Here is a 115,343-nt window from a genome sequence, read left to right as displayed (position 1 = left end):
GATCAACGCCCACATCGCGACACCAAAGATCAGTCCGTATGCGGTCAGCCATCGGTTGGCCACGTTTGGCTTTCTCACCAGGAACACCCACGGAAAGGCAGCGAACGTGAACCGTATCGCGGTCAGGAGTAATGGGTTGATCTGGGCTAGGCCGAGTTTGGTGATGGGGAAATTGAGTCCCCAGGTTGCCGTGACGAAGACGGCGAGGATCAGGTGCTTTCTTTGCATGGTCGGCGAGCGTGTTGGAAAAAGACAGGGCAGGGAGCGTTGGCACAGAGGGGAATGTGCCTCACTGACGACTGGCCCGCCTTCGATTCAAGGTCATTTATGTTTAAAATTGGGCCATGCCTGAAATTGCCCTTGATCCCCACGAAAACATACCGCGAGATGTGGTCGTGACCGCGCAGACCTATGTCGATGGCGAGCGGTTTCCGTCCCATCGTCATCGCCGTGGTCAGTTCGCCTATGCGGCAAGCGGCGTCATTACGGTAGAAACCAATGAGGGAAATTGGGCCGTTCCGCCGCTGAGGGCGATCTGGGTGCCCGCGGGCCTCGCGCATGCCATGCAGATGCGCGGCCCCGTCACGATGCTCAATACCTACATCCGCCCGCAGGCAGCGCGGCGCGTGGGCTTGCCTGAACATTGCGAGGTGTTTGGCGTTTCTCCGTTGCTGAGGCAACTGCTGGAGCAAGCCGTCGATCTTCCTGCCCGATATCGCACGGAAGGACGTGAGGGGCACCTGATGGGGCTCTTGCTGCATGAGATCGCCGACATGCCCGCGCTGTCACTCAATGCGCCGTTGCCTGGCGAGCCGCGTCTTGCGCGAGCGTGCGGTGAATTCCTGGCCAAGCCCTCGCTTGAGATCGGCGTCGATGAGATGGCCGCGAGCGCCGGCATGAGCCGCCGCACGTTCACGCGCCAGTTCCGCCTGCACACGGGCATCAGTTATCTCGAATGGCGGCAGCAGGCTTGCCTGTTAGCCGCCGTGGTGCGGCTAGGTCGCGGCGAACCCGTCACGCGGGTGGCCATGGAACTTGGCTACAGTAGTCCGAGCGCGTTCTCGACGGCGTTCAAGGCGGCACTGGGTGAAGCGCCTAGTCGGTACTTTGCGCAGTGAGCCGCGGCGTGCCGCCCTGGTTGGCCGGGAGCGGGCGCCGACTCCGCCTGGATGACTTCGTCTGTGTGCGGCTGCTATCTTTGAGTCGCGTGCATCCGCCGTCAGGAGCGGTTTGATGTGGTTTGCATGATCGCGCTCTGCGATGCAGTTGAACGACTGGTGGAATGCGACCCGTACCTGCCTTTCGACGGTCTTCCCCGAACGTCGCAACGTCGTTGCATTGTCGCCGTTCTACGGTGACAACCCGATCGCCCCCTTTTTAGTTTGAGAGCGGGTGTCATGCCGAGGTCGGGCGAGACCGAATCAGAACCAATGTCGGCGGCCTTCGAGATTCGATGCACTCAACAGTACCTCGCGAGGCGATGCTGTTGCGCGAAACGCACGAAAACTGAGACGCACGGTATAGACGTGCAATCAAGTTCGGAAAAAATCCTGGTCTGATTCGCGTGGGACCCATTGCTCCGTTGCGATATTGGTGAATGCCCGTTGTGCGTCATGCACTGGGCTCGCAAACGTTTTCGTGTGAAGTTGCGGCCGCAATGAACGAAGCAATAGCGCAAAACAGAGACGCTGGCGGCTTCGATGCCAAAATCCAACATCCTGCACATTCAATTTAATCAGGTATGTTCATTAACGCCCGAATCGTGTAATTTCGCGACTGTTTCATAGGTGCATGGCTCGCACCGTTAATCAAAATATTCGGGCCAAAAAGAGAAGAACTAAGGATTATCCGGGGGCGACCACTGCCGGTCGCATTTGAAATGCTGCGTCGGCACCTGAACCGGCGCGAGAAGAATTCAGGATTACAATGAATCGCGTATATAGCGTCGTCTGGAATGCCGGGCGCGGGGAATGGCAGGCGGTTGCAGAACTGGCGAAGCGGCATGGGGGCAAGTCCACGGGGACTTTGTCGGCTCGCCGTATCACTCAGGCAATCTCGGGTCGCCGTCTACTGGCGCCTGGCGCGCTGGCGGTGGCCGTTGCGGGCGCATTGGCTTTGATGTCGGCGCCGGATGCACGCGCCGTTGGCGTAGGCGCTACATGGACGGGCGGCGACTATACGGTTTCTGCGGGCCAGATCGTTGGCGGAACTTCGGACGAAATGGGCTTGCAGGCCGTGGGGTCACTCGGCACGCTGTCCAATAGCGGAACCATTTCCGGTTACGACTATGGCTTCTATAGCGATGCCAATACGATCACCTCGATTGCCAACAGCGGCACCATTGCCAGCGATATATATGGTCTGTTCATCGACAGCGGCGCGATCGGCACGATTACCAACACGGGAACCATTTCCGGTATCTATGGCGTCGTGAACATCGGCACCATTGCCAGGTTCATCAATAGCGGCGTGATTTCCGGCGCCTATGGCTTGCTCAACTATGGCAGGATCGAGACGCTGGTCGACACAGGATTGATCGCCGAGAGCGGGGCGGATATCACGATCGGCAGCGGGAGTGTCACCAGCCCAACGCTTTCCTTGTTGAGCGAAGGCGTCATCGGCACATTGATCGGGACGGGTATTTACAACGAGGTGTCGATCACCGGGATTACCAACAACGGTACGATCGCGGCGGGCACGGGCTTGACCATCCAGGCTTCGCCAGGCACACAGATTCTCTCCGGCATCTATAACGACGCCACGGGCATCATCGGTACGTTGACCAACAACAGCACCGGCGTGATTGGCGGCGCTTCGGCTGGAGCGGGCATTTTCAATCTTGGCACGATCGGCGCGCTGACCAACAGCGGGACGATTTCCGGCACTGCCGAAGGCATCGTGAACCAGGGCACGATCGGCACGTTGATCAACACCGGAAGCATCTCCGGCGGCGCCGAAGGCATTCTGAACGAAGGCAGCATCGGCAAGTTGATCGACGCGGGCTCGATCACCACGGCGGGCGCGAATATCACGATCTCCAGCGGCAGCAGCGTCGCCGCTCCAGAACTTTCGCTGTCCAATAGCGGCGTCATCGGCACGCTGGTCGCAGCCGGCATCTACAACGCGGTGTCGATCACCGGCATTACCAATAGCGGCACGATCGCGGGCGGCACGGGCCTGAGCATCACGAGCGGCGTTTCCAACGCGCTTGTGGCCGGTATTTACAACGACGCGGCCGGCACGATCGGCGCTGTGACCAATAACAGTGACGGTGTGATCGGCAATGCCGCGTCGGAAGTGGGCATCGTCAATTATGGTTCGATTGGCGCGCTGAACAACAACGGCACGATCGCCGGCAGCCTTGCAAGCTACAACGCCGGCACGCTGGGCACATTGAGCAATAGCGGCACGATCGACGGCAGTCAGATCGGCGTGGCGAACACCGGCACGATCGATTCGCTGAGCAATAGCGGAACGATTTCGGGCGGCACAGCCGCTGTGTTCAATTTCTCCGCGATCGGCACGCTGAGCAATACGGGAACCATCTCGGCCACCGGCTACGGCCTATCCAACACCGGTGGCTCGATCGGCACTCTGAGCAACAGCGGCACGATCTCCGGCGGGAACTACGGTGTTTATAACGACGGCGTGATCGGCGCGCTGAACAACAGCGGCACGATTTCCGGTGGCCAGTTTGCGATCGATAACCAGACGACCGGTACGCTCGGTTCGATCCGTAACACGGGTGTGATCGCTGGCAATATCGCCAATCTGTCCAGCAACGCGCTGACGATTTCCGGTGCTGGCGGCACGAGCTTCGGCACGCTCACCGGCTATAACAACACGATCGGCACGATCACCAGCGCCGCCGGCGTGAACTTCAGCAGCGGCAATATCCTGCTGAACGACCATATCCATGTCGGCAGCGGGACGGTGAGCAATACGAGCGCGACGCTCGAAGTCGACAACGCCGTCACGATTACCGGCAACTACACACAGGGCCAGGCCGCGACGCTGCTCGTAGGTGTGTCGAGCGGCACGAGTTACGGCTCGCTGGTCGTCACCGGCAACACGACGATCGCCTCGGGTTCGTCGGTCGAGCTCAAGAGCAGCAACGGTTATGGCTTTGCGGCGGGACAGCGCTACGTCGTGGTCCAGACAACAGGCACGGCCGCGTATAACGCCAGCACCCTGAACTATTCGATCGCGGGTTACAGCGCAGGCGTTACCGGCAGCAGCGTGACGGAGTCGAACGGCAACACCGATCTGGTGGTGACGCTCAACGACACCAATTCCGGCTCCAGTTCCGGTTCGGGCGGCGGCACGTCGAGTAGCGGGTCCTACGCGTCGCGCGCCACGCAATCGAATGCAGTGAACGTGCTGACGGGGCTGCTCGGCTACACCGGGACCAGCAACGCCCAGTTGCTGAATCTCTACGATGCAACGCTTGCCGCGATCGAGAGCGGCGGCAGCGGCGCGGCTAATCGCGTAGGCAACCAGCTTTCGCCGGTGCAGACGACGCATGTGGGTTCCGTTTCGACGCTGGACGCCATGGGCGTGGTCGCCACCCACCTGGATGCATTGCGGGTTGCGCAAGGGCAGGGCGCGACCGGCCTCGCCACCGGTGACAGCCCGTTGAGTTGGACCGCGTGGGGCCAGGCCTTCGGCGGTCATGCCAGTCAGAGCGAACGCGAAAACGTTGCAGGCTATAGCGCGAATTACGGCGGTCTCGTGATGGGCGCCGACCGTGCCTTCGGCGACGCCTGGCGCGTGGGCGGCGCGTTCCATTACTCGCACACCGCGACCAACTATAGCGACGATCAGGCCGGCGACAGCGCGGGCGTCAATGCGTTTGGCCTGATCGGCTACGCGAGCTACCAGGGCGCGCCGTGGTACGTGAATCTTTCGGGTGCGCTCACACAGCAGCACTACGACACGACGCGCGTGGTCAGCATGACCGGCTTCGAAGGGGCGGCCAACGGCAGCTTCAACGGTCAGCAGTACGCGGTTCACGCGGAGCTGGGATGGCCGCTCGCCGTGGCCGGCGCCACACTGACGCCGCTGGCGAGCCTCACGTACAGCCGCCTGAACCAGTCCGGCTACACGGAAACCGGCGGCAACGGCGCGGCGCTCACGGTGGGCAGCACGGGCAGCAATTCGTTGCGCAGCGCGATTGGTGCGAAGCTGGAGAAGGCGTACCAGACGTCCTATGGGACGCTGGTGCCGACGATATGGGCGCAGTGGATCCACGAGTACGACCAGACGCGTCTGACCTCGGCCGCGTACTTCTCCGGTGCCCCGAACGAGACCGGCTTCACCACGACGGGGGCCACGCCGGTGTCGAATCTGGCGGATATTTCGCTCGGTGTGACGCTGGTGCGTGCGAACAACCTGAGCCTGTCGATGCGTTATGACCTGCAGGTGGGGTCGGGCTTTGTGTCGAACACCGGCATACTCAGGCTTGAGCAGAAGTTCTGAGTGAGAGAAGCGTGTCGGTGACGGACTTCGGTGCGCAGTGGTTCGTGGCAACGACGCCAACATACTTTGTTGCGTCGTTGCGTACCGCTATCGACGTCGAACATCTGTCGTACGGGTCCGACTTCGACCACATGGGTGGTTTTCGTCGGACCCATATCACGCGCAACGCCGTGTCGCGTATTGACGAGGCGTACATCCCATCTCTCTTTTGAATGCGAATACGAAAGCACTTTCCGATTCGTATCCCAGCGAGAGCGCAATTGTGGCGACGGAGTCGGCGGATTCCTCAAGACGATTAGCCGCGAGAAGCATGCGCCAGCGGGTCAGGTATTCCATTACCGAGACGCCCACTTTCTCCTTGAAACGAAGGGCAAATGCAGAGCGTGACATACCCGCGTTCTCCGCGAGAGATTGAATGCTCCATCGAAAACCGGGACGTTCGTGCATGGCAGTGATTGCCGTCCTGATCTGTTTGTCAGCTAGTGCAAAAAGCCAGCCCGTTCCATTGCCTGCCTCATGGGCGAGGTGGAGGCGCAGGATCTCAATGAGCAATATCTCGGCGATGTGTTCACTCACCAGAACGCTGCCGGGCTGCGGATTCCGAAGCAGCGACATCATTCGCTCCAGATAGCCTTGCAATGCGATTCGATCGTGATCGTCACGAATATGTACGATTGACGGAAGCACCCCAAGCAAGAAGTCGGCGAACTCTTTCTTGAAAGTAAAGAGCGCACTGAAGACCTGACAACTCCCGCCGCCTTGCCATGAAATGATCCGGCCATTCAGCGGCGCTGCAATCACCGATTCGATACGCTCGGGCGTAATCGAAAGGTCGTTTGTCAGGATGAAAGCGCGACCGTGCGGCAGCGCGACGAAATCGCCCTCGTGGAGCGCAATGGGCTCTCCATCGTCCTCCAGAACGAGCCAGCACGCCCCGGACACCAGCGAGAAGCAACGAAACAATCCATCCGCATGGAAAGCGAACGCCCAGTTTCCGCCTGCATCGAGCCCGCCTGACATCAGACCCTGCGTATTGAGCAGTGACAGCACATCGGACAAAGGGTCGGAACCAGATTTGGACGATCTAGATATTAAATTGGATTTCATGGCATAGATTGTACTAACTCGATCCCGTAGCATCCATTCCATCAGTCAAGAGGAGATTGCGATGCGGATTTTTGTGACGGGCGCGAGCGGTGCTATTGGTTTTGCGGTCGTGAAGGAGCTTCTGGCGTCCGGGTACGAGGTCGTAGGCCTTACGCGATCGGAAGAGTCCGGCGAGAAACTGCGCCGAGCGGGGGCGCAGGTGACGGTGGGGACCATCGAAAATAGGGATCTCCTCCGGCACGCGGCATCCGGGTCGGATGGCGTCATTCATACGGCCTTCTATCACCGCATTTCTCACATGCCATTTACTACGCGCCTTCGTGTTTTTCTCGGCGGGGCGCCAGGCCAGATTGTTCAGCGATTCATGGAGGCCGCAGTCAAAGCGGATCGCCGCGCGATCGAGGTGTTCGGCAACACGTTTATAGGCTCGAACCGGCCATTGGTTGTGCCCTTCGCGTCTCTCGCGTTGCATCAAGGTCAACTGGCTACGGAAGATCAGTCCTATGATCCTCAGTTTTACGCCGCGGCGCGCGCGCGAACGGAAGACACGCTAAAGGCGTTTGCCTCGCGCGGAGTGAGAACGTCGGCGATTCGTTTGCCGCCCACCGTTCACAGCCCGGAGCGGGCAGGTCTCGCTACGACGCTGATGGAAATTGCGCGTAAGAAGAAGGAATCAGCTTATCTGGGCGACGGAAAAAATCATTGGCCGTCTGTTCATCGTGATGACGCTGCTCACTTGTTTTGCCTCGCCCTCGAAAAGGGCGAAGCTGGCGGAACGTATCACGCTGTAGCGGAGGAGGGGATTCCATTTCGTGACATCGCTCGGGTGATTGGCGAGCGTTTGAACGTACCCGTCGTCGGCAAGTCGCCCATACTGGCAACGAAACACTTCGGTTTTCTGGCACCGTTCATCGGTATCGACAATCCTGTCTCAAGCGCTCGAACCCGCGAAATACTCGGGTGGAAGCCCGGTCGCCCTTCGCTGTTTGCTGACTTGAAACAGCGAACGCTTGTCGAATGAACGATGTCGTCTCGACCATGCCTTCCCCGATTGCCGACGAACTGCCTGTCTCTGGTGAGCGGCTGAATGTGACCACCTACCGCGCTGATGATGATTCACGCAGTTTGATCCGCCGGAACCAGCATCATCGCCTTTCCTCCGAGTTTCGGCGCAAGCTTCTGCTGGACCGCGACCACCGACGGAAGCGGGCGCCATGCCACGGTCATGCTATCGACAAGGCCCGCTTCGTTTAGATGCATGTGATCCATGCCGTCAATCACGTGCTCACCGAATCTGATCGTGAACACGGCGACAAAGTCCGCACCGTCGCGCAAGAGAAGCTTCGGCTCGAAGGCGTCCACTGTCGCGAGAAGCTGCGTCAGCACAGCTGCGACGCGCTCCTTCCCCACGAACGGGGCAGGCACGATTGGACTTCTGAGGACGACATTATCTGCCATGTGGACCTTGGTCCCTTCGACGTCGCGATTGCCCATGGCCTGGAGGTAAGCGTCGAGATGTTCAGTGGCGACCATAACAATATTCTCCTGGAAGAACCGATGCGCCGGCACGGCGCGTTGAGTTGCCAAAACACTGGCGCTCTCACTGTTCGATCACTGCACACAGGTGCGCCAAGGACTGGATGAAGCGCGGCCGGCATGGTGCTCGTGCGGGCCGCCTCTCAAATCCATCGTAAAGCCGTTGACCCCTCATCAGTAATCGGGGTAGCGTTCATATGTGTCATGACAAAAATGTCACGAATCCCACGTTGGGGGGAGCTAATGTGGAAAACCTGAGTGCGCTGGGCGGGCTGGAAGTCTTTGTTCACACCGCGCGAACGCGGAGCTTTGCGGCCACAGGGCGGGAACTCGGCATCTCGGCGTCGGCCATCAGCAAAAGCATTTCAAGGCTTGAAGAGCGCGTTGGCGTGCGGCTTTTCCAGCGCAGCACGAGAAGCGTCCGGCTGACGTCGGAAGGCGAGGTCTTCCTGGAACGGTGCAGACGGATTTTCGGGGAGGTTCAGGCGGCCGAAGACGAACTCAGCGCAATGGCCCAACATCCTCGAGGAAGACTAAGGGTGGGGCTGTCACTTTCGGCGGGACTGCCATTTCCGGTACTTTCCGCGTTCATGGAGCAACATCCCGAGATTGAACTCGATCTTGATTTCACTGATCGACTGGTCGATGTCATCGATGAAGGATTTGATGTCGTCATTCGCGGGAGCGCGCTTCGGGATTCACGGCTGGTATCTCGTCCGCTGGGTTCCTGGCGCGCTTGTCTGGTCGCCGCGCCGGAGTATCTGAAACGAAACGGAACCCCCAGGAATCCGGACGACCTTTTGAATCATGCATGTCTGCACTATCGTTGGACGCCCACTGGAAAACTGTACGAATGGCCTCTGCGGCATTCGACATTCACAGCGGCAGGCTCGTCGCTGCCTTTGACGGCGGTGTGCAACAGCCTGGACATGTTGCTTTATATGGCGATGGCAGGACGTGGGATCGCATGCGTGCCCGATTTTTCTGTCAAGAACGCGCTCGCCGATGGCCGCCTGAAAGCCATACTGCAGCCTTACGTGACGGACTCCAACAGTATCCACGTGGTGTGGCCGAGCAGTCGGAAAATGACGCCAAAAGTGCGGGTATTTGTGGACTTTGTGCACGCTCATTTCGGCAAGCACCTGGTCACTAAATCCGAAGAGCCGAAACGACAAAAAAAGGCTCGGCGACCGGCTTGAATACCGAACACGCTGTGACACCTGAACGTCGCTGACGCTGGACACGTCATGGTCCGCGCATGGCCGGCTACGGCGCTGATGCGCTTCGCGTGAATCAAGGCAGCATCGAATCCGCCTTGCGTTCAGGTCATCTGCTTGAACACGGCCAACTTTCAAATCCTCTCTACCGATCAGTAGTTCAACGCATGGCCGAAAGTCGGGTCGAATCTAGGTGTTTACCCCTACAAGACAATTTATTTAATTCTAGATAATCTTTCTAGAAAGAGGGGCCCACTACGAAACAGTTGGACCCCGGACCACCAGCCAGTTTGCCAATCGCGAAGCCAAAGCGCTTGGCGGCAACATCTGTCCGTAATTTATTGGTGCCGTGATCTGGAGTCAGGCAATGTTCTCGAACTCAATTCCTGTCGTTCTAAAAGGCCGATTTACCTGACGCTATCGTTTGAACTGGCGGTTGGGCAATTGTTGGGCGCAGCCCTCGGCTGACTCCTATCCTGATTTGAGAATTTGCCATGCAAGACTCCTTCTATATCGATCCCCAAACCGGGGAAACCTATCCCCTCGATGTACCGCGCTGGTGCTCGGATAAACGCACGCCGTTGCTCATCACGCCGCAACCCGGAATCTCAAGGGATGACATCGAGGGAGATACCCGATCGCTCTGGCGATACCGGGCGTCTTTGCCTCTCGATATCACAGCGCCTATCTCTCTCGGTGAGGGATGTACGCCGCTCGTGCAGAGAGAATGGAGTGATTTCCGGCCGTATTTCAAGCTTGAGTGGTTCAGTCCGACGGGCAGCTTCAAGGACCGTGGCACCACCGTCATGCTTTCATACCTACGTCAAGCGGGCGTCAATGCAGTCCTGGAGGATAGCTCTGGCAATGGCGGCGCATCCGTAGCAGGCTTTGGCGCGGCGGGGGGTATGCGCGTCAAAATCCTCGCGCCTGCTTATACGTCGCCGGCGAAAATTGCTCAGGTCCGAGCCTATGGCGCTGAAGTGCAATTGGTGGAAGGTCCGCGTGAAGAGTCTCAGGCTGAAGCGATGCGGCAGTCCGAGAAGATCTTTTATACGAGCCACAATTGGCAGCCGTTCTTTCTGCAAGGCACCAAGTCAATCGCTTACGAACTCTGGGAAGATTTCGGCTTCCATGCGCCCGACAACATCATCATGCCCGTCGGCGCCGGCAGTAATCTGATGGGCTGCCACATCGGCTTCAAAGAGCTACTTGCTGCCGGTCAGATCGATAAACTCCCGCGCCTTTTTGGCGCTCAACCGCTGAATTGTTCCCCGATCGACGCTTCATTCCGGGCAGGCGTCGACACGCCTGTCGAGCGTGAGATATTCGACTCGATCTCCGAGGGAACCATGATCAAGCGTCCTGTGCGTCTGCGCGAAAATCTCGCGGCATTGAGGGAAAGCGGCGGAGAAACGGTTGCTGTACGGGAAGAGGAAATCATTGCGGCCTTGAGGCAAATGGCAGAGAAAGGAATGTTCTGCGAGCCGACCTCTGCCACTGCGGCCGCCGCGCTCGAACGCCTGATCCGCCATAAGGTCATCAAGGCGAAAGAGAAAACCGTCGTTCTTGTTAGCGGGACGGGCGCCAAAACAGCGCCATTGATTGCGGACCTCCTGGCTAAAGCATAATAGACCCAAGAAACTCCCTGTTTCTGGGGTCTGCCGGATTCTTGTTCCGTTGTTGTTCGTGACGAACAGTACGGATGGATCTCATTTGTATCACTCTTTCCTCGCAACTCGACTGTTGGGAAAGATTCGAGTGAACCTACCGTTTGAGTGCTGACAAATGGCTAAAAAAGCCCATCCTGAGCATGGAATATTGCTCGAACAAGTGAAGCAAATTGCAAAAGGCTTGAGTGACACCTTTGCGCCATTCTGCGAAGTTGTTGTTCACGACTTGACCGATCCTCAGCATGCCATTCTTGAGATCCACAACAATTTATCTGGCCGTAAGGTCGGTGACCCGGCAACCGAACTAGGTCTTGCACGTATCGCGGATCCTGCGTATCCGCAGATTCTCTCGAACTATGCGAATCACTTTTCCGACGGTCGACAGGCTAAAAGCACCTCTATCGGCATCAAGGATTCGAACGGCAAGTACGTCGCTGCGTTATGCATGAATGTGGATTTGACATTGTTCCGCTCATTGCAGAGTGCAATGGGGCAGTTCATCAATGTTGATGCATCGGCCGAGAGAGAGTCACTGAATCCGGTCGGCGCCGACGCGCTTCGACTTCATATCGACCAGTTCGCAGCCAAACTAGCCACGACGCCACGTCTTCTTAAACCGGAAGAAAGACGATCTTTGCTTCGCGAGCTAAAAGAATTGGGTTTCATGGATGTCAGGCGTGCAATGGATATCGTTGCACGCGAGCTCGGTGTTTCAAGAGCAACGGTCTATACCGATGCGAAGTAGTGCGATTGAGCTTGCCCGCGTTTTCGGTTGATGGGCTGCTCTGAAGAATAATCACAGACGAAGGTATTGCCACTGTCGATACCTTCGATAGGAGACTCTGCAGGCATGTTTCACCAGCATCCCAATCCGACAAGAGGCTCAAGCATATGCAGTTTCAACTCAACCCCACCAATGCCGCGTTGATTCTTGCCGGCATCGCACTGACCTGCAGTCAAGCGGCTCTCGCCGACGTGATCGTGAAGATCGGCAGTGCCGCGCCGCTGACCGGCAACGTTGCCCACATGGGCCAGGATGCGGCCGATGGCGTGAAGCTCGCCGTCCAGCAAATCAACAAGGCCGGCAATCTGGTCATCGGCGGCCAGAAGGTCGTCCTCGAAGTGGATTCGGAGGATGACCAGGCCGATCCCAAGACCGGTACGGATGTCGCGCAGAAGCTGGTCGACGACGGTGTCGTAGCCGTGATCGGCCACCTGAACTCCGGCGTGTCCATCCCCGCTTCGAAAATCTACCGTGATAACGGCGTGACCCAGATCACCCAGGGTTCGACCAACCCGCAGTTCACGCTGCAAGGCTACAAGACGGCCTTCCGCGTGATCGGCACCGACGCGCAGCAGGGCCCGGCCCTGGCCAAGTATGCCAAGAGCCAGAAGTTCAAGACGGTTGCCATCGTCGACGATTCGACGGCATACGGCGCGGGGCTCGCCGACGAGTTCGAGAAGACCGCCAAGGCCGAAGGCATCCAGGTGCTGTCGCGCGACGCCACCAACGACAAGGCCACGGATTTCAAGGCCATCCTGACCAAGATTAAGGCCGAACGCCCAGACGCCATCATGTATGGCGGCGAAGACGCCACCGGCGGTCCCTTCGCCAAGCAGGCCATGCAGCTGGCGGTTCGCAGCAAGATTCTGGCGGGCGACGGCGTCTGCACAACCGACGTGGCCAGGCTGGCTGGCAACGCCGCCGACAATCTGGTCTGCTCGGTCGCGGGCGGCGATCTGTCCGCGATGGCCGGCAGCGCCGCGTTCGGCAAGGAATTGAAGGCCGCGTATGGCCACGATCCGGTGGTCTACTCGCCCGTTGCGTACAGTGCCGTCTACGTGATCGTCGATGCCATGAAGCGCTCAAACTCGATCACGCGCGCGGGTATCCTGTCTGCCATGCCCTCGACCAATCTCAACACCCTGATTGGCAATATTCAGTTCGACGAGCACGGCGACCTGAAACACAGCACCATCTCGCTCTACAAGCACGTCGGCGGCAAGCGGACTCTGCTCGACGTCGAGAAGATGTAATCGAAGCAGGGCGGACGCGAGAGTTTCCAGGCCTCCGCCCCGAACCATACGGACTCCTTAAGTGCGCTCAGCATGAGGGCACTTAAGGACACTATCTCGACTTGTATTGGGAACTGGCGCGCCGATCAGCGCCCAGCCTTTTCGCTACGCATTGCGCGACCAAGTTCGGCTATCAGCCTGATCCGTGCCTTTGATGCATTCAGACCGTCATAACCTGCCGTGGTCAGGCCGAGGTTGTGCGCGTGATCATAGGCATATTTGGTTACCGCTGGATTGACCCGGAAACCCTGGGCGCAGCGTGTCGATAGCACGACAGGGACGTGCCGTGCGGCTTCGCTCAGAAGTTTCTCAGACTCCGCGGAGAATCCGCCTGCGCCTTTGCCTGCCACGACGATACCGTCGAGTTTGGACACATCCGGGAAGCCCACGAGCGATCCGAAGGTTTCCATGACGATCGCAACGCGTGCGCCGAGATCGGATACATCGAGTTCCGCGTAATTCTCATCAACGATTCCCGACCCCGCGAGCGTAACGATATCGGCGTCGATGGAGCCGCGGATCGCGGTTTCCGGTCCGAAGGGTTGAATGGCCTGCGGCCAGATCTTGACGATCGAGGTCGGATCGAAAATCCGTCCCGCGAAGGCAACGAGGGCGCTCGCGCCCGGCGGCATGGCTCGTGCGAGATTGGCAGAATCGGCCAGATTGCGTGGACCATCGGCATTGGCATTACCGCCGGGGATTGCAGCGCCAGTCAAAACGACAGGCCGGTCACGATCGAAAAGCAGAGCGGCCGCGTAGGCGACATCTTCCATTGCGTCCGTGCCGCAGCACATGACGAAAGCTTCGCTCTCCCGGTCCTGCCGCATGACATCACGAGCGCGGCAAATCGAGGCGAAGGTCAGATCGCAGCTATCGACAGGATCGATGTCATGTCCGATCCATCCTGTCTGGCCGCTCAATGCGATCAGATCGCGTGCCAATAGACGCTTGATCGTGCCATCAGGTTGATAGTTTTCCGTGATGGTGCCGCCACAGTTCAGGAGTCCGATCTTCATGGGGATGGGCCTTCAGGCAAGAGTTTCGAGATTTTTTCGCGGGAATGACGACAAAGGGGCAGCCTGTAATGAGGTGATCCTCACCACGGCCATGCGATGGGCGTGCCGTGTCCGTCGGCGAGTGCGCGCTGATAAAGCATTCGGGCGACAGTGAGATCCTGCAATGCCAGTCCCGTCATATCGAACAGGGTGATGTCGTCCGGTTGGCGTGATACTTCAATTTCGCCAGCCAGGATGCGGCCGATTTCGATTTCGTCTTGCTTGTCGCCCCACTGACCCTCGCCAATCTGGCGACTTTGCGTTTTATCGTCTACGAAGATCCGCGCTTTTTGCAGGATGCCTTCGGGCAATTCGCGCTTGCCTTTCGTGTCGGTGCCGACCGCATTGATGTGCGTACCCGGCCTCACGGCATCAGCCGAAAACAGCGGCCCGCTGCCCGGCGTCGCCGTGATGACGATATCGCTTTCGGATACGGCTTCGTTTGGATCGATGCTGTGTTTGAGCGCACATCGCCCAGCGAACGCTGCTTCGAAATCGGTATCCGGTTTGCCGCGAGACGTGACGTATCTGACTATTTCGATTTCCCGGAACACGTCCAGCGCCAGATCTAACTGGACGCGGGCCTGGACGCCGCTTCCGAACACGCATAGGCGTTTGCTGTCGGGGCGCGCAAGTGTTTGAAGTCCCAGCTTTCCGGCCGCTCCGGTGCGAGCGGTGGTGATGGCGTTGCCGTCGACGATGCATAGGGGTCTTCCGGTCGCTGGGTCGAAAAGCATCACGGTTGCTTGATGCGGTTCGCCACCGACGGACCGGTTGGCATGCCAGAAGCCGGCAGCCTTGAAGCCAAGCAGAGCCTCGTCTTGCACATCGCCTGACTTGATGCCGAAGGTACCGCCGGTGTCGAGGCGCTCACGCACTACAGGGAAAACACGGCCTTTGCCGCTGCTATGCAGAACAAAGGCTTCCCGCACGGCTTCAAGCACCTCATCCGGTTTCAGCAGCGGTTGAACCTGCGGGCCGGAAAGGGTCAGAAGTGTGGCGTCGCTTGGTTTTTGAGTGGGGGCTGCATGGCGGGCGGCAGTGAAGCCAGTGGGCAACATTTCGGCACCTGTGGAGCGAGTGGGAGGGTGAAAAATTTGCTTGTCAAATTATCTGAAATTGGATGATATGTCTAGGAAAAAACTGATTGAGGACGCGCGGTGGCCGTCTTTGACATAAGGGCGCTTCAGGAAACGGCACGCCAAGCACGTTTGCGGCTGGACATAGTGGAGACGATCGGGTCAATCATGTCGCGACAATGCGGGGCGTCCGGTCTATTCCGGCGGTACGGGCGGGATGGGACCGGAGACGCCTACGGTGCTGCGTTCACTTCGTGGGGAGGACGTAAGCGTCGTCGAGGCGGCACGGGGTGTACCGCGAGTGATGGATATTGAAGAGTTTGAGGTGATCGTCGAGCAGGAGACGCGCGAGATCAACGTGACGGGAAGGGCATTCGGCACGTCTGTCGCGAGACCATCATCGCGTCCGGCGGCTTTACTGGCGAAAGTGCCTAAAAGCTCATAGCGGATGCATATGCGAATCATGCGCAAGATGCGGAGAGGACTCGGTAAAGCGGAGTGTTATTCGAGGATGCGCCGCGCCTCCGAAAATAGCTGCGATGGAACGACTGGCTGATCTGGCGTGTGGAGCGGCCCTTTGAACGTGCGATTTTGAGTGCCACCGAACGACTGCTTGTGGCTGACTACGCCCGGATCCAGCTTGCCGAGGCTGTCCGAACCGGACGCTCGCAAGGCCGAACCAGCGTTCGGAGACACGGCGTGCTACTTCAGGCTATACCTGAACAGAACAAAGTCGAGTCGCGACGGAATCGGGCGCAGTTGCTGCACCGCCGGACACGCTGCCCACGGTCTTGCCGTCATCGCGCAGGACTTCATCGCGCCGACAGGGCGAGGCGAGGAGCCTCATGTCCTGACGACGGTGGCCAGTACGACGCGATGGCCGTTCGAGCGCCAGTCGCGCGCCGCGCGAAAAGCCATGAGATCGATGGCGTCCATGCCTAAAGACCTCCGCCGATAGATACGCGCATGGACACCGTGCCGAAGCCACGGTCGCCGACGTTGCGCGGCGGCAGGCCGCGCTCGCCAGTCCGAACGATCATGCACCCACCTTACTTCGCCGCGCGCGCCGCCGAGACCTGCGCGGCGGTCACGGTACCCTGCTTCGATCCGAAGTGGCTCAGCACGAAATTGGCGACCGCTGCGATATCCGAATCCGAGTACGCTTCGCTGAATCCCGGCATCTGTTGCGTACGCCCGCCGACGGTGAGACTCGTGCCGTGCAGCAACACCTGAACGAGCGCCGCGCCCGACGGATCGTTGACGGCATGGCTTCCGATCAGCGACGCGTAATCGGTCTGTCGTCCGGCGCCATTCCATTGGTGACAGCCTGCACAGTCGCCTGCGAAAAGGTGTTCTCCACGCGACATCGCGCCAGTCGTTGCTACCGTGCCTGGAAGGACCGGATTCGATGCGCGCGCCGCTGACGGCTGGAGGTCGACTGTCGAGCGCATGCTGGCGTCACCTTCGGCGGGCGTGATGCTGCGTAAGTACAATACCAACGCGTTGATGTCGTCCGGTGTCAGATATTGCAGACTGTGTTCGACAACGTCGGCCATCGGTCCCGATGCCGAACTACGACCGGGCGCATGGCCCAGAGACAGGTATTGCGCGACCTGCTCGTCAGTCCACGATCCAATGCCGTAGCTCTTGTCGGCGGTCGTGTTATAGGCCTTCCAGCCTTCGATTTCCGCGCCCGAGAGATAGTCGCGGGACTTCATCGCAAAGCCGGCATTGCGCGGCGTGTGACATTCGCCGCAATGTCCCAGCGCGGTTGCGAGATAGGCGCCGCGATTCCATTCGACGCTCTTTGACGCGTCGGGCATGAAGCGCTGCTCGTGGAAAAAGGCCAGATTCCAGAACACCATGCCCCAGCGCTGGTTAAATGGAAAGGATAGCGAATTATCGGGCGGAGCCTCGTGGACGGGCGCTAGCGTCATCAGATAGCGTTTGATCGCCAGCACATCGTCGCGGCTCATCTTCGCGTAGGAGGTGTACGGCATCGCCGGGTACAGACGCCCGTGCGAACCGACGCCTTTGCGCACCGCGTCCACGAAGTCGTCGTCGCTCCAACGCCCGATGCCGAAGTCGGGATCGGACGTCAGGTTGGTGGAATAGACCGTGCCGAAGGGAAGACGGAACGCGCGGCCGCCCGCATAAGGCGTATGCCCTTGCGCGGTGTGGCAGGCGACGCAATCGGCGGCTTTCGCGAGGTATTCGCCGTGCGCGATGGACGCGGCCAGATTCGCCGGCGCGCCGGCCACAGGCGGTTGCGGTTCCGGCCCGACAGGGGTGAGCAGGGCGCGGCCGCCGAAGACGGCGGCGGCCGCGGCGATGACCAATAGGGCCAGGCCAGCAAGGCGGGAGACTTTCACGTTGGATGAACTCGAAGCAGCAAGGGATATCAGGCAGGGCGCAGCGTGTCGCCCAGCGGCAATGACCGGACCGTGGCACCGGTCGCGGCGGCGAGCGCATTGACCACGGCGGGCGCGATCGGCGGTACGCCTGGCTCTCCGATTCCGGTTGGCGCTTCATTCGACGGCACGATATGCACTTCTACAACTGGCATGCCGCTCATGCGCAGCACCGGGTAATCGTTGAAATTGCCCTGCCTGATGTGCCCGTTTTCGACCGTGATGGCGGCGCGGAGAAACGTGAGGCCGAAGCCGATGCCGCCTTCCACCTGCGCCGCCACGATATCGGGGTTGATCACCGTCCCGCAGTCCACCGCGCACACAACGCGATCGACCGTGAACGAGCCGTCCGACGCCACTGTGACTTCCGCGACCTGTGCCACATAGGTGCCAAAGGCGAATTGCAGCGCGATGCCGCGGCCGCGCCGCGTACCGCTTGCGCCTGCCGCGAGCGGGCTCGACCAGTTTGCCTTCTGGGCGGCGAGATCGAGCGCGCCGCGATGTCTCGGTTTGTCGGCGAGCAGCGCACGGCGAAACGCATAGGGATCCTTACCGCCTGCGCGTGCGGCTTCATCCATGAGGGTCTCGCCGACAAAAGCGGCATGCGTATGTCCCACCGATCGCATCCATTGCGTCTGGACGGGCAATTTCGCTATGTGCTGCGTGACCTTGAAGTTCTTGATCGCGTAGGGACTGTCTGCCGAGCCCTCGACCAGGACTTCGTCGACGCCATCTGCACCCGGCGGAAAGAAGCTCTGTCCGACGATGTCCTGATTCCACGAGACAAGATCGCCCGCTTTGTCGATCGCGAGGCGCACCCGGTGGACCGTGGCCGGCCGATAGTAGCCGCCGCGCATGTCCTCTTCGCGCATCCAGACCAGCTTCACCGGCGACGTGACGCCTTGCGCACGCGCCGCGCGCGCGATACGCACGGCCTCGCGGACATAATCGCTATGCGGATTCGCGCGACGCCCGAAACTGCCGCCTGCGTAGAGTTGGTTGATCGTCACCTGTTCGGGCTTGAAGCCGAGTTCTTTCGCAGCGGACGCCTGATCCATCGTGTGCCACTGTTCGCCATTCCAGATCTCGCAGCGGTCCGCATGGAGATGAACGAGGCAGTTCATCGGTTCCATGGCCGCATGCGCGAGATACGGCTGCTCGATGATCGCGTCGATGAACTTGCCGCCCGACGGCGCTTCGCTCAAGACCTTGCCCCGGTTCGCAGCCGATACGCCGGGTTGATCGGTGAGCGCGCGGTATTGCGCGTAGATCGCGTGCGTATCCATGGCGAAGGCATGGCTGTTGTCCCACGTGATCTTGAGGGCGTCGCGACCCTGTCGAGCGACCCAGGTGTTGCGTGCGAGCACGGCGACGCCGCCCTGGACTTCCGCATCGCCGGCAACGGTGACCACGGCGACGACGCCCGCGATTGCCCTGGCGGCGCTCGCATCGACATGAGCGACCTTTGCGCCGATGCGAGGCGGATGCGCGATGACTGCCACCAGCATGTCGGGGAGCTTGATGTCCTGCGTATAGATGGCCGAGCCATCCACCTTCGAAGGAATGTCGACACGCTGCGTTTTCGCGCGCCCGATTAGCTGAAACGCTTGCGGATGCTTGACGGTGACGTTCGTCGGCACGGGCTCGCGCGCGGCATCGGCGACGAACAGGCCGTAGCCGCCACGGCGGCCTGAAGCGGCATGGATAATCACGCCCGCCTCGACGTGCAGCGACGAGGGCGCGACTTTCCATTGCTTCGCCGCTGCGGCGACCAGCATCATTCGCGCGGCGGCAGCGGCCTGACGCATTTGCTTCCACGCGCCGGCCATGGCGGTGCTGCCGCCCGTGCCTTGCACCGTCCAGCCCATCTGCGCGAACATGGGGTTCGCGTAACGCTTCACGTCGGCGGGGGCCGCGACGACCTTGACCGCGGCAAGCGGCACGTCGAGTTCCTCGGCGGCGAGCGTTGCGAGACCGGTGAACGTGCCTTGGCCCATCTCCAGATAGGACGAGACCACCGTCACCGTGCCGTCCGCTTCCACGCGAATGAACGCGTTGGGCTCGAACGTCAGCCTGGCCGGGTCCAGCGACGCGGCGAGCGCGATGCCGCCAGGGAAACCGACAGCGCCGACGGCGAGCGTGAGCGCCGCAGCGCTGCCCAGGAACTGGCGCCTGCTGAGCACGATGGCTTCGCTGCGCTGACCCGACGCGCGCGAAGCCATGGGATGAGGGAGCGGCTTACGCATGTTTGAGGGTCTCCGCTGCGACGTGGATGGCCTCGCGAATCCGGTTATACGTCGCGCAGCGGCAGATGTTGCCGCTCATCGCCGCGTCGATATCGGCGTCGGTCGGGTTCGCTTTCGTGCTGAGCAGGGCGACGGCCGACATCACCTGGCCGGACTGGCAGTATCCGCACTGCGGCACCTGTCCGTCGACCCAGGCGGTTTGCACGGCGGCGCCGATCTTCTGATCGTGCATCGCTTCGATCGTCGTGACGCGACGGCCCTGAAGGGAACCGATGGGCGTCACGCAGGCGCGCGCGGGCTGTCCGTCGAGATGTACGGTGCACGCGCCGCATAGCGCCATGCCGCAACCGAACTTCGTTCCCGTCAGGCCGAGTTCGTCCCGCAGATACCAGAGCAACGGCATTTCTGCATCACCGGAGAATGCATGCGATTCTCCGTTCACGATAATGTTCATCTATCTAGACCTCTTTAAAGATGCGAATGCGGGCCGTCGGATAACCGGCGGAGCGGCGAAGAGTGAAGGGCGGATGCCTGTGCAGGCGCGGTATTTTGCTAACGCCAGCAGACTTGAGCCGGGCTTTGGGTTGACTGCGGTTGTTGCGCGAGCGGGCGGCCATGATGGCACCGGATACGCATTCGCTGGACTTTATAAGGCGCGAAGCGAAGTGTCATGCCTAAAAGTATTAGTTTTATGCTCAAAGATCGGAATCTTTTCTCATCGTGTTGAGGCGTCGGATCGGTCACGCTGATGCACGCAAGCGAGTGGTGCAATCAGCGAATTGATGGCGAGAGAAAAGAACGTTCAACTCGCTCGGCGCAGCGGCGGCGTCTCGAGGGATTCGCCCTTTACGAGCGTCAGCGCGCTCGCTGCGCTAGCGAGCCCCATCAACGCGATCACGCAGCCCATGGGCCACGGCGTGCCGTCGGCCAGCACGCCCACGAGCGCGGAGCCTGCGATGCCGGTGCCGTACTGGATCGCGCCAATCAGTGCTGAGACGGCGCCCGCGCGCTCGGGCGCGCAACCCAGTGCGCCCGCGATGGAGTTCGCGACGATGAAGCCGGTCGCCGAGACGAAGAGAAAGAGCGGCAAGAACAGGCCCATGAGGCCGCCCCAATCCGTGCGAGCATCGAATGCGAGCAGCAATCCGGCGATGGCGGCGCCCACCGTTCCACTCCGCATCAGGCGATCGCTGCCGAAGAGTGCGACGAAGCGCGCGTTGAGCAGATTCGTGAGCATGATGCCGACAATGCCCGCGGCGAACAGCACGCCATACCACTGCGGCGACAGATGATGGTAAGTGATGTACGCGAATGGCGTGCCGGCGATATACGCATACAGGGCGCCGTAGAAAAATCCGCCGGCGCCCGCATAGCCGAGCACCCGTCGGATACGCAGCAAGCGGCCATAGTTGCCCAGCGCACGGGCGAGTGGCTCGTGATTGCGCCGCGCAAGCGGCAGCGTTTCAGGCAGTGCAGCGAGCGCCAGGAGCGTGGCGAGCCCCACGCCCACCAAGGTCCAGAAGATGGCGCGCCACGACGCGAAGTGGAGGATCATGCCGCCCACGCTGGGGCCGATCAGCGGCGCTACGGCCATGACCGTCATGAGCGTCGACATCATCTGCGCGGCGCGATGTCCGGTGTAGAGATCGCGGACCATTGCGCGTGCGAGCACCACACTCGCGCAGGCGCCGATTGCCTGCACGATGCGCCAGCCGATCATGGCGGCAGGGGTCTGCGAAATCGCGCAGCCAGCGGAGCCAATGACGAACAACACAAGACCGATGGCGACGGGCGCGCGTCGGCCGTAGCGGTCAGCAATCGGGCCCCACAACAGCTGTCCGAGGCTGAAGCCCACCAGATAGCCCGAAATGGTGTACTCCATCATGCCGGCACTGGCATGGAGCGCCAGGCTCATCGCGGGCAGGGCGGGCAGGTAAAGGTCCGTCGAAATAGACGCAAAAGCCATCAGCATGCTCAGGATGGCAAGTATGCGAACGTTGTGGCCGCGCGCCACATCGAACGTGGCGCGGGGCGGTGTGGAATCAGGCATGAGAGGACGTTCAGGTGTCGCTCACGCCGAGGCTGCAATGGACGTGCAGGGCGGGCGTGGCGACGAGTTTGACGATGAGATTCGACAGGCTGTCGAGCGCAATGTCGTGTGCCCGACGAACGGTTCGCCCTTTTGCGTGACCGTGCGCACACGCGATCGATCGAGAGGATCGAGGCGCGCGGCACGCCGCAGATAAAGCGTTATTTCGACGTCGGGCGCTGCCAGCATGAACGGGAGCGTATGGCGGGCGAGTTGCTCATTTGCGCCGGGCACCCGTCGCCTGGTCATTGCGATTGCGTTCCATTGAGCGCGGGCTAAACCAGATGAATCGAGCGTCAGTTTATGGTCGCCGACTTTATTCAACAATGGGTCTGCGGTTGCATGACGATGTGAGAAAAATTCATGAATGCTCCGAGCCGGATTATCTGAACTCAGTGGTTGTCTGACGATTGCCGGGCACCGCAGCTTCAGTGCAGCGCGCGTGCAGGGACTGTCTCCGTCTGCGCTGCTTCATACCATGGGCGGGTGAGCGGTCGCTGCGATCAACGTCGCCTCGCCGTTCAGCGCCTGGACGTCGTCAGCCTTCGATATGCCCAAACGCATCAACGCGCCATTCCGCTAACCCATCGTCCCAGACCTGTGAGACCAAGGTCTCATTGACCCGCCCGAAGTTCAGCTGTCTTATTGCTTGGGGAGGGTTCGCGCCCGGAATCTGGTCTGCGCAATCGGGAACTGCACGCTCCGGCTGATTCACGATGTTTGTTTTCGTTTTGCTGATATTCCTGTCGACGCCCAAACCATCCGGGCAGCGAACCACGCAAGCAACGGACGGTTCTGCGACCGCCAGGAAAGTGTCCTGGTCCGCGCCAACAAACCGCCGGAAGGAGTGGCCATGAACAATTGGAAAGCCCGAGGGATGAGAGCCTTATTCTTATGGCTGGTTTTGCTGGCGACAATTTCGGCGTGTGCCGATCATGGCGCGACGGCGGTCCCGCCATCTGGCTCCGCGCCATTGAGCACCGCACCAGCAGCGTCCCCCTCATCGGCGCCCGCTGCATCGGCCGCCGAGTCATTGGGCCCCGCGCCATTCAAGCCGGAGGAACTCGATGCGCTCGTCGCGCCAATTGCGCTCTACCCGGACTCCTTGCTGGCGCAGGTATTGATGGCGTCGACCTATCCGCTGGAGATCGTGCACGCCGCGCGTTGGGTGAAAGCGAATCCGAATGTGAAGGGCGACGATGCCGTGAAGGCGGTCCAGAACGAGCCGTGGGATACGAGTGTGAAATCGATGGTGGCGTTCCCGCAGATTCTTGAGCCGATGAACGACAAGATCGACTGGACCCAGAAGCTCGGCGACGCCTTTCTTGCTCAGCAAAAAGACGTCTTCGATGCCGTGCAGCGCTTGCGGGCGCGGGCGCAGCAGTCGGGCAACCTCAAATCGAACGAGCAGCAAAACGTGATCGTCGAGCAGGCACCCGCTGGCGGCGGGCAGACCATCGTGAAGATCGAGCCCGCCAATCCGCAGGTGATCTATGTGCCCGCCTACGATCCGACCGTCGTGTACGGAGGGTGGGGTTATCCGGCCTATCCGCCGTACTACTGGCCACCGTACCCGGCCTACTATCCCGGCTACTATCCGGGCGCGGGCCTCGCCTTCGGCATCGGCCTTGTTGCTGCCGGTGCGATCTTCGCGGACTGCAACTCGTGTTGGGGCGGAGACGACATCAACATCAACTCCGACCGGGCGCGGAACGTCGACCGCAACTTCGACAGTTCGAAACTCAAGAACGGCGAGCGGGGCGGCCGCTGGCAACACGATGCGAGCCATCGTCAGGGCGTCGCCTACCGCGATAACGCCACGCGCGACAAGTTCGCCGGGTCGCCCGGAGCCGACCGGCGCTCCCAGTATCGCGGACGCGGTGCTGAAGCGGGCAACCGCATGGCCGGAGGCGACCGGGCAGGAGCGGGCAATCGCGGCGCGGTGGCGGACCGCTCAGCGGGTGCAAACCGGGGCGGCGTGGCCGATCGCAGTGCCCCGGGCAATCGCGCCGGTTCCGGCGGTGGAATTGGCGGCGGGAGCGATGGCGCGTTTTCAGGCGTCGGCGGCAGCGGCGGCGCTTCGCAGCGCAACTTCGACAGAGGCAGCCGGAGCACGCAGGGCTCGGGCTTCAACCGACCATCGGGCGGTATGCGCGGCGGCGGACGCGGTGGCAGACGCTAGGGAGCGAACCATGAACGGTCATCCACGCGGTATGCGCAAGTTCCTGAAGCTGACGTTCGCGAGCCTCGCGGCGGGCGTTGTGCTGTCCATCGCGGTGCCGCCGTCGGCGCGCGCCCAGGAGAACTTCAGTTCGCCGGAGGCAGCGATGAATGCCTTTGGCGACGCGGTCGTCAAGGACCGGGAGGACGCGTTGCGCAAGATCTTCGGCAGTGACTTTCGGGAGTTGATCCCGCCCATCGGCGCGCCCGTGCGGGACACCTTCATTGCCGAGTGGGCCAAGTCCCACACCATCCAGCAGGCGGAAGACGGACACGCCAATATCGTCGTGGGCGACAACGGCTGGACGTTCCCGGTTCCGCTCGTCAAGAACGATCGGGGATGGCATTTCGATACGCGGACCGGCGCGCAGGATATGCGCTTGCGGCGCATCGGCCGCGACGAACTGGCCGTCATCCAGACGATGCTCGCAGTCTTCGATGCGCAGCGCGAATACGCTCAGACCAATCACGACGGCGTGGGGGTGTTCGCCTACGCGTCGAAGATGGTGAGCTCGCCTGGCAAGCACGACGGCCTGTACTGGCCGACTGGGGCCGATGACACCCCCAGTCCACTCGGCGCAGCCTTCATCGATGCGAGTTCGCGCAACGCGCAAAACGCCGGCTATTACGGCTACCACTTCAAGTTGCTCGAATCGCAGGGCCCCAACGCGCCCGGCGGCGCGTATGACTACGTCGTGAATGGCAAGCTGTTTGGCGGCTTCGCTGTGATCGCCTGGCCGGTGAAGTACGGCGAAACGGGCATCAAGACGTTCATGGTGAGCCATTCCGGTCAGGTTTATGAGCGCGACCTCGGGCCCGAGAGTGCAACGAAGGCGCGGGCCATGAAATCGTTCGATCCGGGGCCGGGGTGGAGCAAGGTTCCCGATCGCGATAGCAATAGCGATGACAATAGCGAGTGAGGCGTTCTACGGCGCGCGAATGGTCGGCACGGAGAACATGCCAGAAAACACCTGGCATTGCTGATGGTCGGTGGCCGGGTGCCGCGCGCGACGCATTTTCGTTGCCTATTCAGGCGCACACGCTACGCTTCGCGCATCGTCCGAGGAGAACCATGATGAGCTTATTGCGAGATGGCCGTGGATTGCGCGCTTCGTATGGTGCCGGGTATGGCGCCGTCGCGAGACGGCTCATGCTTGCAGGCGTGTGCGCCGGCCTGCTTTCTCTGGCGGGATGTCCCTACTACTACGCGCCGCCGCCCGGCACCGTGGTCATGCAGCCCGCCAGTTTCGACCGGTCCTTTTCCGCGGCCGCAGGCGCGATGCGCGACGAGGGCCTGACGATGACCGTTCAGGACCCTGGCACCGGCGCGATAGCCGGCACCATCGACGGGAGCACCGTCACTGCGAACGTGCGTCAGCAAGGCGATGGCAGCGTGATCGTGCAGTTCAATTCCGCCGATGCACGAGATCCATCGCTGCTCGGGCGGATTTCGCGCAGCTACGACCGGCGCATGGGGCGCTAGGCGTTTTTCGAACACACGCCATTGAATCGATGCCACGATTCAGGCAGCGCCGAAGCGACAATCTTTTATATATAACGACAAAAAATCGCCCGAAATGGGTGCGCTGTTGTGTTCTGACTTCGACTATGGTTATCCACGGAGTAGATAACCATGTCGTGTAGGTCATGCAGCCGGTCAACACGTGAGTAGCGATGCACCCAGATGTCTCCCGGCCCGTTCAAATCAAAAGCTTTATTGGACGGCGGTTGTCACTGGCGTCCCGGTGTATTTGAGTTGCTCGATTTCGTGAGGTGCCGTTTCCGGGTCATCCAGCGTCGGCGTGATATGCCCGACCAGAATGCCCATGCTGATAGAAGTCCGCACGTATTTCGTGTCGCCCGCGTGCAGGGTGAACGTCACCTCTTTCTTCGTCTCGGTCGTCGTTGACACCGTGTAATCGCCGGGAACCTCGTCTACATAAAAGAATCCACCCGGTACGGATCGCCCGACGACCTTGTCGTTAAGCTTGACTTCCGGCTGGATCATGGCGCCGCCGAAACCGTCAGCGCGGAAGAAGTAGATTCGGCCGTGATCGGCGGTGAGCGTCGGAATCGACGAGGCCACTTCTTTGTACTGCGGTCCCGATGCACAGCCAGCTGCAAGCATCGTGACGCCGACTGCGAGCGACAGAGTGCGATAGAACGTCTTCATTTCATTATCCCCGGTAGGTTTTGAATTGTTTGAAACGCGGCGATGCCAGGTTGAACAACGTGTTTCGTTCGACGTAGGCATGGTTGATTTACGGCATATGTTTGCAATTCTTTATTGTTCTTTTAAGTCGCCATGGAATGACAGAAATTCGAAACAAGGTAGTCATTCAAATTCATTACAAATTGCAATCTTATGCATTTCAATAATGCATATTGCATTAAGTGAATGCATTCACAATTCCAGGCTTGCCTGGATTCCTCGTCGATACAAAGCAAATGTGGACGATGCAACCATCGTACGGGAAGACGGCGGTGCCAAACAATCGGAACAATCCGAACAAACGAGGTCGGGCAGCGAGTCAATATTCGCCAGAAGTGAAGTATCACGTTGCGCCTTCGTGCGCGCCCCGCGCATCTCGGTGCGCGTCTGTATCTCGGTCCGCTGAAGCTGACATTGCGCCTCGACGTTTCTGCACTCGCGGCGACGGGCGGACGCGAAGCCGAGGTGGAATGGCCTGAGGCCTTTGGTCTTTCAGCCCGCAAGTATTCCACCGGCCGGTTTCGGCACGGCGTTCAACAACATGAACACGCAGCTGCATGACGCATGCCGTAGCGACCGTCGGGCGACGTCTCTTGATTGTCCTGATCCGAGGAGCGAGCCAGTCGAGGCATCGTAACCGTGACGCGTTGCGTGGCCTCGCCGCATTCCGGACACGATGGCGCACTGTCGCGCATGGCCACACTGCGCGTACTTTCAAACACGCCGCAAGTCTCGCATCGATAGTCGTAAAGAGGCATTGCACCTTCCTCGTTCAAAGTTTCAGGGCCGACGATACAACGCAAGTTGGCATACTCTATGCCTGACCGTATACTTATCGTATACTGACAGCATAGTGTCGTCACTCGATATCGTGTCCAATCCGTCCACATCCAATTCCGAGAAGCTAGGCGAACTCGCCTATCAGACGCTGCGCCGCATGATTCTCGATAAGGCGTTGCGCAGCGGCGGTGCCGTCGTCGAAGGGCGGCTCGCAGAAGAACTCAAAATCTCCCGTACGCCCATGCGCGAGGCGCTGTTGCGTCTCGAAGGCGAAGGCCTGCTCGTGCGCGCGGGCGCGCGTTCCTATTCCGTGCGCTTCGTGAGCGTGCAGGAGTACTTTCAGGCGATGAAAGTGCGCGAGATGCTCGAGGTCGAAGCCGTGGGGCTGGCGGTCGGCAAGATCGACAAGAAGCAGCTTCAGGCGCTCATCAAGAAAACGCGTGCCTTGAGCAGCGGCCAGCAGGAGCAGGCGCACTGGCAGGTCGACGACCAGATCCACACGCTCATGGCGCGCGCGGGCGGCAATGAAGTGCTGGCGCGCACCATCGACATCGTGCGCACGAATAGCCGCCTGTTCGAACTCGCCACGCCGTTCAACCGGATCGAAGAGGATCGTGCCGAGCACGTCGCGATTCTCGAAGCGTGTCTCGCGGAAGATGCCGATCTCGCACGCAGCGCCATGCGCACGCATCTGCAGAATCTGCGCCGCTTCGTGCTCGAACGGCTTGCCGAAGGGTCCGGCAGCTAAACCCGCCGCGTCATAAGGAGCGGCGCTTGCGCGCCGCTCCTTTCCCTTGGTCTCAACCGCCCAGCAGATTCGTCAGCGCCAGCGCCACCGTGCGCGTGGCAAGACGCACATCCTCGATCTTGACGCGCTCATCCGCGCGATGGCCGTTCGCCTCCAGCAGCGTACGCGGTCCCGCTCCGTAGATCACCGCCGGCACGCCGGCTTCGCAATACAGCCGCGCGTCGGTGTAGAGCGGCACGCCTTCCTCGGGAATGCGCGCCCCCAGCGTGACTTCCGCCGCTTCCTGCAAAGCCGACGTCAAACGCTCCGCACCGTCGATCGGACGCAGCGGCGATGTCACCAGCACTTCGCGAATCTCGACCGAGATGCCGGGCAGCGCCGCGGCCGTCTCGATCACGGAACGCAACTGCGCGAGCACGTCTTGCGCGGACTCCTCGGGCACCACGCGGCGGTCGAGCCGGAAGGTGACCTTGTCGGGCACGACGTTCGTGTTGATGCCGCCTTCGATCAGCCCGACCACGAGCGTCGGATGCTCGATGCCGGTCGTGGCCGAGCGGATCTGGCGCAGGTCTTCGCGATGCGCGTACAGCGCGTTGAGCACGCGCACGGCGGCTTCGAGCGCGTCGTGCCCGGTGTCGGGGCGCGCCGCATGCGCCGACTTGCCGCGCACGGTGACTTCGAGGTGGATCGCGCCGTTGTGCGCCGTCGTGATCGCATACGAAAACCCGGCGCAAATCGCGTAATCGGGCTTCACGATGCCTTCCTTGAGCAACCAGCCGGGACCGATCAGGCCGCCGCTTTCCTCGTCGTAGGTGAGGTGCAATTCGACCGTGCCGGCGAGCGGCGCGCGCGTGTCGATCAGCGCCTTGAGCGCGAACGCATACGTCGCGAAGTCGGACTTCGATACGGCCGCGCCGCGCCCGTACATCCAGCCGTCGCGAATCTCGGCGCCGTAAGGGTCGGCGCTCCAGCCTTCGCCCGGCGGCACCACGTCGCCGTGCGCGTTGAGCGCGATCACCGGCCCGGCGCCGAAGCGGTGCCGCACGACGAGATTCGTCGCGCTGATCATGCCCGCGCGCTCGACAACCGGCGTCGGTACGCGATGGCGTTCCACGTCGAAGCCGAGTGCTTCGAGCGCTAGCGCCGTCAGTTCGGCGTGCTCCGCGCAGTAGCCGGGCGGATTGTCGGAAGGGCGGCGAACGAGGTCGGCGAGAAACGCAATTTCGTTGTCGAAATTGTGGTCGATGGCCTGGAACAATGCGGTGGTGGTGTGTGCGTCTGTCATTCGATATGCCTTTAAAACAGGGGCTTTTGATGCGAGCGTTCGAAAATTCGGTTAATGGCGCAGGATCTTGCCAACGAATTCGCGCGTGCGCGTTTCTTGCGGCGAGTCGAAGATTTGCTGCGGCGTGCCGGTTTCGACCACGTGGCCGCCGGCCATGAACACGACTTTCGACGAGACTTCGCGCACGAAGCTCATTTCGTGCGAGACGATGAACATCGTGATGCCGTCCGAGGCCAGCTCGCGAATCGTGTCGAGCACTTCGTTCACGAGTTCGGGGTCGAGCGCGGCGGTGACTTCGTCGAGAAACAGCACCTTGGGTTTGAGCGCGAGCGCACGCGCAATGGCGACGCGCTGCTGCTGTCCGCCGGACAGTTCGTCGGGATACGCTTTCAGGCGATGGCCGAGGCCCACGCGTTCGAGCAGCCGCTTCGCATCGCGTTCGACTTCGGCGCGCGGCCAGCCCTTGATGCGCGTGGGCGTGATGGTCACGTTGTCCATCACGCTCATGTTCTGGAACAGGTTGTACTGCTGGAACACGATGGCGATGTCCGAGCGCAGCGCGCGCACGGCGGCCTTGCTCGCGTAATCGACCTCTTTTCCGTTCAGGCGCACCGCGCCCGCTTCGGGCGGCAGCAGGCCCATCAGCACACGCAGCAGCGTGCTCTTTCCCGAACCGGACGGCCCGATGAGACTGACGATCTCGCCTTTGTCGACGCGCAGGTTGATGCGCTCCAGCACCGTTTGCGTGCCATAGGACGCTTTCAGATCAACGATTTCGAGTTGCGGCAAAATTCTTCTCCAGGCGCTTACCAAGACGCGAGAGGGGATAGGACATGGCGAAGTAGAGCACCAGCACCGTGCCGTACACCATCGTCGCGGAAAAGCCTTTGTTGCTGAGCACCTTGCCCGCCGACGTCAGTTCCATGACGCCGATCTGCGAGGCGAGCGCGGTGTCCTTGATGAACATGACGAAGAACGCAAAGGTCGGCGGCAGGATCACGCGCCACGCTTGCGGCATGACGACGTGGCGCAGCGTCTGTATGAAGCTGAAGTTCAGGGTTTGCGCGGCTTCCCATTGATTGCGATGCACGGCATCGAGACCGCTGCGCACGATTTCCCCGAGATACGCGCTCGCGATCAGGCACACGCTGCCGAGCGCCACCGTGAACGTCGAAAAATTCGCGCCGAGCGACTGCGTCACGAAGAACACCAGCATCAGCGTGACGAGGAAGGGCACGCGCCGGAACAGCATGCACCAGACGAATGCCAGCGCGCGCAACGGGGCGACCGCGCGCGAGCGCGTCGCGCGCACGACGGCGATCGCAAAGCCGCCCGCGAATCCCGCGAGGCAACCGATGGCGGAGAGCGCGAGCGTCGTGCCGAAGCCGTCCAGAAGCAGCAGGAGGTTGTAATGCGAAAACAGTTGCGCGACTTCCTGAATGGTCGAATCTGGCATCAAAACACCTTCACTCGGGCGCGGCACACGTATCGGCCGAACAGGGCCAGCGCGAGCGTCGCCAGCAGCGTGATGACGATATAAATACCCGCCGTCACCGTGAACGCTTCCACAGAAAGATAGGTTTCCGAACTAATGTTGTAAGTGCGGCCGGTAAGTTCTTCCACGCCGAATACCGACGCCATCGAGGTACCGAGCGTCATCATGATGAACTGATTCGACAAGGGAGGAAACATGACCTTGACCACATGAGGAAAGATCACGTGCTGAACGATTTGCAGCGAGGAAAAGCCCAGCACTTCAGCGGCCTCGATCTCCGTGCGGTGCACGGAGGCAAACCCGGCACGCTGGATTTCGCACAGGTAAGCGCCCGCATTGAACGTTGCGCCGATCAGCACCGCCGCGTACGGCGAGAGCGTGATGCCCGCTTGCGGCAGCGCGAAAAAGAGAAAGAAGATCTGCACGAGTTGCGGCGTGTTCGTTGCGAACGTCACATACAGGCTCACGACGCGGGCAAGCCACGCCGGTCCGAAACGCTGAATGGACGCGCACGCGAGACCGATCAGCATGCCGAACGCGAAGGCCAGCACGGCGATCTGCAGACTGAGCCACGCGCCGCCGAGCAGATACGGCCATTGCTCGAGAACGGGCCCGAATTGAAGCGTCATGTCGTGTGCGCTCCTTGGGAACAAGGATTAAAGATCAAGGTGCAATCCGCGCAAGCGCCTTGCGGCGCCTGCGTGCGTGTCACTTACTGTGCGGAGGCGACGGCCGGCGGCGCGGCGGTCGGGTCGTACAGCATCGGGCTGCCAAACCAGGTCTTCCAGCTCGCGGCGATATAGCCCGACTTCTGCATGGTCGCGATCTCCTTGTTCAGGCGCTCGGTCAGCGCCGTATTGCCTTTCTTCACGCCCACGCAGTCGTAATCGACTTCGATAGGCGTATCGACCACGCGCCACTTGACCGGATATTGCTTCGTATAACTGAGCATGAAATCCAGCACGTCGATCAGCGCATCGGAGCGGCCTTGCGCGATCGAGCGCACCGCATCGGGGTAGTTGTCGAGCAGCAGCAGTTGCGCCTTCGGCAGCTTGTCCTGAATGAGTTTCACGGGCGTCGTGCCGCGCACCTGCACGAGCCGCACCGACGGATCGTTGAGTTGCGTCCAGTCCTTGTACGGCTTGCCCGCGGTCGTCAGCACGCCGAGCACTTCGGTGTTCACCGGATCGGTGAAGTCGATGACCTTCATGCGGTCGGCGTTGCGCGTCATGCCGCCCATCACCGCGTCGATCTTGTCGGTCATCAGAAACGGAACGCGGTCGTTCGAACCGACCGGCACGATCTCCAGCTTCACGCCGAGGCCGTCGGCGATCTTGCGCGCCACGCTGACGTCGAAGCCGTCGATGTTGTTTTTGGCGTCGTAGGTGCCGAGCGGCGGCAGGTTCGGATTGATCCCGAAGACGATCTTTTTCGAGGCGAGAATTTCGTCGAGCGTGCGCGCATGAGCGCCGGTAGAACCGAGCAACGCGGCTGCCGCGACCGTCGCGGCGAGCATGCGTCCCCACATCGAAGGTTTCATCTGCTGACTCCGTGAGAAGCGTGAGGGTGGATCGAGGCGACGAACCGTCTGCGCGTGCGCCTTATTTTTGGCGATTTGTCGTATACGGTTCGTATACGATAGGATCAAAACATCGCCTAAATTCCTTGTCAAGCGAGGTGTAAAAAGATGGCTTCGGACGATGGGATGCATGTACACGGTCTGCGCGAAGCGCCGTGCGTCGAGCTGATTTACGACGGCCGGCCCGTGTCCGCGCGCGACGGCGAGAGCGTCGCGGCGGCGCTGTTCGCTCTGGGTATCCGCTGTTTGCGCACGAGTCCGCGATCGCATGGCGCGCGTGGCATGTTTTGTCTGATGGGTTCGTGTCAGGAATGTCTCGTGATGGTGGACGGCCGGCGCGCGCTGGCATGTCAGACGCCCGTGCGCGCGCAGATGCGCGTGGAGACCGTGGATCTGGACGAAGGCTCGGCGCGCCATGAATGAGTTCGACCTGATCGTGATCGGCGCCGGGCCGGCCGGCGTGCAGGCGGCGCTCGCCGCTTCGTCGAGCGGCCTTACGGTCGCCTTGTTCGATGAAAACGCGCAGGCGGGCGGCCAGGTGTATCGCGCGCCGCATGCGGGCATCCCGGCGCACGGCGAGGCCGACCGGCAAGCCGGCGACGCGTTGCGCCACGCGTTGGCCGCGAGCCCCGTGCGGGTCTTCTCGGCCCACTCGGTCTGGGCCGTGACGGGCGACTATCGCGTCGATGCCGTCGGGCCGGATGGCCCGTTGCATTGCACCGCGCGGGCGTTGATCGTGGCGACGGGCACGACCGAGCGCGTCGTGCCGTTCGAAGGCTGGACCACGCCGGGCGTCATCGGCCTCGCCGCGGCGACCATTCTCTTGAAAGCGCAGGGCGTGCTGCCCGGACGCACGACGCTGGTGGCGGGCTGCGGTCCGTTGCTCGCGGCGGTCGCGGGCAAGACGATCGCGGGCGGCGGCGAAGTCGTGGCCATTGCCGATCTCGCCAGCAGTGCGGACTGGCTGCGCACGCTGCCCGCGCTCGTGACGCGTCCCGACTTGCTGGCGCAGGGCTTTGCGTGGTGGCGCGCGATTCGCCGCGCGGGCACGCCGCGTTACGCGCGTCACACGCTTGAGCGCGTCGAACCCGTGGGCGAGCGCCTGCGCGCGACGCTCGCGCCTTGCGATGCGAGCGGGCGTGCAGTCGCCGGTGCGCGGCGCATGGTGGATGTGGACTGCGTCGCCGTGGGGCACGGCCTCGTGCCGTCGACGGAGATCACGCGGCTTCTGCGCGCGCGTCATCGATACGACCGCGCGGCGGGCGGATGGATCGCCGATATCGACCGCGATGGCCGCAGCTCGCGCGAACGTCTCTACGTTTGCGGCGACGGCGCGGGCATCGCGGGCGCGGCGGCGGCCGCCGCACACGGCACGCTGGCCGGACTCGCGTGCGCGCGCGACCTCGGCGCGAATCCGTCCATCGTCTCCGATTCGGCAATTGCCTCGGCGCGCGCAACGCACGAACGCGACGCGCGTTTTGGCCGAGCGATGGCGGGCTTGATGGCGCTGCGCGAGGGACACGTGCAAGGCATCGGCGCGGACACGACGGTATGCCGATGCGAGGACGTCACGCGCGCGGAAATCGAAGCCGCCTGCGAAGCCGGCGCACAGGACGTCAATCAACTCAAGGCGTGGACGCGCTGCGGCATGGGGCCGTGTCAGGGCCGAAGTTGCGGCGACGTCGCTGCCGAGTTGCTGACGCATTGCGCGCCCGGCAAAACGCGCGAAGGCGTGGGCGCATTTTCGGCGCGCACGCCGCTGCGGCCGGCTTCGGTCGCCGCGCTCACGGGCACCTATACCTACGACGACATTCCCATTCCGAAGGCGGCGCCGCTGTGAATACCGCAATGAAATCGATCGCGGCGAGCGCCGCGCAGGGCGGTCGCGACTTCGACGCCGTCGTGGTCGGCGGCGGCGTGATGGGCTGCACGACCGCGTTGTTTCTCGCGCGCGGCGGCATGCGCGTGGCGCTCGTCGAGCGCGATGCGCTGTGCCGCGCCGCGTCCGGCGTGAACGCGGGCACGCTCACGCTGCATATGACGCGCGCCGCGCTCGTGCCGTACGCCATGCACGCGTGGCACATGTGGATGAACGCCGAAAACTGGCTCGGCGCGGGCGTGGCCGCGACGGCGGCGCCCGGTCTCTCGCTGGCCTTCACGCCCGCCGAGCAGGAGTTGTTGCGCGCGCGGGCCGCCGCGCGGCGCGAATACGGCGCGCAGATCGGCTTGCTCGATCCCGCCGCCGCGCTCGCCGTCGAGCCGGGACTCAATCCGCGGATGCTCGAAGCCGCACACTGCGAGATGGACGGTTTCGCGAGCGCGTATCTGACCGGCCGCGCCTATCGCGCCGCGTTGCGGGCGGCGAACGTCGAGATCGTCGAATACGCGGCGGTCAGCCGTATCGAGCGCGAGCGCGGCGCGTATCGCGTGCACGCCGAGCGACGCGACGGCACGCCGCTGCGTCTCGACGGCGCGCGCCTCGTGCTGGCGGGCGGCGTGTGGCTCGAACCGATGCTCGCGATGCTCGACGTGCGCGTGCCGGTGAAAACGCTCGTCAACCAGTTGATCGTCACCGAACGCCTGCCGCGCGTGATGCGCACCGTGTTGAGCATCGCCAACGGCTTGCTGTCGATGAAGCAGTTCGACAACGGCACGGTGCTGATTGGCGGCGGCTGGCAAGGCGTGGGCGACCGCGTGAACGGCCCCGTCGAAACCATTCCGCAGAACCTGCAAGGCAATCTCCGTCTCGCGCAGCACGTGATCCCCGCACTCGCCGCCGCACGCGTCGCGCGCATCTGGCTCGGCCTCGAATCGGAAACCGCGGACGCCATGCCGATGCTCGGGCCGATTCCGGGCCACGACGACGCCTGGGTGATCGGCTGCGTGCATTCCGGCTACACGAGCGGTCCGTTCATGGGGAAGCTGCTCGCGCAGGCGATGCTCGGCAGCGAGCCCGATTTGCCTCTTTTCGATCCCGCGCGGCTCGTTGTCCCGGCCGCCGCCATCTCCACTCATTCCAGCGTTCACCGAGAACCGATGCCATGATTCCCGTTCGCGAATTTCCTTTTCATGGCGTCTACGCCGCCACGTTGTGCCCGCTCGACGCCGACGGTCGGCACCTCGACGAAGATGCGCTGCGCCGTCATCTCGCGCAGGTCGCGTCCGTCGACGGAATAGTCGGACTCCTGATCAATGGTCATGCCGGTGAAAACTTCGCGCTTTCGCGCGAGGAAAAGCGGCGCGTGGTGGAGATCGCCCGCGAGATGTGCGGCGCGCAGTCGATCATCGTCGCCGGTATCAATTCCGAGGACAGCTATCAGGCGCAAGCGCATGCCGACGATGCGAAAGCGGCAGGCGCCGACGCGCTGCTGCTGTTTCCGCCGTACTCGTGGACGCTGTCCACCGACCTCGCGACGGTCGTCACGCACCATCGCATCACGAACGCGAACGCCCAGTTGCCGCTGATGCTCTATCAGGCGGGCGTGGGCACGGGCGCGATGGCGTACACGCCGGAGATGCTGGCGGCGCTGGTCGCGCTGCCGAACGTCGTCGCGATCAAGGAGGGCAGTTGGGAGACCGCGCGTTATGAGGCGAATCGCCGGCTCGTGCAGGCGCTCGCGCCGCACGTCGCGGTGATGGCGTCGGGCGACGAGCATTTGATGACGTGCTTCGCCGTGGGCACCGAGGGCTCGCTCGTGAGTCTCGCGGCGGTGGTGCCGGAGTTGATCGTCGAACTCTATCGCGCGATGCAGGGCAACGATCTCGTGACCGCACGCAAGCTGCACGAGCGCGTCTATCCACTCGCGAAAGCGATCTACGGCACCGCGCCGGGCTTTCTCGCGAACGCGCGCCTGAAGGCTTGTCTGCATTTGCTCGGCCACCTGCCGGGCGCGGCGATGCGGCCGCCCGTCGCGCCGCTCGACGCGCAGGAGATCCGCAACCTCGAAGCCGCGCTGGCGCACGCGCTGGCCGCCGATTCAATCGATTCAGCCGATTCCGCCGTTCCTCACCGGAGCCATTCATGACCCAAGCGAAGCGAACCCTCATACGCGGCGGCCGCATCGTCACCGCTGTCGACGACTACCACGCCGATATCCTGATCGAAGGCGAACGCATCGTGTGCATCGGCGTGCAGCTCGAAGCCGGACCGGACACGCGCGTGATCGACGCGACGGGGCGGCTCGTGCTGCCCGGCGGCGTGGATGCGCACACGCACATGGAAAACACCTTCGGCCCCTCGGTGACCTGCGATACGTTCGACACGGGCACGCGCTCAGCGGCGTTCGGCGGCACGACGACCATCATCGACTTTGCGTTGCAGGAAACGGGCACGAGTCCGCTCGACGCGATCGCGCGCGCGCAGGCCAAGGCCGCATCGGTCTCGCATATCGACTACAGCTTTCATGTGATCGTGACGCAGGTCGACGAATCGGTGCTCGGCGACATGCGTTACGCGATCCGTCACGAAGGCGTGTCGAGCTTCAAGATGTTCATGGCGTATCCGGGCACCGTCATGTCCGACGACGCCGCGATCTTTCGCGCGATGCGCATGGTCGGCCAGCATGGCGGAATGATTGCGCTGCACGCGGAAAACGGCACGGTCATCGACCTGCTGATTCGCGAGGCGCTTGAGCAAGGCCACACGTCGCCGCGTTATCACGCGCTCACGCGGCCCGCGCTGATGGAAGGCGAGGCCACGCATCGGGGCATCAAACTCGCGGAACTCGCGGAAGCGCCGGTGTATTTCGTGCATCTGTCGGCGAAGGAAGCGCTCAAGCATGTGATCGAGGCGCGCGATCTGGGCATTCCCGTGTTCGCGGAAACCTGCCCGCACTATCTGTTCTTCGACGATTCCGCCTACGCCGACGACAGCTTCGATGTCGCGCGCTACGTGATGAGCCCGCCGCTGCGCTCGAAAGAGTCGCAGAACGCGCTGTGGACCGCGCTCAAGACCGATGACCTGCAACTGATCTCGACCGATCATTGCCCGTACTGTTTGAAGGAAGGACACCTGGGACGCGTCAATCAGAAGCCGCTCGGCGAGAACGATTTTTCGCGCATTCCCAATGGCGTGCCGGGCGTGGAGACGCGCATGACCGTGGTCTACGACGGCGGCGTGGGCACCGGGCGCATCTCGCTGAATCGCTTCGTGGAATTGACGTCGACGGCGCCTGCGAAACTGTTCGGCCTGTTTCCGCGAAAGGGGACGATTGCGGTGGGTAGCGATGCCGATATTGTGTTGTTCGACCCGGACGCCACGCAGACGATCAGCGCGCAAACGCAGCATAGCGCGTGCGATTTCACGCTATTCGAAGGGCGCAACGTGACGGGGCAGGTCAAGACCGTGCTGCTGCGCGGCGAATGCCTGATCGAAGAAGGCGAGTGGGTCGGTCCGAGCGGTCAAGGCCAGTTTGTCGCGCGCGGGGAGTTGGGAGCGCATTGGTAGGCGCGCAGTTATCTGAATTGCGCTGATTGCGACGAGAGGAAGCGCGTGTGGGTTTGCTTTCGTCGTTCAGGTTGACGGATTGGGCGTGGTGTCACCGCAGTTGTCAGCGCAGCGTATAGCGACACGCCGTGTTCCGGGCGATGACGGGCACGAAATCACGGCCGATTATCTGTTGGTGAGCCTGGCGCAGCCGCCTTTCGCACCACCTGAAAATTCCCTGACGCCTGCGATGTCGGCATCATCTCAATCGCATTGATGTTGACGTTGGGCGGCAGTGAGAGCAACCACGAGATCGTGCTCGCGATATCGTCCGCGGTGATCGGCGAGGTATCGGCATAGAGCGCATTGGCGCGGTCGCTGTCGCCATGAAAGCGTGTGACCGAGAATTCGGTGCCCCCGCACAATCCCGGCTCGATCGTCGTGACGCGCACATTTTTGCCCGCCAGATCGGCTCTGAGGTTCAGGCTGAACTGATGGACGAATGCCTTGGTCGCGCCGTACACGTTGCTGCCCGGATACGGGTAGGTTCCGGCAATCGACCCGAGGTTAAAGATCCAGCCGCGATCGCGTTCGACCATGCCCGGAAGGGCCGCGTGGGTGCAATACATGACGCCCTTCACGTTCGTATCGACCATCGCCTCCCAGTTGTCCAGCGACGCACAATAAGCCGGTTCGATGCCGAGTGCCAGCCCGGCATTGTTGACGAGGGCGTCGACGGCGCCGTATTCGCGCTCGATGGTGGTGAAGAACTGCTTGACTGCGGCCGCGTCGCGGACGTCGAGTGTGCTGGCGACGAGCCGTTCGCCACAGCGCTCGGCGAGCGCCGCGAGCCGGTCGGCGCGTCGGGCGGTGGCGAATACGCGATGACCTTCGCTGCACAGGCGGGCGCTGATGGCCTCGCCAAAACCGGCGCTTGCGCCCGTTACGACAATATTCATGGTGGAGATAATCCTCGATGACGATGAGGGAAGCCGTACGTCAACCGTCAGCCGTCAGCCGACGAGCGCAAGACATCCCGATAGCAGCAACAAGCCGCTGACGATCCGATCGAACGCGACGCGTGAAATACGCGCGTGGCTGCGCTCGCCGAGCAGCACGCCGATGGCGAACGCCGGTGCGAGCCCGATGCCGGTGATCGCGTGCGACGCCGTGATGCGATGGCTGACGACGAACAGCAGCGCCGTGCCGCAGAACAGCACCGCGAAATAGCCGAGCAGGTTGGCGCGCAGCGCCGGTCCATGATCGACGCCCGCGAAGTAGTAGACGGCGGGCGGGCCACCGAGGCCGGCGAGCGCGGTCAGCAGGCCGCTCACGAGGCCGGCGGCGACGATCGGCATGCCGGTGCCGCGATGCCGCCAGCGCCAGCCGCGCATATGGAGCACGGTGATCGCGAGTACGGCGATCGCGGTCGCGTGCCGCAACCGGCGCGCATCGGCCAGGGCCATCCAGTGCGAAGCGAGCGCCGCGCTGACGAGCGCGACGGCCGCAAGGGGCAGCACCGAGCGCCAGCGCGTGACGGCGCCCCACTGCCGGATGCCCTGCAACGACGTGACGCAGTGGACGAACACGATCATGGCGGCGGTGTCCGCCGGGCCGAGCAACAGGCCGAACAGCGGCGCCATCACGAGCGCGCCGCCGAATCCCGTCAATCCTTTCGCGACGCCCGCAAGCAGACTGATCGACGCGAGCCAGGCGAGTGTTGCCGGTGTGCCAATCAGCGTCACGCGCTGAACGACAGCAGGGTTTGACGGAGAACGTCGACGGTCTTGTCGATGTGTTCGCGATCGAAAACGAACTGAGGCGCGACGATCGCGCAGTCGCCGGTCGTCTTGAGGTGCAGGCCCGCGTCGTAGAGCTTGCGCTGCAGCAGATGGCCGCGTCGTCCGGGCTTGCCGTCCGACTGCACGTCGATGCCAGCGAGCATCCCGTAACCGCGTATGTCGGTGACGATGGGCAATTCGGCCAGCGTCGCGATCTGTTCGAGGAAATAGCCGGAGAGCGACTTCGCGCGTTCGAACAGCTTCTCGTCGCGATAGATGTCGAGCGCGGCGAGCGCGGCCGCGCTCGCGACCGGATGCGCCGACCAGGTATAGCCGTGGAAGAATTCGATCGCGCCGTCCGGTGCGTTGTTCACAATCGCGTCGTGCACGTGATCGGCCACGGCGACGGCCGCCATGGGCACGGCACCGTTCGTGATCGCCTTGGCCATGGTGATGAGATCGGGCGTCACGCCGAAACTTTGCGACGCGAACGCTTCGCCGGTCCGGCCGAACCCGCAGATCACTTCGTCGAATACGAGCAGGATGCCGTGCGCCGTGCAGATCTCGCGCAGCCGTTCGAGATAGCCTTCAGGCGGAACCAGCACGCCGGTCGAACCCGCGATCGGCTCGACGACGCAGGCCGCGATGTTTTCCGCGCCATGGAGGTGGATGAGGCGCAGCAGGTCGTCCGCGAGTTCGCGACCGTGTTCGGGCTGGCCCGTCACATAGCGATTTTCCTCGAGCCAGGTATCGCGCATGTGCACGACGCCATGCACGATGTTGCTGAATGCCCGCCGGTTGTTGACCATGCCGGACAGCGCGACGCCGCCGAAATTCACGCCGTGATACGCGCGTTCGCGCGACACGAACATCGTACGGCCAGGCGCGCCGACCGCGCGTTGATAAGCGAGGCAGATTTTCATCGCGGTATCGACCGCCTCGGAACCCGAACTGACGAAGAACAGCTTCCCGATGCCCTGCGGCAGCATCTGCGCAATGCGAGTCGACAGTTCGAACGACTTCGGATGTGCGCGCAGGAAGCTCGGCGAAAAGTCGAGCGACAGCAATTGCGCGTGCACGGCTTCGGCGATTTCGGCGCGGCAGTGCCCGGCGGGCGTCGTGAACAGGCCCGACCCGGCGTCGAGGACCGGCCGTCCGTCCAGGTCGAAGAAATATTGATCCTTCGCGCTCCCGAACATCTGCGGCGCGGATTTGAATTCGCGATTCGGCGTGAACGGCAGCCATTGATGCTGCAAGGACGCCGACTCGGCGGCGAGCGGGGAAAGCGGGACGTGCGGGGCGTTCATGATGACGGCTCCTGATGAGGTGGTGCCATGATCAGTTTTTTTTTGTCGTCCGCATAATGCCAGCGTAGGGTTTCGATGGTGCCAGCCTGGAGAGCGGATGCAATGCGACGAACATGAACTGATGTGGCGGCAATTGCTGTCGAGCCCGGCGCCGGGCGGCACGCTGCTTCAGGCGCGACTGCGCACCGCGCTCGTCGGCGCGATCCTTGACGGGCGGCTGCCGCCCGGCCTGAAGCTGCCTTCGGGGCGCGATCTGGCCGTGCTTGCCGGCGTGTCGCGCAATACCGTTGTGCTCGTCTACGAGCGTCTCGTTGCGGACGGCTATCTGGAGGCGCGTGCGCGCGACGGGTTCTATGTGTGCAGCGCGATCGACCGCGCGGACGTCGCGCACGTCGGCGGTGCGCAGGCCAGCGGCCGGCCTGACTGGCAGACGCGCACGGCCCGCCTGCAGGAGTCGTTCCGCTGGCTCGACCGCCCGTCGGGCTGGGAGAAGTTCCGCTATCCGTTCGTCTATGGGCAGTTCGATCCGAGCCTGTTCCCGCTCGCGCACTGGCGTGAATGCAGCCGTCGCGCACTCGAAGTCGCCGCGGTCGAACACTGGGCGCAGGACAGCACGGGCGGCGACGCGGCGGCGCTCGTCGACCAGTTGATCCGCCGCGTGCTGCCCCGGCGCGGCATTGCCGCAACGCCCGACCAGATCCTGCTCACGCTCGGCACGCAGCATGGGCTGTATCTGCTGGCCGATCTGTTCGCGCGCGAGGGCACGCGGATCGGCGTCGAAGATCCGGGCTACATGGACGCGCGCAATATCTTCGCGCATCGGCGGGCGCAGATCGTTTCCCTGCCCGTGGACGCGCAGGGCGTGGCGTACACGCCGGCGCTCGCCGAATGCGATTACGTGTATTGCACGCCGAGCCATCAGTGCCCGACTGGCGTGACGATGAGCACCGAGCGGCGGCTCGCGCTGCTCGAACACGCGACGCGTCACGACCAGATCATTATCGAAGACGACTACGATCCCGAGACGCAGTACGTCGGCCAGCCGCTGCCCGCGCTGAAGGCCATCGACAAGAGCGATCGCGTGATCTATCTGAGCAGCCTGTCGAAGCTGCTGTCGCCGGGATTGCGGATCGGTTACATCGTTGCCCCCGCATCCGTTATCGAGCGCCTGCGCGTGATTCGCAGGCTCATGGTGCGGCAGGTGCCGGGCAATAACCAGATTGCCGCGGCGCTTTTCATCGAGCACGGCCACTACGACCGCCTGCTGACGCAGACGCGTCAGACGCTCGGCGCACGCGCCGGGGCGATCGGCGACGCGCTGCGCCGCCACCTGCCCGACGCGTGCTTCGAGCAGCCGCGCGGCGGCTCCGCGTTGTGGCTGCGCGTGCCGGAACACACAGACCTGGCCGCGCTGCGCGCCGCCTCCATCGCGGAAAAGCTGATCTACGATCCCGGCGAGCCGTTCTTCCATGGCGCAATGACGCAGCCGCATCTGCGTCTCGGATTTTCGTCGATACCGATCGAGCGCATCGAGCCAGGCGTTCAGACGCTTGCGCGTCTTGTCCGCCAGTGCATGCGTCGTGCCGGTGCGCGTGCCGCGATGTCAACGTGAGCATCGACCCGGCATCGTGCCGCGCGCACAACGAACGCACGAACGCTGCACCAGAACGGGACGTGTTCGAGACAATTCGCGCACTGCCTCGCCGATGATGGGGCGCTCACGCTGCACGCCGCACGCGCGATCCGACCGCTGGCCCTGTTGAAAGTCGTCGCTGGCACCATCCATTGGCCTGGAATCTGCGTCGCTGGATGGGGCGCGGCATGCACGTGATGCATGCCGCCGATCGAGACCACATCAATCAAAGGACGACTGCATGAAGACGCTTGCCCGACGTTTTGGTTCGACCCGCACGCAGGTTTCCCGCATCGCGCGCACGCTCCTCGCGCTCTGCGCGGCATGGACGGCTTGCACGGCAACCAGCGCGTTCGCCGCCGACAAGGAAGTCACGATCGCCTATCAGGACATGATGGTGCCGTGGCGCTACGCGCAGCAACTCGACGAAGCCGGCAAGGCGACCGGATACAAGGTCAGCTATCGCAAGTTCGGCGGCGGCGGCGATGTGATTCGCGCCATGGCGTCGGGCAACGTGCAACTCGGCGAGGCCGGATCGAGCCCGGTTGCCGCCGGTCTGAGCCAGGGCCTGCCGATCCAGCTGTTCTGGATTCTCGACAATATCGACAACGCGGAAGCGCTCGTCGCGCGCAAAGGCAGCGGCGTGACCACGATCGCGCAACTCAAGGGCAAGCGTCTGGGCGTGCCGTTCGTCTCGACGAGCCATTTTCATGCGCTGCTTGCGCTCAAGCGCGCCGGGCTCCAGCCGGGCGACGTGAAGGTGCTGAACATGCGGCCGGCTGAAATCGCGGCTGCCTGGGAGCGCGGCGACATCGACGCGGCTTATGTCTGGAACCCGGTGCTCGGCAAGATCGAACAGAGCGGGACGGTTGTCACGACCTCGGGGAAGATCGCAGCGGAAACGGGCCTCGCCACGTTCGACGGATTCGTCGTGAACCGCGACTGGGCGAAAGCCAATCAGCCGTTCATGACCGCATTCGTGCAGATTCTGGCGAAGGGCGATGCGGACTATCGCGCGCATCCCGACCAGTGGACCGGCGCGACGCCGAAGGGCCAGGCGGTGGCGGCGGTGTCGGGCGGCGCGCCTGACGAAGTGCAGGCTGCGCTCGCGCTCTACGCGTTCCCCACGCCGCAGGAGCAGGCGTCGGACAAGTGGCTCGGCGGCGGCAGTGCGTCCGGCGCGGCGAAATCGCTGGCGGCGACGGCGGCCTTCCTCAAGGAGCAGAAGACGTTGCAGAGCACGCTGCCGGATTATTCCGTGGGCGTCACCGACGAATACGTGAAAGCGGCCGCAAGCATCAAGTGACGCGCGCGTAGCGCAAGGAGAGCGATATGCTCGAAATCAGGGATCTCTCGATCGAATATCCGGTCCCGAAGGGGCAGCCGAATCTCGCGCTCGACAACGTGTCGATGTCGATCGAGGCGGGCGAGTTCGTGGTCGCGCTCGGCGCGTCCGGGTGCGGCAAGACCACGCTGCTCAATGCGATCGCCGGCTTCATCGCGCCGACGCGCGGCGACATTTTGCTCGACGGGACGCCGGTCGACGGCCCCGGTTCTGAACGCGGCGTCGTCTTCCAGAAGCATGCGCTGATGCCGTGGATGAATGTCATCGAAAACGTCGAGTTCGGTCTGCGCCTGCGCCGCATGCCGCTGCACGAGCGACGCCGCATCGGCATGGAATGCCTGCGGCGCGTGGGGCTGTCCGACGTCGCGCACCGGCCGGTATACGAACTGTCTGGGGGCATGCAGCAGCGCGTGGGTGTTGCGCGGGCCATTGCGTCGTCGCCGCAGGTGATGTTGCTGGACGAACCGCTCGGCGCGCTCGACGCTTTCACCCGCGAATCGATCCAGACCTTGCTGCTCGACCTCTGGCACGACGCGAACGGCGTGTTCTTCTTCATCACGCACGACGTCGAGGAAGCGCTCTTTCTCGCCACGCGCCTCATCATCATGGCGCCGAAGCCGGGGCGGATCGTGCGCGAGATGAGCTTGCCGTTCGCGCGGCAATACCTGGAAACGGGCGACGCCCGCGCAGTGAAGTCGAGCGCGGCGTTCATCGAGATGCGCGAGCAGGTGCTCTCGCTGGTTCACGCAGCCACTTCGGGAGGGCTCAACGGATGACAGGTACGACGCCAATCAAACTGGCCGAGCACGCGAACGCGAACGCAGCCGCGGCCGTTCCACTCGCTGCGCCGCGCCCCGCACGCCGCCGTCGCGCGGGCAACTATGGCGCGCTGGGGCAGGGCAGTACGGGGACGATCAGCGCGGCGACCACGGTCGCGTTGATCGCCCTGTGGTGGGCCGCGACGCATTTCGGCTGGATCAAGCCCCTGTTCCTGCCGTCGCCGCGTGCGACGTTCGATGCCTTTATCGGGGCGATGAAGGGCGATACGCAAGGCGGCACGCCGCTTGTCGAGCACGTCTCGATCAGTGTCGTGCGCGTCATCAGCGCGTTCGCGCTGGCGGTCGTCACGGCGGTTCCCGTCGGCATTGCGATGGGCACGTCGCGCATTGCTCGCGGGATCTTCGATCCGGTCATCGAGTTTTATCGACCGCTGCCGCCGCTGGCTTATCTGCCGCTGATCGTGATCTGGCTCGGCATCGACGAAACCGCCAAGATCACGCTGATCTACCTCGCCTGTTTTGCGCCGCTCGCGATGGCATCGAAAGCCGGCGTGCGTTCGGTCGCGATCGAGCAGATCAATGCGGCGCGCTCGCTCGGCGCGACGCGTTGGCAGGTGATCCGACTCGTCGTGCTGCCCGCCGCCATGCCGGAGATCCTGACCGGCATGCGTATCGCCATCGGCTTCGGCTGGACGACACTCGTCGCGGCGGAGATGGTGGCGGCCACCGCGGGCCTTGGCCAGATGGTGCTCAATGCGTCGAACTTTCTGCGCACCGACATCGTCATCATGGGGATCGTGCTGATCGGCGTGCTGGCCTATTGTTTCGATCTGCTGATGCGCCAGGTCGAACGGGCGCTGACGCCGTGGAAGGGCCGCATGTGAGCTGTGCCGGGCAGCGTGGGCGGGCATCATGTCCCGCCTGCGCTGGCCGCGTTCACGGCCGCCAGCGGCAGGCTGCGGTCGAGCCACGGTTTCAGGAACTGTTGCAGGCGCGGCGTGCGCGTATTGCCGAACAATTGCGCGGGCGGGCCGGACTCGACGATGCGGCCCGCTTCCATGAAGACGACCTTGTCGGAGATCTTCGCCGCGAAACTCATTTCGTGCGTCACCATCACCATCGTGATGCCGTCCTGCGCAAGCGAACGGATCACGCTCAGCACTTCCTCGACGAGTTCCGGGTCGAGCGCGGAAGTCGGCTCGTCGAGCAGCATCACTTCAGGCTCGATGGCCAGCGCCCGCGCGATGCCCACGCGCTGCTGCTGGCCGCCGCTCAAACTGGCGGGTTGAGCGTCCGCTTTGTGCGCGAGGCCGACCCGGTCGAGTGCGGCGAGCGCCTGGTGCCGCGCCTGCTGCTTGTCGATCTTCTTGGCGAGGACGAGCGGCGCGGCGACGTTGGCGAGCACAGACAGATGCGGCCACAGGTTGAACTGCTGGAACACCATGGCGAGCGGGCGGCGCACTTCGGCGATGCTCGACTCGCTGTCGCGATCGCGCGGCGTGCGGCCGGTCGACTGGTAGCCGAGCAGTTGTCCCTTGATCCACACTTCGCCCTCGTCGTAAGCCTCGAGGAAATTCATGCAGCGCAGCGCAGTGGTCTTGCCCGAACCGGATGGCCCGATCAGCGTGACGATTTCGCCGCGCATCACGTCGAGATCGATGCCTTTTAGCACGCGGTTGGCGCCATAGGACTTGCCGACGGCGCGTAGCTGGACGATGGGCAAGGCAGTCATGAGGTCTTCCTGGAAGGGGCAAACAGCAGGGCCGCGCGTTGCGCGAGCACGGCGACGGACTGGGTCAGCAGCCAGTAGCACAGGATCAGGAGCGCATACGGACCGATATAGGTGTAGGTCGATGCAACGATATCGCTGGTGGTCATGGTCAATTCGGGCACGGTGATGATCGACGCCACCGCGCTTTCCTTGATTGCGAGAATCACCTGATTGGCGAGCAGCGGAAGGGCGAAGGCCATGGCCTGCGGCAACTCGATCGTGCGGAATGCGGCCCAGCGCCCGATGCCGAACGCGCGCACGGCTTCGAGCTGGCCACGCGCGATGCTCGCCCAGCCCGCGCGGAAAATCTCCGCAAAATAGGCGGCCGAATAGAGCGCCAGCGAGACGACCGTCGCCTGTACGGCAGTCATCGTGACGCCGAGCGTGGGCAGGCCGAAATAGAGGATGAGCAGTTGCGACAGATACGGCGTGCCGCGCACGAGCCAGACATAGAGGCGATACGGCCAGGCCAGCGCGCGCGCAAAGCGCAACCGCAGCGCATTGAGCAGAAAGCCGCCGGCCATGCCAAATAGCGCACCCGTCACGCTGACTTCGAGCGTGACGAGCATCGCGGCTGCAAAGCGCGGGATGAGCGGGATAAAAGTGTTCATGTGTCGAGCGTCGTAGCCTGTTACGCATGCCGTTGCCGATGTCGTTCATGACACCGGGCAGCGACGGCGAGCAGCGAGGTCATCGCCAGATAGAAACACGCTGCGAACGTATAGACTTCGAGCGGCCGGTAACTGGACGACGAAAGCTGTTGTGCCGCACGCATCAGATCGGTGACGGCGATCACCGACACGACCGCCGACGCCTTGACGATGTCGATCATCTCCGAGACGAGCGCGGGCAGCGTCATGGCGACCACCTGAGGCACTTCGATATGCCACAGGGTCTGCCGGCGCGAGAGATTGAAGGTGCTGGCGGCCTCGATTTGTCCGCGAGGAATCGCCCGAAATCCGGCGCCGAGGATCTGCGATTGATACGCGGCCGTGTTCAGTGCCAGACCGGTTGCCGCCGCGGCGGTCCCCGGAATATCGAGGCCGAGCGCGGAGGGCAGGTAGTAGAGCAGCAGCAGTTGCGTGAGCACCGGCGTGCCGCGAATTGCGCTCACGTACACGCGGGCCGCGCGGCGCAGCAACGCGCTCCGGTCGGCGGACATCATATGGAGGGCGACGCCTCCGACGAATCCGCCGAGCGTCGCCACCACGGACAAGCCAAGCGTGGTGAGCGCGCCATCCATCAATTGCGGCAGGTAGGTCGAGAGGCGGCCGAACAGGGCGGGGACGGACATGTTTTTCGGCGGCGAAGGCGTTTACATCGACGGAACGGGCAGCGCGTCGGCCGGAACGTCCATGGTCGTGCCGAACCATTTCAATTGCAGCTTCTTCATGGTGCCGTCGCGGTTCGCCTCGGCGATGCCGTCGCTGATCACACGCAGGAGCGCGCCGCTGTCGCTGTCCTTGCGCATGACCCACGCAAAATAGCTCTTGGGACCGATGGTCTGCGGCATCACGGCAAACACACCCGGCCGTGATTTCATCAACGGTCCGATGTTCGCCAGCGATTGCGCAACCACATCGATCCGTCCGGCGGCCAGATCGCCATAGGCTTCGTCGTAGGACACGTATTGCTTGATCTGCTTGAGCCCTTCGCCGCCCGAGGATTTCAGCGTTTTATCGAGCGCGGTCAGCGCCTGGGTTTGTACCGACCCGATCTGCGCGCCGGCGGTTTTCCCATTGAGATCGCCGGTCGATTTAACCGAGCCCGCTTCGTTCGCACGGAGCAGCACGCCAATCGTGGCGTCGGCAACCGGCAGCGTGAATGCGAAATGGTCGGCGCGATCCTTGTTGACCGTCACCGCCGCGAGAATCATGTCGAACCGGCGGGCATCGAGTCCCGGAAGCAGGCCCTGGAAAGGCAGATCGCTCACCTTGAGTTTTACGCCGGGCAGCGCCTTGCCGAGAATGTGGTTCATGAGGTCGATGTCGTAGCCGACGATCTTTCCGGTGTCGACGTATTCGAAAGGCGCATAGCGGGCTTCTGTTGCGACCGTCAGCTGTTTTGCGTCCTTGATTCGAGCGAGGAGATCGCCTTGCTGGGCCCACGAGCAGGCTGGAGCCAGCAGCGCGACGGAGGCGATGATGGGAACGATCGACCGCGAAAGGAAGGTGTACATAGGAGTTCCGTCGAATGCGTGGTGGTGATGGGAAGGTCGGAGCGACGCGCAGCCGGCCCCCGACGAATCTGGCGCTGGTATCAAGCTGGATTTCAGGCAGGTATCAAGCGGAAACGAGGGCGCGTGTAGCGTCGCGCTTACGTCGGCTGACGCTTTCCGCCAGAACGCAAAGAATTTCGTACAGCAGGGTTGCGCCGACAAACGCGGTATTGCCGGTTTGATCGAACGGCGGCGAGACCTCGACGAGATCGCCGCCGACGAGATTCAGGCCGCGCAATCCGCGCACGAGCTGCTGCGCTTCGTAGGTCGTCAGGCCGCCGATCTCCGGCGTGCCGGTCCCGGGCGCATAGACCGGGTCGAGCGCGTCCACGTCGAACGACACATACGTGGGCAGGTCGCCGACCACCCGGCGCGCTTCGGCCAGCACACCCGGCACGCCGAGCGCATGAAACTCGTCGATATCGATCACGCGGATACCTTGGCGCTCGCCCCAGTCCTTCTCGCTGTCGTTGTATTGCGCCCCGCGAATGCCGATCTGTACGATGCGCTTGGGATCGAGCAGGTTCTCCTCGATCGCACGCCGGAAAGGCGTGCCGTGCGTATAGAGACTGTCGCCGAAATAGCGGTCCCACGTGTCCGTATGCGCGTCGAAATGCACCATGCCGATCGGCCCGTTTCTGGCGAGCGCGCGCAGGACAGGCAACGAGACGAGGTGGTCGCCGCCGACCGACAAGGGCGCAATGCCGGCGTCATGAAGCTTCGTGTAGAAGTCGGTGATCTGCGCGAGTGTCGCCATCAGGTCGACCGGATTGACCGGCGTATCGCCGAGATCGGCACAGTTGCACAGTGCAAACGGATTGATGCCCGACGCGCGGTTCACGTTGCGCGTCATGGTCGAGGCGTCGCGCACGTGCCGGGGACCGTGCCGCGCACCGGCCCGGTTTGTGGTCCCGCCGTCCCAGGGAATGCCGACCAGGCCGATATCGACCTCGGCATGATGCGGGTCTTGCGGCGTGACGTAGGGTAGACGCATGAACGTGGCTATGCCCGCAAAGCGCGGAAGCACGGTCGCGGTGACCGGGCTGAAACGATTTTTTTCCATCTGTTCGCTTGCTTACAATCGATGAGGTGGTTCGCACCGGTGAAGCGGATCTTTTCATGACAAATTGAAACGATGAACAGCAATGTCCAAAACCTTACTTTCGAAAACCAGGAGGTATGACGCGTGCGTCGTCGTGGGTGAGACGCGTGGCGAGTGGCGCTCACGGGAGGGCAGCAGGGGCGGATGTTCTATGCGCGCGCCTCACTGCGCACGTGCCGCGTCATGCTGAAAATCTCGGACTTCGATCTTCGTCATCTGCGCGTGTTCAAGGCCGTGGCGGATTGCGGAGGGTTTTCCGCTGCGGAGGCGTCGTTGAATATGACGCTCTCGGCGATCAGCCTGCAAATGGCCGAATTGGAGGGCCGTGTTGGCCTCAGGTTGTGCGAGCGCGGCAGAGGGGGATTCCGGCTAACGGACGCGGGCCGCAAACTCTATGATTCGGTCGAGAAGCTCATCGCATCGGTCGAAGATTTTCATGTGGATATTGGCGCCATTCACGGCCGGATTAGCGGCAGGCTGTCGATAGGCACGGTCGATAACACCATCAGTAACCCTGAGGGTCGGCTGGCCGCGGCACTTCGTGCGCTAAGGGAGCGTGACGGGGACCTCAGCATTACGCTGGAGATCGGGTCAGCAAGTCAGATCGAAGAAGCGGTGCAGAGCGGTCGGCTGGATGTCGGGATCGGACCGTTTAGAGGGGCCGCGGCGAGCTTGTCGTATGAGCATCTCTATACGGAATCGCTCTCGTTGTGTTGCGGGCGTGGCCATGCACTATTCGATAACGCTCCGCGCACGTTCGATCCCGCAGTTGTGGCTGGAATTGACTACGTCACTCGCAGCTATTTCCGCGAACTGAAGGAACTGCCCGAGCTGGAGAACTTTCGGCTAGCCGCTGTCGCTAACAACATTGAGGGCGTTGCGATGCTGGTGCTCTCGGGCAAGCTGGTCGGGTTTCTGCCGCGACACTATGCAGATTATTGGATCGAGCGTGGGTTGATGCGGGTGTTGTTTGAACAGTCGCTGGAACACCGCGTTGAATTTAACGTGATCAGCCGGCGTGACCAGAAAGTGACTGAGCGTCTGCGGCTGTTTCTGCGTGCTTTACGTGAATCTGGCGCGCGGAACTAAAATTCGCATTTTTTAATGTGGAGTGACTTGTCGCACGGGTTGGCACTGCCATCGAGGCCTCCAGTAGCTCAATCAGCAACTGATCGTGCTGGCGAAGCATTTCTGGAAAATCGTATGACTGAAGTTCTGTATCGACGCCGCTCGCAATGCATTCGATGTAATCGTCTGTCTCGGGATACATACCCAGGTCACGGGTCCACTCGCGCCGGCCCGCACCCAGATGCTGCAGCACATGTGTGATGCCACCGGATCCGCCAGAAGCATGAAGGTTGAGAAACGGACCCAACAGTGCCCAGCGCAGGCCAGGGCCGTAGGAGATTGCCGCGTCGACGTCCTCCACAGAGACGACCCGCGCTGTACAAGGCTGATGGCTTCTTGCCCGTTGAGGAATAGAACGCCATAGCCGTCGCGATGTTTTCGGGCGATGTCAGTCTGCCGCCACCGACCTCAACCAGCGGCATGATGTGGGACGGATTGAACGGATGCCCCAGTACAATTCGTTCCGGGTGCTTCGCGCCTGCCTGAACGTCGCTGATTGCCAACCCCGACGACGAGGACGCGATGATCGTGTCTGCCCTTGCCGCCGATTCGATGCTCGCGATCAGCGCATGTTGGACATCCAGTCGCTCGGGTGCGCTTTCCTGAATGAAATCGGCGTTGTGGACCGCTGCGCCCACGTCCGTCGTGAATGCCAACTTGTCCCGCGAGGCGCCGTCCGCTAGTCCGAGCCTCTCGACTACAGGCCAACTTTCGTCGATCCAGTTGCGCAGGCGCGACTCGGCGTCCTGGCCGGGGTCCGTCGCTGTGACGGCAAAACCCCGAGCCAGGAAGTGGGTCGCCCAACCTGCGCCAATGACGCCCGTGCCGACGACCGCGACGTTGACGGCTCGCGATGTCATGGCCTAACCCGCCTGGCAATCAGCGTGGATCGTTTCGCGCAACGGCCGCAGTCCAATGATTTCCCGTGCTTCAGCCGCCGTGGCCGGCTCATAGCCCATCTCGCGCACCAGGCGAACAAGCCGCTCGACCAGTTGCACATTGGTGGCCAACTGCCCCTGCCGGTAGTAGAGGTTGTCTTCGAGCCCGACGCGCACGTGCCCACCGAGCAACAGCGAGTTCATCGCGGCGGGCAACTGCGCTGCGCCGATAGCGCTGACGTTGAAGACGGTGTTGCGCGGCAGATGATCGACCATCGTCTGCAGCAACCGGGGCGTGTAGGGCAGCGCGCCCTGGAACGCATTGGCGCCGATCACGATATTGATAAAGTGCGGTGCGTCGTCGAGCCCTTCATTAATGGCTCGCTGAACATCCTGGACGATGTCGGCAAGGCCGAACACCTCCCATTCCGGCTTGATACCGCGTGCTTTCATCATCTCTGCGATCTGGCGGATTCGCGAGGGCGGCGTCGCCACCAGAATCTCCTTGCCGCCGAAACTCGCAATCACGGTCTGCGCATCGAGCGTGCACATCTCGACGCCATCACCCTGCATGCCCTTCAGCCGTTCTTCCCACTGGATTTCCCACAGGCCGTTGTCGAGTTCGCGAACCATGTCGCCGTTGATGCCGCCACCGGTGGAGTTGTTCAGGATGATGTCGCATTTGTCGCGAATCAGCCGGTTGATACGGCTATAGATTGCCGGATCGCAGGTGGCCTCGTCGTCGGGACGCCGTGCATGGACCGCAACGACACTGGCGCCCGCGTTGTAGCAGCGGTAGGTATCGTCGGCGATCTCCTGCGGCTGCGTCGGCAGGTTCGGGTTCATTTTCTTGCTGGCCATGCCGCCGGTCGGGGCAACGGTTACGATCACTTTAGGCTTGCTCATGATGGTCTACTCCAGAGTCGAAAGGGATGCAAAGAACAGGGATGGCGATGACCGCTCGATCAGGGCGCGTTCGAATCGTCGCCGGGGCCGACCCGGACTGCGCTTTTGGGCAGGCCCAGCAGGATCGTGAGACCGCCGCCGATGACAACTGCGGTCAGGGCAAGCAGGCCCATCTGGATGCTGCCGGTCGCCCCTTTGATCCAGCCGATCAGCGTCGGGCTGACGAATCCGCCGAGGATGCCCAGCGAGCTGATGACGGCAATGCCGGCCGCCGCCGCGTCCCGGCCAAGGTAGGTCGGCGGGATCGACCAGAACAGCGAGCCGCCGCCAAAGATGAAGAACGAGGCCACGCACATCAGGACCATCACCGGGACGACCGCAGTGCCGAGGAAAGAGGTCAGGGCGAGGACCGCGACCCCAAGGACCAGCGTGCCGCCGACATGCCAGCGGCGCTCCTTGAATCGATCCGAACTGCGGCTGATGACGAGCACACCCAGCGCGCCGAAGAGATAGGGCACAGCCGTGTACCAGCCGATCGTCGCGATCGGGGCGATGCCCAGCCCTTTGATCATCGTCGGCAGCCAGAAAGTCAGCGTGTAGACGGCGCAGGCGCAGCAAAAGTAGACGAAAGCCAGCACGTAGGTCTTCGGGTCGACCAGCGCCGCTGTGAGCTTGCCATGACGTCCGGAGCGGGTTTCGCCGCCGTGATCGGCATCGAGGACCGACTGCATGAGCGCCTTCTCCGCATTGTTCAGCCATGGAGCGCTAGCCGGACGGTCCGGAAGCAGGCAATACAGCAGAATCCCCATCAGGACCGTCGGCAGGCCTTCGACGAGGAACAGCCATTGCCAGCCGTGCATGCCGCCCATACCCTCGAGACGGCTCATGATCATCCCCGACAGCGGGCCGCCGAGGACGCCCGTGATCGGCATGCCGAACAGGAACAGACCGGTCACACGGCCGCGGCGCTGGCTCGGATACCAGTACGTCAAATAAAGAATGATCCCGGGGAAGAAGCCCGCTTCGAATAGACCGAGCAACAGCCGGATTCCATAAAATTGCCACGGCGCCGTGACGAATGCGGTGGCGGCGGAGGTGAGACCCCACAGCACCATGATCCGCAGGAAGGTGAGCCTTGCGCCGATCTTCTCGAGCAGCATATTGCTTGGCACTTCGAACAAAAGATACGTGACGAAGAAGATGCCGGCTCCGAGTCCATAGACCGCGTCGGAGAAAGCCAGGTCCTGCTTCATCTGCAACTGCGCGTAGCCGATGTTGATGCGGTCGAGGAACGCGCAGACGTAGGCGATCAAGATGAGCGGCATGATGCGCCAGCTGATCTTTTGAAAGATGGCATCTTCGACCCGGCGGCCTGACGGGCTCTCGACGGGCGCGACTGCGGGGGGCAGCGAATGGGCGCGATTCATTGCGTGTCTCCTGATGGATGACACGCATTATTTCGGGCGAACACCCGCGCGACTGTCTATGGCGCGACAGTTCGGGACAGCGTAAACACCGATCCGTTCGGGCACATGCGCGCCCAATGCGAAGTTATCCGGCCAAAGCGCTCAGCCCGGGCAAATCGAGCACGACGATGCCACCGTATTCGGTGCGCACGAGGCCTGAGTTCTTGAAGCGGGTCATGGCCTTATTGCATGTCTGACGCGACACGGCGGCGAGGTTGGCGAGTTCTTCCTGGGACAGCGACACATGCGCTGCGCCACTCGGATTGGACAGCGGCTGCACCATCCCCACCAGCGCTCTGGCGACCAGACTGTCGGTGTCGAGCAGCCCGTGCGCGGCAACGGCGCCCATGAACCAGTGCAAGCGCTCGTTGACCTGAAGTAGCAGAAACTCGTTGAACGAGGGTTGCTGCTCGCGAAGCCAGTTGAAGGTTGCGCGGGGAATTTGCGCGACACGGCTGTCGCGCAAGGCGATGAGATCCGATTCGCGCGGCGCGTTCCGGATCAGCGTGCCCTCGCCGAACCAGCTGCCGACCGACTGCCCGCCTAACGTCACAGTCTGTCCGTCGCGAGCGGTGATCGACCACTTGACGAGGCCTTCGAGCACGCCGAACCAGGCGTGTTGCCGCTCGCCGTGGTGCCCTAAAGACTGACCGGCTGCAACGGCGCGCTCCGACACTTCTGTGTGCACGCGCGCCTTCGCGGCATCGTCCAGGCGAGCAAACCACGGCGACTGCGCAAGCAGTTCGTCGAGCGTAAGGGATAGCGTGACCATCCGCTTTTGCCGGGTCATTGCCATCCCTCCGTGTGGAGCGCAGCGCGGCCGGCGCGAAATGTCGCCGCATCGACAGTGTCGCGCGTGCAGCACGCGCACAATGGCTGAACTGGAATCAGGAGCATAGATCCGTGAGTAAAGTGACTATCTATGGTATCGACGTGCAATTCGGCGATTGCGACCCAGCGGGAATCGTCTTTTTTCCGAATTTTTCGCGCTGGATGGACGCCGCTTCGCACGATTATTTTATACAGTGCGGCCTGCCGCCATGGCGTGAGATGCAAGCGCTGCCGAATTGCATCGGCGCGCCGCTCCTGGAGTTTCACACACGCTTTCACACCTCGGCGACCTACGGCGAACGTCTGGCCGTGCATACGCGCGTCGAGGAATGGCGCGGCAAAGTGTTCATCCAAAGCCATCGCATCATGCGCGACGATACGCTGATCTGCGAAGGTAACGCGACTCGCGCCTTGTGTATCAAACAGGACGATGGACGCCTCAAGGCCGTCGGCGTGCCTGAATTCATACGTGCCGCGTGTGACTGAGCGGCGATCATGATCGAGTTGGAAAGGAGGATTGCATGACCACATCGAAAGGCCTGCGCGTGCTCGTCACCGCCGGCGCCGGAGGGATCGGGCGCGCGATCACGGAAGCCTTTGTAGCGGCAGGCGCCAGCGTTCACATCTGCGACATCGACGAAGCCGCACTGCAACAGATCCAGGCGCAATTGCCGGGCGTGACAACATCGGTGTGCGACATCGCCGATCGCGCGTCGGCGTCGCGTATGGTCGCCGACGCGGCGTCGGCCCTCGGCGGTCTGGACGTCCTGATCAATAACGCGGGCATTGCGGGACCGACCGCCAGTGTCGCGGACATGGACCCGGACGCCTGGGAGGCCGTACTGCGTTTGAATCTGACCGGTACGTTCACGGTCACGCAACACGCCATCCCTTATCTGAAGCAATCGCGTGCGGGCGTCATTTTGATCATGTCGTCGCTGGCCGGCCGCTTCGGCTATCCGAATCGCAGCCCGTACGCCACGACAAAGTGGGGCCTCATTGGCTTCACCAAGACCTTGTCGCGTGAGTTGGGTGAATTCGGCATACGCGTCAACGCGATCTTGCCGGGCGCCGTGGAGGGGCCGCGTATTCAGCAGGTGCTCGCTGGCCGGGCATCAGCGAGCGGCCGCACGGTCGCGCAGGAAGAGGCGGCTGCGCTCGCCAATCAGTCGATCAAACATTTCGTGGATCCGGCGGAGATTGGCGCGCTCGCAGTCTTTCTGGCATCCGATGCCGGACGTTCCATTTCCGGGCAAATGATTCCCGTTGATGGAGATTCGCAAAGCGCATCCTGAGGCCGGGTAAACATCCACGAATATCTGGATGTGCTCTTGTTGGTGATAGTCACCCGGCCTGTGGGGCCGACGCATCTGTTTGGGGTTTAGCATTCACCAGCCTTCGCGCGCGGTAGAAACTACAAGGGACTGCCGCGTCACGACAGTGCGCTGGCCCAGACCGTTAGCCGTGCGGGAATGTGAGCTATTGCATTTTCGCGTCCTCTCGCTTCGCTTTCGCCATTGCCTCCGGCTCCAGTTCTTCCGCAGACCGGTTGAGGTGAACGAACCCTCCCCAGGCCGCAAGAAGCATGGCCGTGGAAACAATCAGTCCCGCTGCGTACCATAGCTGCGATGGGTCCTGATGTAGCGCCTTGAACGTTGCGACCAGTCCTTCTATCGCGAGCGCGACGACCACAACAACCAGAAATCGGGACATGAAGCGTCGCACTCGCGTTGGTCCGCTCACGTCAGCCTCGCGAATCACCTCCTCCTCCACAATGGTCTCGGCGATCTGTATTGCGACAACAGCACCGGCCAGCAGTCCCAACGCCTCAATAATGGACTGCGCGCTCGCCTGGTCCCATTCACCCGTGAACGCCGTCCATCCAGTGCGTGCAGCAATCGCAATCAACGTGAGCGCTGCGCACGCGAAGAGAGCCGCCATTAGCGCATGGACGATCGTAAAGCAACGCCAAAGGACATTCATTTTGTCGCTCCTTTGAATACCAAACCGGTTCAATGCGTTCTTGCGGTGCGCTAAACGTCACACAATAGAGCAGCGCCACGCGCCAAGGCGTCGAATGACCGCGTGCGGATCACCTTGCAGGTGACTCATCAACGTCGCCTTTGCCTGGCGAGCAGAAAGCGTGCCGATATGGATGTCCAGGCGTGTGCAGGAATTCCGATTTCGTTGTTTTTCGAGCGGCATTAGGCTCGGCGCGCTTCACGATCTCCAGTTGGTCGGGTTCGGCTCGCGTGCTCGCTACCAAATTGAAACCGGACCGCAAGACGGACTTGAGCAGGAATTGCGAAGCAGCGCTGAAAGGGCTGCTTGGCCATCACGCTCAAACAGAGCGAAGCTTGACTGCCGCTCGCGAATGAAATGGGCGTGCGCGTACAGTCGTTCCAGACCCATAGCGAAGCGGCGATGTGCGAGCGTATCCATCGCGCCTTTGAAAACGCCATCGATGCGATGCCGATAGGAGGCGACGCGTGGACGCGTCCCGGCTAGTGCATTCTCGACGCGCTGGCGATCCTGGTGCGTCCCGTGGTCGAGTTGCCTGTCGAACATCCAGGCACGTGGGTCGTTCAGGCATCAGGTGGTTTTCACGGAAACCGTCGCCGACCAGATTTGCGGGTTAGGTTTGGAAAGCGATCAGCTTGCGATGCAGGCGGCAGTCGCGGTGAGTAAGTAGGGGGCAGTGCGTTCGCGGTCGGACAACCACGGGAGCCGAATGCCAATGTAGTGGATTCCCCTGGAACCAGATTCTGGGGGTATTTTTGAAAAGTGCTTGATCGGTGACCACTCTTGAACTACATTGGTTTCTCCAAAACCAATTAGGTGAGCCCCATCATGCGTCCCCTCATTACCACGCTGGCCATCGTCGCGGCCTTCAGCGCCGTCGCGGCTCAGGCACAGGAAGTCGTCGTGATCGGCCATTCCGCGCCGCTGACCGGCCCGCAGGCCGCGAACGGCAAGGACAATGAGAGCGGCGCGCGGCTCGCGATTGAGGAGCTGAACCAGCAGCACGTCACCGTTGCGGGCAAACCTGTCACGTTCAAACTGGACTCGCAAGACGACCAGGCTGACCCGAAAGTGGGTGTGCAGGTGGCCCAGAATCTCGTCGATCACAACGTGGTGGCGGTGATGGGACCGTATAACTCGGGCGTCGCGATTCCGGCTTCGCGTGTGTACAACAACGCGGGCATCCCGATCCTCCCGGTTGCGTCGAACCCGGCGCTCACGCAGCAAGGCTTCAAGACGATCTTCCGCATCGGCGCCAGCGACGAGCAACTAGGCGGCACGATGGCCGAATTTGCGGCCAAAACGCTCAAAGTCAAAACCGCCGCCATCATCGACGACCGCACGGCTTACGGTCAGGGCGTGGCGCAGCAGTTCGAGCAGGTCGCGAAGGCCAACGGCCTGAAGATCGTCGATCACCAGTTCACGAATTCGCAGGCTACCGACTTTCTGGGCATTCTCACGGCCATCAAGGGCGAGAATCCCGACGTGATCTTCTTCGGTGGCTATGCGGCGCAGGGTGCGCCGATGGCGAAGCAGATGCGTCAGCGCGGTCTGCGCGCCAAACTGCTCGGCGGCGACGGCATCTGCTCGGCCGACATGGGCAAGGTCGCGGGCGACGCCGCCTCGATCGTCTATTGCGCGCAAGGCGGCGTCGCGCTGGACAAGACCGCCGCGGGCCGCGAATTCCTCAAGAAGTATCACGATACGTATCACACCGACACGCAGGTCTACGCCGTCAACTACTACGACGGCGTGAAGATGCTCGCCGACGCCATGGTCAAGGCGGGCACGACCACGGACAAGGCCAGACTCACGGCGCAACTGGCGAAGGAAGACTACAAGGGCGTGGCGGGCACGTATTCGTTCGACGCAAAGGGCGACCTGAAGGGCGCGCCGACGACCGTCTACGTCATTCGCAACGGTTTGCCGGTCCCGTACGCACCTTGAGTCGCCATCACAGGCAGGAGAACTATCGACATCATGAAACCCACCCGCACCATTTCGACCGTCGAGGTCCACACCGGCGGCGAGGCGTTCCGCATCGTCACCAGCGGTTTGCCGCGTCTGCCCGGCGACACGATCGTCCAGCGCCGCGCATGGCTGAAGGAAAACGCCGATGACATTCGCCGCGCCCTGATGTTCGAGCCGCGCGGCCATGCCGACATGTATGGCGGCTACCTTACCGAACCGGTTTCGCCGGGCGCCGACTTTGGCGTGATCTTTCTGCATAACGAAGGTTATAGCGACCACTGTGGCCACGGTGTGATTGCGCTGTCGACGGCCGCCGTCGAACTGGGCTGGGTGCAGCGCACGGTGCCCGAAACGCGCGTAGGTATCGATGCGCCGTGCGGCTTCATCGAAGCCTTCGTCAAGTGGGATGGCGAGCACGCGGGCGCGGTGCGCTTCATCAACGTGCCGTCGTTTCTCTGGAAGCGCGACGTGACGGTGGAGACGCCCACTTTCGGCACCGTGACCGGCGATATCGCCTACGGCGGCGCGTTTTACTTTTACGTGGATGGCGCGCCGTTCGATCTGCCGGTGCGCGAAGCGGCGGTCGAAAAGCTGATCCGCTTCGGCGCCGAAGTGAAGGACGCTGCGAACAAGGCGTTTCCGGTGCAGCATCCCGAGATTCCCGAGATCAACCACATCTACGGCACGATCATCGCGAATGCGCCGCGCCACGCGGGGTCGACGCAGGCGAACTGCTGCGTGTTCGCCGATCGCGAAGTCGATCGTTCGCCCACCGGTTCGGGCACGGGCGGGCGCGTCGCGCAGCTTTATCAGCGTGGTGAACTGAAGGCGGATGAAACGCTCGTCAACGAGTCGATCGTCGGCACGGTGTTCAAGGGGCGTGTGCTGAAGGAGACGTCGGTTCAGGGCATTCCTGCTGTGATTCCCGAGGTCGAAGGCGAGGCGTATATCTGCGGCTTCGCACAGTGGATCATCGACGAACGCGATCCGCTCGCTTACGGTTTTCTCGTGCGCTGAGTGCGCGAGGCGAAGGCATTCTCTCCCCGTACCAGGGGTCTTCGGCGCGCGCCGGTTCGTCCGTCGCGCGTTCTTTTTTTACGTAGGCCGATCATGAAACTCGACACCATTTACGCGGCTATGTGGGGCTGCCTCGTCAACGGGACGCAGCCTGGCCACCAACCGTTCAAGGTCATGCAGGCCGCCACCATCGCGCTCGACGGTTCGCCGAATGTCCGCACGGTGGTGCTGCGTCGCGTGAGCGAAGCGGAGAACGTGATCGCGTTCTATACCGATCTGCGTTCGCCGAAGATCGCCGAACTGCGCAGGCAGCCGCGCATCGCGGTGGCCGGTGTCGATGCCGTACGCAATGTGCAGATTCGTGTGTCGGGCGAGGCGCGCATCGTGGACGATGACGCGGTTTTGCGCGCAGCGTGGGACGCGAGCCGCGAGCAGAGTCTGATCGTGTATCGAACGGTTATCGCGCCGGGCACCCCGATCGCGCAGCCGCGCGATGCCTTCGACGACTCGCTTGATGCCGCGGATGTGGGTTTCGAGAACTTCTGCGTGGTCGAGGTCAGGCCCGATGCGATGGACTGGCTCGATCTCTCCGCCGCGGATGGGCACCAGCGTGCGCGCTTCGTGCGGGCGGGTAATGCATGGTCCGCTTCGTGGATCGCGCCCTGACTTGACGACGAGAACTCAGGCCGGCGCGATGTCGCGCTGCACGCGGTGAATGTGCTGCTCGACGTAGAAGGCGGCGGCGTCCGCGTCGCCGGTGACGATGGCCTCGTAAATCAGCCGATGCTCGGCCACATACAGACGGATGCGCGCGGGATCGTAGATGCCGTCGTCCTTGATGCGCTTCCACAAGGACTGATCCATCGTGTCGGCAATCTCCTGCGCGATCTTCACGAGCAGCACGTCGCCCGTCATCACGGCAAGTTGACGGTGGAACAGGCGGTCGCTGTTGTTCCAGAGCGCGCGTTCTTCGGCGTCGGCCACGTCCGTGAGCGTTTCCATCTGCTGGAGGTAATGCTCGGCGAGCGGGTCGCGTTTGCGGTGCGCCGCCGCGCGCCGCGCAATCGCGGGCTCCAGGATCAGGCGCACATCCAGCGTGGCGGACGGGCTGTAGTCGGCCTGCAGGCTGTTCTCGTTGCTTGGCGTGGGCGAGAGCGTGCGCGCCAGGACAGTCGGCGCGTCTTCGGAAACATAGGTGCCGGAGTTTCTGCGCGTGACGACGAGGCCTTCGTTCTGTAATGCACCGATCGCCTCGCGAACCGCCGGCCGTCCGACGCCGAACATGGCCGCCAGTTCGCGCTCGGACGGCAGGCGCGAATCGGGCAGATACCGTCCGGCGCGAATTTCGGCTCGCACTTTTTCGGAGACCTGTTCGTAGATCTGAAGCGGCCGGAAGCTGGCCGGGAAGTCGCTACGAGCGGAAGCCATTGGGAAGTCCTGTTGTGCGTTGGTCTTGAATATACCACTTAACAGTACTGGAAGCGACGGGTGGCCAGTTTCAAGCGCACATTCTGTCATAAGTGGTTTATTGGTTGCCAGATTTAGCGATTTTGGCGTATTAACGGATTGATTTCAGACCAAAAGTGGTTTAATTTAAACCCACTTAACATCATCGACTATTCGAGACGCCACACTATGACCCACTCACTCAAGACGTTCGACGCCAACGAAACCGCGGCGCTGCTGGACTATCCGATGCTTGTGCAAGTCCTGCGCGAGACGATTCTCGACTACGCGGACGGCAAGATCGCGAGCCCCGAGCGGCTCGTCGTGCCGCTCCAGGAGGGGGGCGTGATGTTGTCGATGCCGTCGAGCGCGGCCGACATCGCCATCCACAAGCTGGTGAACGTCTGCCCCGGCAACGGCAAACGCCAGCTTCCGACAATTCACGGTCAGGTGATCGCGTGCGATGCGTCGACGGGCGCCATGCTGTTCGTGCTCGACGGTCCCACGGTCACGGGCCGCCGTACGGCAGCGATCAGCGTGCTCGGCATCCAGTCGCTGCACGCGGCCGCGCCGAAGGAGATCCTCATCATCGGCACCGGCAAGCAGGCGGCGAATCACGTGGAAGCCTTCGCGGCGCTCTTTCCACAGGCGCAAATTCTCGCGCGGGGCATGACGCCCGAATCCACGCAGCGCTTCGTGGAGGCACTCGCGCCGCTCGCACCCAATCTCAGCGCGCTCGACGGAGACATTCCCGATTCCGTGGATGTGATCGTGACGGTGACGACCAGCAAGTCGCCGGTCTACGACGGACCGGCGCGCGAAGGGCGGCTCGTGGTTGGCGTGGGGGCGTTTACGCCGGACGCGGCGGAAGTCGGAAAGTCAACCGTCGATAGCAGCTTCGTCGTCGTGGACGATCCGCTGGGCGCGAAGCACGAAGCGGGCGACCTGATTCGGGCCGGATTCGACTGGAGCCTGATGCATACGCTCGCGGACGCCATCAGGCAAAGGCTCGCGCCTACCGCGCCGGTGTTTTTCAAGAGCGTCGGGTGCGCAGCTTGGGATCTCGCAGCGTGTCGTGTTGCAAGGGGGAGAGCTTAAGCCGCACGAAGCAGGTTGCATCACGTGAATGTCGCGTTTGCCGCGCATTGTTGTCATTCTGGCGCGTGCGCGGAATGTTCGAGACTGGCCGCCTACCGACTCATGCGTAGCGCAGAAACGCGCTGCGGCGGTGGACCGGCTCAGCGCGGCGTTCCGGTCTTCCCTCAGGCGCTGTTGGCGCGTAGCCCCAGTAGCGCCAAACCTATTTCGCGGTGATGTGAGACGGTGGCGGCACAAAGGCTGGCATCGAGTCTTCCCAACGGCTGTCGGTCAGCATTTCCTTTTCGGAGCCGTCCGGATTCATCGACCATACCTGCCCGTATGGCTGGAATGAATTGTCATAAAGCGCCGCTTCGTCCTTGAAGCCATATTCGCTGCTGTTCCACAGAATCTTCTTGCCGTCCCAACTCCAGACAGCATGCGCATCGGATGCCGGGAAGTTCGTCAGGCGACGCAGTTCGGTGCCGTCCGACTTGATCGTAAAGATGTCGAAATTGCCGTCTTTCTGTTTGCGTGTGAACACGATCCGGTCGTCCGCGGGCGACCAGCCCGGCACGTTGTCCCAATCGCTCGTGAGCACGCGAACCTTGCGTGTTTCGAGATCCATGATGCGCAATCCCTCGTCGCCTTTGGCCCACGACCGGAAGACCATCTGCTTGCCATCCGGGGAGACGCTGGCGAATCCGGTGTTCGACGTGGGAGAGGTCAAATCCTGAACACCGGTGCCGTCACGATTGATCATCTTGACGTTGGCCACGTTCTGGTCGCGGGTTCGCCAATAGCCGCCGAAGCTGAAGACCAGCGACTTGCTGTCCGGCATCCAGGACGGTGCCAGTGCGACGCCAATCATGTCTCCGCAAGGGCCTGATGGATTCTTGCCGGAAGCACATTTGGTGGTCGACTGAAACACCCGCTTCTTGTTCGTACCATCGGCGTTCATGATCACGAGCGAGGTGTCGTCGTTCTTGTCGGACAGGGCAAGTGTGCCGTCCTTGGCAAACATCGGAAAGACGTCCGTGTAACGGTAGTCGAACTTGGGATTCCAGCTATACAGCGGCGTGTTCTGCGCCAGCGGCAGGTTCTCGATGCGTTCGTAGACGACCTGCTTTCCATCATGACTCCACGACGGGTCGCGCAGGTTCGCGGGAAACGGTTCAGGTCCATCGGAATACATAATCCCGGTCGTTTGCGCCGACTTCGTGCTGTAGCCGAAACGCCCATCCGGCAAGAACTGTGGATTGAGCTTCATGCCGGGGCCAGCCGTCAGCGCAGTGGAATGCCCGGTTGCCACATCGATCGCCACGATCTGCGAGGTGGCCTTCATCGACAGCTGATCCACGCGAGCCAGCCAGCTCACCTCGACATCACCCTGATAGGCGATCAATTGTTTGCCGTCAGCCGACCACTTGGGCGATCCGGTCGTCACGCCTGCCGGAGACAGCCGTTTGAAATCGCTGCCATCGGGATGGACGATATAGACGGACAGCTCCTGCAAATGCTCCCAGGCGACGCCCTTGTCATGAGATTTCCATTCCGTGTCGCGATCGGATGTGAAGGCAATCCACTTTCCATCGGGAGACCACGAAGGGCGATAGAAACCATCGGGTTTGATCGGGTCACCTTGAATCGATGCCTTACCGGTCAAATCGGTCAGCTTGCGTGTCTTGAGATCGAGGATCCAGATATTGGCGCGATGCGATCCGCGATCAGACATGAAGGCCACATAGCGATTGTCCGGCGACATCGACGCCTGATCATCCACGGCCGGATCGTCGGTGAGGCGTTCGAGCGCAGTGCCGTCCGCCTTCACGCGATAGATGTCGGATTGCCCGCGTCCTTCGCGCTCCGAAGTAAAAACGATCCATTGGCCATCATCCGAAAAGCGCGCGTTGTAATCGAATCCCGGCGTGCCGAGCAGCTTGTGTTCTCCAGTGCCGTTGGCATTGGCCACGTACAGCTCGGAGCGGGTCGGGGCGATACGATTGAAGAGCAATGTGTCTTTGGCAACGGCCGGAACCGAGGCGATTACGCTGGCCGAGCAGGCGAGGCCTATGATCAGATTCTTCTTTTTCATCGGGCAGACTCTTTTTGGGTGATTTGATTTAATGACGAAATTAGAGGGTTTATTTCGTCAAGACGATTTTCGGCGAGGATATTGTTGATCGGTGATTTCCGATGTTGATCTTTGAGAGGGGAATTAATGGAGGGAATTTGAGGGTGTCTCTTCTTTCATTATTGTTGATTCGATATGTCTCGATAGAGCGCTACTCTGCGCTTATGGAACGGAGATTTCCTTGTACAAAAAGTCTATTTGGTAGGACATTTTGGTGGGAGTCGATGAAATCTTGATCTAACGCAAAAAGTAGCAAATGAATGAGGGTTCGATCGGGTGTTCCCTTGATTCTTAGCGGTGATCAGGCCAATAGCAGGAGCCATCTGTACCTGGCTGTATGCGTACTCGGCAATGTCGTGGGGACGGACTTTCTGTATGCACAGTAGGACGACCGGCTCAGTGCGACCCTCAGTGGCCAGCGCAGTGCATATGGCCGATGTCCGCTAGCTAATCCGCATCAGTCGTTCGAAGGCGCACACATCTGTCCGTTCAACAGCATTAAATTTGAACCCGGGATGACTTCGTCAATAACGGTGTTTGTCAATAGCGCCGCGTTGAACCTGCGCACAGGGTGTAAGCCGACATGGACAAGATGACCTGCCACCGCAGCGTGGCATGCCGTAAAAAAGGTACTGCCGTCGTTCGACGGGCCTTGTTTATGGTTGCACTGCTTGGCTGCGCCGCGATGACGAGCCTATATGCCATGGGCGAGACCGTAGCCACCGTCTCCGCGCCAGACATGGCAGCGCGTGGGAGCTTTTTCCCGATCGCATTGAACCAGTGTGTCTACCAGAATCCGGCCTACTGGAGCAGCGGCCAACGCGCGGCCGGCCAGGAGATACAGATTGGCGGCGGCGTGCCATTGAACTGTGCGGGCCCGGCTGCGCAGTGGACTGCGCTGACCCTCGATTCGAATCCCAGTGCTTATGGGCCATGCTCGGGAATGAATCCGAGGAGCGCCTTCGTACTCAATTGCCTGATCACCCACGAAAGCGGAATCGATTTGTCGGTCGGCGAGACGATCTTCATCGCGCCAGGCCTGAAGCTGCCGTCGTTATACAACGACTTTCCAGTGACGCTGCCAATGGTCGTGACCTTGCCCGTCGTCTCGGACAGTGCGATCCTGAGCTCTGGAGGAGACACGGCAATCGTAGGTTTTGCGTCGTTCCAGATCGATTATGCAATTGGAGCGAATGGTAGATCGACACCCGTGTGCGATTTAAACCCGATTTGCGCCATGCCGCCGTGCAGAAAGTGTGTGATCGGGCATCTGACCGCAAGCCGAACAGGAAGCACAACGACGGGCGGTGCCGCACCGTAGAATCACTGCGTAACGATGCTGCGTCGCCGGGGAGTGTGACCGCAAAATGCGTAACGCGATGGGTGTTTTCGGAGCCAAAGCAATGGCTCGCCGACTCAAGATCACCATCCGTTCTGGCGTGGCTACCGACTGAGCAGGCGGTGTCTGCGGAGTTCTTCGGCAAGCTTGCTGGGATCGGTAAAAGCATGCCCGAATAGCACATAGAACCGATAAGGACGCGTAGAAAAACGATCGTAGGCGGCTGGTCATCCCATCGTGGTGTTAGGTAAAGCCATTGGGAGTATGTTGTAAAACTAATCAATGAACGCCACCGGATTGCTGGCCGGAGTCTCGCATTACGCGCACCACCTCTGACGCAGCATCGCTAATGCGATGTTGCATAGATATTAAATCCGGTAAGATACGCGGCTCTCAAAACTACTATCAACTGAGCGCCCCGGCGCTCCTTGTGAGCGGGCGTGTTGAGCGTACGCATCGGTTCTCCGTTTCACGCCATCAGACATGAACTGCGTGATGCAGTGTATGGCCGCGTCCCAGCTTTCAATGTCTACGGCGAGTCTCTTCATGATGCGATGGCAACCACGCGCGATGCAGTCCAGTTCGTCCAATGAACCCATGTCGGCTGCACTCCTTCGAGAGACCGATTTGCAATCTAATGCGACTTTCGCAGACGCGTCGGCGTCCGCTATCTCCGATACCGCCGCTGAGGAACGCATCTGCCGTACCCTTATGTGGCACATCCTGCCGGTGCTGATGTTTGCCTACGTGGCGGCTTATATCGATCGCGTCAACGTCAGTTTCATGCGATTGCAACTGGCTAACCAGCTCGGCTTTTCAGATGTGGTGTTCGGTTTCGGCGCGGGAACATTTTTGCTGGGTTTCGTCGTGTTTGAGGTGCCGAGCAATATGATTTTGCAGCGCGTCGGTGCGCGCCACTGGCTGACGCGCATCATAGTCTCGTGGGGGCTCCTCACGGCGCTGACGACGCTGATCTCTACACCGAGGCAGTTCTACGCGATGCGGTATCTGCTCGGCATCGCCGAAGCAGGTCTGGTACCGGGCATCATCTATTACATCTCACATTCGTTTCCGCGACGTCACCGGGGGCGCGTAATTTCGACGTTTTATGTGGCCCTGCCGCTGGCGGGTGTAATCGGCTCGCCACTCGCCGGCCTTGTCATGCATTACCTCGACGGAGCGCTGAATATTGCTGGCTGGAGATGGATGCTGATTGTCGATTCAGTACCGGCATTCATCGCCGCCCTGTTGTGCTGGTGGCGTCTCGAAGACAACGTTATTGATAGCCCGCGCTATGATGCGGTCGACCGCGGTCTCCTTGCTCACGCACTTGCCCGCGATGGGAAAATGAGTTTGCCCATCGCGTCTGGGGCAGTCTATTCAAGCGGTCTCGTATGGGCATTCTGCACGATCTTTTTTCTCGATGGGTTCGCGTGCTATGGCTACGCATTATGGGCTCCGACTATCATTCACTCGCTCGGCGTTGACGGCAACCTGCGGGTAGGTCTGCTTACGGCGCTCCCGAACGTGGTCGCGATAGTGGCAATAATTTTGGTGGGGCGTAACGTTGACCGGATCGGCGAAAGGCGCTTGCATGTCGCCGCGCTGATGTTTCTCGCGGCGCTTGGATTGACGATGTCCGCACTGTTGCACCACAGCGTTGGGCTGTCCGTATTTGCATTGTGTATTGCAGCCGCGGGCCTGCTGTCTGTGCTGGCAATTTTCTGGAGCATGCCGACTGCCGTGCTTGCCCCGGCTGCGGCCGCAGGTGGTATCGGCTTGATCAGCGCCGTCGGTAATCTAGGGGGATTCTTTGGAACTTATACGGTAGGGTATCTGAAGCAAAGTTCCGGCAGTCCGATGGTACCGGTCGCGGCAATGGTCGGCTGTCTGCTGCTCGGCTCGATATTGACCTTACTGTTGCCAAAGCATCTGGTAAATAGCTGAAGCCCTTGCGACTGCCGGTCGCCGGAAGAAACCTACCGCCTTTTGACAGAGGTGACGCCAAGTGACTGCTCCCTTGGCGCGAGTTTCATCGAGGATGCGGAGATTCCGCAGCAGCAGCGCGACAACACCTTTGTCGCGGTGGGCGTGGCGAATCGGCACTAGTCCGCAGATTCTTCAATTTTAAGAATCTTTCAGCCCGCGGACAGTGACATTCATTGCGAAGATCGATAGATTCCCTATACATATAAACAAGCGCCTGCTTGCCGCGCTGAGTGACGAATGCGCCAGGAATGAATCGTGGGGCGATGCACAAAACGGCCCTCGCCTGGCAAGCATAAAGCGTTGCTATCTCCAGATAGAAAACAGCGAACGTACATCGCAATTCGTTTAACCCGAATCCAACTTCACTAGTTGAACCGTTGTGACGGTGCTCTCCGTCTATGTCACAGCGCACGCGAAAATTCCGGTCCGTCTGGAATAAGGCGCTAAACGACCGTGTTTGCCACGGTGAATGAAGGCCAAAGGAAAACCATGAATGTATTCAAAAACGTAAAGCCGTTGCTTCCGGGCATTCTCGTCGCACTCGCGTATTTATCGATTTCATCCGCTGCCTATGCTTCGGGCGGCGATGTCACGTCGAAGACAGATACAGAATCGACGTTTCTAAAAGAAAACGACGTGGCGATGTCGAAGATGATGGACGGCATGTCAGTGAAGCCGTCGGGCGACGTCGATCAGGATTTCGTCGCGATGATGATTCCCCATCATCAGGGCGCGATCGATATGGCGCAAGCCGAGCTCAGGTATGGCACGAACGAGCAACTGCGCCGTATCGCACAGGAAATTATCGTCGAGCAGCAGCAAGAAATTGTGGCGATGCGTGTCGCGCTGGGGCAGTCGCTTCCGGCATCGGTGCCGTCGCCTGACCAGATTCATCCCAACAAGGCTAACGAGCCTGACCATTCGTCGATGCACATGAACATGCACATGAACACGCCGGCATCGACGTCCAATCACGAGGATCAGAAATGAGTGCACGCGTATTGAGGTTGCGGACCATTGCCTTCGTTGCGGCTTTAGCCGTCTCCAGTCTCGCTTCGGCCGGGCAGGTTCCGGGCGCCGAAAGCGCGCCTGATATTGGCGTCAGCCACCACGATCGGGTTTATGCCGCCGAACAGTTCTCCAATACGGTCTCGGTCACCGATCCCGCAGACAATCGCCTTCTCGGCGTGATTCGGCTCGGCGATCCGGCGCCGACGAACTTTAGCCCGCTCTACCGTGGTCAGGTGCTGGTTCACGGCATGGGATTTTCGCCCGATCACAAGACCCTCGCGGTCGTGTCCATCGGATCGAACTCGGTGTCGTTCATCGATACCGAAACCAATGCCCTCAAGCATGTGACGTACGTTGGGCGGTCCCCGCATGAGGCGTTTTTCACGCCCGATGGAAAGGAAGTCTGGGTGACGGTGCGCGGCGAGAATTATGTCGCGGTCCTCGACGGCACGACTTACGAGGAAAAAACGCGTATTACCGTTCCCGCCGGGCCCGGCATGCAGATATTTTCGCCCGATGGAAAGTACGGCTACGTTTGCTCGTCCTTCAATCCCGAGGTCGACGTGATTTCGGTGGCCGATCACCAGATCGTCGGCAAGGTGCAGCAAGCCAGTCCGTTTTGCCCGAACATTGCCGCCAGTCCGGATGGCAAGCAGGTCTGGTTCACCCTCAAGGATGTTGGTAAGACGCAGGTGTTCGAGGCGAAGCCGCCGTTCAATTTGCTCAAGACGCTGGACACTGGCCCGATCACCAACCACGTGAATATCGTCAAGAACGCCGAGGGGATGTTCGCGTACGTGACGGTGGGCGGGTTGAACGAAGTGAAAGTGTTCCGTACCGACAACTACGAGCAGGTAGCGACGATCCCGGTTGGCAATCTGCCGCATGGTATCTGGCCTTCGGGAGACGGTACGCGCGTGTATGTCGGGCTGGAGAACGCCGATGCACTTGCCGCCATCGATACGCTGACCAACAAGGTGATTGCACAGGTGCCGATTGGCCAGGCGCCTCAGGCGGTCACGTATGTTCCTGGCGCAGTGGCCGAAGGTGACGGCATGCAAAACCTCCAGCCGCTTGGCGTCGCCGGGAATACCGCTCACCTTTATCTTGGCGCGGCAGGGGGGCACGTATCGGGTGCAGCGAATTTCCCGACGAGCGTTGCGCTTTTCGATCAGGGCTTGCTGCAGGTGCTCCAGGCGTCGGTAACGGGCCTGAAGCCGAAGCAACCCTACGTCCTTGGCCTGGCTGATCGCCCGGATGGCAGTGGGCGCATTGATGCGTTGGCGAACTTTATGACCAATCCCGCCGGCTCGGCCATCGTCAACGCGATTGGTCAGATACGGCAAGTCGTCTCGGTGAATGCGCCTCAACCGGAAGCGGGGCGACGTTATCTCGTCATCGTACCGTTGATCGATGGTCATACCGGATCGCCGGTGCAGGTTCAGGCGCTCAATTGACCGAGTGGGCAGGGGCACGCGCTGCGGGCCTCTGCCACCGTCCACCGTCACGCGGCGCGCCTTGCTGCCGCTTTCATTCACCATCAGTGAGCGTTGGCAAACAACGCTCGCGCTCGATGGCTGCCGCCCGGATCATTGCCGCCGCGTCGGGTCTGATAAAGCGATGAATGGGTCACTGCCATCATCAAAACCCTATTCGGAATTGCGCGAGAAGTCCTTCAGAAATCTTAAGAGTTATGAAAGGGCTGAATACCGGTTATTCAAGGTACGATCCTGCGGAGAGGAAATGGATTTTCGACATCAGCTCGTGGATCAGGTGCCGCGATTGAGGAGATACGCGAGAGCGCTGATGCGTTGTCGCGAGCAGGCCGACGATCTGGTTCAGGACACACTTGAGCGCGCGCTCAACAAGCATGCGCTTTTTCAGAACGGAACCGATCTGCGCGCCTGGACCTTTACCCTCATGCACAATGTGTATGTGAATACGATTCTCAAGAAATCGGAAAAGGCCCTACACATGGGTGTCGATGAAAAGAATGAATGGTTTCTCGACGAGATGGCGATCACGTCGAATCCATCGAGACGCCTGGAGATTCGAGATCTCGAGCGTGCGCTAATGCAGATTCCGGATGAACAGCTTCAGGTCGTTTTGCTCGTTGGCGTCGAAGAATGTAGCTATGCAGAGATCGCGCGCGAGTTAGATATTCCGATCGGAACGGTCATGTCGCGGCTTTCGCGTGGGCGGGAACGACTGCGATTATTGACGTCAATGAACAGTCCCAGGAAACGGTCGAAGCAGAGAATGGCGCAGTAACGTTTCAGATTTTCCCGGCTCGCCACGCAGTTTATAAAAAGATGACACGAGGCGCCGTGGCTTGCCGGATACTGCCATTCTCGGACTCGTACCTGGCAAGTTTCAGCACCCTCATAGCAACTCGACAATGACAATGTCGGTGTCTTTGTGCGCCCTGAGTGAAATTTCGCGCTCTCGCCGGATAGCAACACCATCGCGAGCGCTGACGCGAAGTGACCCGACATCGATGTCGCCGTGGTCCGATACAAGGTAGGCTGCCCGCGTGCCGGGCATCGTTCGACTCACGCTTGCTCCCTCTCGCAGCGTGGCAACACTGACCCGCGCGTCTGCGTTGATGGGTAACGCGCCTGCTCGCACGTCGTCTGGATCGCCGCTCGCCAGCGTAACGAAGCGGCCTTCGCGATATTCGCGTGGGCAGGCTCGCGTCGCCCAGCGAGGCGTGCCGCCTGGCGTACGCGGGCGCAACCAGATCTGAAACAGCCGCGCAGGCTTGTCTTCGTCGTTGCGCTCGGCGTGATAGATCGTCGAGCCAGCACTCATCGCCTGCACGGAATCGGCGACGAGTCGCGCGCGATTGCCTGCATCGTCTTCATGCGTGATGGCGCCCGAGCGCACCCATGTGACGATCTCCACGTCGCGATGCGCGTGCAGGCCGAAGCCCGAATGGGGCGCGAATTCGTCATCGTTCCACACATAGAGCGGGCCGAGCGGCGCGTGCTCAGCGCGTCCGGTTTCGCCTACGCGAAAATGCAGCCGCGCATGGAGCCAGTCGCGCCGGAGGGCGCCGAGCGAATGAAAAGGGCGATGTTCGATCATGATGAAACTCCGTTTGAGTGAGCCGATGCGAGCAGGGCGCGGATGCGATCGTTGAATTCGCCTGCGCGCGCCCTGAATTCGCTCGAACCACGCTCAGACTTGCTGCTGACCGCCATCGACGAACAGTTCGATGCCGTTCACAAAGCTCGCATCGTCCGAAGCGAGGAACAGCGCGGCGCTCGCGATTTCGTTCGGCTCGCCCAGACGGCCCATCGGAATCTGCGCGGCCAGATAGTCGGCGAGACCCTGGCGTTGCGCGGCGTCGTCACCGGCCAGGTCGAGCAGGCCGGGCGTGCGCGTCGCGCCGGGGCTGATCGTGTTCACGCGGATCTGGCGGTCCTTGAGATCGAGAATCCAGTTGCGGGCGAACGAGCGCACCGCGGCCTTCGACGCCGAGTACACGCTGAATGCCGCCGTGCCCGCGCTACCCGCCGTCGAACCCGTGAGGATCACCGATGCGCCCTTGGCCAGCAGCGGCAGCGCCTTTTGCACCGTGAACAGCACGCCCTTCACGTTGCGGTTGAAGGTGTCGTCGAAATGTTCTTCGGTGATGTTGCCGAAGGGCAGCATCGAGCCGCCGCCTGCGTTGGCGAACAGCACGTCGAGATGACCCTGTTCTTCCTTGATCTGTGCATAGAGCGCGTCGAGTTCGTTCAGCTTCGTCGAATCGACGCGCGCGCCGGTGGCCTTGCCGCCTGCATCGCGGATGCTCTTGACGGCAGCATCGAGTTCAGCCTGACGACGGCCCGTGAGGTAGACGTGGGCGCCTTCGGCGGCGAAGCGCTGGGCCGTGGCGAGGCCGATGCCGCTGGTTGCGCCGGTGACGAGTGCGATCTTGTTGTCGAGTTTGCGTGCCATGGTGAAGCTCCTTTCTTTAAGTCGGTGGATGTGTGGGTTGGCTGTTGCGTGCTGCGATGTGAGAAGAATATCGACGGCCCGGCCTTTTCGAAATAGAATTGATTGCAATCTAACGTTGCACAAATGCAAAGATGAGGGGAAATGGCGAAGCTGCCTGATTTCGAAGGACTGGCGATGTTCGCGAAGGTCGCCGAAGAGGGTTCGTTCGCGGCGGCGGCGCGTGCGATGGGCGTGTCGGTGGCCACGGTCTCGCGCGGCGTGGCCCGCCTGGAGGACCGGCTGGGCGCGCGGCTCTTTAACCGCACGTCGCGGCAACTGGCGCTGACCGAGTTCGGCCGCACGATCTGCGAGAAGGCCGGCGAGATCTATCGGCAAGCCGAGGAAGCCGAGAGCGCGGCGCGCGAAATGTCGGTGCAGCCGCGCGGGCTCGTGCGCCTGGCGGTGCCGATGTCGTTCGGGCTGCGCTGGGTCGCGCCGCTGCTGCCGGGTTTCTTTCGCGCGTATCCAGAAGTGTCGATCGACCTGCATCTCTCGGATGCGTCGGTCGATCTGGTCGCCGACGGCTTCGATGCCGCGCTGCGCATCGCCGCGTTGCCCGATTCGTCGCTGGTCGCGCGGCGGCTGTGTGCGGTCACGCAGTTCGTGGTGGCGTCGCCGGAGTATCTGAAGCGCGAAGGGCGGCCCGCGCATCCGCGTGAACTGGTCGATCGTCCGTGTCTCTCGTATGCGTATCGCGCGCGTAGCGATGTCTGGCGCTTCACGAACGACGCGGGCGAGGAGGAGCCGGTCATGCCGACCGGCCCGCTGCGCGTGACGAATTCCGATGCGCTGCTGCCCACGCTGCTCGATGGCCTCGCGATTGCGGAGCTGCCCGAATTCATCGCGGGCGAGTATCTGGCCGATGGCCGCCTCGAAGCGATCCTCACCGACTGGTCGCTGACGAAGGGCGGGCTTTACTTCGTCACGCCTTCGGCGCGCGCGCGGCCCGCGAAGGTGTCGGCGCTGTCCGATTACTTCGCCGAGCATCTTTCCGATCCGGCGTGGCGATGGCCTAAGATTTGACTGGCCTGCGCCGATTTCGGATGGTCGGCGGATGCGTCGTGGCGACGACGAGATCGAACAGCGCCTGACTGCTCGGCGAGAGCGACCGCCCTGTGTTCCAGACCATGTGCAAGGGGCGCTCGATGCGAAGATCATCGACTTCGATGATCGTCAGCTCGCCGCGCCGCACTTCTTCGCGCACGCTCAGCAGCGACACATACGCGAGCGCATTCTGGGCGAGCAGCATGCGCTTGATCGCCTCCGTGTCGCTGACGGACATCAGCGGCGTGATCCGCATGCCCGCTTGCGCATAGGTCTGTTCAACGATTGCGCGCGTGCCCGATCCGGGCTCGCGCATGATGACGACGTGATCGACAAGCTCGTCGGCTCGCAGATGCTTGCCCGCGAGCGGATGACCCGCCGCAGCGACCACGGCGACTTCATCGGAGCCGATATGACGCGCGTGCAGGACGGTGTCGTCGAATGGGCCTTCGACGAAGCCTAGCGTGAAGGTGAGATCGGCCAGTCCGGATTCGACGCGTTCCGTGTTGGTGACCGTGAGGTCAATCGCCACGCGTGGGTAGTTCGCATTGAATCGCGCGATCACTTCGGGCACGAAGTACACGCCGAGCGTCGCGCTTGCGCCAATCTTCACGCGTCCGGCGCCGAGTCCCGCGAGTTCCTTCAACTGATTTTCGGCACTATCCGCGAGTGAGAAAATGCGCTCGGCGTATTCGAACAGCGTCTTGCCCGCCTCGGTCAGCGCGACGCCACGCGGCAGACGGTCGAAAAGAGGAAGGCCCATTCGCGCTTCCAGTTCGCGAAATTCCCGGGTCACGGCCGGTTGGCTCACGTGAAGGCGCTCGGCGCCAGCGCTGACGCTGCCCGCGCGCGCGACCTCGTAGAACGCGAGTAGGTGTGTGAAGTTCATACAGTCCAGAAAGTCAGTCGATGAACCGATAACGCAACGTGCGTAAGCTGGCCTCGCGAGACGGATCGGTGCGGATGCACCGAATGTGCTCACGGGTCACCGCCAACGCTCGTACAGAACGGCACCCATGAGAAAGAAAAGCGTATGCGCGGCGCCGAAGAGTGTCATGCCCAACGGACTAAGCATCTTCGCCCCCGCGAACCCCTGGCCGATTGCGGGCAGAATGACAGCGGCGTTCACAAGCCAGACGAGCGCCGCCGAAAAGAGACCCTTTGCAATCACCGGTGCATACAAGCGAGCCAGTGTTGCTGCATAGATGACGATCATGGCAACGCCAACCGCGACGTGAAAGAGCTGCCGGAACGGCCAGGACGTAACCCAGGACGCAAGCCATGACGGCAGCGGCGCGCCGATTAAATCGAGCAGAAGTGTCAGGAGTCCTCCGCGTGCCGTCACGATATGGAAGTGATCCGCGACGATCAATAGCGTCGTGTTGACGACGATGGAAAGCAGGCCAGCGAGAAGGGCTGCCTGAAAACTGAAAGTGCGTTCTGTGGGTGGGTAGGCTGGATAGATAGAAGGCATCGGTTTCTCACTGCTCGACCAGGTTCGTATTCGGGATCAAAAAACGTATTCAGAAGCTGCTCGATCGGCATTGTCGGAACGGAACAGATACCCCGCGCCACGTACCGTCCGAATCATTTTCGATATCGCCGGCCTGCCAATTTTGGAGCGCAAATTACCGACATTCACGTCGATGATGTTGGTGCCGGGATCGAATCGCCGATGCCAGACGACTTCGAGAATCTCGGCGCGGGTAATGACGCGTCCCGGATTGAGCATCATGAATTCGAGCAACCGGAATTCGGTGGGACGCAAGCGCACGACGTCGCCCTCGACCGATACGGTGCGCTGGACGCGGTCGAGCACGATGCCGTTGCCTTGAAGCACGGTGTTGACCGAAGCGTCGGAAGACAGCGTGCGCCGCGCCTGGAGCCGCAGGATGGCCATCGCGCGCGCGGAAAACTCATCCCAGTCCAGCGGGAGCGTCAGATAATCGTCGGCTCCTGAACGCAATACCTTGATGCAACGTTCGACATTGCCGATGGCGTCGAGGACGATCATCGGAATGGTGACACCCAGACCTCGAATCGAGGCGACGATCGAATAGACATCGAGATCGGGAAGCCGGAGATTCAGGACCACCATGTGATAGCCGCTGTTCACCAGCTTGCCGATGGCATGCCGGCCAGTCGTTTCAATCTCGACACTCAGGCCCGCCTCAGTGAGCGATTGCGCGACATGTTCTGAAATAGCGGGATCCGGTTCGACTACAAGAACGGTTTTCATGGTGTGTCATGTGTGAGCGCCTTTTTGCGCTGGCGAGCTATATGCATGGTGTAAAGGCGAACACGCGTCGTGAGCGTTTATTCCTTCGCGGCAACTTTACGATCGCGATTCAAAATTCGTGCGGCACGAACGATGCGCAATTTCAGAACGCGAAAAGGCGGACCGCAGTCCGCCCAAAATCCAGCAAGCTCGCAGTCGCCCAAGAGCGACACACCTTAGCTTCCCGCTATGCCGAGAATCTCGTGCACGTGGGCAAGGTCAAGTCGCCGACGAACGGCTGGTGGCAAGGCAAGGCGCGTGAACGAGCCGCTCGAAGATGAGGCCGCGAATCGTGCGGCCCAGCACGATGAGCCAGAGCACGTCGAGCGCGACGGCGAGCACCAGACCAACGTCCGTGAAGCCGTGAAAGCCGGTTACGCGGGCAAGGTTGAACGTGGCGAGCGTGTACACGCCGATCGGAAACGTGAAGCCCCACCAGCCGAGATTGAACGGCAGGCCCTCGCGGCGATAACGCCACATGAAGAGCACGGCGCAGGCGAGCCACCAGAGTCCGGCGCCCCAAAGCAGCAGCGCGCCCAGCACGCCGAAACTCTGTGCCACGGCGGCAACCGGTTGCAGCGCGGTACCCGCGAATGCTTTGACGGCGGCATCGCCGAGTGTGAGCAGGCCGAGCGCGCCCGTTCCAATGGGGCCGAGCGTGAGCCAGCTGGTGACACCGAGTTCGCGATGCGGCAGCTTGTGGACGATGAGACGCAGCAGCACGATCGTGAGGATCGAGAACGCGAGCGGCACCGAAATCGCCCACAGCACGTAACCGGCGCCCACCACGCACTGCGCGGTCGGCGCGTCGAGATGCGGGGCAAGCAAGGCGGCGCTCGCAGCGGCGACTTCAGGCGCGACGACCGGCAGCAGGAGCGCCGCAGTCAGTTTCTCCATGCTGTGATCCTGGGCCGTAAAGATCAGATACGGCACGCCGATCGCGACGACGAGCGAGAGTACCGCATCGAAGCCCCACAAGCTGAGCGCGGCGGAATACGCGCCGTGGCCATAACGGGGACCGGCGAACACGACGATGCCGTTGATGATCGGCGCGAGACCCATCGGCAGCGCGCCCAGAAACAGGGATTGCAGCGGATGACGAAGCAATGGCTTGATCGTTTCGCTAAACAAAACAAACCGGCTTGCAAACAGGGCGAAGAACAGCGCATACAGGCCGATGTCGATGCGCCAGAGCCATTCGGCGAGCGCCGTTTTCGCGGGCGACGCACCGGGCAGGGCATTCAGGACGAGATAGACAACCCCTGTTCCCATGGTGACGGCGAACCAGTTCGGCGTGAACTGGCGAATCTTCTCGAGTGCCGCCGGAACCCGGCGGTCGGTCCGGCGCGGTGCGGTCGGCGCGTGACTTCCCTTGCTCATGTCGTTCACCCATCGTTGATGTGACTGGATGACCCCGAGTCTAGGGAACGCAAAGCCATACGAAAAATACCTATTTGCGATCTGCGCGATGCCTTGTTGATATGGCACTCGCGTAAGCCGAACTGAATCCCAAGCGACGCGCCAGCTCATTCGGTCTATGTCATTGCATTTGTGCAACGATAGGTTTCAAACGATTCTATTTCGCAAATTAAACCCGATCGCTATTCTCCTTTCCATCGGCTCCGCAACACTTCGCCGGATGTCCGAAAGAGGAGAAACAGAATGAATGCACGCCTGTTTGAATTCTTCTCGTCGTCGTAGCGAGGGCTGAGTCAAGTCGATTTATTCGAAGTCGATGGCGAAAGCTAAAAAGCCCGTAATTCAAGCACTTTTATTTAATCTGGAGTTGAAAATGAAAACCGGTCGTTCGATTGCTCTTTCCTTGCTTGTCGCCGCCGCAGCTGGCTACGCAACGGTCAGTTCGGCACAAGGCCTCACCCGCGCAGACGTTCGCGCCGATCTGGTTCGTGTCGAGCAGGCTGGCTACAGTCCGGCGGGTGGCAATGACGCCAACTATCCCGCCGAGATTCAGGCTGCCGAAGCAAAGCTTGCAGCACAAGATCAGCAGCAGAACGCCAAGGCGAACGATGCCGTGGGCGGCGCGCCGATGGGGACTTCGGCCGCTGGTACGCGAGTCGCACCGAAGAAGCCTGGCCCGCGGGAATGTGTCGGACCGGCCAGCTTCTGTAACGTCTATTTCGGCAATTAATGCGTATGGCGCGAACTAATGCCGCTGCCTGACCGACGAGAGGATTCCCCCGTTGGCCAGGCGAGAAAATCGCCGTATCTCAGGCAGGAAGCGGATTCATTGCCCGAGGGTTTGCATGGCACGCAGTCGTCATAAGCACCGCGTTGCTCGTTACCCGATACGTAATGACTGGAATCAATTTCAGAAAGATTAAGCAGAATTCAAAGAATCAAGGTTCGCTCGTCCGTTAATCTGGACATCAACTGGAAGTTACCGGGTTTAACGAAGCGTGAATTTAAAACTATCGCGTTTCGTCGAGGAAGCACGCCATTTCGCGGTCGCGTACCGCGGCAACTGAACAAACCGAGGAAGCAATGAACACGATCGCAAACGCCAGCGCTTACAGCGCGCAATTTCCCGATCATGGCCAATCCGCCGCGGATCACGACAAGAATTTGCCGACCGCCATTGTCGTCACGGCCTACTATCGCGTTCACCCCGAAGATCGCCAGATTTTCGTCGATGCGGTCATTCCTGAAATGACGGCCGCGCGGCAGATGCAAGGGTGCATTTACTACGCGTTTGCTGCGGACTTGACCGATCCCAACCTGTTCCATCTCGTGGAAGGGTGGGCCGACCAGGCAGCCTACGAGCGTCACGAGAGCGCGGACACTTTCCTGACTGCATTGGCCACCGTGGTGAACAACGTACGCATCCTGGACCGCCAGGGCGTTCGTTACGAAGTCGCGCGGCAGATCATCGACGATCCGCGAGACAAAGTCTCCTGAGACGCAACGTCTCGCCGTATTGCTCGATCTGAGCCGGCGTCGAACGGGCTGCCTGGTGCTCAGCGAGTGGTGTCACGCCGCGACAAAAGCGGCGAAAAAAAGCGCCGAAAAAATACTCCGATTTGCGTGCCGGGTTACCCGACGCCCCCATTTTTTCGATTGCCAATGCGAGTCGGCCCTCTTAGCGACTCGTACGGCGACGAACGGCTATATTGAGCTGTTTTCCCCACGCAACCAGAGTGACCATGAGCACACCCATCGATACCCCCACGCCCGAAGAATCCAAGTGCCCGTTCCATGCTGCCGCCACGCCGACCGCCGGCGGCGGTACGGCGAGCCGCGACTGGTGGCCGAACCAGTTGCGCGTCGATCTGCTGAATCAGCATTCGAGCCGCTCGAATCCGCTCGGCGAGCAGTTCGACTACCGCGCTGAGTTCAGGAAGCTCGATTACAGCGCGCTCAAGGCCGACCTGCGCAACGTGCTGACCGACTCGCAGGAATGGTGGCCCGCTGACTGGGGCAGTTACGCCGGTTTCTTCATCCGCATGGCGTGGCATAGCGCCGGCACCTACCGCATGGTCGACGGCCGTGGCGGTGCGGGCCGCGGCCAGCAGCGCTTCGCGCCGCTCAATTCCTGGCCGGACAATGTCAGCCTCGACAAGGCGCGCCGTCTGCTCTGGCCGGTCAAGCAGAAGTACGGTCAGAAGATTTCGTGGGCCGACCTGATCGTGCTCGCCGGCAACGTCGCGCTGGAGAATGCGGGTTTCCGCACCTTCGGTTTCGGAGCGGGCCGCGAAGACGTGTGGGAACCGGACATGGACGTTAACTGGGGCAACGAGAAGGCGTGGCTCACGCACCGCGATCCGGAAACGCTCGCGAAGAACCCGCTTTCGGCGACCGAAATGGGCCTGATCTACGTGAACCCCGAAGGCCCGAACGCCAGCGGCGACCCGGCATCGGCGGCGCCCGCGATTCGCGCAACGTTCGGCAACATGGCGATGGACGATGAGGAAATCGTCGCGCTGATCGCTGGCGGCCACACGCTCGGCAAGACGCACGGCGCAGGCTCGGCGGAGAACGTCGGCGAGGTTCCTGAGGCCGCTGCGCTCGAAGCGCAAGGTCTGGGCTGGCACAGCGCCTACGGCTCGGGTTCGGGTGCCGACGCGATTTCGTCGGGTCTCGAAGTGATCTGGACGCAGACGCCCACGCAGTGGAGCAACCACTTCTTCGAAAACCTGTTCAAGTACGAATGGGTGCAAACGCGCAGCCCCGCTGGCGCGATCCAGTTCGAAGCGAAGGACGCGCCGGAGATCATTCCCGATCCGTTCGATCCGTCGAAGAAGCGCAAGCCGACCATGCTGGTCACCGACCTGACGCTGCGTTTCGATCCCGAGTTCGAGAAGATTTCGCGCCGCTTCCTCAACGATCCGCAGGCGTTCAGCGAAGCGTTCGCGCGCGCCTGGTACAAGCTCACGCACCGCGACATGGGCCCGAAGGCGCGTTATCTCGGCCCCGAAGTGCCCGCGCAGGATCTGCTCTGGCAAGACCCGCTGCCCGCGCCGGTGCATCACCCGAGCGCGGCCGATATCGCCGATCTGAAGACGAAGATCGCGGAATCGGGTCTGTCGGTGAGCGAACTCGTGTCGGTCGCGTGGGCGTCGGCATCGACGTTCCGTGGCGGCGACAAGCGCGGCGGCGCCAACGGCGCGCGCATCGCACTCGCGCCGCAAAAGGACTGGGACGTGAACAAGGCCGCGGTCGCCGTGCTGCCGAAGCTGCAGGCGATCCAGCAAGCGTCGGGCAAGGCCTCGCTCGCCGATGTGATCGTGCTGGCCGGCGTGGTCGGCGTCGAGCAGGCGGCCGAAGCGGCCGGCGTGAAGGTGAGCGTGCCGTTCGTCGCGGGCCGTGTGGATGCGCGTCAGGATCAGACCGATGTGGAATCGGTCAACGTGCTCGAACCGCACGCCGATGGTTTCCGCAACTATCGCCGCGTGCAGGATGGCCCGTCGACCGAAACGCTGCTGATCGACAAGGCGCAGCAACTCACGCTGACCGCGCCGGAACTGACCGTGCTGATCGGCGGCCTGCGCGTGCTCGGTGCGAATGCCGACGGCCGTAACAACGGCGTGCTGACCGACAAGCCGGGCGTGCTGAGCAACGACTTCTTCGTCAACCTGCTCGACATGGGGACGGCCTGGAAAGCGACCGATACGTCGTCGGAACGCTTCGAAGGGCGCGACCGCAAGAGCGGGGAGGTGAAGTACAACGCCACGCGCGCCGATCTGGTTTTCGGTTCGAACGCCGTGCTGCGCGCGCTCGCGGAAGTCTACGCGAGCGCCGACGCCCGCGAGAAGTTCGTCAAGGACTTCGTCGCGGCCTGGACCAAGGTGATGAACCTGGACCGTTTCGATCTGGCTGACGCCGCTGTCTAAGCATCGCGCACAGCCGGCGCAGACGCACATCGGTGGACAGCATGGCGCACGCCCTGTCCACCGCCTGAACTGATCCGCGCGTCTGCGCCTCACGACCGTATGACTCTCACGCCGCGAACAGCCCGTTCGCGGCATCACGCTTTGAAGGCACTGGCATAGTCCGCGTTCGCCGCACAGAAAAACGCCCGCTGTTCGCGAGAACAGCGGGCGCTTTTTTCGTGGCTTGAGATCGTGGCACGAGGCGCGGCGGGCCGCCTCATGATGATGAGGCTCGCCGCAGCTTCATGCCGATTTACTTCTGCACGAACGCCAGCAGATCGGCGTTGATCGTGTCGGCATTCACCGTCAGCATGCCGTGCGGAAAGCCGGGGTACGTCTTCAGCGTGCCGTTCTTCAGCAGCTTGATGGATTTCAGCGCCGCGTCGGCGATCGGCACGATCTGGTCGTCTTCGCCGTGCAGCACGAGCGTCGGCACCGTGATCGCCTTCAGGTCGCCCGTCTGGTCGGTTTCGGAGAACGCCTTGATGCCTTCGTAGTGGGCCTTTGCACCGCCCATCATGCCCTGACGCCACCAGTTCTGGATCACGCCCGGATAGACCTTCGCGCCCGCGCGGTTGAAGCCATAGAACGGGCCGGTCGGCACATCGAGGAAGAACTGCGCGCGGTTTTCGGCCAGCGCCTTGCGGAAGCCGTCGAACACGTCGATCGGCAGACCTTCCGGATTGCTCTCGGTCTTCACCATCAACGGCGGCACCGCGCTGACGAGCACGGCCTTCGCGACGCGACCCGACGGCTGACCGAACTTCGCGACATAACGCGCGACTTCACCGCCACCGGTCGAGTGACCGATGTGCACCACATTGCGCAGATCGAGCGCTTCGACCACGGCGAAAGCGTCCGATGCGTAGTGATCCATGTCGTGACCGTTGGACACCTGGGCCGAGCGACCGTGACCGCGACGATCGTGAGCGACCACGCGGTAGCCCTTCGACAGGAAAAACAGCATCTGCGTATCCCAGTCGTCCGACGAAAGCGGCCAGCCGTGATGGAACATGATCGGTTGCGCGTCCTTCGGACCCCAATCCTTGTAATAGATCAGCGTGCCGTCTTTGGCGCGCACGAAGCTTTCGTCGTGGCCGTGTCCGTTGGCGCCGTGCTCGTTCGACGCACCCTTGCCGCCGGCCGAGGCGGCTGCCGCGCTAACCGGCGCGCTGGCTGCAGCGGCAACCGCGCCAGCCACGCCGACCGTCGCGGTCAGCATCTTGCGTCGGGAAACCTTGGCCCCGTCCATCGCAGTTTCGATATTCACGTTTTTCTCCGTTTGCCGTGTGTATGTGAAGGGCTGACAGTGCGTCCCAAACCCTGGCGAGGACGTTACCGAAACCCCATGCGCGCTGTCCTTGTCGCCGTATTAAAAGTTCTTAAACCACGCACGGAAACGCGGGCTGAGTTTGCATTTTTGCAATGATGGTTTGCAATCGGTTCTATTTCGAAAAGTCTGGTGGGTCGATATTCTTCTCACATCGCAGCACGCAACACCCAACCCAAACGTCCACCGACTTAAAGAAAGGAGCTTCACCATGGCACGCAAACTCGACAACAAGATCGCACTCGTCACCGGCGCAACCAGCGGCATCGGCCTCGCCACCGCCCAGCGCTTCGCCGCCGAAGGCGCCCACGTCTACCTCACGGGCCGCCGTCAGACTGAACTCGATGCCGCCGTCAAGAGCATCCGCGATGCAGGCGGCAAGGCGACCGGCGCGCGCGTCGATTCGACCAAGCTGAACGAACTCGACGCGCTCTATGCGCAGATCAAGGAGGAACACGGTCATCTCGACGTGCTGTTCGCCAACGCAGGCGGCGGCTCGATGCTGCCATTCGGCAACATCACCGAAGAACATTTCGACGACACCTTCAACCGCAACGTGAAGGGCGTGCTGTTCACGGTGCAAAAGGCGCTGCCGCTGCTGGCGAAAGGCGCATCGGTGATCCTCACGGGTTCGACGGCGGGCAGCGCGGGCACGGCCGCGTTCAGCGTGTACTCGGCGTCGAAGGCCGCGGTGCGCTCGTTCGCCCGCAACTGGATTCTCGATCTCAAGGACCGCCAGATCCGCGTGAACACGATCAGCCCCGGCGCAACCCGCACGCCCGGCCTGCTCGACCTGGCCGGTGACGACGCCGCGCAGCGTCAGGGTCTCGCCGACTACCTGGCCGCGCAGATTCCGATGGGCCGTCTGGGCGAGCCGAACGAAATCGCCAGCGCGGCGCTGTTCCTCGCTTCGGACGACGCGAGCTTCGTGAACGGCATCGAACTGTTCGTCGATGGCGGTCAGCAGCAGATCTAAGCGAGTCGTGTAAAAAACGCGGGGCACGGCCGATTCGGATCCGCTGCCTCGCTGATTCACGCCGCAGCGACTTTAAGAAAGCTTAATGGCCGATCAGGACTTTCGGTCCGCGGATCTCTATCGTTGCCAACACCGACATTCACTCGAGGAGGCAACATGAGCAGCAAGCTGAACGGTAAAGTCGCATTGGTCACCGGCGGTACGACGGGCATCGGGCTCGCGGCAGCGAAGGATCTGGCCAATGCCGGTGCAGTGGTCTACATCACGGGTCGTCGTCAGGCCGAACTCGACAAGGCGGTTGCGGACATCGGCCCCAACGCACGCGGCGTGCGAGGCGACGTGACGCTGTTGTCGGATCTCGACGCGCTCTACGCAAAAATTCGCAGCGAAACGGGCAAGCTCGACGTGTTGTATGCCAACGCGGGCGGCGGCACGATGGCGCCGCTGGGCGATATCTCCGAACAGCATTTCGACGACACGTTCAACCGCAATGTGCGAGCGCTCGTGTTCACGGTGCAAAAAGCGCTGCCGCTGATGCCGAGGGGCGCGTCGATCGTTTTGACCGGCTCCACCGCCGGTTCGAAGGGGACGCCCGCGTTCAGCATTTACAGCGCGTCGAAAGCCGCGGTGCGCGCGCTTGCGCGAAGCTGGGTTTATGACCTGAAGGATCGCGGTATTCGCGTGAACGTCGTTGCGCCTGGCCCGATCCGCACGGGTGGGCTCGCCGAACTCGGCGGGACCAGCAAGGAAGCGCAGGAAGGTCTGCTCGCCTATATGGCATCGCAGGTGCCGATGGGCCGTCTGGGCGAGGCATCGGAAGTGGCGAAGGTCGTGACCTTCCTCGCGTCGGATGATTCGAGCTTCGTCAACGGCGCCGAAGTATTCGCCGACGGCGGTATCGCGCAGGTCTGAACGCGTCTGGCGAACAACGCGGGCTGGCGGCGTTCGGCAGATTGCGCCGAATCGACCGCCGGTTCGCGTGGCCAATAATCCGTGCAGGAAGACGGTATAAGCCGGAGACAGGTGCGTGGGCAACCACAACCCGGCCAATTCGTGGATCGCGTTGCGTGATGCGCGCGGCACCCGATCAATGGGTGAAGAATCTCGAAACAGGGGCTGGGCGTGCGCCTCGAAGGGTCACGAGGAAATCATACTTTTAGCTGGTTTCCGACTTGGGGCACCTAAAGTACCATACGTCCTGACTTGCCGACTCGGGGCGTCTGCCGTTCCGCCGTCTTCAACCAGAAAAGACCAAGGACCACCCCAGCGTGTCTGCTCATCATGTCGTTTTGATCGTCGAGGACGACGCGTCCGTCCGGGAGGCCACGCGCAGCCTCGTTCGCTCGCTCGGCTGGGACGTCCGCACCCATGCGTCGGCGGAAGAATTGTTGCATGCCGAAACGCTTGCGGACGTCGCGTGCATCATCTCCGACGTCCAGATGCCGGGCCTGTCGGGCATCGAGATGGTTCGCCGTCTGCTCGAACGCGGTGCGCCGCCGCCGATCATTTTCATCACGGCGTTTGCGTCCGATTTGCTGCTGCGGCAGGCGCGTGAAGTCGGCGCGCTGTGCGTGTTCAGCAAGCCTGTCGATGCTGCGCAGATCGGCGAGCGTCTGGACGCCATTCGTGCCGCAGGCACGGAAGGGCGTCAACAGAACCGGCCCGACGGCGCCTGAGAGTCACGGGCTCGTCCCATTCTCCTGCTGATCCGCATGACACCACCGCAAACCCAAGACAGCAATCGATGGCTCGAAGCCGGAGCGGGCGGCGGACCGCTGGGCAACGTCCGCATCGTCTATGCGCTCGCGTTGATGGTGGGGCTCGGCGTATTCATGGTCGACGCCTTCGCGCCGCTGAATATTGCGGTGGCGGTGCTGTATGCGGTGGTCGTGTTGCTGGTGTCGTCCGTTGCCTCGACTAGCGTCACCGTCGCCGTGGCGTGGCTGTGCGTCGCCGTGACCATGCTCGGATTCTTGATTTCGCAGAACGATCCGGTCGCGCCTAGTTCGATCGCGCGCTGCGGGGTGAGCCTGAGTGCGTTGATCGCCGTGTCGATTCTCGCGGTGCGCAATCAGGGCGTTCACGCCACGCTGCGCCACCACGTCGATTTGCTCAACCTCACGCACGATGCCGTCGTCGTCTACGGACTCGACGATCGCATCACATTCTGGAGTCACGGCGCCGAGCGCCTCTACGGATGGCATGCCGCGGAAGCGATCGGCCGGCGCCTGCACGAACTCACCGCGACGCAAGGCGCGGTCGCCTATAACGAAATCCACCAGCAAACCATCGAGAGCGGCCACTGGCATGGCGAGCTCAAGCGCGTGCGCAAGGATGGTGCTACCGTTCGGGTGGCGAGCCGCGTGATGCTGTCGCGCGACCGCTGGGGCCGTCCCGTTGGCATTCTCTCGACCGACGACGACATCACCGAAACCCGGCGCATGGAAGTCGAACTGCGCGAGCAGAAAGAGGAATTGCGCGAGCAGAAGGAAGAACTGCTCGCCACGCTGGATGCGATCCCGGCCATGGTATGGAGTTCGTTCGATGACGGCCGGCCGACTTACGTGAACCAGCGCTGGAGCGAGTACGGCATCGACACCCGTTGCGAAGGCGACGTGTGGCACGACATTCTGCATCCCGACGACCTTGCAGAAGTGCAGGCAGCGTGGCGCGAGGCCATCGACAGCGGCCGCCATTTCGAGCGCACCGCACGCATCCGGCACAGGGACGGAAGTTATCGATGGACCGTCATCGCGTCGGCGCCGTTGCGTGGGGCCGACGGGCGCGCCAAGGCGTGGTACGGCGTCAATACCGACATCGACGCATTACGGAAAGCCGAACAGGCGCTAGACCGTTCGCGCAACGAGCTTGCACACACAACGCGGGTATCGATGCTCGGCGAACTGGCGGCGTCGATCGCTCACGAGGTCACGCAGCCGCTTGCTGCGATCGTCACGACTGGCGAAGCCGGGCTGCGATGGCTCAATCGCAATCCCCCGGAACTTGCCGAGGTGCGTGCGTCGATCGAACAAAGCACCAGCGACGCGAAGCGCGCAACCGAAGTCATTCGCCGGATTCGCACGATGGCCAGGAAGCGCGACGCGGATATCACGGACGTCGACGTCAATGGGATCATTGAGGAATCGGTCGAACTCGTGCGCCGGGAAGTGAGCAGTCACGGTGTCGAGATGTCGGTGTCGCTCGCCCAGGCGCCGCTCGTCGTCTGCGGCGATCGCGTACAGCTTCAGCAAGTGGTGATCAATCTGCTGATGAACGGCGTGCAGGCGATGGCCAATATTTCCGATGGCGCGAAGCTGAATATCATCACGGCGCGCGACGAAGGCGCGGCGCGAGTGCAGATTGACGACTCCGGCCACGGCATCAGCGAGGCCAACGCAAAACTGCTCTTTACGCCGTTCTTTACGACGCGCAAGGACGGGATGGGCATGGGCCTGTCGATCTGCCGTTCGATCGTCGAAGCGCACGGCGGACGCGTCTGGGCCGAAAATAACAAAAGAAGGGGTGCGCGGATGCAGTTCACATTACCGCTCGCGCAGAACGCGACGCAACAACCGACACAGAATCCGGTGCTCGCAATGACTGGGGATACAACCGATGAATGATGAATACACCGCTGCGCAGTCACTCGCGCAATCACCCGTACAACCGCTCGCGCAGTCGCTCGTTTATGTAGTCGACGATCACGACTCGATGCGCGCGGCCATTACCACGCTGTTGCGCTCGGTTGATCTCAACGTGCAGGCCTTCGCGTCGGCACAGGAGTTCCTGGCGCTCGACAAGCCCGATGTGCCCAGTTGCCTGATTCTCGACGTGCGTCTCAAGGGCCAAAGCGGGCTCGCGGTGCAGGATCAGATCGTTGCCGGTGCGTCGGGCTTGCCGATTATCTTTATCACCGCGTACGGCGATATCGCAATGTCCGTGAAGGCGATGAAGAACGGCGCTTCCGATTTCCTCGCCAAGCCGTTTCGCGATCAGGACCTGCTCGATGCCGTCTCGAATGCGTTGCTGAAAGACCGGGAGCGCCGCGCCGCGGACGGCGAGGTGGCTGCATTGCGCAACTGCTACGCGACGTTGACGCCGCGCGAGCGCGAAGTGATGGCGTTCGTGACCGGCGGGCTGATGAACAAGCAGATCGCCGCGAAGATGGACGTCAGCGAAATCACCGTCAAGATTCATCGCAAGCATGCGATGGTCAAGATGAACGCGAACTCGCTGGCCGATCTCGTGCTGAAGGCGCAAGCGCTCGGGGTTAGCGTGCCAATGACGCGCTGACTGCGAACGGACGCATCGCCTTCACGGATTGACCAGCCGCTTCGGCAAGAGCAGTGTCAGCAGCACGCCGAGCAGCAAGCAGCCGCTCATCATCACGACGGGCAAAAGCAGACCGCCGGAACTCTGCTTCAAATGGCCGACCATGTACGGTCCGAAGAAACCGCCGAGGTTGCCGATTGCGCTGATCCACGCGATGCCGGTCGCCGCCGCAGCGGGGCTGAGCACCGCGGTCGGCATGCTCCAGAACACCGGCGGCATCGACAGCAGGCACGCGTTGGCGATGCAGAGCCCCAATACGGACAGGTACAGGTGCTGGTGCAACAGCGCCGACATCGTCAAGCCGAGCGCGGTGATCAACATCAGAACGGCCAGGTGGATGCGCCGCTCGCGGTGCCGATCCACGCTGCGTCCGACCGCGATCATGACGCCGATGGCCACGACGTTAGGCAGCGCCGCGACCAGGCCCACCTTGAAATCGCCGCTCACGCCGAGCGACTGGATGATGGTCGGTGCCCACAAGGTGTAGCCGTAGATGGCAAACACAACGACGAAATAGATCGCGCAGAATGCCCACACGAGACCGTTCGTGTAGATCGCATCGGGCGGGAACGAGGGGGCGGCCGGATGGTGTCTGAGTGCGCTCGCGAGCTGAGCGCGTTCTGCGGGCGCGTTGCGCTGGCTGAGCGTGACATCGTCGTCCAGGCGCAGCCAGCAGAACAGCGCGGCGAGAAAGGCCGGCACCGACTCGACGATCAGCATCCACTTCCAGCCGGAAACGTGCATCACGCCGTCGAGGTGCTGCATGATAAAACCGGCCAACGGGGAGCCGATCACGCCCGCGAGCGGCAGCGCGACATAGAAGATCGACAGCACGCGCGCGCGGTGATAGCTCGGGAACGCCTGCGAGATGTAGTAGACGATGCCCGGCACGAGTCCCGCTTCGGCGATACCCAGCAGATAGCGCATCACGTAGAACTGCTTCGGCGTGGCGATCAGCGCCGTGAGCGCGATGACGATACCCCAGGAGACGATGATGCGTGTGAGCCAGCGGCGCGCGCCGACGTACTGAAGAATCATGTTGCTGGGCACTTCGAACACGACGTAGCCGAGCGAAAAGGCGCCCGCGCCGAAACCGAACACCGCATCGGAAAAACCGAGTTCGCCATTCAGTTGCAGTGCCGCGAAACTGACATTGACACGATCGATGTACGCGGCGAGGTACGTGAACACGAGGACCGGCAGGGTCTGCCACGCCAGGCGGCGACAGATGCGCCATTCGGCGCTGGAGGCGTCGTTCTCGGTGGCTGGCGCGCAAGTGTCCGGGGGTGTTGGCGGTTGAGTTTGCGCCGGTGCGTACTCTCGCGCCGAACTCACGTGCAATTCCACGTTGCTCTCCCCAGGGTAAGCGGACGGTGTGGCGTGATCGCCCGTGCCTGTCCACGCCGTGGTGATTGCCATGGGATCAGGAGCGTTCTCGTTGTGTACGTCGCTTGCCTTGCCCGAGACAGAACACGCTCGGCACACGGCAGCTCGCCGCGATTTTCGCACGTCCGTCGCAGGTTGGCAGACGCAGGTGATTCGCTGGCTCGCGCGCGCCTGGGCGGTCACGGCGTGGAGGCGATGCGCTCTGTGCTGGCGACTTCCCCATGCGTAGCGAGGCAACGGGGACGGCGACTTCCGCGTAGGCGATTGGAGTGTGCTCGGAAATCGATGGCGAGGCAGAAGCCGGCGTGCGCAACGAATCGATCGCAGTTTCATCGTGTAGACGCGGCGCGGTATCGACCACGATGGCTGCGTTTTCTGCCTGTTTTGCGTCGCCTGGCTGCGAAACCGCGGCCGCGATCAAGCTGTGCATAAACGCGCGCAATGCATGCGGCAGGCGATAGCGCCGCCCGTCGCGGTGCGGCGTCGTTTCCACTTCGACGAGCGACTTCGAAACGAGCGACGCCAACGCGTCCAGCATCGCTTCGTTATCGAGCGCGCCGTGTCCAGCGATGGCGCAGGCCGTCTCGATCGTAAAGCTGTCGGGCAGCGACGCGAGTCGGGAGAGCGCGCTTCGTTCGTGCGGCGCGAGTCGCGTGCAGCTCCACGCGTAAGCCGCTGCCAGCGAACGATGGCGGGCGGGCGCTTCGCGCATGGCATTGCCGAGAACCAGCCATTGTTCGTCGGATAGTTCAAGCACGCCTAATACGCCCAGCGTCGCGGCGCGGGCAGCCGCCACTTCGAGTGCGAGCGGGTTGCCGCCGACGCGCCGGCATAGCGACGCGACGACATTGAGCACGTTCTGGCCGTGTTCGCCCGTTTGCAGCGCTCCGTCTCCCATCGTCTCTCCCAGACGCTGCATGAAGAGGCGTACGGCCGGTGCGGCGGCCACTTCGGCATCACTTCCGGCGGCGGCGGGCGTGCCGAGCGGCGGCACCCGCCACGTCCGTTCGGCGGAGAGATGCAGCGGCTCGCGGCTGGTCGCGACGAGGTGAACCCGCGAGCCGAACGTCGACAGCGTCCGACAAAGGGACGCGACTTCATCGATGAACGCATCGCAACCATCGAACACGATGAGCGCAGGGCGCTGCGCGACAGCCGCGACGATCGCCGACCGATCGTGCGGCAACGGCAGCCCAAGCGCCGTGGCGAGCGCGCTCACGACCGACGTCCCGGGCGCGGCGTCGGCCAGTTCGACGAAGACGGTTCGCCTATCCCCGGTACTCGCACGCTCACGCACCAGTTCGCGCGCGAGACGGCTTTTACCGATGCCTGGCGCACCGACCAGCGTCAACAGCGCCTCGCTGTCGACTAGCGCGAGCAGTTCTGCAAGCTCGCGTTCGCGGCCGACCAGCGCACGGGGTGCCGCGAGCGCGGGCGAAGCGGCGCGTGGCTGGTGCTCGCGCTCGCGCGGTTCAGGTGGCGTCAGGCGATATCCACGTCCGGAATCGGTGCGAATCCAACCTTGCTTGCCACCGAACAGCTTGCGCAATTCGCAGACATGGACGTGAATATTATTGTCAACGACGAAAGTCCGCGGCCAGACGACGCGCATGATTTCGTCCTTGGTGACGAGACGCCCTCGCGCGTTGATTAACAGTTCAAGAATATCGAACGCGCGCGTGCTGAGCGAATGCCGCTGGCCGCCGAGGTACACCTCGCGGCTTTCAAGACAGACGCTTACCCGGTCGAACGTGTACATGTTCGGCTCACTAGCGGTTAAGTCGTTGAGATTTCGGTTGTGTCGCGGTTCGACAGTTGCCGGGAGCTAAAAAAAATGGCAACGGTCGATTAACCCTGTCGATGCTATTTCGTCGACGGTAACGGGTCCATAGTCCTTAAGTGTTAAGCGCACTCAGGATGCGCCGCTGCGCTGACGGTCGGCGCGCGTTTCGCGGGCGAGGCGTTGCAAATTTGGCCGTCAATCCTTGCACTTTTCGACGGGGGCCTCGTTAAATCGCCTCTTTCATTGCATCTCTGGCGTTATACAAAAGTATAAGTAGACGTTGCTTCAGGGAATCGCCTCACTCATTGCTTAAGAGCGTTTAAGCGTCGTTGAAGGACGCGGAACTTACGCGTCTCACGATTTGGGCTTTTTGAGTGGGTCCGCATCGCCAGGTAGCCTCGTGTTCAGGCCGCTACGCCAATCGATCCCGTCGACCCTTAAGAACAATTAATCCGCCAACAAGGACTGCGTGGCGCTGCATCGGTAATCTCGCTCCCGGTTAAAACGAAGAGAACTCATCGAGCGATGGAAAACCTGATTCGCCGAGTCGTTTTAATAACGGCTCTTACGGCGCCGGGCGCTGCGTTTTACGTGGCACCCTGCGTCGCACACTCAGAGGAAACGACGCGTATGGATACCGACCATCAAGATGCCCGCGCCGCGCAGCATCTGATTGACCTGCACTTCGAGATCTGGAACGACCCCAATCCCGCCAGCCGCGCCGCGAAGTTTCCGCAGGCGTATTCGCAAAACTTTTTCGTCGCCGACGAATCCGGTGTGGCGACCGGCTATGAAGCGGTCGGCCGCTTGATCGAACAGCTGCGAGGCAGCCACGAGGGCTTTGTCTTTACGCCCGACCCCATCGCGTGGAATCACGGCGTGGGCCGGGTGACGTGGGGTTACGGTCCGCGCGACAACCCGAATCGGGTGCGTGGCGAAGACATTTTCACCATCGAAGACGGCAAGCTCACGAGCGCGCGCGTCTTTCTCAATCGCCAATGAAAGAAGGAAACAGCATCATGAAGAAGTTCGTACCCAATGTGCTGGCTGCGCTCGCTCTGCTAGGCGGGGTGGGGGCGCATGCCGCCGGGGTGAAAGCGGTCGGTGTCGATCATGTGGGTGTCAGCGTGCCGAATCTCGCGCAAGCCGAGGCGTTCTTTTCCGACACGTTCGGCTGTGTACCGGTCACGCACATCGGGCCGTTCGATTTGACCCATATGTCGGGTGGCTTCGTGCCGCGCGCCGATAGCGTCGATATCGCCATGATCCGCTGCGGCACCGGTTCCAATATCGAACTGTTTCAGTATCGGAACTCAAAAGGCAGCAACGAGATGCCGAAATCGGAGGATATCGGCGCGTCCCATATCGCGTTCTATACCGACGATATCAATGGCGCTGTCGCCTATCTGAAGTCGCGGGGAATCACCGTGCTGGGCGATCCGGTCACGATGTCGTCGGGCGACACGGAAGGCGAAACGTGGGTGCACTTCCGCTCGCCGTGGGGATCGGAACTGGAACTCGTTAGCTATCCCAATGGAAAGGGCTACGAGAAGCATTCGAAGATCAAGCTGTGGAATCCGACCAAACCTGCGGAATAACGTCGTGCGACGTTCGTCGTTCCCGACAACACGCGTTTAAATGCGCGCGTTAAATGTCGTCCGGTTGGCGCACCGATCGAATGGGGTGCGCCTCCGGCAACAGTCTGATCGTTGCGGTTCTGGCAGCTTAGTGCCAGTCTGATGTGACGTCGTCAAGCCAGGCGGTGACGGCGCGATTAACATCGTCCTTGCGGTCCTGCATGATCCAATGTCCGGTATTGGACCACGCCTCGACTTTGGACTTGGGATGCGAGAACCAGGCGCGCATGAGTTCGACTTGCCCGGCGTCGCGGCTCAAGTGATAAAAGGGAATATCGAGGCTTCGGCAGAAGGCCGCGCTTGCCTCTCCCATGCCGATCTGATCGTCGCCGAAATAGAGCGGTCCAAACGACTCGCGAACGACAGGCAAGGGCATGCCTCGAACGCGCCTCGAATGCCAACACTTGAGTGCCGGGTCCGTGTCGCGATCGTAGAGCAGCGTGAACAGGGCCGGCGCCACCTCACCGGGATCGCCCGTTTCCAGATCCTGCGTGGTCTTCGCCAGGAAATCGGCAGCAGCGTCCGACACGCCAAGTGAACCGTCCACCGATACAACCGCGCCGACGAGGTCTGGGCGTTTTGCGGCAAGCCGGGCAGCGATCTGCGCCCCCATCGAATGCCCGACCAGCACGAATCGTTGGCCGGGGTAGCGCGTCGTCATGAACGCCTCGATATCCGAGACGTAGTGCGAGGGCGCATAAGTGCCTTGCGGCGTAACCTCCGATCGGCCATGTCCGCGCAGATCGACAGCGATCACGCGATACCGGGTTTCGAAGTGCGGCAATTGCCACATCCAGTCGTTGGAGTCGCACGTCCAGCCATGAATGAACATGACGTTGACGCCGTTTCCGGTATCCGTTGCGAAGAGCGTCGCGGGAGATTGCATGGGCGCGTGAGGCCTTGGTTCGTTCGCTGTGTCGGTCGCCTGTGGCGCATCGAGCGGGGAACGGTCTGCTTTCGTCATCTCAGTGTTTATCGATGGGTGCCGTCGTAGGCCGTCGTGGGGACCGTGAAGCGGAAGGACGTGCCAGCGGCCGTGGAGCTTTCGACCCAGATACGTCCGCCGTGTGCGTCGATGATCGAGCGGGCCACTGCCAGGCCCATGCCCATGCCGTCGACTTTGGTCGTGAAGAACGGTTGAAACAACGATTCCAGTGTTTCGTTGCTCATGCCCGATCCCGTGTCGCAGACTTCGAATAGCGTTTCACCGTGGTCAATGCGCCGGACCGATAAAGACAAGGTCCGAATGGTCGACCGGCTCGAATCGATTGCGTGAATGCCATTCAGCAGAAGATTGGCGAGCACCTGCTGGATCTGAACGGGGTCGGCGAAAATGGTGGCGTCTCCGGCGATTTGCCGCGTAACGGAAATTTCTTTGGCATTGGCTTCCGGCGAAACGAGAAAGAGCGCAGCATCGATAGCCTGGCTGGCGGGCGCGCAAATGGATTGCACAGGAACCTTGCCGAGAAACCCGCGCATCTTCCGACATATATCGGTGGCATCGCGCGCCCAGCGCGCCGCATTCTGAATTGACGAGAAGGCTTCTTCAACGTCGGGGATGTCGCGAGTCAGCCAACGGGCGGCGGCATCCGCGGATGTACTGGCGGCGGATAGCGGTTGAGTGATCTCATGCAGTATCGATGCCGACAGTTCGCCGAATAGCGACACGCGTGCAGCACGCGCCATCTCCGCGCGCATTGCCTGCAATCGATCGTTGTTTTCTTTTTGCTCCGTCACATCGAAAGCATAAAAGCAGAGCCGCCGATATCCTTCTGCGTCGCGCGGCAGCGAGCAGCGCCAGACGATCGGCACTTCCTTGCCCTTGAACGTCACCAGCGTGCGTTCGCCCTGGCATGCCGAACTGCCGTCGAGCATGGCCCGGTACACGACAATGTTGCTGTCGCGATTGGCGGGCAGCAGCTTCCGGGCGGAGTCGAAAAAGATCTCTTTTGAACTGGCCTCGAACAGTTCCAGCACGGCATGGTTCGCCTCGACAAACGAATGGAGTCCCCGCAACTCGTCGATCGCTTTGGGGTGGGCATCAAAATAATCGTCGAGATTCGTGACACCCTGGTCGCGAATAGCCTGGATTGCCAGATAGACGCGAGACCAGTCCTCTACCATGATCGGAATAGGCGCCGACAGGAAAAGGTCATTGTGGGCGAAGTCCGGAGCCTGGTTGTGCGGCCCGCCGTGCCCGGCGGATTCGGCAACTAAAGGGAACTCCTGCATGCTACGTCAGGGTCATAGGTTAGTAGTCGAGAGTGATCGTTAGCTTGACGCGATGGAGAGAACGAGTTGCGTTCTCTCACCGCATTAGCGACTATACATTAAAAAGTATTAGTTAATCGCCGCTTGCCAATTCGAAATCGCTCCGCTTTCCTGCGCGGCTATGACCCGGTACGCGCCACAGTCTGAAACAGAACAGGCTGGGGTCGATAAAGCGCGGGGAACAGATTCTTCAGTGCATTGACCTTCGGCATGTCGTTAATCGCGATATAGGGGTAATCGGGATGAAGGGCGAGAAAGTTCTGGTGGTAATCCTCGGCGTTATAAAAGCCCTTGAAAGTCTCGATGCGCGTCACAATCGGACTCGAAAAAACATGCGCGCCCTGTAGTTGCGCAATATAGGCTTTTGCCACATTGCGTTGTTGCGGGTTCATCGGGAAGATCGCCGAGCGGTACTGGGTGCCGTGGTCGGGACCCTGATAGTCGAGTTCGGTCGGGTCGTGCGCGACAGAAAAGAACACCTGCAGAATCTTGCCGTAGCTGATCACGGTGGGGTCGAACGTAATCCGCACCGATTCTGCGTGGCCGGTATCGCCGTCGCTCACGCGCTCGTATTGGGCCGTATCGGCCGCGCCGCCCGTGTAACCGGACGCGACCTGCGTGACGCCGCGCACATGCTGGAACACGCCCTGGACGCCCCAGAAGCAGCCTCCCGACACGACGGCGGTTTCCGAATGAACGCCATTCGCAGGCTCGTCCTGAAGCGGTGCCGGAATCGAGACCGCGCGTTCGTCGGAGTGGGCGCTGCGCTGCCAGAGCGCGACCGCGACCACCGCGATCGCCACAGCGCCGTAACGGGCGAGCTTGCTGGATTTCATGAAAAGCGGATTCACGATGTTCATCCTTGCCGGGCGAAGCTCGCCCGGCCTAAGTGGGTTAGCCGAAGGTAAAGGCAAAAGCCTGGACGCCCGGATCGAGAAACTGGATCGCGAAGGTGTGATCCGCGACGTCGCCGGGCTGGCGGACGAGTTGATAGAGACGCTGTGCCGTGACTACGCCAGCGCCGTCCGGCGCCACGTCGCTGCCGTGTGCGTGCTCCGGTGCCTTGCCGTCCACCGTCACGCGAAAGTGCACGGGTTGGCCGTCGGGCCCGGGGCCTAAAACCAGATGCAGGTCTCGTGCGTGGAAGCGGTAGACGATTTCGCCGCCCGGTTTTGCCAGCGTGGCGTGCTCGGCGCCCACGCTCCATTCGCCTGCCAGTCCCCAGTGGTTGAGGTCGGGATTCGACGGCGCGCGATAGTCGCGGGCGCGGTCCTGGGCGAAGCCGCCCGGCGACGCGAAGCCTTCGGCGCGCTCGAAGCCGATATAGGTTTCGGGCGAACGCATATCCGCGTTGTCGGCCTGCATCTGGACGCCGCGCTCCGCTGTGCCGCCGAGTCCGAGCGGAACGTTTGCCGCCTCCGGGTGGCCCGCTTCCACGAGCAGTTGCTGAATGACGCGCTCGGATTGGTCATATTCGCCCTCGCCGAAATGCTGGTAGCGAATCTGTCCTTTGGCATCGGCGAAATAATGGGCGGGCCAGTACTGGTTGTCGAACGCGCGCCAGATCGCGTAGTTATTGTCGATCGCCACCGGATAATCGACGCCGAGGTCGTGAACGGCCTTGCGCACGTTGTCGATGTTGCGTTCGAAGGCGAATTCAGGCGCATGCACGCCGATCACGACGAGTCCCTCGTTGCGATACTTGCTGGCCCACGCCTTCACGTACGGGAGCGAGCGCAGGCAGTTGATGCACGAATAGGTCCAGAAATCGACGATCACGACCTTGCCGCGCAGTGCCTGAGCGGTCAGCGGTGGCGAATTCAGCCATTGCACGGCGCCGTCCAGCGGCGGCAACTGGCCGAGCACCGGCAGTGTCGTCGCAGGCCGCATGGCGTCGGAGGCGCGCATCATCGCGCCGCCGTTGGCCGACATCGCGCCTGCCGCCATCGTGTTTCCGGTATCCGCGCTGTCGTTCCGCGCATTCAACGCATTCGACGATTTCGATGAATTGACGGAGCCGGTCATCGCCATCGCGGCGTGCTTCGACGGGGCGAAGCTATCGACGAGATGCTGCTCCAGACCGCCTGTCGCGAGCGTCGAAATGCGCGTGAGGACGCCCGTGTCCAGCCCGAGCGCAACAGCGGCGACACCGGCGAGCATCGCCACGCCGATGCCGCGGCGGATCCATTCGCCCGCGCCGAGCGAACGCTTCATGGCCGCGAAGACCCGGCCGCCCAGCAGCAGCGCGACGGCCAGCGAAGTCGCGGCGCCCGCCGCATAGGCCAGCAACAGCAGGGTCGTGCCGATGCTTGCGCCTTGCAGCGCCGCGCCGGTCAGGATCAGGCCGAGAATCGGACCCGCGCACGGCGCCCACAGCAGCCCCGTCGCGATGCCGAGCAGAAACGAGGCGCCGACACCGGGCGCGCGCTCGTGCTGCGTGGTCTCGGACAGCCGGTTGCCGACGTTCACGAGCGGCTGCATGATGCGCTCGGCCAGACGAGGGACCAGCAGCGTGAGGCCGAACACGGCGAGCAGCACGATGGCGAGCCAGCGGCCATATTCGTTGGCCTGAGCCACCCAACCGCCGCCGACGGCGGCGAGCGTGGCGACCGCCGCGAAGGTCGCGGCCATGCCGCCGAGCAGCGGCAGGCCGGAACGCACGAAGGGTTGATCGGCGCGCGCGAACACGAATGGCAGCACGGGCAGGATGCAGGGGCTCAGGATGGTGAGCACACCGCCGAGATAAGCGAGGACGATGAGTAACATGGTGATGTCCGAAGCAGCGATAACGGATCGATCGAGGCGCTCAGGCCGCGTGAGGCGTGAAGGTCATGGCGACGCCGTTCATGCAGTAGCGCAGGCCGGTCGGCTTCGGACCGTCGTCGAAGACGTGGCCGAGATGGCCGCCACAACGACTGCAAAGCACTTCGGTGCGGGCCATGCCGAACGAGAGATCCTCGCGCTCGATCACCGCGTGCGGCAGCGGCGCATAAAAGCTCGGCCAACCCGTGCCGCTGTCGAATTTCGTGTTCGAGGCGAACAGGTGCGCCGCGCAACCCGCGCACGCGAACGTGCCGTTGCGGTGTTCGTTGTTGAGCGGACTGGTGAAGGCGCGCTCCGTCCCCGCATTGCGCAGCACCTCGTACTGGGCGGGCGTGAGGCGCTTGCGCCATTCGGCATCGGTATGCACGACGGCGAAATGCCCGGCAGCGCCGGACGCCGCACTCATGGCCATCGCGCCGCTGGCGGGCTGGGCCGCCTTCGCGCGCCATTGACCGAGCGCGGCCATGACGGCGAGCGCGCCGCCGCCGGATAGCAACAGGCGTCTACGTGTGTTCATCATGTTCTCCGTGTGCGATGCGCCGCCGCCCGCGGATCAGGACAGCGCGCAACCGTTACACGAAGCATAGGTAGCGGCCGATCCCGAAGTCCTCACGAAAAGTAAAATTAAATGTGATAACTCCGGAGCGGAATTTTCTGCACAATGGGCTTTTCAATCCGGACCTTTCATCGCGGCGCGCAGCGCCGATCACTGAAGACCCCATGGATCAGACCAAACGCGTACTCATCGTCGAGGACGACGCGGATATCGCCAACGTGCTCATGCTGCATCTGCGCGACGAACATTACGAGGTCGTGCACAGTGCCGACGGCGCCGAAGGGCTGCGTCTGCTGGAGCAGGGCGGCTGGGACGCCTTGATTCTCGACCTGATGCTGCCGGGAGTGGACGGGCTGGAGATCTGCCGGCGCGCGCGGGCGATGACGCGCTACACGCCGATCATCATTACGAGCGCGCGTTCGAGCGAGGTGCACCGCATTCTGGGACTCGAACTTGGCGCCGACGATTACCTCGCGAAACCCTTTTCGGTGCTGGAACTCGTCGCGCGCGTGAAGGCGTTGCTGCGTCGGGTCGAGGCGATGGCGAAGGATTTGCGGCTCGAAGGCGGCACGCTGATGCTGGGCGGCTTTTCGATCGATCCCGTCACGCGCGAGGCGCAGGTCGACGGCAAGCGCATCGAGCTGACGCCGCGTGAATTCGACCTGCTCTATCACTTCGCGCGCCACCCGGGCAAGGTGTTCTCGCGCATGGAATTGCTCAACGCCGTCTGGGGTTATCAGCACGAAGGCTACGAGCACACCGTCAACACGCACATCAACCGCCTGCGCACCAAGATCGAAGCCGATCCCGCGCAACCGGTACGCATCCTGACCGTCTGGGGGCGCGGCTACAAGTTCGACCCGCTCGCGCCATCGGCGTCCCGCGACAGCGGACAAGGAGAGGCGTCGTGAAACTGTCATTGACGCAGCGGATATCCATCGTATTTTCGGTGTTGCTGCTCGCGTGCTGCGGGGCGTCGGCGTGGTTGCAGATACGCGCTTCGGATCTGCACGATCAGGAGGTCATCCAGGTTCTGTCGCACGACCTCGCGTCCCACATCGCTCATAACTCGGCGCTCATGGGCGCGGATGGCCCCAAGCCTGCCGCGTTACGCACATTGTTCGGACAACTGATGGCAGTGAATCCGAGCGTCGAGGTGTACCTGCTCGACACCAGCGGCCGCATCACGGGCGACGACGCGCCGCCGGGGCACATACGGCGCACGCGCGTCGACCTGCAACCGGTGCAGCGCTTTCTGGCCAACGATGCGTTGCCGATTCTCGGCGATGATCCGCGCAGCGTGGATGCCAGAAAAGTGTTCAGCGCCGCCGTTGTTCAAGGCGCTGGCGGGCGTCCGGCGGGGTACATCTATGTCGTGCTGATCGGCGAGGCGCGCGATGCGCTGGCGACACGGCTCGCGCAAAGCACGGTGCTGCGCACGACGCTTGGCTTGATGGCCGTGGTTGCGTCGCTTGGCCTGATTGCTGGTCTGATCGCGTTTGGCCTGATCACGCGCCCTTTGCGGCGTTTGACCGATACCGTGAGCCGAATCGACGCGTCGATCCAGGCAGGCTCCGAGCCTGTGCCGCTCGTGCTCAGTCGCCCGGCGGCGCGCACGGAAACGCGCGACGAGATCGCCATTCTGGAACGCATGTTTGCGCAGATGGTCGAGCGCATCGGCGTGCAGTGGCGCGAACTCAAACGTCAGGACCAGGAGCGACGCGAACTCTTCGCGACGATCTCACACGACTTGCGCACGCCACTCACGTCGCTGCATGGCTACCTCGAAACGCTGTCCTTGAAGGACGACACGCTCGAGGGCGCCGAGCGCCGCCGCTATCTGGCGATTGCGCTGACCCAGAGCGCGAAGGTGGGGCGGCTGGCTCAATCGCTGTTCGAACTGGCACGCCTCGAGCATGAGAACGTCCAGCTCACGCTGGAGACGTTTCCCCTCGCGGACGTCGTGCAGGACGTATTCCAGAAGTTCGAGCTTGCGGCGCAGGCCCGCCAGATCCGCTTGCGAGCCGTGATTCCGCCGCGTCTGCCTGCCGTTTGCGCCGACCTGGCGATGATCGAACGCGTGCTGACCAATCTGCTCGACAACGCGATCCGCCATACGCCCGAGGGCGGCGAGGTCAGCGTCGAGCTTGCCGGCGAAAATGGCAAGGTGACGGTGGTGGTCAGCGATACCGGGCCGGGCATCGCGCCTGAGCTTCGCGCGAATCTGTTCAGGCGTGCGTTCAGTTCCGGTGATGTGCGTCGCCAGGGCGGTCTGGGATTGTTGATCGTGCAACGGATGCTGCTGCTGCATGGCAGTGCTATCGAGTTGATCGAACGGGATCAGCGTGGCGCGACGTTCAGTTTCAGGCTTGACGCTGTGGTGCTGCGGGCGGCCCAGGAGTCGTGAGTGGCTCGGCTGCTGTATTTAGGTTATTTGAGCGGTTTGCGCTTCGTTATCCAGAAGCACTGGGCGAGCCGACTGCACTACGATTTCCGCCATGAGCTGGGTTTGTTTGCACCAAACCAGATTTCGTTTGCGTCTCACCACAACTGGTGGCGCGCAAACGAAACTTGTCCGGAGGCCAGCCGCGTCTTCCCTTTCATTTGCCATGGCCTGTGGATCCGGAAATCCAGCAGGTTTGCCAGGCGCTAGCTCACGATCCAGGCGACCCGACCACTGCCGGGATTTGGGCGGGTCAACTTGCTATGAGCACGATGTCCCCTCTGGCGATGCTGCTACAGAGAACACCGATCACCCGGGTCGCTTTGAGTAGCGGCTATGAGAGCCACAGCGCGTATGCCATGTCGCAGATCTTCCCGGGTTGCAAAGCAGGTTCACCCGAACACCACGTCAATTCGACGAGGTGATCGTTCGAAGCCGGCCGCCTGCTCGCGCAATCGCAAGGAAGTGACCAACCACGATGAAACCGGGCAATCCGGCTTTTGTTTTGTCGTCCAGCGGCATTAGCTTCTCATCGATTACGCAGTGTTAGCGTTGCGGTTGGGCTGAGTGTCTTTCCCTGAAGGCTTTGCAGACAAAATCAAATCTGTTGGCTACGCTAACTACTGCGCACGCTTCAGTAATTGCGCTGCGAGGAGGGCAGCATGCGGAGTCAGCGCGGAAAAGTCCCGGGCGCAAAGATAGAGATGCCGTTTGGCCCACGTTTCCTGGAGCGGCAACACAACCAGATTCCCGCCAAGGACTCTGGCCACCTGATCGGAAACGATTGAAATTCCCACGCCCGCCTCGACGTTCATCGCAACATTCTGGATGTTGCGTAGCTTGATGCGGTAGTCCAGTTGACCTCCGAGGCGGGATGCACGCTCTGCCAGATACACTTCGAGCGCTGCGTCGGCGACTCCGACAATCGGCTCGCGCAGAAAATCGGCAAACAGAACGCTCGCTTGCTGTGCAAAATGGTGCGACCGGCCGACAACAACGACAAGCTGATCTGTTCCGATCTGTTGTGTCTGCAGCGTGCCGAAATCGGTTGTGTCAGCAACCAGCCCCAGGTCGGCTCGCCCGCTCATCAAAGATTGCACGATGTCCGCACTGGTACGCTCTTCCAGGTCGATCGACAGGTCGCGATGGGCGGCCAGAAATTGGCACAGTTCCGGAGGCAGAAAACTTGCCATGGCGGCGCTGTTGGACAGCAACCTGATCCGGCCTTTGAGGCCGGTTGCGTAGCTTCGAAGTTCGCCGCGCATCGTCTCGACATGACCCAGGATCAGACGCGCATGACGGACCAGTGCGTCGCCCGCAGCCGTCGGTCGTACGCCGCGACGGTTGCGTTCGAGTAACGGCGCGCCTAAGGTCGATTCCATGCTGGCAATGCGCTCGCTGATCGACGCGAGCGCGAGGTGCAGCGAGCGGGCGCCCTGGGTCAGGCTTCCGCATTCGACTACGGTTAAAAAGAGCCGCAGATCTGTCAGGTCAAAGCGCATGGCAATTATCTTTCCCTTCGGAATTTCCGAAGTCTAGCACCGGTAGTTCCAGATTGTTCAGGCAGCACCGCCTGGCTAGCATGGCGTTCATGAACTCCATGCTTATGATTTTTTCCGCAGGAACACTGGCAGGCGCGATGAATGCGCTGGCAGGCGGCGGTTCGTTCGTCAGTCTTCCCGCGCTGATTGCCGCGGGCGTTCCTCCGGTTCTGGCGAACACGTCTAGCACCGTCGCCCTGTTTCCAGGCGGGCTGGCCAGCGCATGGGCGTATCGCAGCGGGCTGAAACCGGTGGGCGCCGTGTCGCTTGGCGGGCTACTCGCGGTAACGCTCTGCGGGGGATTGACGGGCGCGGTGCTGCTGCTTTGTACGTCATCAGTCGCGTTTACGTTCATGTTGCCGTGGCTGCTTCTGATAGCGTCGGTCGCGCTTGCGTTCGGACGACGAATCGGCGCGGCGTTACGCGCGCGCTGGCGCATTCACGCGCATGTGGTCCTCGCCATTCAGTTCTTGCTAGGTGTCTACGGAGGCTATTTTGGCGGTGCAGTCGGGATCATGATGATCGCGATGTGGGGACTTCTGGACACGTGTGATTTGAAGCATCTGAACGCGCCGCGAACGCTGCTGGTCAGCGCGGCGAATGTGGTGGCGGTGATGGCTTTTGTCGTTGCCGGCGTGGTTCGCTGGCCGGAAACATCGGTCATGCTGGCAGGCGCAATCGCTGGCGGATACGGAGGTGCGCTGGTCGGGCGGCGGGCGCGACCGGACATAGTCCGCGCCATTACGCTGATCGCCACGACCGGCATCACGCTGGCGTTTTTTGTAAAGACATATGGACCGATGCTCAGGCGTTAATGGGAGAAAGTCATGCTGTGTGCTTTGCTCGATACGTTAGGATCTCTTGCGATCCTGTTTAGCCTCGCCGCGCAACGCGACGCGTTTCGACGACGTTCGAAAGGGGCGGGTTCCTGCCTCCGAAAGCTTGACTGAACGAATCAGGGCGTGAATCGGTTGCTCCAGCAGAGATTTTCGGGTGATTTCGGACGTGTATCGTGTGCTCGAAGAACTCGGTCTTCAATACGAACTGCACGCGGTGAACGTCACGACATGCAAACGCACCTCGCTGCGGCGTAATCAGCCCCATAGTGATTGAGGGGGAGAATGTGGCAGTTGCACGCTGCTTGGCGGAACTTGGCTGAGTGTATGCCGCACGAGTGCAACTCGTGCGGCCACCAAACTAATCAGAAGTCCGATCTAACTGTCAACATGACATTGCGCGTATCGCCGAACACGCTGTAGTACGTGCTGGGCGGGCGAATATAATATTCGCGGTTGAACACGTTATTCAACTGCAACGACGCTTCTACGTGCTTGTTGAAGCGATAGCCGATCTGCGCATTGAAAATCGCATAGCCGCCTTGTTCGACGCCGCGTGAAATACGCGTCTGCGCGAGCATGCCGCCACCCACGGAAAAACCACGCAACGCGCCGCGCGAGAACGTGTATTTCGTCCACAGCTTGAACAGATGCTTCGGGTCGGTGCCATCGGTTAGATCGGGCGAATCATTCTCGTAGTGCGCGTTCAGATACGTGTAGCCGGCGTAGACGTTCCAGTCCGGCGTCGGCTGGCCCGTGACTTCGAGTTCGACGCCCTGATCGCGCGCCTTGCCCGCCGAGACGTAGTAATACTGGTGCGCCGGATCGGCGACCGCACGGTTGTTGTCGTCGATACGGAACAGCGCGGCGTTCGCATTCAGGCGGCCATTCAGGAAGCTGCCTTTCACGCCCACTTCATACTGCTCGCCCGAACGCGGCGGCAGGCCCGCGCCCGAATACGTGCTCTCCGTTTGTGCGTCGAGAAAGCGCGCGTAATTCGCATAGGCCGTGAGCGACGGCACGATATCCCACAGCAGCCCCGCGGACGGCAGGAAGCGGTGATTGATCTGCGCGTTCGTGGTCCAGTCGGTGACGCTTGGCAGCGTCGATTGCGTGCGGTCCTGCAGGAAGGCTTCGCGCCCGCCGAGCACGAGCGTGAGCGGGTCGGCGAGCTTGATGCGCGCCTGCGCATAGACGCCGTACTGCACGGTGCGATGGTTGGTGCCGAAGGTGTAGGGCACGTCCACGGCGGGCACGGCGTTCGGATCGTAGAGACTGAACGCGCCGCCATACGGACCGGTGAGCGCCAGATAACCCGACTGCGCGCTCGACGTCATCACCGAGTAATTGGCGCCGATGGTCAGCGTGTGCGTCTGCCCGAACAGGCGGATCGGGCCCGATACGTTGCTGTCCGCGCCGAACCAGTCGTAGCTGGTGCGCTGGCGCTGATCGCCGAAACGCGCGAGTCCGTCTGCGGTCGCGCCGGGACCGGAGTACGCGTAATACGCCTTCGAGAGTTCGTGGCGATAGAACAGCGTCGTCGACGATTGCCAGTCGTTTTCGAAGCGATGCACGAGGTTTGCGTTGCCTTCCTGCAGCGAGGTGTACGCGTAGTTCCAGCTCGGGCTGAAGTTCTGCGTGAACGAACTCGGCACGCGGCCCGTGAGGGCGGTGCGCGTGCTGTTGAGCACGCCGCCCGCGCCGTAGTCGATGCCCGAAATCGGCGAGACCTGATAGCCGCCCGAGAGCGAGAGCGTCGTGCGCGGCGTGAGGTCCCAGTCGAGCGCGCCGTAGGCCATCACTTCCTTGCTGCGCGTGCGGTCGATGGACTGCGTGCCGTCGCCGCCCACCAGCACCGCGCGCGCGCACCGTGCCGTCCTTGTTCAGCGGGCCGGTCACGTCGATCATCTGGCGCACGCTGCCGAACGAATCGACCTGCGTTTCCGTGGCCAGATGGAACTGATCCTGCGGGCGCTTGCGCACGAGATTGACCACGCCGCCCGGCTCGCCCATGCCGTCGATCGATCCGCCCGGGCCGCGCAAGATCTCAACGCGGTCGTACATCGCCAGATCGAATTGCAGCTGATATTGCAGGCCGCTCAAGGTCGGCACGCCGTCGAATTCAATGCCGAGCTGCGAGCCGCGCGCGCGGAAATACGCGGTGCCGTCGCCGTAATCGATCGAACTCACGCCGGTGACGTAGCGCAGCGCGTCCTGGATGGTCGTCACGTTCTGGTCGTCCATCTGCTGGCGCGTGAGCACCGAAACCGAGTTCGGCGTTTCCTTGATCGACTGCGCGACCTTGCCGCCGATCGTGGCCTTCTTCGCGGCGTAGCTGCCGCTGCCTTCGGTGGTCGCGTCGGCGTCGTTCGCGCCCGATACCGTCACGGCGGGCAGTACCTCGCCGTTCGCGGCAGGCGCGGTTTGCGCGCGCGCCCACGGCGAGGCGAGGCTCAGCGCCGCGAAGGCGAGCGGCGTCATGGTGAGCGCGAATCGCGGCGCGGCGCGCGTGACGCGGTGCGGCGCCAGCCTCCACCATCCCGAAGCCGGCGCGCGACGCGCGCCACGGTGGTCTATTCTCGTTGTCATCGTCAATCATCCCACTGTTGAAAAAGGCCGAACGGCTTCCTCCCGCGCAAGGCGGGCTGTAAAAAAATGCGAGGGACGATCGTTATGGACGGGGGTTTTGAGGGCCCCGTTTGCCCTTGATGTGCTGCTTGATGTGCTATTTGCTTCGCTAGCTGAAACCGCGCGATCAACGGCGCACGCCGCGCACTAACACCCGCGCCACGAGCCACGGTCCGCCGAGCAGCGTGGCGACGAGGCCCGCCGCCACCTCCTGCGGAAACGCGATTTGCCTGCCGAGCCAGTCGGCCGTGACCATCAGCAGCGCGCCGAGCGTCGCTGCCAGATAGAGCTGCGGCATGGGCCGCCGCGCGCCGGAAAAGCGCGCGATATGCGGCGCGATCAGCCCGACGAACGACAGCGGCCCGACGACGACGGTGGCGGCCGCCGTCGCGAGCGCGGCGAGCAGCAGCAACGCGAAGCGCGCGCGGCCCACCGGCACGCCGAGGCTCGCCGCGGCATCCGCGCCCAGCGCGAGCGTGCCGAGCCAGCGCGCGGTGAGCGGCGCGACGGCGAGCGCGAGCAGCGCCAGCGTGGCCATGCTCCAGGCGATGCCGGGCGCGACGTAATACGTGGAGCCGATCAGCAGATCGACGAGCACGCCCGCGCGCGGATCGCCGCTCGACATCAGCGCGCCGACCACCGCCTGAAACAGCGCGCTGATCGACATGCCGACCAGCAACAGGCGCTCGGGTGCGAAGCGCGCGCGCCGGCCGAACCAGAGCAGCAGCATCAGCGTCGCGAACGCACCGGCCACGCAGCCCGCGAACAGCGCGGCGGGCACGAGGCGCTGGCTCAGGAACAGCACGGCGACCATGCCGAACATGCCGCCAGATCCCACGCCGAGCAGGTCGGGGCTCGCCATCGGATTCGCGGTCATGCGTTGCAGCAGCGTGCCCGCAGTCGCGAGCAGGCTGCCCGCCGCCAGCGCCGCGACGAGATGGGGCACGCGCCAGAACAGCAGGGCGTCGATATGCGCGCGGGTCGCTAGGCTCCAGCCATCGGCGCCGCGCGAGACCATCAGCGAGAGCACGCAGACGAGCGGCAGCAGCACGGCCCAGAGCAGCGGCAACGTGCGCGGCGCACGCGGATCGTGGCGCGGGCCGGGCGTCGCAGTGGAATCGGGCCGCGTGCGCAGACGCGGCAGCAGCGCGATGAGCAAAGGCACGCCGACGATTGCGGTCACGCTGCCGGTCGCGATCAGATGCGCCGAAAACCACTCCGCTTGCGCGGCGAAGCGCACGATTTCATCGGTGAGCCAGAGCAGGGCCGCGCCGGTGAGCGGCGCCCAGACGAGCCGGTCGCGCAAACGCCGCGCGCCCGCCAGACGCGCCAGCAGCGGCGCGGCCAGCCCGATAAAGCCGATCACGCCGACGTCGGCGACGACGAACGCGGTCAGCGCCACAGCGACGAGCAGCGCCGCGCCGCGCATCCAGCCGACCGCCACGCCGAGATTGCGCACCGTCGCGTCGCCCGCATCGAAGAGACTCAGCGGACGGTAGAGCAGCGCCGCCCCGAGCAGGCAGAGCCCGAGCCGCACGGCCAGATGCAGCGCCGCTTGCCAGCCGCTCTGGTCGAGCGCGCCGCCGCCCCAGATCTGCAAACCGGCGAGCCGGTCGAAATGCACCACGGAGATCGCGAGACTGATCGCGCCGCAGTACAGGTTCACCACCATGCCGCCGAGGATCACCCCGAGCGGCGACATGCCTTGCGCCCACGCCAGCGCGAACACGGCGAGCATCGCGACCGCGCCGCCCGCGAGCGCCAGCGTGTCGCGGCCCAGCGCGAGCCAGCCCGGCATCCAGATCGTCGCGATCGAGAGCGCGAGATAAGCGCCGGGGAACACGCCGAGCGTCATCGGTTCGGCAAGCGGATTGCGCAGCACCTGCTGCATCAGCGTGCCCGCGAGGCCGAGCGCCGCGCCGCAGAGCAGGGTCATCGCGATACGCGGCAGCAGGCTGTAATGGACCAGCACCGCGCCCACGTCCTGCGCGCCAATTGACGCGGGCATCGTGAGCGCGCTCCAGAACGGCGCGCCCGCGAGCGCGCGATGCAGGTCGGCGGCGGCGAGGCACGCGGCGAGCGCGAACAGCGCGCCGACGAGCGGCAGACGCCAGTCGCGCGGCGGCGCGGCGCGCTGAAGCAGGGGCGGACGCGCGAGGTTACGCAAGGTCGCCTCCGCCGTTGTCGAGCGTGGCCAGCGCCACGGGCATGGCGGCGGCGAAGCGCTGCATCGAGACGAGACCGCCGAACGCCGCGATCACCGGCAGCACGGTCACGCGGCGTTCGCGGACGGCGGGCAGCGCGCGCCACAGCGGGCTCGCGTTCAGCGCGGCGCGCAGGTCGGCGTGCAGCGGGCCGACCAGCAAGATGTCCGCGTGCGGCGCGTCGAACAGGCGTTGCAGCGCAACGGTGGCCGATCCCGTCAGGTTGGTCTGCCACGGCGCGCTATGCGTGCGCCCCGCCGCGTCGCGTGGATTCGCGGCATTGCGCAGGCCGATACGCGCGAGCACCGCGTCGAACAGACTGCCCGCGCCATAGACGCGAAAGTGCCGCTCGTCGAGCGCTTCGGCGACGATCACCGCACGCGCGGCATGGCGCGGCGTGGCCTGGATCGCGTCGGCGGCCGTGGAGAATGTGTGCTGCGTGGCGGCGATCAACGCCGTGGCGCGCGCCGGCGCGTCGAGCGCGCGCGCCATCGTCGACGTTTCGGTGCAGAGCGCCTCGAACGGTTGCGCGGCGCTCATGTACGCGCCCAGCGTGAGCGTCGGCGCGATGCGTCGGAGCGGCGTCATCAGCGCGGCGTGGGCGGGCGTGACGATCAGCAGGTCCGGCGCGAGCGCGAGCAGCACGTCGAAATTCGGCTGATAGAGCAGACCGACGTCGGCGACGCCCGGCGGCAGCGGCGGCGCGACGATCCCGCTCGTGTACCAGTCCGGCAGCGGAATGCCCACCGGCGCGCGGCCGAGCGCGAGCAGCGTTTCGGTCAGCTCCCAGTTGAGGACCACGATGCGCTGCGGCGAGCGTTGCGGGCTCGGTGATCGGGGCAGCGTCGTGGCGAAGCCTGACGGGGACGCCAGCGCGGCGAGCGCGGTCAGCGCAGCCAGCACGCGGCGGCGATGCGGATTCGCGGTCGTCGCGCTCATGCCGGAAACCCCAGGCGGCGTCCGCTCGCCGGATCGACGCTCACGCTCATCGGCACGCCGTAGATCGATTCGAGCCGCTGCGGATCGATGATGTCGGCGGCGCGCTCGCGCATCAGCAGACGCCCCTCGCGCAGCGCGACGATGCGGTCGCAAAAGCGCGCGGCCATGTTCACGTCGTGCAGCACGACGACCGCGCTCATCGCGCCCGAGGCGCAGAGCGTGCGGACGAGGTCGAGCACCGCGAGCTGATGGCCCACGTCGAGCGCGGCGGTCGGTTCGTCGAGCAGCATGCAGCGGCAGTCCTGCGCGACCAGCATCGCGAGCCACGCGCGCTGGCGCTCGCCGCCCGAGAGCACATCGACGGGGCGATCGGCGTGCGCGAGCACGTCGGCGGCGCGCATGGCATGGTCGACCCGCGCGTGGTCGTCGTCGCCGAAACGGCCCAGCGCGCCGTGCCACGGATAGCGCCCGAGCGCGACGAGTTCGCGCACGGTCATGCCGTCGGTGAGCGGCGTCTGCTGCGGCAGATACGCGACCTGACGCGCGAACTCGCGCGCGCTCCAGTGCGCGAGCGGCCGGCCCGCGTAACGGATCGCGCCCGCCGCGGGATCGAGCTGGCGGGCCAGCAGTTTGACGAGCGTCGATTTGCCCGAGCCGTTGTGGCCCACGAGTCCGGTCACGCGTGCGTGCTCGATCGTCAGGTCGAGCGGATGCAGCAGCGTGCGGCCACCGGCGGCGTACGCGACGCCTTCGAGGGTGAAGGCCGCCTTTTCGTCTGCTTCCTTGTGTGCGTCTTCTTGCAGGATCGCGTTCATGCGGCGCTCGCCATGTCATTGCCGCTGTTTTTCTTGCTGTTTTTGTCGCGGTCGTGATCGTCCGCGAGGCCGGAACGCATCGCGCCGATCTGTCCGCTGTCGAGCTTGATGAGGCGATCGGCGAGATCGAAATACCGGTCGTCGTGCGTGATGACGAGCACGGTTTTGCCCTTCGCTTTGAGGTCCGGCAGCAGCGTGCGATAGAACACGTCCTTGAAGGCCGGGTCCTGATCGGCGGCCCATTCGTCGAACACGTAGAACGGCCGGTCTTCCAGAAACGCGACCAGCAGCGCGAGGCGTTTGCGCTGCCCCTGCGAAAGCGCGAGCGTGGAAAACGCGCCATCCTGAATCCGCACCTTGTGGTCGAGTTGCAGCGCGACGAGCAGCGCGCGCGCCGCGCTTTCGCGCCCGGCGCTCAAACCGAGCAGCGAATCGAACAGATGGAAGTCGCTGAATACCACCGAAAAATGCTGCCGATAGGCGGCGCGCGTCGCGTCGTCCACGGCCACGTCGTCGACGCGCAGGCGGCCGCGTTCGGGCGCATACAGACCGACGAGCAGTTTCGCGAGCGTGGTCTTGCCGCTGCCGTTGCCGCCGACGAGGAACACGAGTTCGCCCGCACGAAAGGTCAGATCGATCGGGCCGAGCGTGAAGAAACCGTCTTCGTTTTCGCGCGCGTAACGATGCTCGACGCCTTCGAGCACGATGCGTGAGAACGCGGGCTGCGCGGCGGGCGCGGGCCGATCGGTATCGACGTCGGCATCGACATCGGCAAGCCGGACTTGCTCGGGCGGCAGCGCGGCTTCGAGCTTGCCGATGCGCTCGAACGCCACGCGCGCCGAGCTGATCGCGGGCAACGCCGCCAGCAGCCCTTCCACGGGCATGATCAGATAGAGAAAGACGAGCGCGTAACCCGACATCACATGCGCGTCGGCGTCGAACAGACGGGCGAGCACGAAGATCGTCAGGCCGACGAAGCCGAACAGCAGCAGATTGCCCCAGCTTGCCGCGAGCGCATGCAGCACGTAGCCGCGCGTGCGTTGCGCGCGCACCGCTTCCACATGTGGCGCGAGATGGCCGCCGACGAACGCATCGGCGCGCGCGCGATGCAGCTTCAGTTCCTTGGCGCCGTCGAACAGCGCGCGAAACTGGCGCAACAGTTCGTCCTCGCGTTCGCGCGAGGCGCGCAGATGACGCAGCGCGCGCGAGCCGACGAGATGCGTGCCGAACGTGCCCACGCCGAGCACCACGAGCGCGACGCCGAGAATCGGCAGCGACAGCATGCCCAGATAGGCGAGGCAGCCGGCGATCACCGCGCCCTGCATCGCAATGGACGGCAGGCTCACGAAGAACACGACGATGCTGTCGAGGTCCTGGGTCAGCGCGCCCAGCGCGCGCGCCGCGCCGCAGCGCTCCAGATCGCGGAACGAGGCGGCGGCGATGCGGCCGATCGTCTGCATGCGCAGGCGCGCTTTTACGCGCTGGCCGAGATACATGAACAGCGTCTGCGAACCGACGCGCGTGGCGAGCACCAGCGCCGCGAGCAGGGCGAAGCGCACGCCCAGTTGCAGAAGTTGCGGCCCCGACGCCTGCAGTGCCTGGTTGATGAGCGCGACGAGCGCCGCGTTGGCGAAGCCGCTCACGAGACTCACGAGCAGGGCGAGCGGCAGAAGCCAGCGCGAACTGCGGATCAATGAAGCAATCAGGGGCATAAGCGGCGGAAAAATCGTCCGTGCGGGTGTTGACTGCGGAGTCGACCGTTTAGTCGATGACACAGCCAGGCACGCGGTCAATCGCACGAATGAGAAGCATTATTGATTTCGAACGGGGATCCGATCGAAGCCTTGATGGGTAAGGAGATTACCGGCTTATGTGAATTAAAGGCGGACAGGCGATATCGAATTTTTGACAACTTTTAGTCAAATCCCACTATCATGAGCCACTTTCTTCCGCGCCTGTGCGCCCGCCAGATGAAGTCGTTTCTGCTCAAGCGCTACCCGATGGCCCGCGCGCCGCTGCCGCGCGAAGTCGCCGCGACGCTCGTGAATTACCGTCACGGCGAACGCGTGACGTGGCATCAGCATCGTCATGGTCAACTGGTGTTCGCGGTCAAAGGCGTGATTCGCGTGCTCACGCCCGCGCGGACGTGGACCGTGCCGCAGTCGCGCGCGGTGTGGCTGCCGTCGGATGTCGATCACGAACTGCACGCGGTCGGCGACACGGCGCTGTGCAGCGTCTATCTGGAACCCGACGTGTTTCCGTGGCCGTGGGACGACCCGGCCGTGATCGGCGTCTCGGCCTTGTTGCGCGAACTCGCGCTCACGCTGGTGGAGGGCGCGGACAGCTATACCGCCACGAGCCGCGCGGGGCTCGCCGCGCCCTTGCTGCTGAAGGTGCTGGCGGAAACGCCCAGCCTCGCGGAGCCCGGCGTGCCCTTGCCGCGCGACGAGCGCCTGCTCAAGCTCTGCGAGCACATGATGAACGACCCCGGCAGCGATCTCTCGCTCGACTTCTGGGGCGAGCAGTTCGGCGCGAGCGGGCGCACGCTCGCGCGCCGCCTGCACGCGGAGACCGGGCTGACCTTCGTGGCCTGGCGTCAGCAGATGCGCGTGGCGGAAGCGATCACGCGTCTCACGCTCGGGCACTCGGTGGCGCAGGTGGCGAAAGATCTCGGCTATCGCAGCGCAAGCGCGTTCATCGTCATGTTCCGGCAGGTCACGGGCGAATCGCCGCAACGCTATCTGGCGTCGAGCTAGCTAACTCAATGTCACGCGGTAGGGGGGCTTTGATTTTCGAGCAATTTTCCGGTTAGTCCTCGCCAGGCCTGGAGAGGCTTCGTCTTTCGGCGCTCTATAAATTTTCTTTCTAATCGGTGGCCTGCTGAATCTCCATTTCGAACAGCCATACCCGTGGCGGCGGCGAGTGCGCTGCAGCGTTGTGCCCGGGCCTTGATTCGGGGCGCGCAGGCGTAGTTCGGGGCGGTAAGGCCGAAAGACATTTCATGAGCGGCGCAGGGGAGGCGAGAGGCGCATTTCGACCCTGAAGGGACACTCCCAGAAACCCAAAGCGGACATTCGCAGGCACAGCCGGCGGTAGGTCTACGTATGACACAATTGCATATTTGCGTTGACGGCGAAACCCTATGGCAAGCTCCTGGGCAGCGAATAACGGAGTTCAAAGCGGTCCATTGCTGACTGCCTTTCCCGAAGTGCTTCGCTCCGAAGTGACCGTCGTCACGGATTTGATTCGACCCAGCTCCGCAACTCATCCCGGAGCGGCTGTCGTTGTTCGAGGCGAATCACTCAACATCCCGTATCGAATTCACCACGAATGCGATGACACGCTATTCCCTCAGCTGAACTCGGCTCAAGCGGCCATCTATGCTTGCGTGCTAACGAGGCACCTTGACGGACATGTGCGCCAGCGCCATATCGGGCGGCTGGCCAGTTCACCCGAAGCTTGGATTGCGCCTTTCATCGTGCACCTTTGCGGCGAGTATGTAATTGAAATTCTCGCCGAGATTGAAGCGAACTTGCCATCCATGGATCAGTGTGTTTACGGCGCGTTTTTCAGGGAAAACCCAGTTTTCATGAAACGCACGCATGATCGAATGATCAGCTATTGGGATTGCTACTACCGTTGGCTGTACAAGCGAAAACTCGATTACGTTGGCTTTCGGGTACTCGAACGGTTCCACGAATGGTGTGGCTCCTCCTGACGGCCATTGGTGCGTCGACTTTGGTCAACACGAGCGATTGTGAACAACTCGGATGCTCAAGTCGACTGACCGTTCATGGCGGGTGCCAACCGATGCAAGTCGCATATCGCATGCTTTGCGCCTAGACGGCAGTGGTCGGTAGCATGCGACCCGAAGCAGGCAATCACCGTGCTACGCCGAATGACTCAAGCCCGCTTCTCAACCGCCGATCGCGTTGCGACGTTCACGAACATCGCCGAATGATTTCGAGGTCGTTAACAGGCTCTAGGGCGTAGTGTCCATCGTGGGAGTCAATGTGATAGACATCGACCTTCAGCGGCGTTCCCGGATGGACCGTTACCTCATAGTTCCCCCCTGATTTTGGAGTAAAGCGAAAGGCGCTGTCGAATTGGTCTCGACCCGGAAGCACCACGCGCAGCGTCAGCAAATGATCCGCTTGCATCCTGAGTTCAAAATAACTCCGGTCGATATAGGCGCCGTCGATTGGCATCCCCAGTCTCGGCTGCTGGCGATGGCTGGGAATGAGAATGATTGTATGGTCGTTTTTGGGAGGAACGTCCGCCACGCCGATGGGCTCACCACCGAGCGCGCCACCCAGTGGATCGCTAGGCAGATAGCAACCCGGCAACGGAGGGGGTTGATAAAGGAAGAACCCTCCTTCGCCGATCTCGCGAAAACGAATGTTTGCCGTCGGCACACCTGGGGGCGGCATGTAGTTCGTCGTCACGCATCCCATTACCGACAGGGAGAACGCAAACATCGTCAATCGAGCCAGCAAGCTCGTTACTAATGTTTTTACTTTCACTGGTGCGAAAACTCCTGCTTGACCTCAACTGTGCCGCTATAGGCATTGGGGATGCCCCACCGTTTTCCGGTTTGCGCCGTGAGAACCATCCGATCGGATTCCGACGAAGCCGAATAGAGGATAAAGAACCGCGCGGTCGGTGGAACGAGGAAGTAACCTTGCTTGTAGCTACCCTGCACGAAGGTCGCTCCGTTCGTGCCGCCGAATAACTCGACATTGCTGATCACATGCTTTTCAGCATCAAGGAACATCACATACGGCTTTAGCACCGTCGCCAGCGGCAACCACGTACTCGAAAACCATGTGCGGACGCGCAAAACGGTGGCTGCGGACTGTTGATCCAGGGAGAAGGAGGCGTAAACGCCAAGCCCGTCTGGAAACCGAGCCACTGGTGAAGTACTCGCGTCGAAGTCAATCGACTTTGCATCGTTCAGTGCGAGTGGCTGATAAGACATCTCGGCATAGCTCATCACACCGACCCGTGATTCGGGCAAAGGCGTCGCAACAAGTTGCCGGGTTGCGCATCCGCTCAGTGCCATGCAAATCAAACCGATTCCAATCCAGAACTGCCGTTTCAACGTCGCCCCCGAAACTCAATTTTCCGTAACATCCTTTATTACGGCGATAGTAGGTAATTCTTTAGTGAACGCCGTACTTGAGCAATGCCGCACCGCGAAGAGGACGGAACTGAATGTCCGATTACTGGCGCAAAGCGAACATCGACTACATCTTGGTGTACGTCTCTTCATGGCCGAGGCCGTGTGAAAA

The 115,343-nt window shown here is 62.3% G+C and carries 102 protein-coding genes and 2 pseudogenes (1 of these 104 running past the window's edge); 50 read left to right on the top strand and 54 right to left on the bottom strand.

The annotated features are described in order from the left end of the window. Positions 1-228: the beginning of an EamA family transporter gene (locus LDO54_RS13980; protein ID WP_224011225.1), read on the bottom strand. Its footprint begins 714 nt before the window's first position; the window shows 228 of its 942 coding nt (coding positions 1-228); its start codon is at positions 226-228; its stop codon lies off the left edge, out of view. 116 nt (positions 229-344) lie between these two features. Between LDO54_RS13980 and LDO54_RS13975 the strand changes: the two genes are divergently transcribed. The 3 genes and pseudogenes from LDO54_RS13975 to LDO54_RS13965 all read left to right on the top strand — a co-directional run bounded on the left by LDO54_RS13975 (position 345) and on the right by LDO54_RS13965 (position 5,478). Then, entirely contained in the window at positions 345-1,118 is a 774-nt protein-coding gene (locus LDO54_RS13975; protein ID WP_224011223.1) for an AraC family transcriptional regulator, read from the top strand. 808 nt (positions 1,119-1,926) lie between these two features. Next, a pseudogene (locus LDO54_RS39030) lies at positions 1,927-2,037 on the top strand (ESPR domain-containing protein); the annotation flags it as partial. A 183-nt stretch (positions 2,038-2,220) separates the two neighbouring features. Next, positions 2,221-5,478, top strand: coding sequence for an autotransporter domain-containing protein (locus LDO54_RS13965; RefSeq protein ID WP_224011341.1), 3,258 nt, complete (start codon positions 2,221-2,223; stop codon positions 5,476-5,478). 156 nt (positions 5,479-5,634) lie between these two features. Here LDO54_RS13965 and LDO54_RS13960 read toward each other — a convergent pair whose 3' ends face one another. Continuing rightward, on the bottom strand, positions 5,635-6,537 hold the full coding sequence (locus tag LDO54_RS13960) for an AraC family transcriptional regulator (RefSeq protein ID WP_290371079.1): 903 nt from the start codon (positions 6,535-6,537) through the stop codon (positions 5,635-5,637). A gap of 109 nt (positions 6,538-6,646) precedes the next feature. Here LDO54_RS13960 and LDO54_RS13955 point away from each other — a divergent pair, with 109 nt between their 5' ends. Beyond that, a complete protein-coding gene (locus tag LDO54_RS13955; protein WP_224011219.1) occupies positions 6,647-7,606 on the top strand; it encodes an SDR family oxidoreductase in 960 nt (319 codons plus the stop codon). A 95-nt stretch (positions 7,607-7,701) separates the two neighbouring features. On the opposite strand, the gene LDO54_RS13950 is transcribed toward LDO54_RS13955, so the two are convergent. Further along, positions 7,702-8,118, bottom strand: a complete 417-nt coding sequence (locus LDO54_RS13950) for a nuclear transport factor 2 family protein (protein ID WP_224011217.1) — start codon at positions 8,116-8,118, stop codon at positions 7,702-7,704. Positions 8,119-8,366: 248 nt separating this feature from the next. Between LDO54_RS13950 and LDO54_RS13945 the strand changes: the two genes are divergently transcribed. The 4 genes from LDO54_RS13945 (at position 8,367) to LDO54_RS13930 (ending at position 13,045) form a co-directional block, all read left to right on the top strand. Beyond that, positions 8,367-9,320 carry a LysR substrate-binding domain-containing protein gene (locus tag LDO54_RS13945; RefSeq protein ID WP_356789923.1) on the top strand — a complete coding sequence of 318 codons (954 nt, stop codon included), beginning with the start codon at positions 8,367-8,369 and terminating at the stop codon, positions 9,318-9,320. Between the two features lie 512 nt (positions 9,321-9,832). After that, positions 9,833-10,966 carry a threonine synthase gene (locus LDO54_RS13940; protein WP_224011216.1) on the top strand — a complete coding sequence of 378 codons (1,134 nt, stop codon included), beginning with the start codon at positions 9,833-9,835 and terminating at the stop codon, positions 10,964-10,966. A 157-nt stretch (positions 10,967-11,123) separates the two neighbouring features. Next, positions 11,124-11,753 (top strand): helix-turn-helix transcriptional regulator, encoded by a 630-nt coding sequence (locus LDO54_RS13935; RefSeq protein WP_224011213.1) that lies wholly within the window; start codon positions 11,124-11,126, stop codon positions 11,751-11,753. A 146-nt stretch (positions 11,754-11,899) separates the two neighbouring features. Beyond that, positions 11,900-13,045, top strand: a complete 1,146-nt coding sequence (locus LDO54_RS13930; protein ID WP_224011211.1) for a branched-chain amino acid ABC transporter substrate-binding protein — start codon at positions 11,900-11,902, stop codon at positions 13,043-13,045. Between the two features lie 125 nt (positions 13,046-13,170). Here LDO54_RS13930 and LDO54_RS13925 read toward each other — a convergent pair whose 3' ends face one another. From LDO54_RS13925 to LDO54_RS13900, 6 genes are all read right to left on the bottom strand, one after another. After that, positions 13,171-14,100, bottom strand: a complete 930-nt coding sequence (locus LDO54_RS13925) for an asparaginase domain-containing protein (protein WP_224011209.1) — start codon at positions 14,098-14,100, stop codon at positions 13,171-13,173. A gap of 80 nt (positions 14,101-14,180) precedes the next feature. After that, positions 14,181-15,200 (bottom strand): ornithine cyclodeaminase family protein, encoded by a 1,020-nt coding sequence (locus LDO54_RS13920; protein WP_224011207.1) that lies wholly within the window; start codon positions 15,198-15,200, stop codon positions 14,181-14,183. A 1,067-nt stretch (positions 15,201-16,267) separates the two neighbouring features. Further along, a complete protein-coding gene (locus LDO54_RS13915; RefSeq protein ID WP_224011205.1) occupies positions 16,268-17,590 on the bottom strand; it encodes a c-type cytochrome in 1,323 nt (440 codons plus the stop codon). 29 nt (positions 17,591-17,619) lie between these two features. Next, a complete protein-coding gene (locus LDO54_RS13910) occupies positions 17,620-19,851 on the bottom strand; it encodes a molybdopterin cofactor-binding domain-containing protein (RefSeq protein ID WP_436975582.1) in 2,232 nt (743 codons plus the stop codon). A gap of 16 nt (positions 19,852-19,867) precedes the next feature. Beyond that, on the bottom strand, positions 19,868-20,329 hold the full coding sequence (locus LDO54_RS13905) for a (2Fe-2S)-binding protein (RefSeq protein ID WP_224011202.1): 462 nt from the start codon (positions 20,327-20,329) through the stop codon (positions 19,868-19,870). 348 nt (positions 20,330-20,677) lie between these two features. Continuing rightward, on the bottom strand, positions 20,678-21,925 hold the full coding sequence (locus LDO54_RS13900; protein WP_224011200.1) for a multidrug effflux MFS transporter: 1,248 nt from the start codon (positions 21,923-21,925) through the stop codon (positions 20,678-20,680). A gap of 892 nt (positions 21,926-22,817) precedes the next feature. Between LDO54_RS13900 and LDO54_RS13890 the strand changes: the two genes are divergently transcribed. The 3 genes from LDO54_RS13890 (at position 22,818) to LDO54_RS13880 (ending at position 25,667) form a co-directional block, all read left to right on the top strand. Then, entirely contained in the window at positions 22,818-24,146 is a 1,329-nt protein-coding gene (locus LDO54_RS13890) for a DUF3300 domain-containing protein (RefSeq protein WP_224011197.1), read from the top strand. A 10-nt stretch (positions 24,147-24,156) separates the two neighbouring features. Next, positions 24,157-25,104, top strand: a complete 948-nt coding sequence (locus LDO54_RS13885; protein WP_224011195.1) for a DUF2950 domain-containing protein — start codon at positions 24,157-24,159, stop codon at positions 25,102-25,104. A 155-nt stretch (positions 25,105-25,259) separates the two neighbouring features. Continuing rightward, complete coding sequence (locus tag LDO54_RS13880; RefSeq protein WP_436975581.1) at positions 25,260-25,667, top strand: hypothetical protein; 408 nt, start codon at positions 25,260-25,262, stop codon at positions 25,665-25,667. Positions 25,668-25,898: 231 nt separating this feature from the next. Here LDO54_RS13880 and LDO54_RS13875 read toward each other — a convergent pair whose 3' ends face one another. Beyond that, positions 25,899-26,357, bottom strand: coding sequence for a DUF2846 domain-containing protein (locus tag LDO54_RS13875; protein WP_224011193.1), 459 nt, complete (start codon positions 26,355-26,357; stop codon positions 25,899-25,901). A gap of 572 nt (positions 26,358-26,929) precedes the next feature. Then, the gene (locus tag LDO54_RS13870) at positions 26,930-27,154 is read right to left on the bottom strand and encodes an FmdB family zinc ribbon protein (protein WP_224011191.1); all 225 of its coding nucleotides are present in this window, start codon (positions 27,152-27,154) and stop codon (positions 26,930-26,932) included. 95 nt (positions 27,155-27,249) lie between these two features. Between LDO54_RS13870 and LDO54_RS13865 the strand changes: the two genes are divergently transcribed. Further along, on the top strand, positions 27,250-27,924 hold the full coding sequence (locus LDO54_RS13865; RefSeq protein ID WP_224011189.1) for a GntR family transcriptional regulator: 675 nt from the start codon (positions 27,250-27,252) through the stop codon (positions 27,922-27,924). A gap of 52 nt (positions 27,925-27,976) precedes the next feature. On the opposite strand, the gene LDO54_RS13860 is transcribed toward LDO54_RS13865, so the two are convergent. The 5 genes from LDO54_RS13860 to LDO54_RS13840 all read right to left on the bottom strand — a co-directional run bounded on the left by LDO54_RS13860 (position 27,977) and on the right by LDO54_RS13840 (position 32,244). Next, positions 27,977-29,209 carry an ArgE/DapE family deacylase gene (locus tag LDO54_RS13860; RefSeq protein WP_224011187.1) on the bottom strand — a complete coding sequence of 411 codons (1,233 nt, stop codon included), beginning with the start codon at positions 29,207-29,209 and terminating at the stop codon, positions 27,977-27,979. Between the two features lie 51 nt (positions 29,210-29,260). Further along, positions 29,261-29,998, bottom strand: a complete 738-nt coding sequence (locus LDO54_RS13855; protein ID WP_224011185.1) for an amino acid ABC transporter ATP-binding protein — start codon at positions 29,996-29,998, stop codon at positions 29,261-29,263. Then, entirely contained in the window at positions 29,976-30,665 is a 690-nt protein-coding gene (locus LDO54_RS13850) for an amino acid ABC transporter permease (RefSeq protein ID WP_224011183.1), read from the bottom strand. Before LDO54_RS13850 ends, LDO54_RS13855 begins: the two co-directional genes overlap by 23 nt. Next, on the bottom strand, positions 30,665-31,333 hold the full coding sequence (locus LDO54_RS13845) for an amino acid ABC transporter permease (RefSeq protein ID WP_224011181.1): 669 nt from the start codon (positions 31,331-31,333) through the stop codon (positions 30,665-30,667). The genes LDO54_RS13850 and LDO54_RS13845 overlap by 1 nt, the downstream gene beginning before the upstream one ends. An 83-nt stretch (positions 31,334-31,416) precedes the next feature. Next, entirely contained in the window at positions 31,417-32,244 is an 828-nt protein-coding gene (locus LDO54_RS13840) for a transporter substrate-binding domain-containing protein (RefSeq protein WP_224011179.1), read from the bottom strand. A 147-nt stretch (positions 32,245-32,391) separates the two neighbouring features. On the opposite strand from LDO54_RS13840, the gene LDO54_RS13835 reads away from it, so the two are divergent. From LDO54_RS13835 to hydA, 5 genes are read left to right on the top strand one after another with little or no spacing between them, the layout of a single operon-like run. After that, complete coding sequence (locus LDO54_RS13835; RefSeq protein ID WP_224011177.1) at positions 32,392-32,706, top strand: (2Fe-2S)-binding protein; 315 nt, start codon at positions 32,392-32,394, stop codon at positions 32,704-32,706. Beyond that, positions 32,699-34,123 (top strand): FAD-dependent oxidoreductase, encoded by a 1,425-nt coding sequence (locus tag LDO54_RS13830; protein WP_224011175.1) that lies wholly within the window; start codon positions 32,699-32,701, stop codon positions 34,121-34,123. The genes LDO54_RS13835 and LDO54_RS13830 overlap by 8 nt, the downstream gene beginning before the upstream one ends. Positions 34,124-34,131: 8 nt before the next feature. After that, positions 34,132-35,328 carry an NAD(P)/FAD-dependent oxidoreductase gene (locus tag LDO54_RS13825; protein WP_224011173.1) on the top strand — a complete coding sequence of 399 codons (1,197 nt, stop codon included), beginning with the start codon at positions 34,132-34,134 and terminating at the stop codon, positions 35,326-35,328. Next, the gene (locus tag LDO54_RS13820) at positions 35,325-36,308 is read left to right on the top strand and encodes a dihydrodipicolinate synthase family protein (protein WP_224011171.1); all 984 of its coding nucleotides are present in this window, start codon (positions 35,325-35,327) and stop codon (positions 36,306-36,308) included. The genes LDO54_RS13825 and LDO54_RS13820 overlap by 4 nt, the downstream gene beginning before the upstream one ends. Next, on the top strand, positions 36,305-37,729 hold the full coding sequence (hydA, locus tag LDO54_RS13815; protein WP_224011169.1) for a dihydropyrimidinase: 1,425 nt from the start codon (positions 36,305-36,307) through the stop codon (positions 37,727-37,729). The genes LDO54_RS13820 and hydA overlap by 4 nt, the downstream gene beginning before the upstream one ends. Before the next feature lie 155 nt (positions 37,730-37,884). Here hydA and LDO54_RS13810 read toward each other — a convergent pair whose 3' ends face one another. Genes LDO54_RS13810 through LDO54_RS13800 form a run of 3 tightly spaced genes read right to left on the bottom strand, consistent with a single transcriptional unit; the run spans position 37,885 to position 40,796 of the window. Beyond that, on the bottom strand, positions 37,885-38,667 hold the full coding sequence (locus tag LDO54_RS13810) for an SDR family NAD(P)-dependent oxidoreductase (protein ID WP_224011140.1): 783 nt from the start codon (positions 38,665-38,667) through the stop codon (positions 37,885-37,887). 54 nt (positions 38,668-38,721) lie between these two features. Next, positions 38,722-39,453, bottom strand: coding sequence for a sulfite exporter TauE/SafE family protein (locus tag LDO54_RS13805; protein ID WP_224011138.1), 732 nt, complete (start codon positions 39,451-39,453; stop codon positions 38,722-38,724). After that, positions 39,450-40,796: an aminotransferase class III-fold pyridoxal phosphate-dependent enzyme gene (locus tag LDO54_RS13800; protein WP_224011136.1), complete on the bottom strand. Its 1,347-nt coding sequence runs from the start codon at positions 40,794-40,796 to the stop codon at positions 39,450-39,452. The genes LDO54_RS13805 and LDO54_RS13800 overlap by 4 nt, the downstream gene beginning before the upstream one ends. A gap of 97 nt (positions 40,797-40,893) precedes the next feature. Here LDO54_RS13800 and LDO54_RS13795 point away from each other — a divergent pair, with 97 nt between their 5' ends. From LDO54_RS13795 to LDO54_RS13780, 4 genes are all read left to right on the top strand, one after another. Further along, positions 40,894-42,408: a PLP-dependent aminotransferase family protein gene (locus LDO54_RS13795; protein WP_224011134.1), complete on the top strand. Its 1,515-nt coding sequence runs from the start codon at positions 40,894-40,896 to the stop codon at positions 42,406-42,408. Between the two features lie 262 nt (positions 42,409-42,670). Continuing rightward, positions 42,671-43,735: a taurine ABC transporter substrate-binding protein gene (gene tauA / locus LDO54_RS13790; protein ID WP_224011132.1), complete on the top strand. Its 1,065-nt coding sequence runs from the start codon at positions 42,671-42,673 to the stop codon at positions 43,733-43,735. A 26-nt stretch (positions 43,736-43,761) separates the two neighbouring features. Next, positions 43,762-44,550: a taurine ABC transporter ATP-binding protein gene (locus tag LDO54_RS13785; RefSeq protein ID WP_224011130.1), complete on the top strand. Its 789-nt coding sequence runs from the start codon at positions 43,762-43,764 to the stop codon at positions 44,548-44,550. Beyond that, the gene (locus LDO54_RS13780) at positions 44,547-45,437 is read left to right on the top strand and encodes an ABC transporter permease subunit (RefSeq protein WP_224011128.1); all 891 of its coding nucleotides are present in this window, start codon (positions 44,547-44,549) and stop codon (positions 45,435-45,437) included. Before LDO54_RS13785 ends, LDO54_RS13780 begins: the two co-directional genes overlap by 4 nt. A gap of 26 nt (positions 45,438-45,463) precedes the next feature. On the opposite strand, the gene LDO54_RS13775 is transcribed toward LDO54_RS13780, so the two are convergent. The 5 genes from LDO54_RS13775 to speB all read right to left on the bottom strand — a co-directional run bounded on the left by LDO54_RS13775 (position 45,464) and on the right by speB (position 49,536). Next, positions 45,464-46,285, bottom strand: coding sequence for an amino acid ABC transporter ATP-binding protein (locus tag LDO54_RS13775; RefSeq protein WP_224011127.1), 822 nt, complete (start codon positions 46,283-46,285; stop codon positions 45,464-45,466). Then, positions 46,282-46,935 (bottom strand): amino acid ABC transporter permease, encoded by a 654-nt coding sequence (locus tag LDO54_RS13770; RefSeq protein WP_224011124.1) that lies wholly within the window; start codon positions 46,933-46,935, stop codon positions 46,282-46,284. Before LDO54_RS13770 ends, LDO54_RS13775 begins: the two co-directional genes overlap by 4 nt. Before the next feature lie 20 nt (positions 46,936-46,955). Continuing rightward, entirely contained in the window at positions 46,956-47,618 is a 663-nt protein-coding gene (locus LDO54_RS13765; protein ID WP_224011123.1) for an amino acid ABC transporter permease, read from the bottom strand. Between the two features lie 21 nt (positions 47,619-47,639). Next, positions 47,640-48,503 (bottom strand): transporter substrate-binding domain-containing protein, encoded by an 864-nt coding sequence (locus LDO54_RS13760; RefSeq protein WP_224011122.1) that lies wholly within the window; start codon positions 48,501-48,503, stop codon positions 47,640-47,642. Positions 48,504-48,606: 103 nt separating this feature from the next. Continuing rightward, complete coding sequence (gene speB, locus LDO54_RS13755) at positions 48,607-49,536, bottom strand: agmatinase (protein WP_436975574.1); 930 nt, start codon at positions 49,534-49,536, stop codon at positions 48,607-48,609. Between the two features lie 291 nt (positions 49,537-49,827). On the opposite strand from speB, the gene LDO54_RS13750 reads away from it, so the two are divergent. Further along, complete coding sequence (locus tag LDO54_RS13750; protein ID WP_224011120.1) at positions 49,828-50,733, top strand: LysR family transcriptional regulator; 906 nt, start codon at positions 49,828-49,830, stop codon at positions 50,731-50,733. Positions 50,734-50,921: 188 nt separating this feature from the next. Here the strand turns inward: LDO54_RS13750 and LDO54_RS13745 are convergent, their stop codons facing one another. The 4 genes from LDO54_RS13745 to LDO54_RS13730 form a co-directional block, all read right to left on the bottom strand. Beyond that, a complete protein-coding gene (locus tag LDO54_RS13745) occupies positions 50,922-51,632 on the bottom strand; it encodes a 3-hydroxyacyl-CoA dehydrogenase NAD-binding domain-containing protein (RefSeq protein WP_356789900.1) in 711 nt (236 codons plus the stop codon). A gap of 3 nt (positions 51,633-51,635) precedes the next feature. Further along, a complete protein-coding gene (locus LDO54_RS13740) occupies positions 51,636-52,556 on the bottom strand; it encodes a 3-keto-5-aminohexanoate cleavage protein (protein WP_224011119.1) in 921 nt (306 codons plus the stop codon). 59 nt (positions 52,557-52,615) lie between these two features. Continuing rightward, entirely contained in the window at positions 52,616-53,983 is a 1,368-nt protein-coding gene (locus LDO54_RS13735; RefSeq protein WP_224011118.1) for an MFS transporter, read from the bottom strand. A 124-nt stretch (positions 53,984-54,107) separates the two neighbouring features. Further along, entirely contained in the window at positions 54,108-54,812 is a 705-nt protein-coding gene (locus LDO54_RS13730) for a Crp/Fnr family transcriptional regulator (RefSeq protein ID WP_224011117.1), read from the bottom strand. Between the two features lie 113 nt (positions 54,813-54,925). Here LDO54_RS13730 and LDO54_RS13725 point away from each other — a divergent pair, with 113 nt between their 5' ends. Together LDO54_RS13725 and LDO54_RS13720 are read left to right on the top strand one after the other, a co-directional pair. Beyond that, the gene (locus LDO54_RS13725) at positions 54,926-55,339 is read left to right on the top strand and encodes an acyl-CoA thioesterase (protein WP_224011115.1); all 414 of its coding nucleotides are present in this window, start codon (positions 54,926-54,928) and stop codon (positions 55,337-55,339) included. A gap of 35 nt (positions 55,340-55,374) precedes the next feature. Then, positions 55,375-56,148, top strand: coding sequence for an SDR family oxidoreductase (locus LDO54_RS13720; protein ID WP_224011113.1), 774 nt, complete (start codon positions 55,375-55,377; stop codon positions 56,146-56,148). Between the two features lie 184 nt (positions 56,149-56,332). Here LDO54_RS13720 and LDO54_RS13715 read toward each other — a convergent pair whose 3' ends face one another. Continuing rightward, positions 56,333-56,836 (bottom strand): hypothetical protein, encoded by a 504-nt coding sequence (locus LDO54_RS13715; RefSeq protein ID WP_224011112.1) that lies wholly within the window; start codon positions 56,834-56,836, stop codon positions 56,333-56,335. A gap of 613 nt (positions 56,837-57,449) precedes the next feature. Here LDO54_RS13715 and LDO54_RS39025 point away from each other — a divergent pair. The 4 genes from LDO54_RS39025 (at position 57,450) to LDO54_RS13695 (ending at position 60,529) form a co-directional block, all read left to right on the top strand. Beyond that, positions 57,450-57,545, top strand: a complete 96-nt coding sequence (locus tag LDO54_RS39025; protein WP_356789894.1) for a hypothetical protein — start codon at positions 57,450-57,452, stop codon at positions 57,543-57,545. 158 nt (positions 57,546-57,703) lie between these two features. Continuing rightward, positions 57,704-58,822 carry a branched-chain amino acid ABC transporter substrate-binding protein gene (locus LDO54_RS13705; RefSeq protein ID WP_224011109.1) on the top strand — a complete coding sequence of 373 codons (1,119 nt, stop codon included), beginning with the start codon at positions 57,704-57,706 and terminating at the stop codon, positions 58,820-58,822. A gap of 33 nt (positions 58,823-58,855) precedes the next feature. Continuing rightward, complete coding sequence (lhpH, locus tag LDO54_RS13700) at positions 58,856-59,863, top strand: trans-3-hydroxy-L-proline dehydratase (RefSeq protein ID WP_224011107.1); 1,008 nt, start codon at positions 58,856-58,858, stop codon at positions 59,861-59,863. After that, positions 59,864-60,529, top strand: a complete 666-nt coding sequence (locus LDO54_RS13695) for a pyridoxamine 5'-phosphate oxidase family protein (protein WP_224011105.1) — start codon at positions 59,864-59,866, stop codon at positions 60,527-60,529. Positions 60,530-60,544: 15 nt separating this feature from the next. On the opposite strand, the gene LDO54_RS13690 is transcribed toward LDO54_RS13695, so the two are convergent. Beyond that, positions 60,545-61,291 carry a FadR/GntR family transcriptional regulator gene (locus LDO54_RS13690; protein ID WP_224011103.1) on the bottom strand — a complete coding sequence of 249 codons (747 nt, stop codon included), beginning with the start codon at positions 61,289-61,291 and terminating at the stop codon, positions 60,545-60,547. Positions 61,292-61,498: 207 nt separating this feature from the next. Here LDO54_RS13690 and lhpI point away from each other — a divergent pair, with 207 nt between their 5' ends. Beyond that, positions 61,499-62,407, top strand: a complete 909-nt coding sequence (lhpI, locus tag LDO54_RS13685; protein ID WP_224011094.1) for a bifunctional Delta(1)-pyrroline-2-carboxylate/Delta(1)-piperideine-2-carboxylate reductase — start codon at positions 61,499-61,501, stop codon at positions 62,405-62,407. A 202-nt stretch (positions 62,408-62,609) separates the two neighbouring features. Here lhpI and LDO54_RS13680 read toward each other — a convergent pair whose 3' ends face one another. Continuing rightward, a complete protein-coding gene (locus LDO54_RS13680) occupies positions 62,610-64,481 on the bottom strand; it encodes a hypothetical protein (protein WP_224011092.1) in 1,872 nt (623 codons plus the stop codon). A gap of 622 nt (positions 64,482-65,103) precedes the next feature. Here LDO54_RS13680 and LDO54_RS13675 point away from each other — a divergent pair. The 5 genes from LDO54_RS13675 to LDO54_RS13655 all read left to right on the top strand — a co-directional run bounded on the left by LDO54_RS13675 (position 65,104) and on the right by LDO54_RS13655 (position 71,130). Beyond that, positions 65,104-65,841: a hypothetical protein gene (locus LDO54_RS13675; RefSeq protein ID WP_224011091.1), complete on the top strand. Its 738-nt coding sequence runs from the start codon at positions 65,104-65,106 to the stop codon at positions 65,839-65,841. 615 nt (positions 65,842-66,456) lie between these two features. Then, complete coding sequence (locus LDO54_RS13670) at positions 66,457-67,806, top strand: MFS transporter (protein WP_436975580.1); 1,350 nt, start codon at positions 66,457-66,459, stop codon at positions 67,804-67,806. Positions 67,807-68,337: 531 nt separating this feature from the next. After that, positions 68,338-68,838 carry a DUF305 domain-containing protein gene (locus LDO54_RS13665; protein ID WP_224011089.1) on the top strand — a complete coding sequence of 167 codons (501 nt, stop codon included), beginning with the start codon at positions 68,338-68,340 and terminating at the stop codon, positions 68,836-68,838. After that, on the top strand, positions 68,835-70,316 hold the full coding sequence (locus LDO54_RS13660; RefSeq protein WP_224011088.1) for a YncE family protein: 1,482 nt from the start codon (positions 68,835-68,837) through the stop codon (positions 70,314-70,316). The genes LDO54_RS13665 and LDO54_RS13660 overlap by 4 nt, the downstream gene beginning before the upstream one ends. A gap of 286 nt (positions 70,317-70,602) precedes the next feature. Continuing rightward, the gene (locus tag LDO54_RS13655) at positions 70,603-71,130 is read left to right on the top strand and encodes an RNA polymerase sigma factor (protein WP_224011337.1); all 528 of its coding nucleotides are present in this window, start codon (positions 70,603-70,605) and stop codon (positions 71,128-71,130) included. 111 nt (positions 71,131-71,241) lie between these two features. Here the strand turns inward: LDO54_RS13655 and LDO54_RS13650 are convergent, their stop codons facing one another. Next, entirely contained in the window at positions 71,242-71,946 is a 705-nt protein-coding gene (locus LDO54_RS13650; RefSeq protein ID WP_224011087.1) for a pirin family protein, read from the bottom strand. Positions 71,947-72,039: 93 nt separating this feature from the next. Next, the gene (locus LDO54_RS13645; protein ID WP_224011086.1) at positions 72,040-72,804 is read right to left on the bottom strand and encodes an SDR family NAD(P)-dependent oxidoreductase; all 765 of its coding nucleotides are present in this window, start codon (positions 72,802-72,804) and stop codon (positions 72,040-72,042) included. A 141-nt stretch (positions 72,805-72,945) separates the two neighbouring features. On the opposite strand from LDO54_RS13645, the gene LDO54_RS13640 reads away from it, so the two are divergent. Beyond that, the gene (locus tag LDO54_RS13640) at positions 72,946-73,866 is read left to right on the top strand and encodes a LysR family transcriptional regulator (RefSeq protein WP_224011085.1); all 921 of its coding nucleotides are present in this window, start codon (positions 72,946-72,948) and stop codon (positions 73,864-73,866) included. Here the strand turns inward: LDO54_RS13640 and LDO54_RS13635 are convergent. The 4 genes from LDO54_RS13635 to LDO54_RS13620 form a co-directional block, all read right to left on the bottom strand. Then, positions 73,856-74,776: a LysR family transcriptional regulator gene (locus LDO54_RS13635; protein WP_224011083.1), complete on the bottom strand. Its 921-nt coding sequence runs from the start codon at positions 74,774-74,776 to the stop codon at positions 73,856-73,858. The genes LDO54_RS13640 and LDO54_RS13635 overlap by 11 nt on opposite strands. 96 nt (positions 74,777-74,872) lie before the next feature. Next, positions 74,873-75,361: a hypothetical protein gene (locus LDO54_RS13630; RefSeq protein ID WP_224011081.1), complete on the bottom strand. Its 489-nt coding sequence runs from the start codon at positions 75,359-75,361 to the stop codon at positions 74,873-74,875. Between the two features lie 36 nt (positions 75,362-75,397). Further along, positions 75,398-76,126, bottom strand: a complete 729-nt coding sequence (locus LDO54_RS13625) for a response regulator transcription factor (RefSeq protein WP_224011079.1) — start codon at positions 76,124-76,126, stop codon at positions 75,398-75,400. A 258-nt stretch (positions 76,127-76,384) separates the two neighbouring features. Next, positions 76,385-77,545: a TDT family transporter gene (locus LDO54_RS13620; RefSeq protein WP_436975579.1), complete on the bottom strand. Its 1,161-nt coding sequence runs from the start codon at positions 77,543-77,545 to the stop codon at positions 76,385-76,387. Between the two features lie 355 nt (positions 77,546-77,900). Here LDO54_RS13620 and LDO54_RS13615 point away from each other — a divergent pair, with 355 nt between their 5' ends. The 3 genes from LDO54_RS13615 to katG all read left to right on the top strand — a co-directional run bounded on the left by LDO54_RS13615 (position 77,901) and on the right by katG (position 81,513). Then, entirely contained in the window at positions 77,901-78,314 is a 414-nt protein-coding gene (locus LDO54_RS13615; RefSeq protein ID WP_224011075.1) for a DUF4148 domain-containing protein, read from the top strand. A 353-nt stretch (positions 78,315-78,667) separates the two neighbouring features. Further along, positions 78,668-79,081 (top strand): putative quinol monooxygenase, encoded by a 414-nt coding sequence (locus tag LDO54_RS13610; RefSeq protein WP_224011073.1) that lies wholly within the window; start codon positions 78,668-78,670, stop codon positions 79,079-79,081. Between the two features lie 245 nt (positions 79,082-79,326). Beyond that, entirely contained in the window at positions 79,327-81,513 is a 2,187-nt protein-coding gene (katG, locus tag LDO54_RS13605; protein ID WP_224011071.1) for a catalase/peroxidase HPI, read from the top strand. Between the two features lie 292 nt (positions 81,514-81,805). Here the strand turns inward: katG and LDO54_RS13600 are convergent, their stop codons facing one another. Next, positions 81,806-82,774 carry an alpha/beta fold hydrolase gene (locus tag LDO54_RS13600; RefSeq protein WP_436975578.1) on the bottom strand — a complete coding sequence of 323 codons (969 nt, stop codon included), beginning with the start codon at positions 82,772-82,774 and terminating at the stop codon, positions 81,806-81,808. Between the two features lie 319 nt (positions 82,775-83,093). Here LDO54_RS13600 and LDO54_RS13595 point away from each other — a divergent pair, with 319 nt between their 5' ends. The 5 genes from LDO54_RS13595 (at position 83,094) to LDO54_RS13570 (ending at position 88,151) form a co-directional block, all read left to right on the top strand. Then, positions 83,094-83,858 (top strand): SDR family NAD(P)-dependent oxidoreductase, encoded by a 765-nt coding sequence (locus tag LDO54_RS13595; protein WP_224011069.1) that lies wholly within the window; start codon positions 83,094-83,096, stop codon positions 83,856-83,858. A gap of 156 nt (positions 83,859-84,014) precedes the next feature. Further along, positions 84,015-84,770 (top strand): SDR family NAD(P)-dependent oxidoreductase, encoded by a 756-nt coding sequence (locus LDO54_RS13590; protein ID WP_224011067.1) that lies wholly within the window; start codon positions 84,015-84,017, stop codon positions 84,768-84,770. Between the two features lie 356 nt (positions 84,771-85,126). Continuing rightward, on the top strand, positions 85,127-85,534 hold the full coding sequence (locus LDO54_RS13585) for a response regulator (protein WP_224011065.1): 408 nt from the start codon (positions 85,127-85,129) through the stop codon (positions 85,532-85,534). Between the two features lie 36 nt (positions 85,535-85,570). Then, positions 85,571-87,481 (top strand): PAS domain-containing sensor histidine kinase, encoded by a 1,911-nt coding sequence (locus LDO54_RS13575; RefSeq protein ID WP_436975571.1) that lies wholly within the window; start codon positions 85,571-85,573, stop codon positions 87,479-87,481. Then, entirely contained in the window at positions 87,474-88,151 is a 678-nt protein-coding gene (locus LDO54_RS13570) for a response regulator transcription factor (RefSeq protein WP_224011059.1), read from the top strand. Before LDO54_RS13575 ends, LDO54_RS13570 begins: the two co-directional genes overlap by 8 nt. Positions 88,152-88,172: 21 nt before the next feature. Here the strand turns inward: LDO54_RS13570 and LDO54_RS13565 are convergent, their stop codons facing one another. Further along, positions 88,173-89,609: an MFS transporter gene (locus LDO54_RS13565; protein ID WP_224011057.1), complete on the bottom strand. Its 1,437-nt coding sequence runs from the start codon at positions 89,607-89,609 to the stop codon at positions 88,173-88,175. Between the two features lie 4 nt (positions 89,610-89,613). After that, positions 89,614-91,335: a winged helix-turn-helix domain-containing protein gene (locus tag LDO54_RS13560; protein WP_224011055.1), complete on the bottom strand. Its 1,722-nt coding sequence runs from the start codon at positions 91,333-91,335 to the stop codon at positions 89,614-89,616. Between the two features lie 549 nt (positions 91,336-91,884). Here LDO54_RS13560 and LDO54_RS13555 point away from each other — a divergent pair. Both LDO54_RS13555 and LDO54_RS13550 read left to right on the top strand, forming a co-directional pair. Further along, positions 91,885-92,361 (top strand): nuclear transport factor 2 family protein, encoded by a 477-nt coding sequence (locus LDO54_RS13555; protein WP_224011053.1) that lies wholly within the window; start codon positions 91,885-91,887, stop codon positions 92,359-92,361. Positions 92,362-92,378: 17 nt separating this feature from the next. Continuing rightward, entirely contained in the window at positions 92,379-92,957 is a 579-nt protein-coding gene (locus LDO54_RS13550; RefSeq protein ID WP_224011051.1) for a VOC family protein, read from the top strand. 127 nt (positions 92,958-93,084) lie between these two features. Here LDO54_RS13550 and LDO54_RS13545 read toward each other — a convergent pair whose 3' ends face one another. The 5 genes from LDO54_RS13545 to msrB all read right to left on the bottom strand — a co-directional run bounded on the left by LDO54_RS13545 (position 93,085) and on the right by msrB (position 98,607). Beyond that, positions 93,085-93,960, bottom strand: coding sequence for an alpha/beta fold hydrolase (locus tag LDO54_RS13545; protein ID WP_224011049.1), 876 nt, complete (start codon positions 93,958-93,960; stop codon positions 93,085-93,087). Between the two features lie 8 nt (positions 93,961-93,968). Then, entirely contained in the window at positions 93,969-95,228 is a 1,260-nt protein-coding gene (locus LDO54_RS13540) for a PAS domain-containing sensor histidine kinase (protein ID WP_224011047.1), read from the bottom strand. Positions 95,229-95,386: 158 nt separating this feature from the next. Beyond that, positions 95,387-96,127 (bottom strand): peptide-methionine (S)-S-oxide reductase MsrA, encoded by a 741-nt coding sequence (msrA, locus tag LDO54_RS13535; protein WP_436975570.1) that lies wholly within the window; start codon positions 96,125-96,127, stop codon positions 95,387-95,389. Positions 96,128-96,161: 34 nt separating this feature from the next. Further along, complete coding sequence (locus LDO54_RS13530; RefSeq protein WP_224011045.1) at positions 96,162-98,033, bottom strand: cytochrome c biogenesis protein DipZ; 1,872 nt, start codon at positions 98,031-98,033, stop codon at positions 96,162-96,164. 40 nt (positions 98,034-98,073) lie between these two features. Beyond that, positions 98,074-98,607 carry a peptide-methionine (R)-S-oxide reductase MsrB gene (gene msrB, locus LDO54_RS13525; protein WP_224011043.1) on the bottom strand — a complete coding sequence of 178 codons (534 nt, stop codon included), beginning with the start codon at positions 98,605-98,607 and terminating at the stop codon, positions 98,074-98,076. Between the two features lie 203 nt (positions 98,608-98,810). Between msrB and LDO54_RS13520 the strand changes: the two genes are divergently transcribed. Continuing rightward, positions 98,811-99,557: a response regulator transcription factor gene (locus LDO54_RS13520; RefSeq protein ID WP_224011041.1), complete on the top strand. Its 747-nt coding sequence runs from the start codon at positions 98,811-98,813 to the stop codon at positions 99,555-99,557. Continuing rightward, on the top strand, positions 99,554-101,053 hold the full coding sequence (locus LDO54_RS13515; protein WP_224011039.1) for a sensor histidine kinase: 1,500 nt from the start codon (positions 99,554-99,556) through the stop codon (positions 101,051-101,053). Before LDO54_RS13520 ends, LDO54_RS13515 begins: the two co-directional genes overlap by 4 nt. Positions 101,054-101,709: 656 nt before the next feature. On the opposite strand, the gene LDO54_RS13510 is transcribed toward LDO54_RS13515, so the two are convergent. Beyond that, entirely contained in the window at positions 101,710-102,591 is an 882-nt protein-coding gene (locus LDO54_RS13510; RefSeq protein WP_224011037.1) for a LysR family transcriptional regulator, read from the bottom strand. Between the two features lie 89 nt (positions 102,592-102,680). Here LDO54_RS13510 and LDO54_RS13505 point away from each other — a divergent pair, with 89 nt between their 5' ends. After that, positions 102,681-103,445 carry a sulfite exporter TauE/SafE family protein gene (locus LDO54_RS13505; RefSeq protein WP_224011035.1) on the top strand — a complete coding sequence of 255 codons (765 nt, stop codon included), beginning with the start codon at positions 102,681-102,683 and terminating at the stop codon, positions 103,443-103,445. Between the two features lie 386 nt (positions 103,446-103,831). On the opposite strand, the gene LDO54_RS13500 is transcribed toward LDO54_RS13505, so the two are convergent. The 6 genes and pseudogenes from LDO54_RS13500 to LDO54_RS13475 all read right to left on the bottom strand — a co-directional run bounded on the left by LDO54_RS13500 (position 103,832) and on the right by LDO54_RS13475 (position 111,764). Beyond that, positions 103,832-105,322, bottom strand: coding sequence for a TonB-dependent siderophore receptor (locus LDO54_RS13500; RefSeq protein WP_224011033.1), 1,491 nt, complete (start codon positions 105,320-105,322; stop codon positions 103,832-103,834). Between the two features lie 196 nt (positions 105,323-105,518). Further along, positions 105,519-105,710 (bottom strand): annotated as a pseudogene (locus LDO54_RS38835) (TonB-dependent receptor plug domain-containing protein); the annotation flags it as partial. Between the two features lie 511 nt (positions 105,711-106,221). Continuing rightward, complete coding sequence (gene fhuB / locus LDO54_RS13490) at positions 106,222-108,261, bottom strand: Fe(3+)-hydroxamate ABC transporter permease FhuB (RefSeq protein WP_224011031.1); 2,040 nt, start codon at positions 108,259-108,261, stop codon at positions 106,222-106,224. Beyond that, the gene (locus LDO54_RS13485; protein WP_224011029.1) at positions 108,254-109,237 is read right to left on the bottom strand and encodes an iron-siderophore ABC transporter substrate-binding protein; all 984 of its coding nucleotides are present in this window, start codon (positions 109,235-109,237) and stop codon (positions 108,254-108,256) included. Before LDO54_RS13485 ends, fhuB begins: the two co-directional genes overlap by 8 nt. Further along, complete coding sequence (locus LDO54_RS13480; protein ID WP_224011027.1) at positions 109,234-110,052, bottom strand: ABC transporter ATP-binding protein; 819 nt, start codon at positions 110,050-110,052, stop codon at positions 109,234-109,236. The genes LDO54_RS13485 and LDO54_RS13480 overlap by 4 nt, the downstream gene beginning before the upstream one ends. Further along, positions 110,049-111,764: a cyclic peptide export ABC transporter gene (locus tag LDO54_RS13475; RefSeq protein WP_224011025.1), complete on the bottom strand. Its 1,716-nt coding sequence runs from the start codon at positions 111,762-111,764 to the stop codon at positions 110,049-110,051. Before LDO54_RS13475 ends, LDO54_RS13480 begins: the two co-directional genes overlap by 4 nt. Positions 111,765-111,986: 222 nt before the next feature. On the opposite strand from LDO54_RS13475, the gene LDO54_RS13470 reads away from it, so the two are divergent. Both LDO54_RS13470 and LDO54_RS13465 read left to right on the top strand, forming a co-directional pair. Next, on the top strand, positions 111,987-112,808 hold the full coding sequence (locus LDO54_RS13470) for an AraC family transcriptional regulator (protein WP_224011023.1): 822 nt from the start codon (positions 111,987-111,989) through the stop codon (positions 112,806-112,808). Between the two features lie 386 nt (positions 112,809-113,194). Further along, the gene (locus LDO54_RS13465; protein ID WP_224011021.1) at positions 113,195-113,770 is read left to right on the top strand and encodes a hypothetical protein; all 576 of its coding nucleotides are present in this window, start codon (positions 113,195-113,197) and stop codon (positions 113,768-113,770) included. A 223-nt stretch (positions 113,771-113,993) separates the two neighbouring features. Here LDO54_RS13465 and LDO54_RS13460 read toward each other — a convergent pair whose 3' ends face one another. Continuing rightward, positions 113,994-114,575 (bottom strand): hypothetical protein, encoded by a 582-nt coding sequence (locus LDO54_RS13460; RefSeq protein WP_224011019.1) that lies wholly within the window; start codon positions 114,573-114,575, stop codon positions 113,994-113,996. Next, positions 114,572-115,114, bottom strand: a complete 543-nt coding sequence (locus LDO54_RS13455; RefSeq protein WP_224011017.1) for a hypothetical protein — start codon at positions 115,112-115,114, stop codon at positions 114,572-114,574. Before LDO54_RS13455 ends, LDO54_RS13460 begins: the two co-directional genes overlap by 4 nt. Between the last annotated feature and the right edge of the window lie 229 nt (positions 115,115-115,343).

This window comes from Paraburkholderia tropica, assembly GCF_914484835.1.
In the GTDB taxonomy this organism is placed as follows: Bacteria; Pseudomonadota; Gammaproteobacteria; order Burkholderiales; family Burkholderiaceae; genus Paraburkholderia; species Paraburkholderia tropica_A.
Note: the sequence above shows the minus strand (reverse complement) of the source record. Positions and strands in the feature narration are given on the sequence as shown.

Coding starts and splice junctions, on each gene's coding strand:
- LDO54_RS13705 (WP_224011109.1), top strand. CDS start 57,704: ATGCGTCCCCTCATTACCACGCTGGCCATCGTCGCGGCCTTCAGCGCC.
- LDO54_RS13835 (WP_224011177.1), top strand. CDS start 32,392: ATGGCTTCGGACGATGGGATGCATGTACACGGTCTGCGCGAAGCGCCG.
- LDO54_RS13795 (WP_224011134.1), top strand. CDS start 40,894: ATGCAATGCGACGAACATGAACTGATGTGGCGGCAATTGCTGTCGAGC.
- LDO54_RS13475 (WP_224011025.1), bottom strand. CDS start 111,764: ATGCCCCTGATTGCTTCATTGATCCGCAGTTCGCGCTGGCTTCTGCCG.
- LDO54_RS13635 (WP_224011083.1), bottom strand. CDS start 74,776: ATGAACTTCACACACCTACTCGCGTTCTACGAGGTCGCGCGCGCGGGC.
- LDO54_RS13570 (WP_224011059.1), top strand. CDS start 87,474: ATGAATGATGAATACACCGCTGCGCAGTCACTCGCGCAATCACCCGTA.
- LDO54_RS13750 (WP_224011120.1), top strand. CDS start 49,828: ATGCTGAAAATCTCGGACTTCGATCTTCGTCATCTGCGCGTGTTCAAG.
- LDO54_RS13920 (WP_224011207.1), bottom strand. CDS start 15,200: ATGTTGCCCACTGGCTTCACTGCCGCCCGCCATGCAGCCCCCACTCAA.
- lhpI (WP_224011094.1), top strand. CDS start 61,499: ATGACCCACTCACTCAAGACGTTCGACGCCAACGAAACCGCGGCGCTG.
- LDO54_RS13645 (WP_224011086.1), bottom strand. CDS start 72,804: ATGGCACGCAAACTCGACAACAAGATCGCACTCGTCACCGGCGCAACC.
- LDO54_RS13465 (WP_224011021.1), top strand. CDS start 113,195: ATGGCAAGCTCCTGGGCAGCGAATAACGGAGTTCAAAGCGGTCCATTG.
- msrB (WP_224011043.1), bottom strand. CDS start 98,607: ATGAACACACGTAGACGCCTGTTGCTATCCGGCGGCGGCGCGCTCGCC.
- LDO54_RS13930 (WP_224011211.1), top strand. CDS start 11,900: ATGCAGTTTCAACTCAACCCCACCAATGCCGCGTTGATTCTTGCCGGC.
- LDO54_RS13530 (WP_224011045.1), bottom strand. CDS start 98,033: ATGTTACTCATCGTCCTCGCTTATCTCGGCGGTGTGCTCACCATCCTG.
- LDO54_RS13845 (WP_224011181.1), bottom strand. CDS start 31,333: ATGACGCTTCAATTCGGGCCCGTTCTCGAGCAATGGCCGTATCTGCTC.
- msrA (WP_436975570.1), bottom strand. CDS start 96,127: ATGAACATCGTGAATCCGCTTTTCATGAAATCCAGCAAGCTCGCCCGT.
- LDO54_RS13560 (WP_224011055.1), bottom strand. CDS start 91,335: ATGTACACGTTCGACCGGGTAAGCGTCTGTCTTGAAAGCCGCGAGGTG.
- LDO54_RS13665 (WP_224011089.1), top strand. CDS start 68,338: ATGAATGTATTCAAAAACGTAAAGCCGTTGCTTCCGGGCATTCTCGTC.
- speB (WP_436975574.1), bottom strand. CDS start 49,536: ATGCGTCTACCCTACGTCACGCCGCAAGACCCGCATCATGCCGAGGTC.
- LDO54_RS13670 (WP_436975580.1), top strand. CDS start 66,457: ATGTCGGCTGCACTCCTTCGAGAGACCGATTTGCAATCTAATGCGACT.
- LDO54_RS13745 (WP_356789900.1), bottom strand. CDS start 51,632: ATGACATCGCGAGCCGTCAACGTCGCGGTCGTCGGCACGGGCGTCATT.
- LDO54_RS13880 (WP_436975581.1), top strand. CDS start 25,260: ATGAGCTTATTGCGAGATGGCCGTGGATTGCGCGCTTCGTATGGTGCC.
- LDO54_RS13875 (WP_224011193.1), bottom strand. CDS start 26,357: ATGAAGACGTTCTATCGCACTCTGTCGCTCGCAGTCGGCGTCACGATG.
- LDO54_RS13625 (WP_224011079.1), bottom strand. CDS start 76,126: ATGAAAACCGTTCTTGTAGTCGAACCGGATCCCGCTATTTCAGAACAT.
- katG (WP_224011071.1), top strand. CDS start 79,327: ATGAGCACACCCATCGATACCCCCACGCCCGAAGAATCCAAGTGCCCG.
- LDO54_RS13820 (WP_224011171.1), top strand. CDS start 35,325: ATGATTCCCGTTCGCGAATTTCCTTTTCATGGCGTCTACGCCGCCACG.
- LDO54_RS13620 (WP_436975579.1), bottom strand. CDS start 77,545: ATGAGCAAGGGAAGTCACGCGCCGACCGCACCGCGCCGGACCGACCGC.
- LDO54_RS13955 (WP_224011219.1), top strand. CDS start 6,647: ATGCGGATTTTTGTGACGGGCGCGAGCGGTGCTATTGGTTTTGCGGTC.
- LDO54_RS13830 (WP_224011175.1), top strand. CDS start 32,699: ATGAATGAGTTCGACCTGATCGTGATCGGCGCCGGGCCGGCCGGCGTG.
- LDO54_RS13740 (WP_224011119.1), bottom strand. CDS start 52,556: ATGAGCAAGCCTAAAGTGATCGTAACCGTTGCCCCGACCGGCGGCATG.
- LDO54_RS13675 (WP_224011091.1), top strand. CDS start 65,104: ATGGACAAGATGACCTGCCACCGCAGCGTGGCATGCCGTAAAAAAGGT.
- LDO54_RS13640 (WP_224011085.1), top strand. CDS start 72,946: ATGGCGAAGCTGCCTGATTTCGAAGGACTGGCGATGTTCGCGAAGGTC.
- LDO54_RS13690 (WP_224011103.1), bottom strand. CDS start 61,291: ATGGCTTCCGCTCGTAGCGACTTCCCGGCCAGCTTCCGGCCGCTTCAG.
- LDO54_RS13510 (WP_224011037.1), bottom strand. CDS start 102,591: ATGCGCTTTGACCTGACAGATCTGCGGCTCTTTTTAACCGTAGTCGAA.
- LDO54_RS13520 (WP_224011041.1), top strand. CDS start 98,811: ATGGATCAGACCAAACGCGTACTCATCGTCGAGGACGACGCGGATATC.
- LDO54_RS13660 (WP_224011088.1), top strand. CDS start 68,835: ATGAGTGCACGCGTATTGAGGTTGCGGACCATTGCCTTCGTTGCGGCT.
- LDO54_RS13655 (WP_224011337.1), top strand. CDS start 70,603: ATGGATTTTCGACATCAGCTCGTGGATCAGGTGCCGCGATTGAGGAGA.
- LDO54_RS13550 (WP_224011051.1), top strand. CDS start 92,379: ATGAAGAAGTTCGTACCCAATGTGCTGGCTGCGCTCGCTCTGCTAGGC.
- LDO54_RS13615 (WP_224011075.1), top strand. CDS start 77,901: ATGGCGAAAGCTAAAAAGCCCGTAATTCAAGCACTTTTATTTAATCTG.
- LDO54_RS13600 (WP_436975578.1), bottom strand. CDS start 82,774: ATGCTGACCGCGACGGTCGGCGTGGCTGGCGCGGTTGCCGCTGCAGCC.
- LDO54_RS13630 (WP_224011081.1), bottom strand. CDS start 75,361: ATGCCTTCTATCTATCCAGCCTACCCACCCACAGAACGCACTTTCAGT.
- LDO54_RS13470 (WP_224011023.1), top strand. CDS start 111,987: ATGAGCCACTTTCTTCCGCGCCTGTGCGCCCGCCAGATGAAGTCGTTT.
- LDO54_RS13935 (WP_224011213.1), top strand. CDS start 11,124: ATGGCTAAAAAAGCCCATCCTGAGCATGGAATATTGCTCGAACAAGTG.
- LDO54_RS13870 (WP_224011191.1), bottom strand. CDS start 27,154: ATGCCTCTTTACGACTATCGATGCGAGACTTGCGGCGTGTTTGAAAGT.
- LDO54_RS13885 (WP_224011195.1), top strand. CDS start 24,157: ATGAACGGTCATCCACGCGGTATGCGCAAGTTCCTGAAGCTGACGTTC.
- LDO54_RS13760 (WP_224011122.1), bottom strand. CDS start 48,503: ATGTACACCTTCCTTTCGCGGTCGATCGTTCCCATCATCGCCTCCGTC.
- hydA (WP_224011169.1), top strand. CDS start 36,305: ATGACCCAAGCGAAGCGAACCCTCATACGCGGCGGCCGCATCGTCACC.
- LDO54_RS13890 (WP_224011197.1), top strand. CDS start 22,818: ATGAACAATTGGAAAGCCCGAGGGATGAGAGCCTTATTCTTATGGCTG.
- LDO54_RS13735 (WP_224011118.1), bottom strand. CDS start 53,983: ATGAATCGCGCCCATTCGCTGCCCCCCGCAGTCGCGCCCGTCGAGAGC.
- LDO54_RS13680 (WP_224011092.1), bottom strand. CDS start 64,481: ATGAAAAAGAAGAATCTGATCATAGGCCTCGCCTGCTCGGCCAGCGTA.
- LDO54_RS13770 (WP_224011124.1), bottom strand. CDS start 46,935: ATGAACACTTTTATCCCGCTCATCCCGCGCTTTGCAGCCGCGATGCTC.
- LDO54_RS13925 (WP_224011209.1), bottom strand. CDS start 14,100: ATGAAGATCGGACTCCTGAACTGTGGCGGCACCATCACGGAAAACTAT.
- LDO54_RS13940 (WP_224011216.1), top strand. CDS start 9,833: ATGCAAGACTCCTTCTATATCGATCCCCAAACCGGGGAAACCTATCCC.
- tauA (WP_224011132.1), top strand. CDS start 42,671: ATGAAGACGCTTGCCCGACGTTTTGGTTCGACCCGCACGCAGGTTTCC.
- LDO54_RS13910 (WP_436975582.1), bottom strand. CDS start 19,851: ATGGCTTCGCGCGCGTCGGGTCAGCGCAGCGAAGCCATCGTGCTCAGC.
- LDO54_RS13900 (WP_224011200.1), bottom strand. CDS start 21,925: ATGCCTGATTCCACACCGCCCCGCGCCACGTTCGATGTGGCGCGCGGC.
- LDO54_RS13950 (WP_224011217.1), bottom strand. CDS start 8,118: ATGGTCGCCACTGAACATCTCGACGCTTACCTCCAGGCCATGGGCAAT.
- lhpH (WP_224011107.1), top strand. CDS start 58,856: ATGAAACCCACCCGCACCATTTCGACCGTCGAGGTCCACACCGGCGGC.
- LDO54_RS13720 (WP_224011113.1), top strand. CDS start 55,375: ATGACCACATCGAAAGGCCTGCGCGTGCTCGTCACCGCCGGCGCCGGA.
- LDO54_RS13610 (WP_224011073.1), top strand. CDS start 78,668: ATGAACACGATCGCAAACGCCAGCGCTTACAGCGCGCAATTTCCCGAT.
- LDO54_RS13730 (WP_224011117.1), bottom strand. CDS start 54,812: ATGACCCGGCAAAAGCGGATGGTCACGCTATCCCTTACGCTCGACGAA.
- LDO54_RS13825 (WP_224011173.1), top strand. CDS start 34,132: ATGAAATCGATCGCGGCGAGCGCCGCGCAGGGCGGTCGCGACTTCGAC.
- LDO54_RS13840 (WP_224011179.1), bottom strand. CDS start 32,244: ATGAAACCTTCGATGTGGGGACGCATGCTCGCCGCGACGGTCGCGGCA.
- LDO54_RS13850 (WP_224011183.1), bottom strand. CDS start 30,665: ATGCCAGATTCGACCATTCAGGAAGTCGCGCAACTGTTTTCGCATTAC.
- LDO54_RS13575 (WP_436975571.1), top strand. CDS start 85,571: ATGACACCACCGCAAACCCAAGACAGCAATCGATGGCTCGAAGCCGGA.
- LDO54_RS13800 (WP_224011136.1), bottom strand. CDS start 40,796: ATGAACGCCCCGCACGTCCCGCTTTCCCCGCTCGCCGCCGAGTCGGCG.
- LDO54_RS13590 (WP_224011067.1), top strand. CDS start 84,015: ATGAGCAGCAAGCTGAACGGTAAAGTCGCATTGGTCACCGGCGGTACG.
- LDO54_RS13715 (WP_224011112.1), bottom strand. CDS start 56,836: ATGAATGTCCTTTGGCGTTGCTTTACGATCGTCCATGCGCTAATGGCG.
- LDO54_RS13810 (WP_224011140.1), bottom strand. CDS start 38,667: ATGAATATTGTCGTAACGGGCGCAAGCGCCGGTTTTGGCGAGGCCATC.
- LDO54_RS13780 (WP_224011128.1), top strand. CDS start 44,547: ATGACAGGTACGACGCCAATCAAACTGGCCGAGCACGCGAACGCGAAC.
- LDO54_RS13860 (WP_224011187.1), bottom strand. CDS start 29,209: ATGACAGACGCACACACCACCACCGCATTGTTCCAGGCCATCGACCAC.
- LDO54_RS13785 (WP_224011130.1), top strand. CDS start 43,762: ATGCTCGAAATCAGGGATCTCTCGATCGAATATCCGGTCCCGAAGGGG.
- LDO54_RS13505 (WP_224011035.1), top strand. CDS start 102,681: ATGAACTCCATGCTTATGATTTTTTCCGCAGGAACACTGGCAGGCGCG.
- LDO54_RS13975 (WP_224011223.1), top strand. CDS start 345: ATGCCTGAAATTGCCCTTGATCCCCACGAAAACATACCGCGAGATGTG.
- LDO54_RS13775 (WP_224011127.1), bottom strand. CDS start 46,285: ATGACTGCCTTGCCCATCGTCCAGCTACGCGCCGTCGGCAAGTCCTAT.
- LDO54_RS13565 (WP_224011057.1), bottom strand. CDS start 89,609: ATGGCAATCACCACGGCGTGGACAGGCACGGGCGATCACGCCACACCG.
- LDO54_RS13480 (WP_224011027.1), bottom strand. CDS start 110,052: ATGAACGCGATCCTGCAAGAAGACGCACACAAGGAAGCAGACGAAAAG.
- LDO54_RS13965 (WP_224011341.1), top strand. CDS start 2,221: ATGGGCTTGCAGGCCGTGGGGTCACTCGGCACGCTGTCCAATAGCGGA.
- LDO54_RS13650 (WP_224011087.1), bottom strand. CDS start 71,946: ATGATCGAACATCGCCCTTTTCATTCGCTCGGCGCCCTCCGGCGCGAC.
- LDO54_RS13555 (WP_224011053.1), top strand. CDS start 91,885: ATGGAAAACCTGATTCGCCGAGTCGTTTTAATAACGGCTCTTACGGCG.
- LDO54_RS13765 (WP_224011123.1), bottom strand. CDS start 47,618: ATGTCCGTCCCCGCCCTGTTCGGCCGCCTCTCGACCTACCTGCCGCAA.
- LDO54_RS13540 (WP_224011047.1), bottom strand. CDS start 95,228: ATGCAGGAGTTCCCTTTAGTTGCCGAATCCGCCGGGCACGGCGGGCCG.
- LDO54_RS13485 (WP_224011029.1), bottom strand. CDS start 109,237: ATGAGCGCGACGACCGCGAATCCGCATCGCCGCCGCGTGCTGGCTGCG.
- LDO54_RS13905 (WP_224011202.1), bottom strand. CDS start 20,329: ATGAACATTATCGTGAACGGAGAATCGCATGCATTCTCCGGTGATGCA.
- LDO54_RS13545 (WP_224011049.1), bottom strand. CDS start 93,960: ATGACGAAAGCAGACCGTTCCCCGCTCGATGCGCCACAGGCGACCGAC.
- LDO54_RS13455 (WP_224011017.1), bottom strand. CDS start 115,114: ATGGCACTGAGCGGATGCGCAACCCGGCAACTTGTTGCGACGCCTTTG.
- LDO54_RS13595 (WP_224011069.1), top strand. CDS start 83,094: ATGGCACGCAAACTCGACAACAAGATCGCACTCGTCACCGGCGCAACC.